This is a genomic window from Anoxybacillus sp. B2M1 (genome assembly GCF_001634265.1).
Lineage (GTDB): Bacteria > Bacillota > Bacilli > Bacillales > Anoxybacillaceae > Anoxybacteroides > Anoxybacteroides rupiense.
Window position 1 is genome coordinate 2,385,001 of record NZ_CP015435.1, and the last position, 107,500, is coordinate 2,492,500.

A 107,500-nucleotide genomic window follows, 5' to 3' on the forward strand; every position below is an offset into this window, starting at 1 on the left:
TACTAAATTATCTTTTTAAAATCAAGCATGATTTTTATGCGGCCGAGAGGACTTGAACCTCCACGGGGTTGCCCCCACTAGGCCCTCAACCTAGCGCGTCTGCCATTCCGCCACGACCGCGCAAAACTTTATATGGTGCGGGTGGAGGGACTTGAACCCCCACGCCGTGAGGCGCCAGATCCTAAGTCTGGTGCGTCTGCCAATTCCGCCACACCCGCAAAAAGTGAGCCATGGAGGACTCGAACCTCCGACCCTCTGATTAAAAGTCAGATGCTCTACCTGCTGAGCTAATGGCTCATATGTAAACCTATAAACCAAATGGCTGGGCTAGCTGGATTCGAACCAGCGCATCACGGAGTCAAAGTCCGTTGCCTTACCGCTTGGCTATAGCCCATCAATTACTAACAACTTTCAGTCATGGCGGTCCCGACGGGACTCGAACCCGCGATCTCCTGCGTGACAGGCAGGCATGTTAACCACTACACTACGGGACCTTAATTTATTCGTCAACCAAAATGGAGGATGACGGGATCGAACCGCCGACCCCTTGCTTGTAAGGCAAGTGCTCTCCCAGCTGAGCTAATCCTCCTAAAGCGAACAAAAAGGGAGGTGATGTCTTTAAACAATCCCCATCGCCTCCCGACATATAATAAACGATGACCCGTACGGGATTCGAACCCGTGTTACCGCCGTGAAAGGGCGGTGTCTTAACCACTTGACCAACGGGCCAGCACCATATATCAAAGTGGCGGAGAAGGCGGGATTTGAACCCGCGCGCCGCAAAAACGCGACCTAACGGTTTAGCAAACCGTCCCCTTCAGCCACTTGGGTACTTCTCCAATGGCTCCGCAAGTAGGATTCGAACCTACGACCTACCGGTTAACAGCCGGTTGCTCTACCGCTGAGCTATTGCGGAATAAACATAGCGCATCTCATGTAACGTCTTTTATTATAGCGATGGTTTTCTCTATTGTCAATGGCTTTTTCGGATTTGTTTTGCTTCATCGCTTATCAGCGACGGCTTTTATAATTTAACATACAAATATTATAGATGTCAACACCATTTTTCCAAAATATTTTCGATCATTTTCAATCGGCCGGCACATTTTCCGCAAACATATCGTTGCAGGTTCATTCTTTTTTTTCTCTGATATGTTAAGCCACATTGCAAGCAAGCATACATATAAAACTTCCGCTGTGCTTGATGCTTTTGATGAGGCAGACGCCGACAATAGCGCGGCGCGCCTACTTGAAGAAGCAATTCTCGAAAGTCTCGATCCCGATGCCGATATCCTTTTCCCTCTAAATGAAGATGATAATGGCATAACTCATGCTTAATAATCAAAATGAGCTCTTCTTCACCAAACGCTTCATAATATTTAGGATTCAGCTCAATATTGTGGGAATGCAATAAATATCGGCCGCCTGTCGTTCGTAAGCGCGGGTTAAACAAAGCTTGATGCTGAAATGGTTTGTTAAAACATTGCAAAGATATATTTTCAACCAGCTTCTGTAATTCATTTTGCTCCATTTTCTTTTCACCTTCTTTAGCACAGGACGACTTCTTAATACATAGATTATATACTACCTTTTTTCAAAATGGAGGTATTTCCTATGCCGACATGGTTAAAAAATCAAATGCGCCGAGCTTATTATGAGAAAAATCGCTATCAAATAAAATTATTAAACCAGTGCTGGTTTTTCTACCAAAAGAAAGAGGCTATTTCAAAAAAGCGTTAATACCACTTATTGATAAACTGGAGATGGTAACATTTGTATCAATATAGAGCTTATTTTGAACGGTGTCCAGACAACGCCGCTTCCCAGAACTATCAACGGAACTGAAAGCGGCGTTGTTCAGACTTCGTCAAGCGGATGCATGACGAAAAGCTAAATATATGGACTGGCTTTCTAATGGTGGAGTTCTCCCCCGTTGGAAGCTGGATTTCAAGCTTCCCTTATTTTGCGACAAAAACATAATGAATGCTTTTCTATTGCTCCAATGGAAGCATCGATAACGAAATCCTCCCTTTGGAAACATCGACACTTTCCACCCAAACCTTGACCACTTCACCTACCGCTACTACGTCAAGCGGATGCTTTACATAGCGCTTGCTTAGCTTAGAAATATGGACAAGCCCGTCTTGCTTTACTCCAATATCAACGAATGCCCCAAAATCGACAACATTGCGGACGGTTCCCTCCAGCTCCATTCCTTTTTGCAGATCTTCCATTTTTAAAATATCTTTTCGCAGTAACGGCTTAGGCAATTCATCACGTGGATCTCGCTCAGGACGGATTAAGGCATCGACAATATCCTTTAGTGTAAGCTCTCCGATACCAAGTGTTTCTGCTGTTTCCTTTATCGGAATGGACTGTAAAGCCCGGCGAAGAGCATCACTGCCAATATCATCTGCCGTAAATCCAATTCCTTGAAGCAATTTTTTTACCTCAGCATATCGTTCAGGATGAATAGGCGTTCTGTCTAATGGCTCATTCCCATCTACGATTCGCAGAAAACCGATACACTGCTCATACGTTTTGGCGCCAAGCCGTGGAATCGTTTTTAGCTCATTGCGGTTTTTGAACTTACCTTGTTCTTCTCTTCTTTTGACAATATTCTCAGAAACAGACTTAGATAGGCCTGATACATATTGCAAAAGAGAAACAGAAGCGGTATTGACATTTACTCCAACTTGGTTAACAACAGTCTCTACCACAAAGTGCAACGATTCTTCTAGTTTTTTTTGCGAAACATCGTGCTGATATTGGCCGACTCCGACCGATTTTGGGTCAATCTTTACAAGTTCGGCAAGAGGATCCTGAACACGCCGGGCAATGGAAACCGCGCTTCTTTCCTCTACTTGCAAATCAGGAAATTCTCTCCGCGCTAAATCCGAAGCAGAGTATACGCTTGCTCCTGCTTCATTAACAATTAAATAAAAAATCTCTTGTGGGAGCTGTTTCAACGTATCAGCTACAAATTGTTCTGTTTCCCTCGAGGCCGTTCCATTTCCAATCGCGACCATTTGTACACCATATTCCTGAATAATACGCAACATTTTTTCACGTGCTTCATCCATTTTCGATTGTGGAGGATGAGGATAGATCACATCAATCTTTAATAGCTTACCTGTTTCATCTACCACGGCCAGCTTGCAACCTGTCCGATAGGCAGGATCCACTCCCAGTACTATTTTTCCTTTTAATGGAGGTTGAAGCAAAAGATTGCGCAAATTTTCTGCGAAAATGTGGATGGCTCTTTCCTCCGCTCGCTCTGTGAGTTCATTTCGTATATCCCGTTCAATGGACGGTTCAATCAAACGTTTATATCCATCTTCGATCGCTTCAATTATATAAAAAGCTGCTTTAGACTGTGCATTCACTATTGTTTGGGCTTTCATATACTCTATAATATCCGCAACAGGCGCCTGAATAGAAATGCGAAGCACATTTTCTTTTTCACCGCGATTTAACGCTAAAATTCGATGAGGAACAATTTTATGTACCGGTTCTTCGTACTGATAATACATTTCGTATACATTTTTTTCATCTTTCTCGACCTCTTTTGCAGTCGATACAATGATACCTTTGTTCCAAGTCTGTGTACGAATCCATTGGCGAATAGCAGCGTTATCAGAAATCTGTTCAGCGATAATATCCTTTGCTCCTTGAAGTGCGTCATCCACTGTGTGCACTTCTTTTTCAGGATCCATGAATGCTGCTGCTTTTTCTTCTGGAAGCGGGCTCATGGGGCATGTAAACAGCCATTCTGCTAGAGGTTCAAGACCTTTTTCCTTTGCGATGGTCGCTTTCGTTCTTCTTTTTTGTCTGTACGGCCGGTACAAATCTTCTACTTCTTGCAGCTTTACCGCTTTTTGAATCGCGCCTTTAAGCTCTTCTGTTAATTTTCCTTGCTCATCAATCAGGCGCAACACTTCTTCCTTCCGCTTTTCAAGGTTTTGCAGGTAGCTCCATTTCTCGAGCACTTCGCGAATTTGCACCTCGTCTAACGCACCTGTCATTTCTTTTCGATAGCGAGCAATAAACGGAACCGTATTGCCTTCCTCTGAAAGAGAAATCACATTGCGCACCTGCTGAACAGATAAGCGCAGCTCTTCAGCAATGATTCCGATAAGCGTTTCTGTAGTCACCAAAGTTCCTAACCCCCAACTATGTAATAATGGTCATTTTACCAAAAAATAAAAATAGCTACAAATGATGCAGCTATTTTCTACGGATTCTCCATATTCGAGCTATTTAGATAGACAGACCGTATTCCCCTTTAAAAATCAATGAGCCCTAGACTGATTTGGAGCGCCTCATCTACTTTATCCATCATTTCGTCATCTAAGTGCGTAATCTTGTCCGTGAGCCTTTGTTTGTCAATCGTACGAATTTGCTCTAAAAGAATGACGGAATCTCGTTCAAATCCATACCGTTTCGCATCAATTTCCACGTGGGTGGGCAATTTGGCTTTCTGGATCTGCGCTGTTATAGCTGCCACAATAACTGTTGGACTAAACCGATTTCCGATGTCGTTTTGAATAACTAATACCGGACGCACGCCTCCTTGCTCCGAACCAACTACCGGGGAAAGGTCCGCGAAATAAACGTCGCCACGCTTAACAATCAAAGCATTACCCCCCGCTAACTAAACGTTCAACGGTATGGTCGGCTTCATATTCCGCAAGAAACGCTTCCGATGCAATCGACAAGTTGATTTTCGCCATTTCCATGTAACCGCGTCTCATCGCCTCGCGAATGTGCCGCTTTTTTCGTTCACGAATGTACATTTTAGTCGCTTGGTAAATGAGGTCGTTTCGATTACCGTTTTCTTGCTTGACAAGACCATCTAACTCAGTCAACAATGCTTGGGGTAAGCGAACGACGATTTCTGTTGTTGCGCTCGATTCAGACATGAACATACACCTCCAGGAAACTATAGCCAAATAGTCCGCTCCCATTTATAATACTTACTCCCACTTTATAATATCATTAAACAAGGGAGATGCAAAGCCAAATTCGGTTTTCTCTGGCGATGACAGAGAAATTTTTATTTATGAGCAGCCGTTGCCATCTAAAACAACATTTCTCACTTCCATTATACTCTTCTTTTTTAAAAAAATACGGGGAACGCGATAACTTATTGTACAAGGGATCTCGTAGCTGATCGTTCCTACATACTTGGCCACATCATCTATTGTTACCTGAGCAGCTTCTTGCTTGCCGATCAATGTGACTTTCGTGCCAACCGGTACTTGTTCCGGCAGACGAATCATCATTTGATCCATGCAAATCCGCCCTACAATCGGCACCTTTCTTCCATTTACGAGCACATGGAAGTTTTGCAATTTTCTGATCCATCCGTCTGCATATCCAATCGGCACCGTTCCAATCCATTCTTCCTCTTCCGCTGTATAGGTGGCGCCGTAGCTCACTTTTTCCCCTGGGCGCAAGCATTTTACATGAACAATGCGGCTATGGAGCGAAAACGCTTCCTTTAATGAAAAAGGCAAGAGCGGCTTCATGTCTATCGAAGGAGACAAACCATACATCGCAATCCCGAAACGAACCATATTGAATACTTTATCAGGGAAGCGCAAGCTTGTCGCGCTGTTTCCACAATGGACCCGCTTTGGCAAATAAGGGAGCCATTCAAGCATGCGTAAAAATTTCTCGTATTGAAATGAAAAGTATTGTGTATCTAATTCATCGGCAGTGGCAAAATGGGTGTATACTCCTTCTAATAAAAAAAACGGATGCTCTTCAATCATCGCAACAATTTGTTTTGTTTCTTCTTCCTCTTTCACGCCAATTCTGCCCATTCCGGTATCCATTTTTAAATGAAAAGAAACCGGCTGTTTCTCTGTAAACAAATTTTTGGCTTTTTCCAGCCATTCTTTCTGAAATACGGTGAGCGTAATTTGTTCGCGAGCGGCTAAGTTAATGTCTTCAGGGCGAACCGCGCCTAATACAAGGATCGGGGCGCCCACTCCTTTTTTTCGCAGCGCAAGCGCTTCATCTAAAAAAGCTACGGCCAAATACGAAGCCCCCGCTTCCAACGCGGTTCTGGCCACTTGGACATCGCCATGCCCATACGCATTCGCTTTCACAACAGCCATAATTTCTGTCTGCTCTCCTAAAAAGGCGCGCAATGACGTAACGTTATGGAAAATAGCATCCAAATCGACTTCCGCCCAAGTGTCTCTATGAAACGAATGTATCATCGTGTAGTCCACTTCCTCTATTTCCAGTTATATAAAAAATTATTGTCTTTTATTTTTATGATGTCAACTAAAGATATTTTTAACCATGGGGTCAGATAAAATCGACTGACTTTGTTGGCCTTGTAATCTAGCAAAACACCGCATGATGGAACAAAAATAATAAAAAAACAGGCTCTCTTGAATTTTTGAGCCTGTGCATTTTTTCTATTTCGCTTCTTTTCCTTGGACAGACTGAGCAATCATCACCATTTCGTCCTTTGTTAAGTCTTCGGAAGCGATCATAAATTCAATTCCTTTATATGTCCATGTGAGTGAATGATCTGTGAGTGCCCCGATAGCAAATCCTAAGTCCACTGGCTCACCATTGACAAGTGCGGATGAACCGAATGTCGGTAAGGCTTGAGCTGCCTCTTGGATAAGAGTAAATGATTTTTTGCCGCCAAACGTCATAATCACCCGTTTTCCGTCCTTCGTTGCGATTTCCTTTTCGTCGATTTGTTCAACACCTGTCGGCATGTTAATCGGGTACATTACTTCCGCAGCTTCATTTTCCCCTTTGGCCATCGTCGGTACTTCTAAACGTGCTCCTGTCATATTTTTCGTTGTATCAAATGCGTTTTTGTCAAATTTCTTATTAAATTCAATTTTGGAAAATTGTACAGTAAGCAATGCTTTCATATCCGTATCCATCACTTTGACTGACACAGGAGCTAAGTCCTTTTTGTTTAAAGTAATTTCTTGCTTCGGAATCACTTGACTGTTTGGATAATTCGTTTTCGTTTCAAACACATAGTGATCGCCTTTCGCTTTAAAGCTTGCTTTTTTGTCGCTTAAAATATCCTTCACTAACGATTCATACAAATAGGCTTGGCTTGTGTTTTTCGGCCAATCGCTTTGGAAGCGAAAGCTTTTGTTCAACGCTGGAGTAATCACAAAAACCCCTTCGTCGTTGCGTAAAATCATCTGATTTTGGTTTTTCTCGTCATTTTTTAAACTCACGCGGTAATAATGTGGTTGCTTATACCAAATTTCTACATCATACACTTGCGGCTCCGCTCCCGTCTTGAGCGTTAACTTGGCTGTGGCTTGGTAGCTGGAGACTTCGTCCATTTTTTCATCAAGCGCTTTAACAACATCTTCTTGTGATTTCGCACCGCATCCTGCTAGCCCCAAAAGCAGAACAATGCCAAGCAATGCGCTAACCAAATGTTTCCTCATTTTTTCAACCCCTTTGTCTCATATCAACATTAGGAGCATGACTCCTTTTTGCATTACCAATATATGAGACCATATGGGCAAATATGCAGACTAGCATGACAAGCGCTCGATAATTACTTGGGCCACTGCATAATCACGACTATGGGAAATGGAGACATGGATATAGTGTCCTTCCAGTGTCACAACGGCTTCTGGCTTGCCCTTTTCATTATTAATAAAAGCTACATCTTGGAACGAAACGTTTTTTCCAATCCCTGTTCCCATCGCTTTTGCATATGCTTCCTTTGCGGCAAATCTTCCGGCCAAAAACTCGACTTTTCGTTCGTTTGACAACGAATCAAAAATCGCTTTCTCTTTTTTCGTTAAAATACGCTGCACAAATTTTTCATTTTGCTCTATTAGCTTTTGAATTCGATCCAGCTCGACAATATCAATCCCGATTCCTGCAATCATTTTCTTCTATCCTTTCTGTTCCATACATACATTTTTAATAAACAACCATTCGAATATTCCTGATCCATATAGCTTAAAGATTAAACGAATCCGCTTTAGAAAGGAAGGGGCTGGATTTTTCAAGTCTGTTATTGGACTGCATCATACGAGCGCGTAAATCTTATCTATAACATGACTTCCATGCAAACGTTATTTATTTTTTATATTCATCGTTGCACCAACCATGATCAGCATATTTGGTTTTTCAATCGATCGTCGCTACGTTTAAACCAACAGCTTAAAAAGAGGGGCGGTTTTATGTTTGTTCGCACGGAAAATCCATCTACATTTTTCCATCTTTATCCAATCGTTTCATTCCTTGTTCTCATCCACATCGTTTTCTTTCTGATTTTTTTAATTCCTGGCTCCTTCTCTAACAATTTGTTAAAGGCACTTATTGGCTTCAATCTCGTTATTTTTAAAGGGGAATACTGGCGGCTCATAACCCCTCTTTTCTTACACGTTCACCTTGTACACATGCTGGTGAACTCCGTCTCGCTGATCCTATTTGGACCTGCCTTGGAAAAAATTCTTGGCAAATGGAGATTTTTCTTAGCTTACATCGGCGGCGGAATATTGGCCAATATCGCCACTCTCTTCCTTGCACCTCCCATGTACACTCACCTTGGGGCTTCAGGAGCCGTTTTTAGTCTATTTGGCATTTACAGCTACCTTGCTTTTTTTCATCAACACATTATTCAAAGACCGCACGCTCATATCATTTTCGCTATATTGCTGATTGGGTTTGTCGTCACGCTGACAGGAGCCAACCTAAACATTATTGCGCATTTTTTCGGATTTTTAAGCGGAGCCATCATCGCCCCTTTCATCGCTTCTCATCCCAACCCCTATCATCCTTAGCACAACTTCCGGGCTTACGGGAACAAAAAAACGATGCCTTTCGCATCGTTTTTTTTCTTATCGCGCCACGCGCCGCTTTTTCGATTGCGGGCTTCGCGCTGCCCCTTTTGGCTGTCCGCCTTTGCGATTGATCCGCTTTTTCTCTTTTTTGGCTGGCAGCGGCGGCTCTTCCGTCAGCATTACCGGTGTTGTATCTGGCTCCTTTGTCAACATTTTGATACAAGCGGCTACAAGAGAAACGGAATCATGCTCTTCTAAAAGCTCCTCGGCAGCTCGCTTGTAAAACGATAAATTCTCGCTTTCCACAACAGCCAAGAGCTTCTCAATTGCAATTCGCTGCTGCCCTTCTAGCGCTTCGTCGAGCGTCGGCGGCCGCATCCGTTCCATTTTGCGTTTTGTTGTTTTTTCAATATTGTGCAGCTGTCCTGTTTCGCGAGGCGTCACAAATGTCATGGCCATTCCTGTTTTTCCGGCACGGCCTGTACGGCCGATGCGATGAACATAGCTTTCTGGATCCTGTGGAATGTCAAAGTTATACACGTGTGTAACGCCGGAAATATCTAGCCCGCGTGCTGCTACATCAGTCGCTACTAAAATTTCAATTGCTCCTTCTTTAAATTTGCGCAGCACGGACAGCCGCTTCGCTTGGCTTAAATCTCCATGGATTCCTTCAGCAGCATAACCGCGCAAATTCAACGCTTCGGCCAGCTCATCCACTCGCCGTTTCGTACGGCCAAATACAATCGCCAGCTCCGGCGCTTGAATATCCAGCAGCCTTGTTAAAATATCAAATTTTCTTTTTTCTTGAACTTCTAGATAGTATTGCTCAATATTGGGAACCGTCATTTCTTTAGCTTTAACTTTGACAAGCTGCGGATTGTCCATGAAGCGCTCCGCAATGCGGCGAATAGGCTCAGGCATCGTTGCTGAAAAAAGAAGCGTCTGCCTTTTCGTCGGCACATGGCTTAAAATCGCTTCAATATCATCAACAAATCCCATGTTCAGCATTTCATCTGCTTCATCTAACACAACGGTATGCACATGATCTAGACGAATCGTTTTTCGATTGATATGATCGATGATTCTTCCTGGTGTTCCCACAATAATATGCGGGCGTTTCTTCAATGCGCGAATTTGTCGTTCGATATCCTGCCCTCCATAAATTGGAAGAATACGAACACGTTTGACCGCTCCAATTTTATAGAGCTCTTCAGATACTTGAATGGCAAGCTCGCGAGTCGGAGCAACGACAAGCCCTTGAATCACGTCCGTTTTTGTATTTATTTTTTCAATTAACGGAATACCGAACGCGGCCGTTTTTCCTGTCCCGGTTTGTGCCTGCCCAATCACATCTTTATTTTGCAGGCTTAATGGAATGGTCTCTGCTTGAATCGGAGTGGTTTCTTCAAACCCCATTCGACTTATAGCTCTCATTAATTCATTACTTAATCCTAACTCTTGAAATGTTGTCAATTCTATTCATTCTCCTTTTACTTCCTTAAACTATTCAAAACCGTTCTTTCCAAGGGAAAGAGGGGCCTTGGACATTATGGAATTTATCATACCATTTCTATACCTCTTGTGCAATAAATACCATTTTCAAAGATCTTCCTGTAAAAAATGCACGACCGCTTCAAACAATGCATGCCGATCAGGTTCATAGCAAACTTGATGACGCGATGAAGGCAAAAATAATAATTTCTTTTTCGTGGATCCTACCATTGTATATACATACTGAGCGCTTTTTACGGGCACAATCTCATCTAGGCTTCCTTGGGCAATCAAGATTGGAACGCGTACATCGGCAAGCTGCGGGCGAACTTTGCTGACCAATTTGCGAAACTCCATCGCCGCCGTTAGCGGTGTTGCAACGATTTTCTTTTTATAACGGACAAATACCGGATGATCTTGTAATTGCCGCTGTAAACCAGCATGAATCATTGTACTGATCTCCTGAAGCATCTGCTTAGGATTGATATAATAAAAAGCGGGGCTTAGCAGGACAACTTTGCCCACTGGATATTTCGCTGCTAAATAAGCAGCAATCACCCCTCCCATTGAAAAGCCGACCAGATAAACAATGTCACACTTTTTCATAACACGCTGCAAATCTGCTTCTGCGGCCGCAAGCCATTGATCGTACGTTATTCCTTTTAGCTGAAGCGTTTCACCATGCCCAGGCAAGATCGTTAATTCGACAAGCCAATCGGTCCGTTCTTGCACATAACGAGCAAGCGGCTCAACCTCATAGGGTCCTCCCGTAAAGCCGTGAATACAAAAGCAGCCAATCAACCGCCATCACCCCCAACAAAAAGAAAGGGGGAGGCATACGCATTTCGTATCCTCCAACACCTTACGCTTGTAAGTCACGGATGATCTCTTCTAATCTCATTCCTCTTGACGCTTTAAACAAAATGAGATCGCGGGCCGAAGCAATGGAACGCAGATCTCTGGCTAACGCTTGCTTATCATCATACGCTTGAACACGGCCGCTTGGAAACGAGTGTTGAGCGGCGAGCGCAATATGCTCAGCGCGCTTGCCATACGTCAATACGTAATCAAGCTTTTCAGACTGAAGCATCCGGCCAATTTGTTGATGAAACTCAATTTCCTGATCGCCAAGCTCCAACATATCGCCTAGCACGGCGATTTTTTTCTCATATCCCGTCAATTCGAACAGCAGCTCTAATGCTGCTTTCATAGAAGTTGGGCTAGCGTTATACGCATCATTAATCATCGTAGCCCCATTGACGGCTTTGATGATTTCCATACGCATTTTCGTCATTTGCAGCTCAGCCAAACTCGCTTGAATGGCTTCCCAGCTGACATGAAACAGACGCGCCACCGAAATCGCCGCCAGCGCATTATAGACGTGATGACGCCCCAAAATAGGAAGGAATAAACGATAATCTGGTGCCTGATTCACGGTAAATGAGGTGCCGTTCACCTCCAATGAAATGTCGGTTGGATAGTAGTCATTCGTTATTTTTTGTCCAAATGTAACCATACGCAAAGACCGCTTTATATTTTTCACTCTTGTTTGCAGAAGCGGCTCATCTCCGTAATAGACAAATATGCCATCAGACTGTAAACCAGAGACGATTTCCAGTTTTGCGCGAGCAATGCCGTCACGTGAGCCTAGCTCCTGTAAATGAGATTCTCCGATATTTGTAATAATGGCCACACTAGGCTCAGAGATCTTGGACAAAAGCTCAATCTCGCCAAAATTGCTCATGCCCATTTCGACAACCGCTATTTCGGTATCTTCTTTTAAACGAAGAAGCGTCAGTGGCACTCCGATATGATTGTTAAGATTTCCTTCTGTTTTTTGCACTTTATAGGTCGAAGCCAATAGACCATAGATCATATCCTTTGTTGTTGTCTTTCCGTTGCTGCCTGTAATGCCGATTACTTTTACAGCCAGTTGTTTCCGGTAACGGTTGGCCAGCTGCTGCAAGGCTTGCAATGTGTCATCGACAAAAATAAGCGGAACATTGGTCGGTGGATTCGCTTCATTTTTTTCCCAAAGCGCTGCACTTGCTCCTTTCGCAAACGCGTCTGCTACAAAAGCATGGCCGTTAAAATTCGCACCTTTCAGTGGAATATATAAATTTCCCGGCTGAATCGTTCTCGTATCTGTCGAAACACCTTTGACCGCTGTATCATAAAAAGACTCGGCAAGGCCGCTTCCATCTACCATTTCTTCAACGGCGCGCAATGTGCGAACAATCATTGTAAATCCCCTTCATTCCTTCATTGTATCATTTAAAACGTATAGGTGATCGTTTGCTTTTCTTCATGCCGCTCCATCGCCAGCTGAACGAGCTTTTCAATCAGCTCTGAATAAGAAACGCCAGTGTGCTTCCAAAGAAGCGGGAACATGCTAAATGGAGTAAACCCCGGCATTGTATTGATCTCGTTAATATATACTGTTCCGTCTGCCGCTAAAAAGAAATCAGCCCTTACAAGTCCCGAAAGATCAAGTGCTTTGAAAGCGGCAATCGCCATTTGTTGAATGGTTTGATATTGCTCTTCTGTAATATCAGCAGGAATAATAAGTTCGGTATTTCCGTCCTCATATTTAGCTTGATAATCGTAGAATTCCTTTTTCGGAACAATTTCGCCAACTACAGAGCATATTGGGTTATCATTTCCAATAACTCCGATTTCTACTTCACGACCGATAATGGCTTCCTCTATAATAATTTTGCGATCATACTGAAACGCTTCAGCGAAAGCTGCTTCGAGATCTTCGCGTTTTTTGCATTTCGTGATGCCCACGCTCGATCCGGCGTTAGCTGGCTTGACAAAGCAAGGGTAACCAAGCTCTCTTTCTACTTTATCATAAGCCTTTTTTTCATCTTGCGTCCACTCTTTTCTCAAAAACGCTACATACTTCGCTTGACGCAGTCCAGCTTGCGCAAATAAGTTCTTCATAATGACTTTATCCATTCCCACTGCTGACGCTAGCACGCCATTCCCTACATAAGGAAGGTTTAATAGCTCAAGCAAGCCTTGCACCGTTCCGTCTTCGCCATTTGGTCCATGCAGCAGAGGAAAAATCACATCAATGGTTTCTTCCTCCTGACGCTCGCTGCTGATTGCTGAAACTGGCGCTTGATTTAAAGCGACAGGCAAAATTTCTTTTGCCTCTGGCTTCATTTCCAACTGCTTTATGTCTTGAACAGGACTTGTCAGTTTTTCTCCTTTGACCCATTGTCCCTCTTTGGTGATATAAATGGGAATGACATCGAATTTTGTTTGATCAATAGCATTCATCACCGCCATAGCTGTTTGCAGTGATACTTTATGTTCAGGCGATTTCCCGCCGTATAAGACGCCAATGGTTGTCTTCATCTACAATCCCCCTCTTCTTTTTTCACAATTTTTATTGTACCATGTTTCAATCTCCTTCGTATGATTCTTTTTATTGGAGCAATCATTTATAACCATTATTTTCCTTTTTCAAACACTTCCGCTTAGACTGCCAAAAAATCTTCCTCCAACCATGCTCAGACGCAAAATAACGATCTATATCTATCCATCTGCCTATATATATGAGAAAGGCAGGTTGTTTTGCCACTCCTAAAGAAAAACACCGTTTCCTAAGTTGGTAAACGGTGCTTTTTTGATCATTTCGAGAGCACTTTTTGGTTCTTTTCATGCATTAATATCAGTTCTTTCAATGAGTCCTGCGCTGTTTGCTCAATTTGCGAAAAATATTCGGCAACCCGGCGATGGAAACGGCTTTTTTCCATATGGTCATGCAGCACACGCCAAATTTTTTGCTCATAATGCTCCAATCTACTTAAATTGTAAATCAGCCCTTTTGATTCTAAATAGCGCAAGTTGATTTGCTCTTGCCCCGGCAAATAGCCAATGGTAAATAGAGGGATGCGTTTGTGCAGCACTTCACTCACCGTGACCCCTCCAGGCTTGGTGATAACAGCATCCACCTCATCGTATAAACGGTTCATTTCTTCACAATTGGAAATATAAGAGAATGGCTGGATATGAGGCTGCTTCCAGCGCAAAATTTCTTCATACAGTTCGTTATTATTTCCACATAAAACAGAATAACGAAATCGATTCGTACCGTTCATTTTTCGAAAAAAATCAAGAATGTTGCCTAGCCCTTGGTTGCCGCCAGCGACCAATAAATGCGGGCGATAGGAGGTGCCCCTGTATCCATTTTTCCGTGTCATAAACGTCTCATGAACAGGAATCCCGGTAACAACAATGCGCTCCTTCGGAATTTTATATTTTGTGATTAACTCCTTCTTCGCTTCTTGATGCGGGACAAAGTGGTAGTCGATTGCTTTTTTCCCCCAAATACCGTTGATAAAAAAATCTGTATATACATTAACAACAGGAATATCAATTAAATGCCTTCTTTTTAAACGATGCAAGATCCTCGATGGAAATGAATGTGTGCAAATAATAAAATGCGGCTTCTCTTTTTCAAGCATCCGCTTCATTTTATGTTCGAAATAAGGCATCCATGGCTCCAAATGGATCCATTCAATCTTTTGAACATCGCGATACATCAGCATCTTATAAATATGATGATAGGAAGAAGGATGTGAACGTATCCAGCGAAGATACACTTCGGAAACCAACTTTTCAATGTATTCATTGCAATAGCTTAAAAAATCCACCTTTTTACAACTAACGAATGAAAACTGCTGCTCTAAAAAATCCATGAGCGCATCGGCCACTTTGTGATGTCCAGAACTCATTTGAAATAACGGCAATACAAGAACTCTCATCATGACGATAGCTCCCTTTAATTTTCAAATTGTTTTTTGCTTAAAACATGCTTAATCCACATGACGGCAAGAAAGAGTAGAAAAAGAGCCAGTCCAATTAAAGGAATCGACGCAAGCGGAATATGCATATGGCGGCCTAAAAGCATCCCCAATAACATAATGGGAACCGTCCAAAGCAGCGCCCCTATACATGCCAGCAGCGAAAACAACGGGAAAGGAAAGTGAATCATGCCGGACATATACGGAACAATTTGTCTCACGCCAGGTAAATAGAACCCAAACAAAACCAACCACTTTCCATATTTTCTAAACAGCTCATTGGCTCGCTCCCATTTCTCTGCTTTGATTCCTACATATTTTCCGTACTTCTTCATAAACGGATGACCAAAGTATCGGCCAATTCCATAACCCGTTATCATCCCCATTGTAGCACCGAACCAGCTAATGAGAAAGCAATAGGACCATTCTAATTGCTTTTGGGAAACTAAGACGCCTAGAAAAAAAAGCAGACTTTCTTCAGGAGCTGGAATTCCCACAATTCCACAAAAGATAAAAAGGAAAATCATGATATATCCATACGATTGTATATACGAAAACATAATATTGGTATCCATATAGTTCCTCACTACATCCGTAAAGTCTGTTTGTTAGTGTGTGCATTGATCGCTTCGCTAATCGTCAACCATTCCATTTTTTTTGCCTCCTCTTCGGCAAATAGCAGCTCTAGTGCTTTCAACATATGAGCAGGTGCTTTTTTGTCCGCTCCCAAAGTATCTCCGCTATCATGAAGCACGATAATCGCTCCATCCTGCAACCCGTTTTTTAAACGGCGCAGCAATTCATCGACACCAATGCTTTCTTTCCAATCCCCGAGTATGTGCGTCCACATAATCGTGGGATACTTCGCTTGCAGCGTCCATGTAAATAAATTGAAATGACCCCAAGGAGGCCGATAATAAACGGGCCGTTTTCCCGTAATTCTCTCAATGATCAACGCCGATTTGCGCAATCCTCGTTGCAAAAACGGAGGAAACAAGATCCAATTGCTAATATGGCGATAATTATGGAGGCCGATTTCATGTCCTTCACGATCCATCCGGCGAATCAGATCGGGATATTTTGCTGCTCTTGTTCCCACAACAAAAAAAGTTGCTTTAATATCGTGCTTTTTTAATAAGTCAAGCAGCTGCGGCGTATAATATGGGTCGGGACCGTCATCAAATGTTAATGCAACAGCTCCCTTTCTCATTCCCTTTTTGTAAATCCGCCATGCGTTTCGTCGGATCCATATCGTTGGAATCATTCCATAGATCAACAGAACGCATAAAAAAATCAGCAAGCCACGCATACATTCACCTCTTCAAAATACAGACTGGCGATCCATTCCATGATGATTCATGAACAGCCGTTTCTGATCGCTTAGTGCTCCTTTTTCCGACTCCGTTCAGGTGCTTTTCTCTGCCTATGGCTGTTCTGGCTTGTGAAATGCAGGAAGGCTAAGCCCCTGATGATTCCGCATTTTCTTATCCCTGTTATTTTCAAAGATTTGTACACAGTTCTTTGCTATAATACAATACGGAACGATGAAAAAAAAGATTCAAAGGATAAGAATATGGAGAAGATTTTCTAATCATGAATAAAAGACAGGTGATGAACATTGAATAAAAAAATTATGCTTACCGGCGGCGGTTCAGCGGGCCATGTAACGGTTAATATTGCGTTAATTCCAAAATTAAAGGAACGCGGCTGGAGCATTGGCTATATCGGTTCACATAACGGCATCGAGCGGGAGCTGCTTTCCCAAGTAGAAAATGTTCCCTATTTCCCCATTTCCACAGGAAAACTGCGCCGCTACTTTGACTGGAACAATTTTAAAGATCCTTTCAAGGTGTTGAAGGGAACATTCGAAGCATACCGCCTGATCAAAAAAGAAAAGCCAAGTATCGTCTTTTCCAAAGGCGGATTCGTTTCCGTCCCTGTCATTGTCGCGGCTTGGTTGAATGGCGTACCGACGATTATCCACGAATCAGATATCACTCCAGGGTTGGCCAATAAAATCGCGATGCCATTTGCCACCAAAATTTGCGTCACCTTTCCCGAAACACTACCGCACGTAAACGAGCAAAAGGGAATTTATGTCGGAGCGGTCGTTCGGGAAGAGCTCAAGCAAGGAAGTGCCGACAAAGGACGGAAGCATTGCCAATTTGAAAAAGGCAAACCCGTTCTGCTCGTCATGGGCGGAAGTCTTGGATCTAAACGCATCAACGACGCATTACGCGCCAATTTACAAACCTTGCTCGCTGATTTTCAAATCGTCCATATTTGCGGAAAAGGGAACATCGATCCAAAGTTCGCCACTGAAAAGGGTTATAAACAATTTGAATACGTCCACGAGGAGCTGCCGCATATCATGGCGATGGCGGATATTGTCTTATCAAGAGCCGGCTCAAATTCCATCTTTGAATTTTTAACATTAAAAAAGCCGATGCTGCTTATCCCGCTTTCTAAAGGAGCGAGCCGCGGCGACCAAATTTTAAACGCACGTTCATTTAAAAAATCAGGATATGCCGATGTGTTAATGGAGGAAGAATTAACAAATGACTCCCTGCGCGAAGCCATCTACCAGCTCTATCGCAACAAAGCCAACTATATCGAAAACATGACCCGCTCCCAAGCCACGGACGCTCTACATACACTGCTGTCGCTGATTGAAGAAACGAGTAAACAATAAAAGCGAACACAAAGCAACAGCCGTTATCATATGGTAGACAAAGTCATTTTTACTTTGTCTACCCCCATCCGTTTATTGTGACTTTTCCATCCGAATTTATATAACTCGCTTTGTTTTTCAATCCTCCACTTTCCAGAGATCATTATTTATTAAATCTTCAAGCCGTATTTTATATATGATCAAAAACCCCTATTTTTCCACAAATTAACCTATAGAGAATCTCTATTTTCTCCAAAAACAATGACAAATCATGTAATATAGTGTAAAATTTTAGTATAAAATTCAATTGGAGGTAGGTATTATGAACCAAAATTTATGGGGAATAACTCAAACATTAATAGAAAAATATTCCATCATAGCATCTGAGTTTACTTTCGAAAGAGAAAGTCTAAGCTAGCAATAGCTCAGCATGTCCAAATGCTTTATTCTCTCCAAACTCACTTAGAAAGTTAGGGATAGTATGACTCAAAGATCTCTACAGTTTGTTATGATATTTATGTCTGTGATCATATTTTGCTATATATTGCTAATAGCGGATGATCAATATGTTGAGCAACGGTGTTATTTTATGGAATTTATAGGAATGTCTTTTTTATTCATCGGAATTTACAGCTATACCCAAAAACCAAATTCAGTTGTCGTACAGCATTTCCTAGTCCTTATGCTGATTAGCGGGCTAGCCATTGCTTTAGCAACTCCTTCCAGTTGGAATATAAAACTGGCAAAGGATGTAGAGGTTCTTTCCATTTCATTAGCACCTTACTATCTATTAAAATTTTTTGAACACTTCCCTTTGTCTACAAAACCGGCGTTTTTCCGGAAAGTACGAACGTCCACACTATTTATTGCGGTTTTTAGCATATTTCTTTATTTTTTAGCTGGGGCACAGCATGACACTATTATTCAAATGATGGTGCGGCCATGTATTGTCGCCAACATTATTATCTCGCTGCTCGCTTGCATCGTTCTATGTTTCTTACATATTCGCTCGAATTCCGATAAGGTGAAAAATCAAATGTATCTTTTAATTTTTGGCCTTATTTTATCATTTGTCCCTGTTGTCGTTTTTAGCTTGATTCCTGATGTGTTCCCTATGCTTCCTGGGATCCCTTTTCATTATAGTTTAAGCAGCATCATCGTTTTTCCAATCACAATATCCTATTTACTAACCAAGCAAGAAATCATTGACTTTCAAGAGCATTTGCGCAAAATCAGCTTTCAGTTATTAGCTATTCTTTCGGGCTTGCTTGTATTTAATTTATTGTCATGGATACTGAGTGATTTCAGCTTACCGTCAGCGCTTTTACTAAATACTTTGCTCATCTGTGCTTTCGTTGTTTATAGTCTGATGAATAGATGGTTGGAGCCTTTAAAAATGAAAAAATGGCAGCTTAAGCATCAAAAAATTCAACAGGAAAAATTGCTGATTCTCCAGCAATTGCTGAATGGGCAGCATTTGGGGCATTGCGCCAAGCTGGTTGCTGATTTAATTCATCAAACCCTGCATGTTAGCGGCGTATGCCTAATATGGAAAAATGATAGCGCTCCCGTTGTTTTGCACCGAACAGGAATTTTCCTGCCTTTTGACGATGCACAGCTGCTGTCATATCTCTATCAGAGAGACCACACGAACAAAGCGCATATCCATGGAAAAAGCATCTTCTTCTATCCTATGAAGATAGAAAATGCGATACGAGGATGGATTATCATCAGCGAAAAAACGACGGCTACCATTTTTGAAAAGGAAGAACAAGAGCTGATTGAAAAAATTCGCCTCGATGCAACGGAGTTATTCGCTAGCTCCGCAACATTGCAACAAATTGAAAACGAATTAAAGGAAGCTATGAAAGAGTCGCTTATTCACGAACAGTCTCATTGGCTGTTGCTCAATGAACAAGAAGAAGAAAAAAGGAAGCTGTCTGATTTTCTTCATGATGAAATATTGCAAAATTTAATCCTGCTTCTTCATAAGCTTGAATGGCTCAACAAAAGTCAAAACATCAACAAAGATATTTTGAAAGAGATCGAAGAAGGGATTCGCAACAGCATCTTTGAGATAAGAGAAATGTGCCATGAGCTATACCCTGCCGTCATAGAAGACTTAGGGTTAAAGCACAGCCTCTTTTTATTAAAAAGAAAATGTGAAATGAACTATAATGTTATTTTACAAATCGACTATCGCTCACAGCTAAAAAACATCCCAGTCGCTCTTTCTGCCCAAGTATTTCGAATCATCAAGGAATTGGTTTACAATGCGATAAAACACTCGTCATCAAAAGACATTCTTGTCTCCGTTGTGGAAACACAGCATGATCTTCATATTAAAGTAAAAGATCACGGTGTTGGATTTAAGATGCCCAACCATTTATCAGCATTATTGCAAAACCGCCATTTAGGCTTAGTGACGATCCAAAAACGGGTGAATCAGCTAAAAGGCACTCTCAACATCCAATCGGAACCTGGAGCCGGAACATGTGTATCCATTTCTCTGCCAATCGAAATAGACGGGGAGGAGTCAAATGAAAATCAGAGTATTATTAGTAGATGATCACTTGCTCATGATGCAGGGAATTCGCAAATTGCTAGAGGACAAAACAGATTTCGAAATCGTCGGCACCATTTGTAATCCTGCCGGCTTGCTAGAGGAAATACGCAAGCATCATCCTGATGTTATTGTCATGGATATAAAAATGAAAGAAGAAAGCGGAATTGAGTGGACAAAGAAAATTACCCGATCATACCCAGCATGCAAAATCGTCATTTTATCCGGATACGATTATGACGAATACATTCACGCTGCTTATGAGGCTGGAGCATATGCGTTTGTAACAAAAGAGAACTCCTCATTGGAACTGGCTAACGCTATTAAACAAAGCTATCTAGGGATCAAAGTGTTTCCAACCGACCGATTAACTCATTATAGCCCTCCTCTTACTCAGATGGAATTAACCATTCTTCGGCTGATTGCTGAAGACCATACCAATGCAGAAATTAGCGAGCAGCTAAAGATAAGCCGCCGGACGGTCGAACACCACATATCTTCCATTATCCGAAAGCTTGATGTCGATTCAAGAGTAGGGGCCGTTGTCAAAGCGATCAAGCTAGGATTAATTTAATTCAATCTATCGAAGGGATACAGGCCCCTTCGGCCATTTTTTCCTCTTTTTCTAGCTAACCAAGTATTCTATCTTTTTTCGTTTGCCGCAAAGCCCCTTCTGTGTATACTTCGTAAAAATCAACAAGGGGCAGAATATTATCTATATAAATACAACTTGAAAATAGACATGGATTCCTCCGTATCTCTCCGTAAAAACGATCTGATTCGCCGCTTTTCCGCGGTCGCCGACATACTTCCAACAAACAGCGAATGTTCATCAGACACATGTCATGTGTTCGCTGGCGTTTTTGCCCATAGCATGAGGCAAAAGGGCAACGGTCAGCCGTGTACTTTCACATGTCGTTGGACTGCTGTAAACCATGTCGAAAAATCAAACGGCCCTTGTCTACATTTCTACAAAACAAAACATCAATCTTCTCGATCTTCCGTTTCCAACAGTTGTAAATATATTGTATAATAGAAAGGCAATAATACGGGAGAACTCAAGGGTGGATCGGCATGTAACCCCTTTATCCTCAGAAAGGGGGTGATGCCGATGACGGTGTTTGAAGCGTTAATGTTTGCGATCGCTTTCGCAAGCTTAATCGTTTCTATTCTATCCTTTCACCAAAAGAAATAGCCCACCCTTGAGTTAGCAGCCCATCGGTGGACTATTTCCCCATATGGCTGATCCCCCTTGCAGGGAACCGTGTTATTGCAGGGCCAAGGGTGTTGCAGCATCCTTGGCCTTATTTTATTTATACAGATCTTTTATATATATTATACATGATTCATTCGGTAAAATGGAAGCCGATGCGGCGCAAAATAGAGCATTTTCCACCATGTATCTTATTCTATGCCCGCCTCGTCCGCCGTACCACTCAAATCTTTACTAAAGGTTTGATACCACTGAACATCATTGAATATGTGAATAGGCGACCGTTCTTGATCCAATATTACCAGATTATACCTAGATTCCCCTTTATGTAATTTCTGAATCAACGCTTCTGAGATCGCAGCGCTCCATGAAGATTCGATCACAAGGCTATTGGAAAGCTGCCCATTTTCATGAAGAGGGCCCTTTACAGGCTGGGACTGCTTTACATGCGTGTAACGGGAGAGCTCTTCTGGATATTAAATCATAAAATAATAATCGTTGTACTGCCCAAGAGCTTTATACAAGCTTTCTGATACAGTATAGTTAATCGTCAGCTTGATCGACTTATCATGGGCCTCAACCGTAAATTTTTTTACTAAAAAATGAGGGGGAAGGAATTGCTGCCCCAAAGATAAACGAGAATGAGGCGAATCAGCCGATTCGAGTGCTCCATTCACCTCTTTTGTTTCTTCTGCTTGAGCAGGGACTTCCTCGCATCCGCCGGTTTGCTTAATGGTTTGCTCTCCTTGTGATAGCTGCAGGCTGCTAATAAAATCAGCCATAAACAAAAAGCTTGTAAAACTTTCCTTCTCATCATCCCACATTCTCCATATTCGTGAGATTGATCTCTATATCATTGAATACAAATAAATTTACATATAACCTACGTGCTCAATTTATTATAATCATTAAAAAATTTATTTAATATCATGTGTATTTTGCAATAAACAAAAAAACTATCTTGTAATAAACCAAATAACTAACAATATAATAGCGATTCCTAACCAAATTGCTGATTGTTTATATTTATTCATATAGAACCACCTTTGTATTATTGGATATTATCAAAAGTGTAACCTCAGCAATCACCGTTTTTCGTTGCGTTTCAACAGTTGGAAGAAAAAAGGATGCTACCTCCATTGTTTTTGGCCATCATTCAGATAACCGCACTCAACATCCAAAACAAAGGAGACAAGTTTGTTACCTCAATTATTAGCCTGCTTGCTTCAAATAATCAAGCTCCAACTGTAAATTTGCAAATTATTTGTTTTGCACATTAACTCATTATTTCATATTGGAACATAGTTACAAAATTAGCCGTACGGGCTTTATATGGAGTGGCGGACATGTTAGATTTGTTGCCTAGCAAAATAAGGGTTCTTGCTCACCCCTTTCGCTAAAAACATGTCCGCAATAGATCCATATCAAGTGTCATTACTTTCCTATATTTAAACAGGTAAACACTAAAGAATTAACTTTTTTGTTCCAAAAAATTTGATATGAATCCACATATGTTTTCTTTTCTTAACATTTACAAATCAATTTATTAACAAGCTGAATACCATACAGTTGGTACATAAAGATAACAATCTAAATATACGCCACATCCCTTATCTTGTTTTATAAATCCCCATAATCCAATCCCTGCAACTGCTGAAACAAAGCTAGTTACCCATCCAGGTGGACTAATAAAATATGAAATCGTTGCATTTAATGCAGCTACCCCCGCACCATATAATGCTATATTCTCTTTTAATTTCTCAACAAACTTATGCGACCAATACACTCTGAGCCCCCACCAAGTAAATTCCCAATCAAAATTTTTACTTTTATCGATAGAATATGTTTGAAGATCCCCATTAGACTCGATTTTAGCAACAAATTTATTTCCATCTATAATCAAATCAGATCGATATTTACTTATTTGCATATTTGTATCTTTGATAATCTCTTCCACTTTTCCAATTTCCACCTTAGTCAAAACGTTATTCGCTTCTTTCTTGATTTTAAATTTTTCCGATTTATAGTCTAAATAAACAAATGGATCAGCCTTAGAAATTAAACCTTCGATCGACTGTTCCTCTGAGGAGGATTTTGCAAATGACACAATTGGTGTTAACAGAGCTAAAATCATAGCGAAAAACATAACTAAAATTATAGAATTTCTTAATCTCTTATTTCTCACCAATTTAAACATCACCTTTCTATAATTCAGCTTTTATCAATCACACAGTGTAATCGAGAAATGATTGTCTTAGGTTGTGCATATGATACACAGAATTATTAAAAATAAATCTTGTACGAAACGATCCTGGATAGTAAAAGGTTATACCTCAATGATGCCCCCCTCTAGAAATAATGGTGTACTAGGTCGGCCGACTTTATCTTAACTATATCAAACTAATCAAGAAAAAACATCCTTATTTTCCACAATTTTGATTGCGGAAAATACCTATATTTTCATTCGTCCCAACTCAAAACCGCCCAACGGAAAGGCTCCGCTAGGCGGCATATGCTTAAATCAATAACAACCATCAGCACGATCCAGTAATGGCAAACGGAATAAGGTGGATATGACGAATGAGTCACAGAAAAAAAGCGGATCGCAAATACGGCCAAAGCGAAGGTGTCGAGAAAAATGGAGGATCAGCAGCGATGACGTATGGCTGTTTTTGCAGCAGTGACACTTCTTTCGCCCCCCGACATCATCGGAATGGTCATTTATGAGCAGGAGGCCGATTTATGTCTCCTGTTAAATAGAGATGCCAGATTATAAGGTAAACAATGATTCCGCCAAAAGCTAAAAACATCCAAACGGTAAGTAAAAGAGAGAAGCTTCCGGCTCGGACTTTCTGTACCGCTATGATCTAATAGGGGGAACAATAGATGTTATGGAATGTGAACCCCTTTCTTTTTTCATTCTATCTATTCCCCTTGTTATTGAAAAAAGAAAATAATCCTGTAAATAATAAAATAGCTCCTATCATTCTATAAGAGTCCATATATCCTTTTAACATTTGTAAATATTCGTCCGATCCCACACTCCCCCCTATTGATCGGACCCATGATGAAGTGGATGTACTTCCCAATTTCGGACTGTTTAAAATCAAAATGAATCCAATAAGGGCCACTACTAATGAAAGAAATTTCATTTTATTAGGATCTTTTAAAATATTCATTCTCCCTCTTCCTCCTTTTCATTGTATACAAAAACAATACGAGATAAATTTAATTATACATTAAATTTTATTCCAAATTAACCATAAAAAAACAGAAGTAAATTTCTCATAGAGAAACTTACTTCAGTACGCATTTTCCGTAAATTATTATTCATAGTAATAAAAACATACTCCGATTGGTTTAAATGCATTTCCATATCCTGCTTTATAATCGCTTCCAATAATCGGATCGTACCAAACATCAAAATTATAGGTTTGGTAATACGGCCTAGCCACTATCGTGTATGTTTTCCCTGATGGAACTTTAATTTGATAAGTATCAGAAACCTCATAACTCTTCGTTACATTAAATCCCAATCCTGTCGAAACTACCTCAGCACTCACATTGGTATTAGATGACCATGAGGCATTAACGCCTTCCTTTACACTTAATGTAGCAGTCGCTGGTCCTGCAAAAGTAGATTGTCTAATGATTTTAGTACCGCACGCCTCTCCACTACTAATATTCTTTAAATAGTAACCACTTGCCCATTGAGGTGTCACTATAGAATTATTTTTTAAAAAAGATTCATTTTCAGTTTGAATGTATGCCACCGCAACACCCACTAATTTTTTCGCTCCCTGATCAGAAGTAGAAGGTTCTAATTTTTTGAGCACTTCCGGATCTGTTATTTCAACAACAGTATTTCCATTTTGAGATTCAACAACTTCGGATTCTTTGGCATCCTCCAAAGCTTTACTCCATTTAGCATTTATTTCTTCACTTAATAAGCAGTCAGAATTAGAATTCTCATTTTCTGCAAAAGTGCTGATACTGCCTCCTAATAACAAACCAAAGACCAACGAAAAGGTAAATAGTAATTTTAGAAACCTTGTAATCACCGTTAATTCCCTCTCCCTAGAAATAATTGGTGTGCTAGGTCGGCCGACTTTATCTTAACTATATCAAACTAATCAAGAAAAAACATCCGTATTTTCCACAATTTTGATCGCGGAAAATACCTATATTTTCATTCGTCCCAACTCAAAACCCCCCAACGGAAAGGCTCCGCTAGGCGGCATATACTTAGAATGATAAGAGATCAATAACAACAACCAGCACGATCCGGTAATGGCAAACGGAATAAGGGGAATATGGCGAATGAGTCACAGAAAAAAAGCGGATCGCAAATACGGCCAAAGCGAAGGTGTCGAGAAAAATGGAGGATCAGCAGCGATGACGTATGGCTGTTTTTGCAGCAGTGACACTTCTTTCGCCCCCCGACATCATCGGAATGGTCATTTATGAGCAGGAAGCCGATTTATGTCTCCTGTTAAATAGAGATGCCAGATTATAAGGTAAACAATGATTCCGCCAAAAGCTAAAAACATCCAAACGGTAAGTAAAAGAGAGAAGCTTCCGGCTCGGACTTTCTGTACCGCTATGATCGAATAAGGGGGGAACAATATAGGAAGTATTGTTATTTCTATCCACATACCAAATCCCCCCTTACTCCTGTATATATGCTAAACCTTCACTCTTGCCAAGTAATATTTGGAATCCATATACGCATTCTATATGGCTTTACCTTCTGCATAAGCAATTGAAGCTGAGTCTTCAGTTAATAAACCCGCTAATATTTTGGACCACGTAGGTTCTGGCGCTAGATATAATGTAACGACAAAGCCAATAACTCCACTGCCCACTTTAGCTGCCATTTGACTTTATTACTCATAAATGTATCGACTGAAGACTTAAACCCGTTCAAATCATATATTTCAATAGTCCATCCATCTGTTTTTTATAGTTAAGTAGCGATGTACGTGTTTTTATTCTCTCTTGCTTCCACTGCTTTCATTTCAGAATCGTCTTTTACAATTTTTGCTGTTAACTTCATTTCTGCTCCTATCTCATTTGAGTTAACAGTCTCTATTTGTAACTGGGCCAAGGGAGAAATAATAATGAAGGCTGATACATTAAAAATTGAAACTTAATGGAGCGTTAAAGAAGAGTCATGAAAGCAGCCAAACAGGGCTTTGCAAAAGAGAATACATGCCTAGAACAGTTGAGCATTTGATCGAATATGCATATCACAAGGGTGGATTGTACTTTATTTTACTAAAAAATACAGACTGATCGGACTTAACAAAAGCGATGGCCATTGATTCTTATTGGATCATCAACACATCTGTCGTTAGAAGATCCTTGCGCTGGAAACTTGACAATCAAAAACCTTTCTGTAGACTTGCCTTCGTTATGTATTCGCGTGACAAAGCTCGAAATCATCCAACCTCTCACTGCCATGAAAATGACGGGTAGCCATCAAGCAAAAGATATCCTGTTTTTACAGTACAGAAGTACCGCATTATTCCGAAATTTTGTCTATTTTCCAAGTTGCATGAATCATTTAGCACATTCTTCCTAGAAGCAAATGCACAGTTTCTTTGTGAAAATTTATGTTAGAATAGGTTTTATATGATGAACCTATGCCGTACATCTTCAATAAAAATATGGATTAGGAGGCAAAAATGAAAGAGCGAGATTATTATTTTGATAATGCGAAACTCTTTCTGATTTTTTTGGTAGTTTTAGGACATTTTCTGCGTCCGTATATCGAAAAAAACGAATTGGTCCATAGTGTGTATGTTTGGATTTTCTTATTTCATATGCCGGCGTTTGTTTTGATTTCAGGATATTTCTCAAAAAACTTCCATAAAAAAGGCTATTTAAAAAAGATGGCCAAGAAAATTCTGCTTCCGTATTTTGTTTTCCAGCTGATTTATTCCCTTTACTATGCCTTCTTGTATGAACAAGACGATCTTTCTTTAGATTTTCTTGTTCCGCATTGGGGGCTATGGTTTTTATTAAGCTTGTTTACGTGGAATGTGATGCTGTATCTTTTCGCGAAGCTGCCGAAAATCTATTCGATTGGTTTAACCATATTGCTAGGGATTCTTATCGGATTTACCGATGTGGAAAAGTTTTTAAGCTTGTCTCGTACATTTACGTTTTTTCCGTTTTTCTTATTTGGCTTTTTGCTGAAAAAGAAGCATTTTTCGATTCTGTTGGAAAAGCGCTTTCGCCTCGCAGCAGGAGTCGCTTTATTATGCGCTTTTCTGGTCATTTACTGGATGGCTCCTAGCTCATCTGCAGAATGGTTGTACGGTTCCAAATCCTACACGACCTTAGGCGTCAGCGAGGAAACAGGCGTTCTCTTTAAGCTGCTTCTGTATATGGCTAGCTTTTTCATGACGTTTTGTTTTCTGGCACTGATTCCGGAAAGAAAGTTGACCATTTCTACGCTTGGGACGAGAACGTTCTATGTGTATATTTTGCATGGGTTTATTTTAAAATATTTGCACGACGCGACGCCTTTTCCGGATATCATTGCTAAAATTAACGGCTATCCGTTACTAATCATTATTTCAATAGCCCTGATATTTTTACTGGGAAGCAGACCCGTCATTCGTATCGTCAAACCGATTGCAGAATGCCGCATTCCTTTGAAAAAGCAGCTGCTGTCTCGATGATAAGCAGAAATGTTGCGGGGATCAAGGATTCCTCTGTAAATCCCCGCAGCGCCCTGCTTATATTTCACTCCTCTTAAATATCCTCCCGTTATTTCCATCTCGCCACTTCTAGTCCTCCTGCCGTTGCTTGCTAAAAACGATATGTATCTTCATTCCGCATCCTCCTCCATTTAGATGGCAAAACTCAGCAAACGATCGCCATGTGTTTTTTAAAAACTAACCTTTTGTCTGAGCCTTTTCCTAAGCAGGCAAACCTTGCACATCCAATCCCAGATCCATACAATCAGAAGGATGAACACCGTGTAAAACCGCTTTTGTGAAAAAGCTGCAGATTCCATGATCAATCCTTGCGTGTTACGAACGAACAAAGGCAAAATTCCCCTAACCAAAACACATAACCGGTCAACGAAACAAAGAGCATCCCCTTATTTCCAAGCCAAATGAGCCCAATCGAAAACCTATTTTTTGCAAAAAGCTGATTTTCATTTTAACATAAAGCTAAGAAAAATTTGATGATCAAAGGAGAGACAGTTTATGAGCCGCGCTCAGCAATTTGTCCAATACTTTTTATCACATCGCCATGTAACGGTCGAGCTCATTCAAAAAATTGAGCCTGAGCGTTACGATTACAAACCGGCGCCAACTTCTATGTCAGCAAAGGAACTGGCTACCCATATGCTGTTTACCTTCTATCAGTTCGCTCAAACAGCGAAAGAAGGAAATCCGAGGGTATTGACTGAAAAAATCGAAGAAAATGAAACCGACCTTCGTAAGCTAGCGGAAGTGTACACAGAAAAAACAAAAAACTTGTTAGAATCTTTAACAGATGAGGATTTTGAGCGTACGCTTGATCTAACCCAAATGTTTGGCGCGCCTTTTTCTGTTGCCCAGTTTCTGCAAACAGCCATGGACCACGAAATCCACCATAAAGGCCAACTGTTTGTCTATGTGCGCGAAATGGGGCACGAAACGCTTCCATTCTTCATTAAACGTGGTTAGCCAAGAATGGTTTGAGCGAAAAACATGGTTGGCATTCCTATCATCATAAGCCATCTTTGTAAAACCGATAACAAAGGGCAAGTCTATAGACTTGCCCTCCTGCCACGTTATTTATGAAACAGAAGACTGAACAAAATGGCTTTTTTATTCACCCATTCATTCATGCAGCTCTAGTGTCTTATGCCATGCCAAATGGCGGATGTGGGTATTCATGTTTTTCTCCACCTCATAACAATCGGCCCATCGCCATTTACTATATATATAAAAATGGAGAAAAACGTCACTAAAAAATGCGGCGCCGTTCATAAATAACCGTGCTTGCTTATTTCTCTACATGTTAAAGCGCTTGGCCGTCCGTCCCCTTTTCCTGCCAAGCGCTTCTCTGATTCATGGTGAACGTGCATTTGGCTAGATTATATGCCATTCACTAGCCAAAAGACAAAGGGCTAATGAATCACTCACCACTTGCGTTCACATTTCAATCAATAAGCGAAAAGCATAAAATGAACCTGTACCGTTCCGTTCATCACAGCCAATCGCCGCCATCATCATCCCCGTCCAACCAATCATCCACGATATCTTCTACTCCATCATCCAGATCAAAGGCATTGTCTATGACATCATCAAGCAGTTCTTCCGCCACCATGCCCGCAAGCATTCCGGCCGCAAATCCGCCAATCGCCCCCATCATTCCGTGAGAATGGCGTGCGGAATGAGAGCTGTATGGAGCAGCCTGCGGATAAAAAGGAGCGGAATGGACACTGGGATGAACACGAGGCTGTTGCACCATTTCCTGCAATAATAAACGAAGCTTTTGCATAACGGCTTCTTCCTCATTCATTTCATCATATGTGAAAAAGATATCCCGTTTTAATTCTATCTCCCCATAGCCATAAGATCCGCTTAACACATCTACTTCCAGCTGCAAGCGCAGTCCCTGTTCTTCAAAGAAAACGAAACATTCCACTTCTTGAATGATGCCGCGAAACTCTCCTACTGGGAAAAACGCAAACTCCTGGCCATACGTAGTGATTTTTCCAGAATCCGCTTTTTCCCGAAAACCGAGCTTGTCCAATGCGGCAAACAGCTTTTCCAATGGAGCTGGCGGCAAAATCCGCACAGCATCTTTATCCATCGCATCGACTCCATCAGCTATATCAAGACGTGTAACAAATATATAATCAACGCTGTAGCGTGTAATCGGTAAATGAAGCGGAACGATATAAGAAAACGGCCATACTTTTCTCTCTCCTGCATGCACAGTAAATGACGGAGCAACCGGAATGACTGCTACTGCGCGGCGATATTCTTGGCCGTTATGACGTACAATAAGATGCAGTTCCACATCGAGTTTGCGGATATGCTGTTCTACCGTTCCTCCTTCAATGATAAACTCTCCTTCTATCTTTTCGCCAAGTCGCACATGGGGCTGCTGTAAAATAAGATTCACTTTTGCAGAGCCCACACCGAGCTTCGACAATAGTTTCTTAAACATGCTTTACCCTCCTCATGATTATGCTATTTTGTTTACGAACGAAGGCAAAAGAAGGATTCAAGCGAACGAATAAAAACTCCCCCATCCCCACTTCGTTAAGAGGCGGGAGACTTTTGATGGATGATGTTCAATCAACGGCAGGCAGGTTAGCCAAACGAAACTTAGCTTTTAAGCATGTAAAATTCAGGCTGATTTTAAGCAAGCGAATGTTCGGGCAATACCGCTTTCAGGCGTTCATTATGAAACAGCGCGTTGCCTATGGCTCTTTTACATATTTGGTTAGCAAAAACACGGTAACGTTTGCTTTCGGGTGCCGAAAAAATCCATGACTTTCTTTTCCGAAAACTATTCGCTCCATCCGATTTCTACGATGGATAAATATAACGGAACACTTATGCTCTCCAAAAGCAAGATTCAAAAAATCCTAAAGGCAGCAAGGCCTTTAGGATTTTTTAGGCTACACAAACATTTTCATCAACCCGAGAAAAATTAAAATCATTCCCGGGACCATTGTCGCTTTTTTCATGATTTTCACATTCGAAAATTTGTAGCCTGCTTTCAGGCCAAAACGAATAAAGACTACGTTCATGAAAGATACGAGCAAAGCAAGAACAAGCGGCTGATATCCAAGAAATGAAGCGCTTAGGCCGGCACCGAACGCATCCATTGATAACGCGAAACCGATAAGCATCGCTTCTTTTGCACTGATGCTGCCTGATCCATCAAGATCGGCTAATGAAGGGCGCTTCAGTACTTGGATGACAATCCCAAATCGCTTCAAATGAACACGCCATATTCTCACTGTTTTTGAAGTGGCAGGTGATTCAGACATCGCCTCTTCAAGCTCATCTTCACGCTTCTTTAATACATTGTAAATCGCCCATACACCTAGCGCAATTAAAATGAATGCAGCCAACGATTGCTCGACCCGAACAGGCAGCCATGGTATAAGAAATGTTCCGACGTACATGGATACTAGCAGCATGGCGCCAGAAAACAGAGCAATGACAATCATGGATGAGAGCGGGAACTTCATCTTCCGCAGCCCATATGTCACGCCAACACTCAAGCTATCTAGGCTTACCGCTAAAGCCAACATCACCATAGATACATATTTTAGCATTGTTCGTTCCCCCTGCGATACTATATGCATCACCAATCGCAAGGGAAACTCGTTCATACTCTATATACCATATTCGACACTGTTCGATTTCCGGGGAAATATTTTTCCCTGCCTCGACATTTCCTGCAGCTATTCTTTTAAGTGATATGGCAATGTAGCAATGACAATATCCTTTTTCAGAATCAAAAAGAAACGCAAGAAAATGGCTGTCTGGTTATGCAACAGCGCATGCCACCATTTTTTCACAATGAATTGCGGCATTAAAATTGTAATAGGAGCTCCCATTGTCTCTTTTTCCAGTTGGCTAATATAGTCGAGCATCGGTGAAAGAATCGTCCGATATGGTGAATAAATGACCTTTAATTCAATATTTGGATAAAATCTCTCCCATTTCGCGCGCAGCTTTTGCTCCTCTTCCTCATGAAAGACAATGGAGATAGCGGTAATATCCCCAGAAATACTTCTCGCATATTGAATTGACTGGGCTACCAGTTTACTCACTCCTGAAATCGGAATGACCACTTTTGGTTTCATCACCTTTTCTCGGCTCTCCCATTCTTGCTCGTCAAGCTTTAACTGTTCGCCCAACTTATCGTAGTGAGAACGAATTCGGTAAAACATCATGACGAGAAGCGGAATAGACAAGATCACAAGCCATGCTCCTTGCGTGAACTTAGCCACAATCGTAATAATCGTTACCAATCCTGTTGCAATCATACCCGCCATCGTCATAGCTAATGTAGTAGCACGCTTCTTATCCTTCCATAATTTTTTCACCATTCCTCCCTGCCCGATCGTAAAGGAGAGGAAAACCCCAACAGCGTAAAGTGGAATGAGTGAATGAGTTTCTCCCTGGAACAAGATGATTAAAAGAATCGCTAATACGCTAAGCAAAATAATACCGTTTGAAAACACTAGACGATCTCCGCGTGCTGCTAAGCTTCTTGGCAAAAATCGATCATTTGCAATAATGGATGCCAGCTGCGGAAACCCAGCAAAGCTTGTATTCGCCGCCAAAACTAAAATAAGCATCGTAATCAGCTGAAATAAATAAAAGAATAGGCTGTTGCCAAACACATGATGACCGATCTGTGAAATAACGGTTTTATGCTCTACAGGTGTTACCCCAAAGCCTGTAGCTAAAATCGTTATCCCTAAAAACATCGTCCCCAATAAAACAGACATCCATCCCATCGTAAGCGCCGCATTTTTGGAGCAATCCGGCTTAAAGGAGGGAACGCCGTTACTAATGGCCTCTACTCCTGTCATAGCTGAACATCCGGATGCAAACGCTCGAAACAAAATAAACATGCTATATCCAGATGTAAAGAAATGTTCAAAAGAAGCATGCTCTTTATGATTAAATCCGTTCCACCCTTCATGCCAAAGCTGCCATCCGCCAACAGCTATTAACACAAGTACAGAAATAATAAACAAATACGTCGGATACGCAAAGACAGTGGCGGATTCTGTAATGCCGCGAAGATTTAAAATCATAAGCAATAGTACAAGAAGTACGGCGATTTCGACTTTCCAAGAAAGCAAAGCGGGAAAAGCCGATGTAAGCGCCGCAACACCAGAGCTAATGCTAACAGCCACCGTAAGAACGTAATCAATCATGAGCGCTGCACCAGCGACCAAGCTTGTCGTCGTGCCCAAATGATCCCGCGCCACCACATAGGCGCCCCCGCCTGAAGGGAAGGCATAAATAATTTGCCGATAAGATAGTGTGACAAGCAAAAGCAGCACTATAATCGCTAACGCAATCGGCAACGAATAGAAAAACACGCTCGTTCCTAACAACATCAGCACAAGCAAAATTTCCTCTGTTGCATACGCAACCGATGATAGAGCATCAGATGAGAATACAGCCAACGCTTTCCATTTCGGCAATTTCTCATGCTTCAGCCGCTTCGTCTCCATCGGCGAACCAATTAATAAACGTTTTAATGACGCCATTATTTCTACTCCTTTTAACGATCGGTTTCTCATGAACTTTTTATGCTTACACATAGAATTTCCAAAAGCGCAAAAAACCGTCAAGGATGTCCTTAACGGTTGCACAGCGCGCTCCACATCCCTCCCAAAACGCTTACGAGGTTAGCTGTCGGGTTGGGACTATGAGAGTAGCCCCTCCTATTTAAGGATTCACCCCAAGTAACAAAATGGTTACAATATTGGTTCCCCCGCTCCATAACGGATTCAGCGATTCATGCATGTATCTATGAATTATAGGTGTTATCTTACTCTCTTCGATTTTTATTGTAAAGAAGCAAAAAGAAGAGATTTGGAAGGAATAACCGTATTTTATTGTCGTTTTACTTTTATTTTTGCTGTTTTCTCACGCTTGCTTTGATTTTTAACGTTTTTTATCCAATCATAATTCTCCCCTTTGGATAACGAAACGGATCGGGCTTGCGATGCAACGTAACAGCATAAGCAATCGTCAACGGACCTACACGGCCGGCGAACATCGTTAACATAATCAACACCTTTCCGATCGGAGACAGCTGCGGGGTCAATCCCATCGACAAACCAACCGTACCAAACGCTGATGTGGCCTCAAATAAAATCATTAAAAAATCTTTGCCGGGCTCTGTAATCGTTAACAGCATTGTAATTACTATGACGATAAATAAACCGCTTAATGTCACGGTCAATGCCTTATAAATCGTGTCATAAACAATCCGTTTCTTAAAGAAAGTAACATCTTCTTTTCCCTTAATTTGCGACCAAACCGCCCCTAAAAGGGTTACAAAAGTTGTGGTCTTAATTCCTCCACCTGTCGACCCTGGCGATGCCCCGACAAACATAAGGAAAATAATGAGAAACAGCGTAGGCTGCGTTAAATCCGGAATGTTTAATGTGTTCGCTCCAGCAGTTCGCGGTGTTACGGCTTGAAAAAGGGATGCCAAAAATTTCCCCAACGGGGACAACGGTTGCAATGTTTTGGAGTTATGAAACTCCAATAAAAAAATAAACAGCGTACCGAACACAACAAGCAGGCCGCTCGTTATCAAAACTAATTTGGTATGCAGCGAAAAGCGGCGCGTTTGTCGGTATTCATATATTTCGTTCATAACGATAAACCCGATTCCGCCAAGCGTAATTAATGCACATACGACAAGAGTGACAACAGGGTCCTCGACGTATCCTGTCAGGCTGCGAAATTCGCCCATTAAATCAAATCCAGCATTATTAAAGTTGGAAATGGCATGAAACATTCCAAAATAAAACGCCTTTGCTAGAGGCATATCGAAGGCAAAGCGAATCGTCAACAGCAGCCCCCCAATCAATTCGATGACTACTGTAAACACCAATATCCGTTTGACAAGCCGGACGATTCCCTCAATTGACAAGTTATTTAATGCTTCTTGAAGCAGAAGCCGCTCTTTTAATGAGATGCGTTTGCCGATTAAAAAAGCAAAAAATGTGGCAAAGGTCATAAACCCTAAACCGCCAACCTGAATTAAAGCTAAAATCACCAGCTGTCCAAATAACGTAAACGTCGTTCCTGTATCCACTACGACAAGCCCTGTCACGCAGGTTGCTGATGTCGCTGTAAATAAAGCATCAATCCACGGAAGCCCCTTGCCATCGTTTGTAGCAACCGGAAGCGTTAATAGCGTTGCACCTAGCAAAATAATGAGTGCAAAACCCGCCACTAGCACTTTCGGAGGGTCAAATATATATCTTCTCATATTCATCATGTTATGCCTTCCTCCCTTAGTCACACCTATAGGCTGATACTCCTTACCCTTCATCATACATGTCAAAAATATACCAAAAAATGCATCTGTCTTGTACCATGATTTTAGCAAAGAATAACAAGGAGTGGAAAGATGAAGATCGTTTCGATTCATCAGCTTGATCCTAAATCCGTCCAACGCTTTTTCAGCGAACACCGGGGCAGCTCAACCATGGTCGTTTCCATAGGAATATACGAATGGAGCACACTGAATGGATTTGCTGCACTTAATCATTGCGGAGACATTGCAGGACTTCTCACATATATTATGAAAGAAGCTGTTTGTAAAATTGTTTCATTAGACAGCCGCGAAGAGGGAAAAGGAATAGGCACTGCTTTATTGACGACATTGGAAATGTTTGCTCAAAAACAAGGCTGTCGCCGTATGGAACTGATCACAACTTGCGGTTTTATCAAAACAGAGGAGATCCGATTATTCAAGTATTTCCCAATACTGTAGAAAAGGCAAGGCGCTTAAAACCAAGCAGCCCATTGAATGGATAGGATGATATTCCCATTCGCGACGAGTTTTGCTTGCCAAACTATGATAAATGCAAGATTGGCAATCCTCATTTTTAAGCATCACGATCTCCCGCGAATCCTATGTTTAGATACAACTAAAAGATGGGACATATACTCAAAAACCGAATTCCATATTCTCGATAGTTGGAGACAAATCCGTGACTTGTCTCGGTTACGCTCCAGCGCGACCCAAAATCGAACAACCAGACGCTTCCAGACACATTGATTTGTCTATAAGCCATGTTGTCTAATCCGTTGATCGCAAAAAAACAGGCAAATTTCATATTGATGTAAATATTCACATGTATAATAGTTGCTTTTTCATTTTGTTTGAGGTAAATTATTCCACAAGGGAACGACCCAACTTTTTATGCTGAACGTTTAAATGCTCTAAAAACAAAGAATATTTGCTGCTTAATGGCCATCTGCTTCGTTGTTTTAAAGAATATTCACAACTTTATGCTAGTTGACATGAGCGTTTTCCTGTATAATATAGTAGTTAGACATTTATATATAAATCTCAGCAATTGGTCATAAATGCAATTCGTGCTCCATATATTAAAAATCTAGAATGAGAGAATAAGAGAAAATAGAGGTGAATAAAAAGATGAAGGGGATCAGTAGTAGTGTTATGCGATGGTTCCAGCGCATATCCGACTCACACCTCCGCTTTTTTGCATTAGCGGTTTTATTGTTTTGGATGAAAACATATACTGCCTATCGAATGGAATTCAATCTAGGCATCAGCAACTCTATGCAACAGTGGTTGCTGTTTATAAATCCCGTCAGTTCGGCGCTTTTCTTCTTAGGTCTGTCTTTGTTGGCTAAAGGAAAGCGTTCATATATTTGGCTGATTTTGATTGATTTTGTTTTGTCGTTTATTTTATACGCCAACATTGTATACTATCGCTTTTTCAGCGACTTTATTACATTTCCGACTCTAACGCAGACGAACAATTTCAGCAGCTTAGGCGGAAGTGTATTAGAGCTGTTAAAATGGTACGATTTTATTTATTTCTTAGATACCATCATTATCGCTGCTGTTATTATTAAACAGCGCACAAAATTACAGCCTATTTTCTTAGAGCGCTATAAAAAGAACTTGCTGTTTGCTACCGCCATTTTTACGTTTGTTACCAACTTGGCGCTAGCGGAAATTGACCGTCCGCAGCTGCTAACAAGAACGTTTGACCGTAACTATATTGTCAAATATTTGGGTATGTATAACTATGTGATTTATGATGCGATTCAAAGCATGAAGTCATCGACACAACGCGCATTTGCGAATAAGAGCGATGTCACGACCGTACTGAACCATGTGCAAGCGACTTATGCAAAGCCTAATCCTGAGTATTTTGGTAAAGCAAAAGGAATGAACGTCATCTATATTCATTTAGAGTCATTCCAAAACTTCCTCATTAACTACAAATTAAATGGACAGGAAGTTACGCCGTTTTTAAATTCGTTAACACGCGACCCTAACACCATGTATTTTGATAACTTTTTCCATCAGACTGGACAAGGGAAAACGTCTGATGCTGAATTTATGCTAGAGAACTCCTTATTTGGCTTGCCACAAGGATCGGTATTTACAACAAAAGGACAAAATACGTACCAAGCAGCGCCTGCGATTTTAAGCCAGCTTGGCTATACATCTGCGGTATTCCACGGCAACTATAAAACATTTTGGAACCGCAACGAAATTTATAAATCGTTCGGATTTAGCCATTTCTTTGATGCAAGCTACTATGATATGAATGACGAAGACGTGTTAAACTATGGTTTAAAAGACAAGCCGTTCTTTAGAGAGTCCATACCGTTGTTGCAAACATTAAAAGAACCGTTCTATGTTAAATTTATTACGTTGTCCAACCACTTCCCTTATTTGATTAATGATAAGGAAGCAACGATTCAGCCTGCGACAACAGGTGATGGTTCAGTAGACCGTTATTTCCAAACGGCTCGATATTTAGATGAAGCGATCAAAGAGTTCTTCGATTATTTGAAGCAGTCTGGTTTGTATGATCGCTCGGTCATCATCTTGTATGGAGACCATTACGGCATTTCTGAAAATCACAATGAAGCCATGTCGCAAGTGATTGGTAAAGAAATTACTCCTTTTGAACATGCACAATTGCAACGAGTACCGTTATTTATCCGTGTTCCGGGAGTAAAAGGCGGCGTGATGCACCAATATGGCGGACAAATCGATTTATTGCCAACAGTGCTTCATTTATTAGGAATTGACACGAAAAATTATATTCAATTCGGTACGGATCTATTGTCGCCAGATCATCAACAAATTGTGCCATTCCGTAATGGTGATTTCGTCACTCCGACCGTTACAGCAATCAATGGAAAATATTATGAAACGCCAACAGGCGAACCGATTGAGAAAAATAAAGAGATCGAACGTGACGAACAAATTGTACGAACAAAATTAAGCCTTTCTGATAAAGTCGTCTATGAAGATCTATTGCGCTTTTATACACCGAAAGGATTTAAGCCAGTCGATCGAACAAAATACGACTACAATAATTACGAAGAAAAAAAAGAAGAAAAAATAGAGCAAAAATAAAAAGGGAGCTGTGTAAAGCTCCCTTTTTTCCATGATGTTTTATAGAAACAATGAACACGGCCTTGCTGAAAACAGACGGTTCTGTCAAAACCGAGCCCCGTTTTTTCACGATCGATAATAACTGTAGGAGGACGGCCATATAGCCTTGAATCAGCGCTTTCAGCATGAATTTTTTCATGAACGCGGCGAACAGCTGCCATTTTCACAAGCTGCGCCGTCATTTGGCGCGATCTCTTTTCGAGATGAAGACTGCTGCTCCTCCCATGCTTTTTGCAAAACTTGCACAAATATCTCTGTCGGCTGAGCTCCTGAAATCGCATACTGGCGATTCACAACAAAAAAAGGAACGGCTCTTACACCGAAGCGTTGCGCTTCTGCCTCATCACTTCTTACCTCTTCGGCATGCTGTTCTGTTTTAAGCATCTGCTTTACTTCTTCCCCCTTCAAGCCAATGGCTTCAGCAAGCTCTGCTAGCACATGATGATCACTGATCTCTCGAGAATCAGTAAAGTAGGCATAAAACAGCTTTTCAGCCATTTCGCTCATCTTCCCCTGCTTTTTCGCATATTGAGCGAGGCGATGAGCATCGAATGTGTTCAATGGCTTCATTTTCTCAAAACGAAACACTAACCCAACAGATTCTGCCTGCTTGGCCACATTGTCAGTTATTCGTTTTGCTTCTTCGGTGGAAATGCCATACTTCTCAGCCAGATGCTCCACAATCGTCATATCATCTTGTGTTTTTGCATTCGGATCTAGCTCAAAGCTGCGAAAAATAACTTCAATTTGGTCTTTATACGAAAGTTGCTCAAGTGCTTGCTCTAATCTCCGTTTTCCAATATAGCAAAACGGACAGACAAAATCTGACCATACTTCAATTTTCATTGGATCTCCTCCACATTCAATCTGTATTGTCTATTGTAGCGAATCATCCAAAATCTGTTCAACTCCTTTGTTTGTCATCAGATGCTGGCCAAGCACAAAAAGAAGAGAGTGGATCAAGCCGACTCCCTTCTTCTTTGTTTTTTGACTATTGCTTTTTCATTCCGGTATAAATCAGCACCGCATCTCGAAGAAACTCGGCTGCTCCAGCGTGTTTGCGGTTATAATAAGCAGCAAACCGTTCATCATCCACATACATTTGCGTAACTCCCACATGAGCTTCTTTCGTATAGCTTTCCCAAAAATGACTGAGCCATTGCCGATGCAGATCAGCGGCTTTTTGCGCTAAATCGCTTGCTGGATCTCCCGTCAAAAAAGCCGCATTCAACGTATCAAGCACTTCCTGTTCCAGCTTCTTCACCTCGGCATACTGTTCCTCTGTCATGTTCAGCACCTTCTGATTGGCACGGTCAATCGTTTGATCTCCATATTTTTCTCTAATTTCTTTTCCGTATTTTTGCTCATTTTCGTCGATCAATTTTTGCTTAAACGCCGCAAATTTTTCTTGATCACTCATAATTCTTCTCCCTTCCTTCGCATCTAATGTTTTCTCTACATTGGCAATTAATAAATCTAATTGCCTGCGTTTTGCCAGAAGCTGTGTACGGTGTTCTTTCAGTGCCTCCACTTCATCGAAGCTGGGAGAATAAATCATCTGCTTAATCGTCTCTAAGTCCACTTCAAGCTCGCGATAAAATAAAATCTGCTGGAGCATATCGACTTCCTTTTGCCCATAGATGCGGTAGCCAGATGAGCTGATTCTAGCGGGCTTGAGAAGCCCAATTTCATCATAATACCGCAATGTTCGTCCCGTCACTCCGGCCAGCTTCGCCAGCTGATGCACCGTATATTCCACGCTTTCACCTCCTGACATCTTCACTATAATCCTTTACGTAGCGTAAATGTAAATAGGCGATTGATAAAAATTTTTTCCATCCTAAAAAATGATGTCATAAACACCCACACAGTTGAAGGTATTTTCGTAACGAAGGCGTAAACAATGCCGCTTTCACGCATCGAAACCGCGCTATTCAGCACCAGACCACGCCAAACCATCTCGACCATATCCAATCAACTCCATTACAAGCACCAATAAATGATGATCCTCTCCTACCTTCCCTTCGTGTAGAGGTGGGAGACTTCTCGGTGCATGGTGTGTTAAAAATGATAAATTCCTGAAACAATTTTATTTATTTTTTTCCAAATAAAATGGTCAAATCCATCGTGATTTCATTCACTTCCATCCGCAACGCTTGCTGCTGCTTTTCGGCTGCAATTCCCCAAGATAAAGGGGTCATTTGAATGACCGCAGCCATCCATTCTTGAGCGATGGCTGCTTTATATGTGACACGTTCGATAGCTGTTATTCGAAAGTCATCTTGAAATCGTTGAATCGTGCGATCATTTGTATAGGCTTTTCTAGCTGTCTGTCCATAAAAATATTCTCTTATCTCTTGCAAATGCTGCTTGCCGGGAACCACCTTTATCATCGTTCCACCATTCATCAACACTCTCTGAAATTCTGCATAATTAGCCGGCGATAAAATATTCATAATAAAATGAAATTGTCGATCCCTAAATGGACAGTTAGCAATATCCGCAACGCACCAAATCAAATTCGGGTATTCTCTTGCGGCTATATAAACCCCTTCTTTAGCAAGATCGATTCCAACGCCGAGCAAGCGACTGGCCGTTTTTCTCTCTACATATTTCTTGAGATGAAATAAATGAGAGCCTTCTCCGCAGCCTGCATCCAATAGCTTAATCACTTGATCTGTATCAACTAACTCATGAATCATGTAGTCGCCAATCACCTGGTTCATCGGCGCGAAAAGGCCGGCTTGGCATAAGAGACGCCTTGCTTCAAACATTTGCTTTTCATATTTCACTTTAGGAGAGTGAGTAAATAAATTGACATATCCTACCTTTGATAAATCAAATGTATGACGATTTATGCATTCCAAGCTTTTCACATGCTGAAGCTCCATAGCTGCAGAGCAGACCGGACAACGAAAGATCGCAGAAGACGCAGCCATCAGCTGAGCTGCTAACCTTTTTTTATTTGACATCTCAATTCCTCCATCGTTTTTCCTTCACATAGTGTTCTCCAGTGATCGCCATCACTAAAAATAACCATTATCATTCCAGCATGATGCAAAATAAAAGAGACTGTCTTATCAAGACCTGACCCATCTGTGCATTTTGCTGCATAGAAAAAATGCTTTCTATCCAGAGGATGGAAGTATGGATCTAGCCTTTCAATATAAGACAGTCTCTTCCAAAATAAAAGGAAAGCGATGAAGCACGATTCAACGTGTGTAAGCCCCTTTTCGTTCGACAATCGATGTTCACATCAAATTTCCCCCTCACATTTCAGTGGCGGAATCTGAAGAGCATGTTGATCTTTTTGCTGTTTGGCTGCTTGATAACTGCCATAAAAAAGCCATCGGTATTTAGATTGCTTGCATCGATCTAACAATAAAAAGGGGGCACTTGTCTCCCCCTTTTTTATGATTGCATGATCGAGCAGCATCCATCGGCGTCTTAGCCAATGGAACACCATATAGCATCTATATGGATCTCGTTTTCCCGCAAATAGGCAGACCAATCCCATTCCCTGCACATAGGCAGAGTCTTTGAACGATATTCAATTGATGGTTCAAAGAACGGGAAATCGAAGTCTCATAAATGCTGCCAACGGAAAAAACTCCTTTTCTTACAAATCTTTATTTATTACTGTAATACAAAAGCTCCCATTCATCAAGTCATATGTGATACCTTCCAGCTACATTTCCAAAGCGCCATCTTGGGCTTGCAGCTAAAAACGTTTATTTCATCATTTGTTTGATCAATTCTCGGTTACGCTCTTTAAAGATTTCGTTATGGGATGATACCATGCCAAATTTATCAGCCTTAGGTTCGATAAATTGTTTCGCGCTATTGACTGCATTGGCGGCATCTTGAAAGGCTCCCGCAATCAAATGCAATTTCCCATCGTATTTTAAAATATCCCCCGCCGCATAAAGCCCTGGTACAGAAGATTCACTATTGGCATTGCCCGCGATGTAGTAATGATCCAGCATTTGAATATTCAGTTCACTTTTTTCCAACAAGGAGGAATCGCGCTCATAGCCATGGTTCACAATGACTTCATCAATTGCCAAATAGATGACCTCTCCTGTTTCTTGGTTGGTTAGCTCGACTCGTTCAATCCGTTCATGATCCTCACTGGCAATCAATTTCGTAATCGAGGTATGAAAATAACAAGTGGCCGAGCTGTTCAGAAGCTGCGTCACCTGCGATTCATGGCCTTTTAGCATCTCCCCCCGATACGTCAAATACACTTTTTTAGCAATCGGCACTAATTCGTTCGCCCAGTCAATAGCCGCATTGCCTCCTCCTGAAATAATGACCGTTTTATTTTTGAAGCGCTTTAACGACTTCACTGTATAGTGCAGATTAGCTACTTCAAACTTTTCCGCGCCCTCGATCTCCAATTTTTGCGGCTTTAATATCCCGCTCCCCACTGCGACAATGACCGTTTTCGAAAAATGCTGACGCCCAGAAGCGGCCTGCAATATAAACGTGCCATCTTCCATTCGTTTCATCGCTTCAATCTTTTCATTGAGAACCACGGTAGGATTAAAGGTTAATCCTTGCTTGACAAGCTGTTCAATTAATTGCTCCCCTGTGATCGGTGCATGTCCTCCCACATCCCAAATCATTTTCTCCGGGTAGACATGGAGCTTGCCTCCCAATTGTGGCTGATACTCAATCAGCTTTGTTTTCATTTCTCGCAATCCGCTATAAAATGCAGCATACAAACCCGCCGGTCCGCCGCCAATAATCGTCACATCATATAATTCATCATGATTCATCTATATTCCACCTCTCCCAGAACTCAAACACTGATTATCATTCTCAATTAAATATACATCCTTTTGACCTATTTTACAACAAATAGTGATTGACAATTGAAAAAAAATAGCTTTAAATTATATATTGAATTGATAATGATTATCGTTTTTATCCTTTTGCGGATATGTATAAAGGGGGGTAGGAGCATGGTTCGCTTATATACAAATGAATTAAGTATTGGCTACAATGAGCGCTTAATTGTTAAAAATTTAAGCATACAAATTCCCGATCAAAAAATCACAACCATTATTGGACCAAATGGATGCGGAAAATCCACACTATTAAAAGCGCTGACTCGTATTATCGCACCACAAGCTGGAACCGTGATATTAGACGGCAAGCAAATCACAAGCGAAAACACGAAGATTCTCGCAAGAAAAATGGCCATTCTTCCGCAAACTCCGGAAAGTCCGGGGGGCCTGACGGTCGGGGAATTGGTTTCTTATGGCCGCTTTCCATATCAAAAAGGTTTCGGGCGCTTGACCAAAAAAGATTACGAAGTCATTGACTGGGCGCTTGAAGTGACCGGAACAAAAGATTTCAAATTCCGATCTGTTGACGCTTTGTCTGGGGGACAGCGCCAACGCGTGTGGATTGCCATGGCGCTTGCACAGGAAACCGATATCATTTTCCTTGATGAGCCGACTACTTATCTCGATATGGCACATCAATTGGAAGTTTTAGAGCTTCTGCAAAAATTAAACGAAGAACAAAAACGAACGATTGTCATGGTTCTTCATGATTTAAATCAAGCAGCTCGTTTCGCAGATTATATTATTGCCCTTAAGGACGGGGAAATTGTCAAGGCGGGAAGCTGCGAAGAAGTCATTACGCGTGACGTGCTCAAGCAGGTCTTTCATATTGATGCCGAAATCGGGCAGGATCCTCGCACGCAGAAACCAATGTGTCTCACATATAGTCTACTTAAGGAGGAATACATCCAATGAAAAAAATCTTAATCCCGATCATGCTCCTATTTTTGCTTATTATGAGCGCTTGCAGTGGCAAGACAACCGAAACGAAAAACAGTTCGGCTTCCAAAGAAAAAGAAGCGGAAACGATTACGTACCAATCTGAAAATGGTCCAATCGAAGTTCCTGCACATCCAAAGCGCGTAGTAGTGCTCTCTTCTTTTGCGGGCCATGTCATGGCTTTAGGAGTAAATTTAGTTGGTGTTGACTCATGGTCTAAAATGAATCCTCGCTTCCAAGACAAACTAAAAGACGTAGCGGAAGTATCGGATGAAGACATCGAGAAAATCATAGAATTAAAGCCAGATCTGATTATTGGGTTATCCAATATTAAAAATATTGATAAACTAAGCAAAATCGCTCCTACTGTCACGTATACATACGGAAAAGTAGATTACCTCACACAATTTTTGGAAATCGGAAAGCTTTTAAATAAAGAAAAAGAAGCTAAAGCTTGGATCGACGACTTTAAGAAACGCGCACAAAAAGCCGGAGAAGAAATTCGGGCTAAAATTGGCGAGAATGCTACTGTTTCTGTCATCGAAAATTTTGACAAACAAATTTATGTATTTGGTAATAATTGGGGAAGAGGAACTGAGATACTGTATCAAGAAATGAAACTAAAAATGCCGAAAAAAGTAGAAGAAACAGCGTTAAAGCCAGGCTACTATGCATTATCGCTAGAGGCATTACCTCAATTTGCTGGCGACTATCTAATTATTAGCAAAAACCCAGATACTGATAACTCATTCCAAGAAACAGAAACCTATAAAAACATTCCAGCAGTCAAAAACAATCATGTATTTGAAGCAGATGCTAGAGAATTTTACTTTAACGATCCACTTACATTGGATTATCAGCTCGATTTCTTTATTAAGCATTTTTTAGGCAAATAAAAAGAGCGTTATCCGTTTCTATATCACGAGCACTCCATTAGTATATGGTAAAGCACAGACGAGGAATTCTTAAAGCAAGAATTCCTCGTCCTTTATGTACATACACACGAAAAGAGGGAACTACATGAAAGCGAACTTAAATCGTTCGATTCCATTTATATACAAGCTTATAATCGCCTTATTTGTATTGATCGCTATGTTTTCAGCTGCCATGGTCTTCGGGGCGGCAGATACTACGCTAAAAGAGGTGTGGCTCGCTCTCACCACTGATATCAAAGGAGAGCCCTTTTCGATTATTCGCGAGCTTCGCTTTCCCCGCGAGGTGGCGGCCATGTTCGTAGGAGCTGCCTTATCCACCTCTGGAGCGATTATGCAAGGAATGACGCGAAATCCCTTAGCCGATCCGGGGTTGCTTGGACTTACTGCTGGCGCCAATGCCGCATTGGCGATCACCATTGCTTTTATGCCTTCGGCTAATTATTTTAGTATGATGGTGGCCTGCTTTATCGGTGCTGCCGCCGGAGGATTCCTCGTATTCGGCATTGGCACTATCAAAAAAGGCGGTTTTTCCCCACTGCGCATTGTTTTAGCCGGTTCCGCTGTTTCTACTTTTCTATATGCGGTCGCAGAAGGAATTGGGATTTATTTTAAAATATCAAAAGATGTATCGATGTGGACCGCCGGCGGTGTGATTGGAACAACATGGGGGCAGCTTCAAGTGATCGCTCCGTTTATTTTGCTTGGTATCCTTGTTTCGCTTTTACTCTCAAAGCAGCTTACGATTTTGAGTTTAAATGAAGAAGTAGCCGTTGGGTTAGGACAAAAAATTACGCAAATTAAAGCGACTTTGTACATCGTTGTTATTTTGCTGGCTGGCGCCTCAGTCGCCCTTGTCGGCAATATGACTTTTATTGGCTTAATGGTTCCTCATATCGTTCGGGCGATCGTCGGCACGGATTATCGTTACATTATCCCCACGTCCTCTATTGTTGGAGCGACGCTTATGCTTTTAGCTGATACGCTTGGGCGCACGGTCAATGCACCATATGAAACGCCAGTGGCAGCCATTGTAGCGATGATGGGATTGCCTTTCTTCCTGTTCATCGTGCATAAAGGAGGAAAAACATTCTCATGATTCAATCGGCTTTAATCAAAAAACAGCGCATTATTATATGTATTTTACTCGCACTCATTATCTTGACAATCGTGGTTGGAATGGGAATGGGCTATGCTTCTCTCTCTTATGATCGGCTTATTCCGACTTTGTTTGGCCAAGGAACGTTTAAAGAAGAATTTATCTTATTTTCGATCCGTCTCCCTCGCATCATCATTACCTTATTAGCGGGGATGGCGTTGGCACTATCTGGGGCGATTTTACAAGGAGTAACACGAAACGATTTAGCGGATCCCGGTATTTTAGGAATTAATTCCGGCGCCGGCGTTGCTGTAGCCATTTTCTTTCTCTTTTTTCCTGTCAGTGCTGATTCCTTTGTGTATTTGATTCCGCTCCTTGCTTTTATAGGCGCTTTGTTTACAGCGGTTCTCATTTATGGGTTGTCATATAAAAAGGAGGCAGGTCTCCAACCAGTAAAACTCGTGCTCATTGGTGTCGGATGTTCAATGGCGCTTTCTGGAGTGATGATTGTCTTAATCTCATCCGCTGAACGGGCAAAAGTCGATTTTATCGCTAAATGGCTTGCCGGGAATATTTGGGGCGATGATTGGCCCTTTATTTTGGCCTTGCTTCCTTGGTTAATCACGCTCATTCCTTTTACTTTATATAAAGCTAATCGCTTGAATTTGCTTGGGTTAAGTGAACCGGTAGCCGTTGGCGTCGGCATGTCGGTTGAAAAAGAACGAATTTCTTTGCTTCTCGCAGCCGTAGCCTTGGCCGCCTCCACCGTTTCAGTGACGGGCGGAATCTCTTTCATCGGGCTGATGGCACCGCATATGGCAAAAGCGTTAGTAGGACCGAGAAACCAACTATTTATTCCTATCGCGCTGCTCCTTGGCGGATGGTTTTTATTAATCGCTGATTTGATCGGCCGAAATATCTTTGATCCCAATAGCATTCCAGCCGGGATTATGGTCTCTTTAATTGGCGCACCTTATTTTATTTACTTGCTATTAAAGAAATAAATGAATCCCCCAATTAAAGAAAATGATATAAAAATGAACAGCGATAATGGATAAAGCTTACCTTCGAATGTTTGCATTCTTTATGAATGGACGGGATCTGGCATTCATGGGGTGAAGGTTAGAACCATACCATTTACCTGATGATGCCAATAATAACACCTTGATATCCCCCGCTCCTAACTTAAGAATAAGAGAATGGCTCTCATAGAAAAGCAGCTTGTATCCGATTGGATTCAAATAATAATAAGGGCTCAGATCTTCCGATCCGAGCCCTTTTTGTCTGCCATCTCTAATGGCACTGATATTTTTATTGCCTAACATGTGAAGATGAACATTTGATGCAACCTAAGGACGAAACGATTCGTTATACGCTGTTTCTCGATACAAACCGTAGAGCTCGGCTGATGAGGGCTGGCAATACCGAAACATGCCCTTCTCCGGCAAATTCCTGAAACTCCACATATACCCCCAAATCAGCTAAAGCGGAAAGGCGTTCCGCCAGTTCTTCAGCATGAGCGTTAATTCGGCTTTTGTGGCTTCTTTCCAACTCTCCAGCCGCCAGAAGTACGTCAACGTTGAGCGCTTCTTGTTTGATGCGAGCAACAAATCGTTGTTCCGCTTCAAGCAATAGCTGTTTGCTCCAATGAATCGAAGGGCTTCCAGCAATATACGTTCTGAAAGCAGTCGGCTTCGTAAAAAGCACCTGCAGAGCAAAGAGGCCACCGAGAGAATGGCCAAAAATGGCCTGCCTCGTCCGATCAATTGGCCATTCTCGCTCTATTTCAGGCTTCAGTTCCGTTTCAATAAATTCCAAAAAAGCCGCTGCTCCTCCCATTTCCGGCCATGCGGTTCCATCTGGACGAGCAGGTAATTCGCTTTCCGGAACAGACATGGTAAAATCGTAAAAACGGGCAGGAGAAAATGGCTTTTCTGTTGGATAACCAATACCAACAATCACCGCAGGAACAACTCCTGTGCGATCAGGACGTCCTGCCTGCACGCGCATCGCTTCCACCATCGTGCCAAATACCGAATTGGCATCAAGTACATAAATCACCGGAAATCCCGAAGGAGGCGGATCCGCATAAGGTTGAGCGACAAAAATCCGATATTCACGATTCCCATAGTGAGAATACATCACACGCTGCTTCGTTCGCGGAATTGTGAACTCACTAACGCCTGCCGTATGAACAGCTGAAGAAAACAACTCACTTTTTTTAGCATCCAACCCTACTCCCTCCTTTCTTGCTCATCGAATCATCAGCCGCCTTCTACTGCTCCCCTTCTGTATTTGAATATAACCACTTCACTGCGCTTGGAAATCGTTTAATAAAAAAAGGGCGAGCATGAGGAGCCCCCTCCTCTATGACAAATTTGAGTCTCTTGTTGCTTAGCTGTTGATTCATTAATATCGCATAGGCTGCTTTTGTTCTTGAAACCATTTCTCGTTGAACATTTTGTTTTTCAATGCCCTCTATGCTTCCTACGTCCATATAAATCTTTAAATCGGAGGCAACTATATGTGACTCCATGAAATTAAGAAAACCTTCATACCAAAATGAACCTGAAAGACAGCCGATTTTGCCAAATACATGCGGATATAAATAAGCCGCATACATCGAGATGAGACCGCCAAGAGAAGCTCCGACCAGGCCTGTTTGCCGCTGACATCCATCTGTTTGATAGGAAGCATCTATATATGGTTTAAGGTCTTCGGCAAGAAAGGCGAGGTAATGTGAGCCCTTTCCGCCAAAATCGGCAAACCGTTCAGATAGCGCCTTCGCATGCCACGGTGTATATTCATCCAATCGGTTCTTTGTCTCAATCCCCACAAATAAAAGCTCCGGAAGCTCCCCGTGGGCAAACATAAGCTCAAGCTGGACTAGAGCATCACTTTGAAAGGGATCAAATAAATATCCTCCATCTTGAACATAGACAACTGGATATCGGCTAACGCCTTTTGCATAGGAGGGAGGAAGATAAATCAACAGCGTTCTCCCTCTCCAACTCTCCGTCGTCAATGTTCCTCTAATATGACTTTCCTTTAACATACGACGAACCTCGGCTTTATGCTTGATTAAAAATAGTGGTCAATTGCGCAGCTGGAATACGCGGCCGAGCGGGTGGAATCTTTGCAGGATAGCCGATATGGAGATTGCCAACGGCTTTCTCTCCGGGCTGAATTCCCATCGCTTTCCGAAAAATAGGATCATGCAGCCATCCATATGTCTCCCACACCATGCCGATCCCCTTTTCCCATGCGAGCAGACTAAAATTATGGATCACACAACTCGTTGCTGCATAATCTTCTTCTCTAACCACCAAATTAGGGTCCTCCCTCATCAACACCGTTAAAATCATCGGAATAGACATGATTTTATCGTAAAATTTTTGGCCGATTTCCTTTCTTTTCAATGGGTCCACTTCTTTGTTTTCTTTCATTGTCCGCACGGCATCAGCAATTTTTCTACGGCCTTCTCCATATGTTAAAATAAACCGCCAAGGCTGAGTCAGACGGTGATTAGGAGCCCAAACAGCTGTATCAAGCAGCTCCATTACAAGCTCAGGTGATACAGGACGATCTTCAAATATATGAACGGAACGGCGATCTCGCAGCAATTGGCTCAGCTCCATAAGCAACCCTCCATTTTTCAGTTTTCGAGATGTCCCCTGTTCGCTTACACTTTTGTTTTAAATAGCAAGTACACGAAGTAAGGAATGCCAATGATGGCGATGACAATTCCGACAGACAGTTCGACAGGTGCAAAAACCGTTTTAGCAATAAAGTCTGAAACCACTACTAGCAACATGCCAATCGTTCCGCTAATAGGGATGACGCGCTGATGATAAATGCCGACGAGACGCTTGGCGATATGGGGAGCAATCAAACCAACAAAGCCGATGTTTCCAGACACAGACACGCACGCACTGACAATACCAATACTCGTCAGTAGCAATATATTTTTTTCCTTTTCAGTAGAAACCCCTAAGCTTTTTGCACTATCTTCCCCCAATTGGAACAAATCGAGAATATAAGCTTTGCTTATAATAATCGGCACCAGCAGAATGATCCACGGCAACATGGCAACAATATATTGCCAATTGGCGTTCCAAATGCTTCCCGCCAGCCATACCGTCGCCATTTCAAAATCCTGTGGATTCATCTTTAACGATAAATATAAGGATAGAGCCCCAAAACCAGACCCCGCGGCAATTCCCACAAGAATGAGGCGCTGCGTATCTAAATGGCCATTCTGTCGAGCAAATAGATAAATCAGCAGGGCGGCACCCAATCCGCCAACCCATCCAAACAGCGGCATCGCTAAAATTGATAACCAATCGCTTTCCACTGTCATGCGCCCTCCAAAGAAAAGCATAAAAATGACGATCATGGCTCCAGCTCCAGCATTAATGCCCAAAATTCCTGGATCAGCCAAACCATTCCGGCTAATTCCTTGGATGGTCGCTCCGGCAATTCCCAAGCCAAAACCGACCAACGCAGCAATGACAATACGCGGCAGACGGAAATCCAAAATCACCAAATCATGCTCCGGAACCGGATCAATTCGCAGTAGTGTTTTTAAGACATCTTGAACGGTTATATCAAATATTCCATTTGTTAGACTAATATAAATGGCCAACAATATAATTACAATATTACTAAATAAAACCAACCAATAGCGCTTGGCTGAATGATTAAGCATCCTTTCCTCCCCCTCTCGTATAAATTAAATAGAGGAAGAAAGGCACACCAATCAAAGCTGTAACGACCCCGATCGGTGTTTCAAACGGATAATTCAAAAATCGGCTTAAAATATCGGAAAGCGCCAAAAAGATCGCCCCAAGAGCACCGGCACAAGGAATAATTCGGCGATAATCAACTCCTACTAAAAACCTTGTCATATGAGGAATAATTAAACCAACGAAACCGATATTGCCAGCCAAAGCAACCGAAATGCCTGTCAAGATAACCACGCTGGCGATCGCCAAGGCCTTGATCACCATCGTTTTCTGACCTAAGCTGACCGATATTTCCTCTCCCAACGACAAAATAGTAATCGATTTAGAGATTATGATGGCAATAGCAAGGCCAACAATGGCAAAGGGCACTGCCAATTTAATTAAATGAGGGTCCATTTGATGCAGCCGGGCATTGTACCAAAAGCTCACATCCTGTGAAACTTGAAAATAAGAAGAGAGAGCGGCTGATATGCTGCTCAAAAATGTTCCGATAATCGTTCCAATAATCGCCATTCGAACAGGCGACATTCCATTGGGCAGGACGGAGGCCATCCAGAACACGAAGCCTACGGCAACAGCTGAACCAACCAACGAGTACATGATCATCTCAAGCGAAGAAGCGCCCGGCTGAATAATCATGCAAAGTGTAATCGCAAAAACCGAACCATCTGAAACCCCCATAATGGAGGGAGACGCTAAATAGTTCCTTGTCATCCCTTGCATAATCGCTCCTGAAATCGCAAGGAATGCACCAATCAAAAGAGCACCGATCACTCTTGGCAGTCTGGAATGCCTGACAATTTGATGATTCACATTATTCGGGTCAAAATCAACTATCGCTTTCCAAACAGTCCACGCATCTATATTTTTGGCCCCATACAAAATAGATGCGATGATGATAAACACCATCGCAACCGGTGAAAGCCATAAAATCAGGGCTGACGGAGAAATTCTTAATTGCATATTGACGCTACCTGCCTTGTATTATTCGTTGCCGAGCTTCTCCACAGCTGCTTTCAAGAAATTGATTTTGCTCCACGCTGTGCCGCCTTGTGCAAGCGGGTCGACAACGTTGACGAACACTTTATCATTTTTCACAGCATTGATGCTTTTCCAAATTGGATTGTTTTGCAGCTCTTCAAGTGCTTTAGGATTGTTTTTATTTTCATCTTCTGAGAATTGCACAAAAATATAGTCCGGATTCATTTCGCTAAATTTCTCTAAAGAAATCATTTCCTGGGCTTTCGCATTTTGAATTTCTTGAGGTACGGTCAGTCCTAAATCCGTATATAGCGAAGGATTGAAAAATACATCTGGCGGATAGATCATAATATTTCCGCTGCGAATGCGAACCGCCACGACCTTTTTATCTTTTAGCTTGTCTCCCAGCTTCGCTTTCGCTTCTTCTAAGTCTTTTTTATATTGGTTTAATACTTCATCAGCTTTGTCTTGTGTTCCAGTAACTTCTGCCAACACACGCAAATTCGCTTCCCAATCTGTTGAGATGTGAGAAACCGGGATCGTTGTTGTTATTTTTTCCAGTTTTTGTGCAACATCTGGCGGGAATTTTGTCGTCGAGAAAATAACGTCTGGTTTTAATTTTAAGATTTCCTCAATATTAGGCTGCGCTTTCTCACCGATAGAGACAGTAGAGCCTGTAATGTCCTTAAACATGTCTGGGAACTTGCCGCCAACCGTAATGCCCCCAAGCGGCTTTACTCCTAACACAAGCGCATCTTCCATGGTTTCCATGCTTCCAGTGATAACGATTTTATCCGTTTTGACCGGAACTGTGTAATCTTTTCCAAGATAATGAATCGTATGTGTTTCATTTGGATCTGCTTGTGTTTCTTGTTTTTTATTCGAGCGATCCCCCGATTTTTCAGGCGCTGATGATTCTTTCGCGCCGCAAGCGCTTAATACTAAAATAAGTAGAGCTATCAGACCTAGATAAAGATAGTTTCTCTTCATGTCTCTCTTAAGTCCTCCCCTCATCCTCTAGGTGATAATGATTATCATTTATGATTATAATTTAGATCTTCCACCCTGAACATGGACAGTATCCGAAATTCATTTTGGACAAATTCCAGAAAAAAACTTTAATGATTCATCAATAATTCGATCATGGGCATATGCCGAGTACTCCACCCACGGATCGGAAGGAAGCACATATACTTGATGATGGCGAACCGCTTTCAGCTCTTGCCATGGAAGTGAATATTGCAATTGATTCCAAAAAGCTAACGTTTCTTCTTCCTGCCTAATTAATAGCAACAAACGATCCGCATCTATTTGAGCAAGCTGATCGAGCGCAATCGGCTCATTGTAAGCACCGCTCTTAGGATACGCGGCATTCATTTGCAAATCCTGATAAAACACCTCTGACATGCCACGATTGCAATGAGCATATAAATGCTGCTTCGAGATTCGCACGACCAAAAATGTGTCCTCTCCTACTTCTCGCTTTAGCTGTTGTCTAGCAAACTTCACCTTTCGATCATACATTTGAAGCCAGTTCTCTGCTTCCTTCTCTTCTCCTAAAAATTCAGCCGTCAGCATCAGCTGCTCCCGCCAGTTTTTCTCAGTCCACGGAACATAAAAAATAGGAGCAATCTGTTCAAGCCTCACCTTCTCCATCTTTTCGAGATCGTCTGTACTAATAATCACATCCGGCCGCTCATGGGACAGAGCCTCAACTTTCGATTCCCAATCTTGGTTTTTGCGATAAGCACTGAGAGGGACAGAAATATCGTCACGGTACATTTTATAATAATAAGCCGTCCATTTCGGATGAAGCGGCGCCGCATAAGGAATAATCTTTAATGCAAGCAATTGGCCGGTAATCGGAGAGGTATAAGCAGCAATTTTTCGCCGGCGGCTTTTCATATAAGCGGTCGGCGTAACCCCTACCTTCTTTTTAAATTTACGGCTAAAGTAAAATTCATCATGATAACCAACCTGATGGGCGATATCACGCAGTTTAGCGTCAGATTGCGCCATCAGACGCTTCGCCTTATTCAGCCGAAGCTCTGTTAAATAATCCATTGCGCTCATTCCATACGTTTTTTTGAACAAATCGACAAAATATTTAGGACTAATATTGGATATCCTTGCTAATTGCTCAATCGTCAAATTCTCATAAAAATAACGTTCCATATAGTTCTTAGCGGCCTCTAGCGATGTTCGTGATTCTTTAGGAAAAGGCGAACGATGCTTCATGATATAATAAAGCAGCTCTTGGAAAGCAAGCTGGCAGCGAAACCGTTCCAGCTCATCCTCGCTTCGCCAATGATCATAAATTTCATCACATAACGAGATCAGCCGATCCGCAGGAAACACAGGGATTTCCCCCTGTAACGGAAAGAAGCATTCCCCGTGATCGGATAGGCACTCATATCCTGAACCTTTCCGTTGAAACACGTCAAACTTAAACAAGAACATTTTACTTCTTGCTTCTATTTCAATTCCATATGTATCACTAGGGGAGCACATATAAGCGGTATTCTGCCGCAGTCGATACCTGTGACTATTTAACATAAAATGTCCTTGTCCACCTTTAACGATCATCAGTACATGAGAAGTTGTAAGCTGCTGTTCGATCCGCCAATCGCCTTCTTCTTTGATAAACTGCATCTCCCGCATTCTAAAAAACGAGCGATCCCAAGCAAACTCATCGGCCTCTTGCTTGATCATTTCAGATTGGACCATGATCTTTCTCCCTCCTTCTTGCTTCTGCATCTATACATGAAAAAGAGCGATTTTATTCGAGCTTTGACCATTCATTGTTATTTAGCGTTTGATAATGATTATCATTATTATAATAAGTATATCAAATCATTCCCTTTTTCACAATATACTCCCATTCAAGTTCAACTATTTGATATAGATAGCATCTGAAAAGAAAGAGAATAGGGTGTTTTCAACACACGAAGATCAGGAACACGCAGACACACGGCAAAAAAACAAGGCTGTTCTCCTGTTGAAAACAGCCTTATCCATCCCTTTTCAATCATTCACATCTTTATTTATTATAATCATCTTTCCAGCCAAACCCTTCCCTCAGCAACCTTCCAGCATCATATCGCTCTATTTTTTGGCTCGCTTCATCCAGCAAAGCTAATGAGGCCACATAACCGTTATCAATCTCTAACGGATACATCGTTGCACGGTTTAGGCAATCAGGGTCATCTTTCAAATAAAGTAACCGTGGGGTTTGATAAGGCGCAGATACGATCACATGCAATGGAGAAATTTGCAATCCCTTGCCCGTTGCTTTCAATATCGCTTCTTTCCTTGTCCAATATGTATAAAAAGCCCTCTTTTGCTCCTGAGGTGATGCTTGAAGCACATGATATTTTTCTTCCTCTGCTAGCACTTCATTGGCCATTTGCCTTACATCTAAAGCGTGAGAGTCATCCATCCACTCAATGTCGACACCAACGGGGATGCCAGCTGTAAAAGCAACGAGAACTCTCTCACCGGAATGAGAAATCGACCATTGCAATGAACGGTCAGGCAGCTGCGGACGGCCATGAGCCTTACGACAAGCCGAGCAAGTACGATCAATCGGCACTTCATGCGGAGCCATATTGAGCTGCGCCGCTAATACAAAGCGACTTAATACACAACCGATCATAAAACGAGCTCGATCTTGCTCTTTCCGAAATGATTGTACTCTTTCCTTTTCCTCCGCATTCAGCAATCGAATATGCCACGATTGTAGATCGCGGATGTTAGCGAGCCAAACCTGGCACGCATGCTTCGTTAAATGAGGAACTGAATTCGCTATTTCCCATTCCACCACGGCAACCATTCTCCTCTCTCATTTCCGTTTTGCTTGATCGTGTGGAAAATAAAAGAAGAGTTAAGCAGGTGTTCTAAGGGCTTGATCCTTTCCTGCTCAACTCCGATTTGGCACCGTTCATTGCCAAGTTAAAGTCGTTAAGTTTTTATTTAACCTATTCATCAGGTGTAGGTGGAAGAGTCCACAGAAGCCACTGCTCTACGACAAGTGTTGAAGCTACTGAACTTGATCCACGGTCTAGGCGGATGATCTATTTTATTTTTTGATTTCTCGCAAACTGTTAGGCCTCATGTCCGTCCAGTGTGTATGAATATAATCGTGGCAAGCGGCACGTGTATTTTCTGAAAACACAATTTTCCAACCGGAAGGAACCGCAATGGAGGACGGCCAGAGCGAGTACTGGCCTTCCTCATTGATTAAGACAACATAGGTCCCATCTTGATTTTCAAAAGGGTTGGTCATTTTATACCTCTCCCTCCATTCATTGGAATGAAATCACTTTATTTCTTAATTGATCAGCAAGAACGCGGCCAATTTCAGCCAATGGCCCAGGCTGGCACATATCCTTATGGCGGCATTCGATATCATATTGAATGATTCGGCCATCGATGTATGGTAGCCATGCCTCCGGCTCGATTGGATCAAACCATTCCGGAATAATGGTTGAGCGGAAGAATAGGAGATCTCCCTTATAGCGCCGTGGCATATATTCACTTAAAATACGGACAGAATTTACATACGTGTTTTTAAGATTGAAGATGGTGGACTCTTCTAAGCTAGCTAGCGCACTACCGTCACCCCGAAGCATCTCAATCGTATTCTCCAAATTCAACGGCTTCCCATCCATGTTATCCGGATCATATCCTCCTAAAGCAAGCAATGCAATCAAGGCCTCTTGCTCATCCGGTGCCTTAGCAATCGGTAAAAAGTGGCTAGGGTATGCGTCTAACATCACTAGAAGTGCAATCTCGTCTCCTTGCTGCTGCAGCTGTGTCGCCATCGCATGCACGACATTTCCGCCTAGCGACCATCCTAATAAGTAATATGGTCCTTTAGGCTGAACAGCCTTCATTTGCTCAATATAATCAGCAGCCATCTCATCTAATGTCTCTGGCAATCTCTCAGCTTTCGCAATACCTCGAGCCTGCAATCCGTATATTGGATATTCCGTTCCGATCGATGTCATCAATCCTGCATAGCACCAGCTAAGACCTCCCGCTGGGTGTACGCAAAATAGCGGAGGCTCTGTACCAGAAGCTCGCAATGGCAACAATATATCCAACGCATTATGACTGCTTCCCATTTCTAATTTCTCAGCAAGACCCGCAACGGTAGGAGCTTCAAATAAATCACCTATGCTCAGCTCGACTCCAAACGTCTCACGAATACGGCTCATTAACTGAACGGCCAAGAGTGAATGGCCTCCAAGTTCAAAGAATCCATCGTCAATGCCGACACGCGGTAAGCGGAGAATCTCCATAAAGAGGTCACATAACATCTCCTCTTGAGGTGTTCGCGGCCCGCGCCCATTCACTTCGATCGCTAAATCAGGCATTGGTAACGCTTTGCGATCCAATTTACCATTCGGAGTTAACGGCAAAGCTTCGATCATGACAAAAGCGGATGGAATCATATAATCAGGCAGGCTAGCCGCAACATATTTCCGCAGCTCGGATGATTCAAACACGGCATCCTTTGCAGGCACAATGTAGGCTACAAGCCGTTTATCCCCCGGCTGATCTTCCCGAACAATAACAGCTACTTGGGCAATTTGAGGATGTTTGGCTAAAACCGCCTCAATCTCTCCCAACTCAATTCGATAGCCTCTAATTTTAACTTGATGATCGGCTCGACCAATATAATCCAAAGTCCCATCTACGCGCCATTTTGCTAAATCGCCCGTGCGATACATTCTTGAGCCCGACGGTCCAAATGGATTAGCAATAAAGCGTTCAGCGGTTAAATCAGGGCGCCCTAAGTATCCTCTTGCTAATCCAGCTCCAGCCACATACATCTCGCCAATCACTCCCGGCGGAACCGGCTGCAACTGATCATCTAATACATACACCTCTAAATCAGGAATGCTGCAACCAATTAAGCTGTTCCCTTTCAGAGAAAGAATCGTTCGATCCAATTCAATATAGCTGACATGCACCGTCGTTTCCGTAATACCGTACATATTAATCAGCTTCGGCTGATTCTCAGGGTGCCGCTCATACCAATCTTCTAAACGGCTCAACTCCAATGCTTCTCCACCAAAAATCACAAAGCGCAAGGAAAGCTGCTTCGACCATTCGCTGTTTTCCCGATCAGCCTGCATCAGCTGATAAAAAGCGGATGGCGTTTGATTAAGAACCGTGACGTTTTGCTCCACGAGCAATTGAAGAAACTCCTTCGGTGAACGGCTTACATGGTGCGGAACGACAACAAGACGTCCGCCATATAAGAACGGTCCCCAAATCTCCCAAACGGAAAAGTCAAACGCATAAGAATGGAATAATGTCCAACTATCATTTTCGGAAAATTGGAACCAATGCTCCGTCGACCGGAAAAGCCGAACTACGTTTTGATGCGGAATCATCACGCCTTTTGGTTTTCCTGTTGAGCCAGAAGTATAGATGATATAAGCCATATGATACGGTGATAAAGCTTCGATTCGATCCGCATCATTCGGATTCGTTTCCGGATAGTGGCCAATTTGCCCCACAACATGCTCCGCATCGACTACGATATGCTCCACATTCGGCGTACGCGGAAGCTTAACGGCCATTTGCTGATTGGCAATCACATACATCGGCTGCGCATCTTCCATCATATAGGCAATGCGATCTTCAGGATAATTCGGATCTAAAGGCAAGTAAGCGCCTCCCGCCTTCAATACCGCTAAAATGCCGATCACCATTTCCAATGAACGCGGCAACGCAAGAGCGACTACTCTTTCTGGGCCCACTCCTTTACTGATGAGAAAATGAGCCAGCTGATTCGCTTTTTTATTTAGCTCGGCATAACTAAGCTTTTGATCTTCAAAAACAACGGCTGTCGCATCTGGAACTCTTTGGACTTGTTTTTCAAATAAAGCTGGCAGGGTTTCCGCAGACAGATGCCGCTGTCGATGCTCTGCTTGATTTAGAAGGAGCTTGCGTTCTTCTGGCAGCAGCATATGAATTTGTCCAATCGGCAATTCTGGATTCGTCACCACTTCTTTAAGAAGCTGACATAACCGCTTGGCAAATCGTTCAACGGTCTCCTGCTGGAATAAATCTCGGCTATACTCAAATAAACCTATTAATCCAGCTGGCGAGCCATCTCCCATCCGGTTTTCGCGAAGCTCCAGCGTCAAATCAAATTTGGCAGAACCGACGCTGCGAACCTCTAATCGACTTTCCAGACCTTGCAACTCCAACTTTGGCTCCGGTGTATTTTGAAATACAAACATGACTTGGAATAGTGGGTGCTTGGCCCGCGAACGAACCGGATTTAAAACCTCCACTAATCGTTCAAATGGAAGATCTTGATTTTCATAAGCTGATAGATTCACTTGCTTCACTCTAGCAAGCAGCTCGCGGAAGCTTGGATTCCCTGATGTATCCATACGCAGCACAAGCGTATTAATAAACATTCCCACAAGGTCTTCCAGTGCATCGTCGTTTCTTCCTGCGATTGGACTGCCGATCGGAATATCTGTTCCCGCTCCCAACCGAGTGAGAAGAGCGGCAAAGCCCGCTTGAAGCACCATAAATAAGCTTGTTTTATTCTCACGCGCCAAAGCTAATAGCCGTTGATGGAGCTCCGCATCGAGCTTGAATTCGACCACTCCCCCTTCATAGCTGGACTCTGCAGGGCGCGGATAGTCAGTCGACCACTCCAGCTCTTCAGGTAAATCAGCAAGCGTCTGCTTCCAGTAATCCAGCTGTTTAGCAACGAGATGATCCGGATGGTTTTCGTTTCCTAAAAATTCCTGCTGCCAAAGAGCATAATCAGCATATGTGACTGGCAAAGGTGGCCAATCCACTTTTTGCTGCTGGCAATGCGCGCGGTAAGCGCTAGCCAAGTCACGAGTCAGCGGAGTGAGCGACCAGCCGTCTGCTGCAATATGGTGCATTAAAAGCAGCAGCACATATCGATTCGTTCCAAGCACAAACAGTTGCGCTCGAATGGGCGGCTCTTTTGTTAAATCAAAGCTATAACGCACCGCCTCATTTAGCACGCGAGATAACTCATTTTCGCTAATTTCTTGAACGATCAGCTCCGGACGTGCTTGATGCGGTTCCAAAACGATTTGCCTTGAAGTGCCAGAACGATCCGGGAAAATAGTCCGCAACGTTTCATGCCGTTCCACCACATCATATAAAGCTTGGCGCAAAGCAGCAATTTGAAGCGCGCCTGTTAAATGCACAACGACTGGTATATTATACGTAGGGCTTGGACCTTCTAAATGATGTAAAAACCATAAACGCCGCTGAGCAAATGATAGAGGAATCTCGTCTTTATGGGCATACGCTTTCACTGGCGGCTTCCCGTGCGCCGCTTCCTTTAGATGATGAACAAGGCTCGCCACCGTCGGTGATTCAAACAGCTTGCCGATCGCCAGCTCCACGCCCAACACATCGCGGATGCGGCTGATTAAGCGCGCGGCCAGCAACGAATGACCTCCCAGTTCAAAGAAGTTATCGTCAATGCCCACTGCCGACAAATCAAGCACCTCAGCAAAAAGCTCACATAAAATTTCTTCTTGCGGTGTTCGCGGCTTGCGTCCCTTCATTGTCACCGTCCAATCTGGAACCGGCAGCGCCTTGCGATCAATTTTTCCGTTTGGAGTCAGCGGAAATTCCTCTAAAATCATAAAGGCCGATGGGACCATATAATCTGGCAGCTTTTCGCTGACATAAAGCCGCAGTTCGGCAAGATCAAGCGCGCCTTTTGAACCGCGAGGAATGAGATAAGCCACCAATCGCGGATCGCCTGGTTGATCTTCACGAGCCACGACTACCGCCCGCTCTACCTCATCATATTTGGTTAATATGGCTTCAATTTCACCGATCTCAATGCGGAAGCCGCGCAGCTTCACTTGATAATCGACACGCCCGATATAATCTAAAGAGCCATCCTTGCGCCAACGTACAAGATCCCCTGTCCGGTACATGCGGCTTCCTGGTGGGCCGTATGGATTAGCGACAAAACGCTCGGCGGTCAAATCCGGCCGTTTCAAGTAGCCTCTCGCTACCCCCTCGCCAGCAATATATAGTTCACCAGCTACCCCAGGAGGAACGGGCTGCAGATGACGATCCAAAACATACACTTGTGTATTCCAAATAGGTTTACCAATCGCAGGAGCGAGAATATCATCCTGCTGCAAAGTCGCCATCGTGGACCATATCGTTGTCTCCGTCGGTCCGTATAAATTCGTGATCTCGCACCCGAGCTGATCCAAAGCCGATGCAAGGCTGCTTGGCAACGCTTCTCCTCCAACAAGCACCCGCAACCCGGCGATGCTGTCTGGATAATACGTCACAAGCATATGCCAAAGTGTCGGCGTCGCCTGCATGATCGTAATCTCTTCATTAGAAATCAGCGCAGCGAGCGTTTGCGGATCATGAATGGCTTCTTTTTTCGCTACGATTAATCTTGCTCCGCTCATTAATGGGAGAAAGATTTCTAAAGCAGCAATATCAAAGGCAATCGTTGTCACTGCCAGCCAACGGTCACGCTCATTGAGCATAAATTTGTCTTGCATGGCAAATAAAAAGTTATTTAGGTTTTGGAATGGCACAACCACTCCTTTTGGCTTTCCTGTTGAGCCAGACGTATAAATAACATAGGCCGGATGAAGAGCAGAGCGCCCATTTTCAACATTTGTGCTAGGATAGCGTTTGATTGCCTCTTCGGTTTCTGGATGATCAAGCACAATCATTGAAAGCGGAGAAATCGCCGATAATTTCGGTTGTGTCGCTGAGTTTGTAATGATGCAAAGCGGTTCCGCATCATCAAGCATAAAGGCTAAGCGCTCTTTTGGATATTCAGGATCAATCGGCAGGTAGGCTGCACCTGCTTTTAGTACCGCTAGCATCGCGATAACCATATCAGCGGAACGCGGCAGAGCCAATGCTACATACTGTTCGGGGCCTGCTCCCTTTTCTACAAGCAAATGGGCCAAACGATTGGCTTGTTCATTCAGCTCTTGATAACGAAGCATTTGATTTTCGCAAATGGCCGCCACCGCTTCTGGATGTTGCTGTGCTTGTTTTTCAAACAACTGTAAAAAGCTTGCTTCTGAATGATGCCGTGCCGTCTCGTTCCATATTTCGAGGACTTGGCGGCGTTCTTGCTCAAGCAGCAGCTCTACACTTCCAATTGTCACATCCTCTTGCAACACTGTGAGCGTCTCCAAAAGCTGTAAAAACCTAGATTGATGAATGGCAAGGTCATCAGCTTGATAAATCTCCGGATTTGCATCAAAATCAATTCTTAGACCATTTCCATCTGTTCGGTCGTATACATTAATCGCCAAATCATCCACAGGCCCAGCTGAAAGGTTATGCGTAATTCCTTGATATCCGTCAAAACGCAATCCATAGTCAAACGGCATAATATTGACTTGCACGCCAAATAGGCGTTGATTTTCCCCTAATAGCTTCAAATCGCGGCGCAGCTGCTCATGGCGATATTTATGATGCTGCTTGATTTCTTTGATTTCCTGGCGAACAGTGCTTAATAGCTGTGACATTTTCATATCTGCATGCAGATGCAGACGAAGCGGAACCAGATTCATCACCATAGCCGGCACATTCAACGCCACGGAACCTAAGCGATTCATCATCGGCAAGCCAAGAATAACATCGGTGGCGCTTGTCAACCGATGAAGATAAAGAGCGGTTGCCGCAAGGAAAAGCTCATGCCATCCCGCTTTCCAATATTGAGTCGATTGTTTCAACCGTTCGGTTTGAGCGACGGATAAATGGACGGTTTTCCGAATAAACGTATGCGAAGCGCGCGCCGCTCGATCAGAAAGGCTTACGGCTTCAGGCTGATCGCGAAAACGCTCTAACCAAAATTGGCGGTCACGCTCATATTGCTCAGAGGCATGATAAACTTTCTCTTCTTCTATCACCTCACGAAATGAAGCAAAGGCTTCATCAGCAGCGATCATTCGATCGTTCATAAGCGCCGTATAAGTCTCCGCTACTTTTTGGGCAATCAGTGAAAAGCCAAAGCCATCGATGGCAATATGATGAATGCGCTGATACCAGAAAAAACGCTGATCAGAAAGCTTAAATAACGCTTCCGTAAAAAGCGGATCGCATTTTAAATCTACCGGTTTAGATAGATCTTTTTTCATCCACAGAAGCGCTTCAGATTCCGGATTTGCGGCTGTGCTCACGTCGATGAAATAAAATGGGAAATCCGGCGAAGGATCAATGATCTGCCATGGCCCATTTTCATCTTCGCCAAATTGAGCGTGCAATGATTCTGCTTGGACCAACACATGACGCAATGCTTGTTCAAAGCGAGCCGGATCAACCGGCCCGTGAATTTCAACGTATTCTCCTGTATTATAGATAGGATTTGCTGGATCGAGCTGTTGAGCAAACCAAATACCCGCTTGCGCCCCCGATAAAGGCAAACGCAGACGCTGATTCATGGACATGGATTCGGCCTCCTTTACTACGAATCTTGGTGAGATAGCACCTTTTCTCGTGGAAAATATAATAAATTCCACCAATCGGAAAGAGTCGGCCGCGCAGCAAGATCCGCAAAGGTAACTTCTGCTCCCGCTCTTCTCCATTTTTCTACTAAACTCATAATGCGAATGGAGTCCAATCCTCTGTCGATTAAATTCTCTTGATCGGAAAGATCAGCCGCTTCCTCTTGCAGAAGCTCGGCTACCTGACGCCGCACATCTTCTAAGCTGAGCGGCAGCGGATTTTGCGCTCTTTTTAACACCCCAAGAAGCTGCTGCGTAGACATGGTAAATGCGCAACGGCTGGCCGCATATTGGATCGCCATTTGGTGCTGTTCACGCGAAAAATCAGCCACTGCATCGGCGACAAAAAAGACTTGGATATCTTGCATAAAAGCATCGCTAGCTGTTAATAAGCAGCCAATATGAGCGTAAACTCCGCAAATGATTAACTGATCTCTCCCTTGTTCTTTTAATATTTCAGAAAGATTCGTCTTTTTGAATGCGCTATACCGCCATTTGGTCAGAACGATATCATCGGCATCCGGCGCTAGATCATCAATAATTCCTTTTTGATAAGGATCGTCGGCCATGCCTTTTCCCCAAAAATCTTGAAGCAATCCGCGCTCTTCCGGGACTTGCCCTCCTGGCTGTGCCGAGTAAACGACAGGCACTCCTAGCTTTTTGCATTCCTGTTTAATCTGTTGAATATGGCTTACAAGCTCCACTAAAGGAGAAGCGTTTGGAGTAAAAGCGTCAAGAAAATAATTTTGCATATCGTGGATCAATAAAACAGCCCGCTTAGGGTCAAGTGTCCATAACACTTTATTTTTCGGCAATTCTGACAACAAAGGCATCGGATAAGCTGGAATAGCTGGAATACCCATCTGACCACTTCCTTTCTCTATGTTATACCGTTGTCTTTTGAGATGCTTGCAGCTTTTCAGTAATCCTTTTGCGCAATTCTCTTTTGTTGATTTTTCCGACAGGTGTCTTTGGAAATGAATCAACAAACTCAATTCGATCCGGTATTTTAAAGGCGGCTACCCCACGTTCTCGCAAAAATGCTCTCAATTCCGTCGCTTTCAAGGACGCATCACGCGGAATAATAAAAGCGCATGACCGTTCGCCAAGAAATTCATCAGGCATGGAGACAATCGCCGCATCACGTACCGCAGGATGAGCAAGAAGGTGATTTTCCATTTCCTCAGCGGCGATTTTTTCACCGCCCCGGTTAATCTGATCCTTTACGCGCCCCTCCACCACCAAGTAGCCGGACGGAGTCATTCGCACTAAATCACCCGTTCGGTAAAATCCATCAGAAGTAAACGCTTTTGCATTATGCGCCTCCGCTTTATAATAGCCGCGGATCGTATAAGGTCCCCTTGTTAACAGCTCACCCACTTCTCCCGGTTCCACTTCGCGATCCTCCTCATCAACAATGCGGATTTCATCGTATGGTGACATCGGCCTTCCTTGCGTATGAATCACAATTTCCTCCGGATCGTCTAATCTCGTATAATTAACGAGCCCTTCAGCCATACCGTATACTTGCTGCAGTTTGCAGCCCAACACAGGCTGGACTCTTTTCGCCACTTCCGCACTAAATTTAGCACCGCCGACTTGCAAAACTTGCAAGCTCGATAAATCATATTGCCGGGAAGAGGCAGCATCAAGCCAAATCCAAACGAGCGGCGGCACAAGCGCCGTAATGGTCACCTTTTCCTGCTGAATTAGCGGAAACGCCTCATCTGGGCTAGGACTTTCCGACAAAACCACTCTTCCGCCAGCATACAACGTTCCTAGCACTCCTGGTGAGCTAAGCGGGTAGTTATGAGCCATCGGCAGAGCAGCAAGGTAGATGCTATCTTGATTTAACTGGCAAATTTCCGCACTGATGCGCAGGCTGTAAATATACTCATCATGAGTGCGCGGAATCATTTTTGATAACCCTGTGCTGCCGCCCGATAATTGAAAGAACGCAATGTCGCTGGAACGGACAATAGGGAGCTCAATCGGCTCGATAAACAAGTCTTCTAATGATAGAAACTCTTCTGCTTCTCCTGTGACGATGACATGCTTCAATGTTGGAACAGCTGCCTTTACCTGCCGGGCAAGTGATCGAAAATCAAATCCCGCATGCTGATCAGCAATAATATAGGCGGCCGCTTCGCTAAACTCGCAAAAATAGCGAATTTCACTGAATCGATGGGAAGGCAAGGCAAAGACAGGAAGCGCCCCCAAGCGAAATAAGGCAAAGCATACTTCAAAAAATTCCACTTGATTAGGCAATTGAAGAACCACGCGATCCTTCGGGCGAATCCCCATTTGATAAAGTCCCGCCGCAAGCTGGTCCGCTCGCCGATCAAGCTCTTGATATGTAAGCTGTCTTTTTCGAGAGGTAACGGCAATCCGTTCACCATACTTCATTGCTCTTTGCCGCAACATATCGCCGAACGTTTCACCCGCCCAGCATCCTTCCTTACGATAAAAATCAGCCAATTCTTTTGGCCAGGCAACGCATCCGCTTAACATGGCTTTCCCCTCCGTACTTACTTAAGAATGTCGTCATTTAATCCCATCGCTAACAACATGGTGCGAAACTTAGCCGATGTTTCCGCCAATTCTTCCTCCGGCTTTGACCCTTCTACAACACCAGCACCGGCAAACAAGCGAAGCGTATGATCTTCAATTTCGGCACAACGAATCGTTACGATCCATTCTCCATCTCCCTCTTCGTTGCACCATCCTACCATTCCGGTAAAAAAGCCGCGTTCAAACGGTTCGATCTCTTGAATGGCCTGCTTCGCTACTGGGGTCGGCGTGCCGCAAACCGCTGGGGTCGGATGAAGCGCAAACGCCAAATCAAGCGAAGTAATCGACGATGAAGATAGTTCGCCGCGAATAACCGTGGATAAATGCCACATCGTTTCTGTATGAATCAGCGAAGGCTCTTCCGGCACATCCAATGTCTTGCAAAACGGTCTGAGCGCATTTGCTACCGCTTCGATGACAACTGCATGCTCATGGCGATTTTTCGCTGAAGACAGAAGCTCCTGAGCGCGTCGCCGATCTTCTTCTGGATCGCTGCTGCGCGGCGCTGAACCTGCTAATGGATTCGCGATCACCTGCATGCCAGATTTGGCAACGAGCAGTTCCGGACTCGCTCCAACAAGCGTGCGATTCCCGGTGATTTCGTGGGGCGCTGCATCAGCACGTACAACACGATCTGGCAAGGCCGCAGCAAATGTATAGCCTGTTGGATTATGTACAGCCAGCTGCCGCAAAAGTCGCGGAATATCAACCTTTTGGGTTGAAGTAAGCTGAAGGGATCTTGATAAAACGATTTTGCGAAGATCCCCTGCTTTGATGCGCTGCAATCCTTGTTCCACTGCATCCTTATAGCCTTCCGGTGATGGAATGGGGGTTACCTTATATTCTCGATCTGTCTGCTGTTCAATCGGCTCCTTCCATTGGCCAAAGGACAGCGGACCGGCCCATTCCACCTCTGAAGGCACCATCAATTGAGCGGGATACAGATGGTCAAAAGGAATGGCGCCCACCACCATAGGATGATGACTGATTCCCTGCTGTTTTACCCTTTTTAACACTTGTTTGATATGATTCATTATTTGTGCTTTTTCATTTTCATAGCCATTCGTTGGCACAACCGCAACCATTCCTTGAGCTAACAGAGTTTGCCGCGGCGAAGCTAGAAAAAAAGAGGCCCCCGCTTTATATTCAGCAAGCAGCTGTTCAGCTGTAGCATGATTCATTGTTTTTGTTTGCATCCGTCGTTCCCTCCATGGAATGTTATGAATCTAACGTAGCGCCTCCATCTACTCTGAGATCATGCAGTGTAATATGGCGTGATTGCTCAGAAGCAAGGAATAGAACCGCATCAGCAATATCTGAAGGCTGCGCCAGCTTTTTTAAAGGAATGCCAAGGCGGTATTCCTCCAATGAGCCAGCGATCACTTTATTGGCCCCATTGTCATCTGTCCACATCGCTCGCTGCATATCGGTTTCAGTCGAACCAGGAGAAACTACGTTGCAGCGAATGTGATAAGGAGCCAACTCTAAACCAAGGCATTTCGTAAACATCGTTGCAGCCGCTTTTGACGCTGCATAAGCAGACATTGACATCCGTGGTGTCGTCGCTGCGTTTGAGCTTACTGTTACAATCGCGCCCGAGCGGCGAGGAATCATACGCCGGCTCACAGCACGAGACACATAAAAAACACCGGTTGCATTGACCTTGAATACCTCTTCCCAATCTTGATCCGTCAAGCTGCTTACAGGCCCTGTCCGCAAAATGCCGGCAACATTGACTAAAATCTCGATCGGACCTAAACTCTGCTCCACTTTCTCCACTACTTCATCCACTTGAGTGCGATTCGCTACGTCGGCCAAAAACGATTGCACCCGATGGCCTTGTCCCTGCAATTCAGAAACAAGGGCGTCTAATCGCTCACCATTTCGGTCAACAGCCGCAACCAGCACCCCATGCTTAACAAAAGCCCTTATTACCGCCTCGCCAATTCCTTGGGCAGCGCCGGTAACAAGAGCCACTTTTCCTGCTATTCCGCATTGATCCATCCTTTTCACTCCTTTCCCGCCCATGGGTCAATGAATGACAACTAGCGAAGCATGCCTTCCCAGCATCTTTGCTGATTTCAGCTAACTGCGTCGAGCATTTTTACATAAAACCAAACAAACCAGGAATGGTCATCATCATTTGCAAATACACATCGTTATTGATAATGATTATCATTATCGAAAATTCTTCACTAACTATGCTACATAAACGGCATCTCCATGTCAATGCATTTTCGATATTAGCAAACAAACGCTACATTGGTCCCACTCTGTAGATAATGACTTTAGTATTAATTGACAATTTGGTCATATCAACCCGTTCCAATAGGATTATATTTCTAATTTTTCATCTATTATCCTCATAAAACACAAATGATAAAAATGATAATTATTATCAACGGAATTATATGTGATTCCCTGCTTGCTGAACATGGATAGATTCCAGATTTATAAATAGACAATTTTCCGAATACAAGAAAAAGGACAGCGATTTACTAAGTAAAAACCAGTTTCCGCCTAGTCAATCTAGCCTTTTTTAGTTAATTTTCTCCTTAGTTCAAGAAAGAGAACGATAAAACTTTTAAAATATCGACTAAATTTCTGTTTTGATATCCGTACTGTACAAACGCCTACAAAAAATAAATCATGTTTGACAAATAGAGAGAAGGATTTACATGTCAAAGAAGGTTTTGTTGAATACGAACGATAAAGAAGGAAATAGAGGTACCATGAAAAGCGGATATAGCCTTAGCCGGAAAGACAGCTAAGGCTATAAAGGGCCATGAGTCCTATTATAATCGTGCTTATGAACCTCCACCACCTTCACTTCGTTTAGAGGTGAGAGACTCTCGGTGGATGTGTTAAAAACGGCGGTGGGCCGCATGCATCACTGGACCGACAAAATCATTGAGACGGAAGCCATGGCGGACCGCTTTTGAGATAAATTGCTTGGCCAATCCAATAGCATCTTCGACAGTCCGGCCTTTCGCAAGCTCAGCTGTAATGGCCGCGGCATACGTACAGCCAGCGCCGTGATTAAACGTTGTCTCTACTTTTTCTGCTTCAAATAGGCGATATTCTTTTCCGTCATACAATAAATCAATGGCTTTTTCGTGCTGCAATTGCTTGCCGCCTTTAATTAATACATACTTTGCGCCCAGTTCATAAATAGTCGTGGCCGCTTGTTTCATATCATCCAATGTTCGAATAGGTTCGCTTTTTGCCAGCTGGCTCGCTTCGAATAGGTTCGGAGTTACAATGAGCGCACGCTTGACAAGGACATCCCGCAAAGCGTCGGTCGTTTCAGGATGGAGCACTTCATTTTCCCCTTTGCATACCATAACTGGATCAATCACCACTTGCTCCATTTCGTATTTGTCAATATAGGCTGCCGCTAACTCAATGACCTCCACCGAACCGAGCATTCCTGTTTTCAAAGCATCGATCCCAGCAGAAAAGGCAGTCTGCAATTGAGATTCTAGCACATCCGTTCCTAGCGGAAATACTCGGTGCTGCCAGGTTTCTGGATCCATTGTGACAATGATCGTAAGAGCCGTCATTCCATATACATTAAGCTCTTGAAACGTTTTTAAATCTGCTTGAATGCCGGCACCGCCGCTTGTATCGGAGCCAGCAATCGTTAAGGCTTTTTGCAACATATCCCGATTCCCCTTTACCCTACAGAATGAAAATAGATATGAATGATCTTTTTATCATCCCTTTCCCATGAGCCCTCGGCAGTACTCAGCCAAAAGCAGGGAACAGGAAGTTTCTATCACTATATTATAAACGAAACGAGCGACAACAGCCTATCAAAAAACGTTACCTTTTTCGCTTTTCCATAATGATTCGGCATGGATGCATGGATGATTTGCGGTGAACGAATGAATGTGTCACGCATATGGTTGTTATATAAAAACGCAGCAGTCTTCAGGATTGACCCACTGCCATAAAAAAAGAGACAAGCTCTTCGCTTGCCCCTTTCAACGACGAATGGCACCGTGCCATACAAATGTAACACCAACAATAGAAATATGAAGGAAGAAACACCAAGATTCCGCTGAACTTATCTCTTAATGTTCCTTCGCCTCCATCGCTGGTGAATGAGCGATTTCTGGCGCCATATACGCTGCTTCATCTGTCGCAATGTGCCAGCTGCGCCCAACAGTGATCCCCAAATATTTCTCGTCACTCGGCTCTTCCATTTCCGCTTGAGGATATTTTTTAAACCACCAATATTTGGCCAGTACATAATAAAAGAGCGCACCGGCTACAAAGCCGACAAGCGACGAATAGGCCGGAAACAGATTCGCAATAAGCCCTCCCCCGATCCAAGCGATCATGCCGGCCCAGTTAAAGCCCTTGTGATACCGATATTGCCCATTCATTTCGTAAAGCTCTGCTACATTGACTCGCCGCTTGCGAAGCAAATAATAATCAGCGAACAAAATGCCAACAATGGAAGATAAAATGGCGCCAATAATCAATAATGCGGTGTTGAGCACATCAAACAAACTCCATGGCTGAGCGAGAATTCCAATGATTCCGGCCACTATCACTCCCACCCAAAACGGCACCTTGGGACCGCCGACATTGGAAAAAATCGTCGCCGCCGGGATGACATTCGCAGACGTATTCGTAGACCATTGCGCCAATACAATCATCAGCAGTAAAATTCCAAGAATAAAACCGCTGGCTGTTTGTTGCAACGCCGCAATAGGATCCGCGCTGGAAACAGCCATATAAGATACAGCTCCAATCGTCACCATAAATGTATTAAAAATCGGCATAACAATCAAACTGCCCACAAGCTGGGTTTTATTGCGCTTAAACCAGTTACGCTCATACGCAGGCGCTTTAAAAAACCGCGATAATGACGGCATATCCGCCGCCAATGTTCCCCAAAAGCCCATATTAGCCATCACAATAATCATAAACGCTGTAAAAGCGGCTCCTCCTGTCGCCGGACTTTCCACCCATGACCAAATGTCTTTGCCCGCTTCTGCCGCTTGGTCCGATAAGGCGATATACATCCAACAGGAAATTAAAATAATAATGGGCGCAGCTAAATCCGCAAACCGTTCAATTGATTTGATTCCGAGTGCCGTATTCAGGAGCTGGGCCGCCGCAAACAAAAGAAAACAAAGAAACCAATTATCAAATCCGACTAATAAATGTAAAATTCCATTAATAGCGGAAGCTCCAAAATAGGTGTTAATCCCAAACCAGCAAGCGGCTGTTACTCCGCGGACGATCGAAGGAATATGAGTCCCAATGGCTCCGAACGGAGCCCTCATATAAACAGGAAAGGAAAGCCCGTGCTCGACGCCAATATCCCCAATAATAACCATAAAGACCCCGATACCGACAGACCCTAGCAGCGTGGCCACAATGACAAGCCATAGCGGCAAGCTTTGGATCGCCGATCCGCCAATGGCAAATGCAGCCAGCACAATCGCCATTCCCACCCAAATCACAGCAAAGCCAAACGTTCCTATATTTCTTTCCGACTGCCCAATCGGAAGCAAATCTGGAGACTTCAAATAATTGCTCTTCTTCGCCATGGGTATACCTCCCTTTTCCTTATACATTCTCAACGGACTCTAGCTTCACCACAGAACTCGCCATCTATTCTCCAGAATGTTTCGTATGACCATTCGCGCGGTACACCGGTATAAACGCTGGATCTTGTGCTGCAGCTGTTCGACGGTTAGAGGGCCGAAGAACGAACCGTTTCACGGCCCCATTCAATAGCTTTGAAACTAGCAAAGCCCCCTTTTTTGCTTCATGAATCTGTGAAGAAGAAATCGGTCTCCGTTGATCCTATTCGTTTACATCTTTTTGCTATATAACGAGAGCAGCTGTAACCCTTCCTCCTTCAAGAGCGCTGTTTTAGATCGATTGCAGTGCACAAACAGCATCAAGCAAAACATTCACGCCTTTTTCGCAATCCTCCCACGCCGTCAACTCTTCTTCACAATGACTCTTTCCTTTAACACTCGGCACAAAAATCATCGCCGTCGGTATATAACTGGCGATAAATTGCGCATCATGCCCCGCTCCGCTTACCATTCTTTTATATGAGTATCCTAGCGACCGAGCCGATTGCTCCAGCTGTTGGCAAAGCCCGCTGTCAAACCAAACCGTATTCCGTCCCCACAATTTCTTTACAGTTACCGTGCAGCCATCCGCTTCCGATGTCTGCATCAATCCTTGAATGATGCGTTCAACCTGCTTGATGATATCCGGATTTTGATGTCTCGCTTCCAGAGAAAACACGACTTTGTTTGGAATCACCGTATGAATATTAGGAGAGACATCCATTCTGCCGATTGTAAAGACAAGCGCCTGATCGAGTGATCCAAGCCGACGGCGCGCTTCCATGATAAGTTCGTTAGCCTTAAACAAGGCATCCTTTCTCATCGTCATTGGTGTCGTTCCCGCATGATTGGATTCTCCAGTTACCTCGATTTCATAACACACCATGCCTACGACGCATTCCACTACGCCAATGGTTAATGATTCTTGTTCCAATATAGGCCCTTGTTCAATATGCAGTTCAATAAAAGCGGTTGCCTCGGTTAAACGGTTTTCCGGCTGCCCGGCATATCCGCTTGCTTTCAAGGCTTCCGCAAACGTCACTCCATCCGCATCTGCCTTTTGCAGCATCACTTCCTTCGCAAATTTTCCTGATAAAACTCCTGACGCCATCATGGACGGCTCGAATCTAGCTCCTTCTTCATTGGTAAAATTGACAATCGTCAGCGGAATTTTTGGTTGAATTTGATTTTCTACTAATGTACGGGCTACTTCCAAACCGGCGGCCACCCCTAGTACCCCATCAAAGCGACCGCCTTTTTTTACCGTATCGAGATGAGAACCGATGACAATGGGCGGCTTGTTTTCTACTCCTGGCAACGTCGCATAAATGGTTCCCATATCATCTACTTTTATGGACATTCCTAGCTGTTTGCAGCATTCGCAAAAATAATTTCGCGCCTGTTGATCTTCTTTCGACAACGCTAATCGTGTAACACCGTTATGAGCGGTACGGCCAAAATCAGCGAATGTTTCCAATGTTTCCTTCAATCTGTCGCCATTGACTAATAATCGTTTTTGTGTTTCCATATAAAACGTTCGCTCCTTTCAAACAGGCATTTTTATATTTTTATTATTCCGAAAACAATAAATATTCATTATATTTTATTATAATGATGTCTGATGTTATATTTCATTACACATTATGTAACTCTTATTCTTCGTTTGTCATACAAAATGTAAAAACAACTATACTTATCAATGGAACTCATTCAGCCCATGATAACATGATATTCCAGCGATTGGGAGAATAGCACGGGCACGCCCATTCACTTCTTTTGTTCATAAGAAAAGCGCAACCCGAGACGACGGCGCTTGATTCTTGAAAAAGGACAAGATATCCATTGTACGATATGATAAAAAACCGTATGCAGAATGTTCGCATACGGTTTCCCTTGTCGGCTATTTCAGGTATGTTAATGATTTAATTTGAATAGGTTGCAAATATATAACACGGTCCTCCTATCCTCCAACATAGCGAACAAACCAACCTATGACAACGCCAACTACAACAGAAGGAAGAAACAGGTTGCTGACTTTCATCACGATAGCCGCAGCTAAGCAGCCGAGCAAAACAGGCAGCGAGAAGGTTAGCTCCCCGCCTGCGGGAAGAAAAACTTGTTTGATAATGAGTGCAGACATAATGCCAATCGGCACATAGCTAAAATACAAGCGTAAAACTGGACTCATCCGGCGCCCCGCCATTACTTCCACACCGAGCAGCCGCGTCAGATAAGTAGAAACAGATAGTAAACCGATCAGAAGCCAATGGTTAAGCATGTTGTTGAGCCCCCCTACTCCAATAAAGACCCGCAAACGGCGCGACCATTCCAGTCACAATAATGGTCCACTCATTTCCTGGCTGCCAAGCTTCAAGCCCAAGCGCAATGAAGACAGCAGCCAGTGCCGTCGCTACCGCTGGTTTTTCTCTAATGCCCGGAATGAGCAGAGCAGCAAACGTCACCGGAAAGGCCAAATCCAGCCCCCATTTTTGCGGGTCGGCTTGATTGCTCATGAGCGAACCAACCAATGAGGAGACCACCCAAACAAAATAAAAGGTTCCGGCCACAACCGCAAAATAAAGCGGATCCGGCCCATATTTCTTAAACCGCGAGCTTCCTAATACAAAAGGTTCATCAGATACACCAAAGGAGAGCAGCCAGCGCCATTTCTTCGCGGGCGCAATGCCTTCAGCAAGAGCAGCACCGTATAATAAGTTACGCAAATTAAGTAGTGTGGCGGTAACGAAAACACTGCCGACACTAGCTCCCGAAGTAAGCATCGCCACGGTTATCAGTTGAACAGAGCCAGAAAAGACAAACATAGACATCGCCACCGCACTGATCCAGCTAAAGTGCGCTTGTACAGCAAGCACACCGTAAGACAATCCGTATGCCCCGATCGCAATGGCCAGCGGCAGTGCTTCAGCTATCCCATCTTTCCAAGATTTCTTTTTATCGCTCATTTTACCTTACCACTCCTTATGTTGAAATGAACCCTACTTGCTCATTCCCGCCTGTCCTTCAAAGAAAAACTTTATAGTATATAAGGAGAGAAAAAGCTGATATAATAAAATATACTTATAATATATTATAATATAAAAAATTACATTTTGTATACTAAAATATACTTTTTCATTTAATAAAATATACAATGTTATTGATAAAGGAGGTCAACATGAACAAGGAAGCAGCCTTTGAAGAACAAAATGTAGGAAAGCGCATCGGCGCCAATCTCCGGCAATTTCGAATCAGTAAAGGAATGAGTATCGAAGCACTAGCTAAACAAACCGGTGTCAGTAAATTAACACTACTTAAAATTGAACATGGAGAAGCCAATCCAACCTTATCCGTCATCTGGAGAATCGCCAATGGCCTCCATATTCCCATTACGGCACTATTATCGATCGAAGCAGAGGTCTCCATCGCAAGGAAGCAGGATGCTCTTAAATTGAGCAGCTCCAATGAGGTATTCATTGCTGAACCGTTATTTCACTCCCACGGTTCTATGGAACTGTATCGCGGATATTTGCAGCCATATGGAGAATATACTTCAGAAGCCCATCGGCCAGGGGTGGTTGAATTTGTAACGGTTATGTCTGGACAACTAGCAGTGGAGGTAGACGGACAAACGTATCATTTAGAAGAATTCGACTCGATCCGCTTTAAAGGAGATCGCCCTCATAAATATATCAATCCCTCTTCAGCGCTGGCGATTTTGCATTTTGTTATTTCATACGTTCCTTCCTCGTGATGCTATGAGGAGTTCACACCATATCGATACAATATAATGCGTCAATATTTAACAAGTTAAACCACACCCCGTACGGACCGATGAATGGGCCTAGAAGCGGCTGGTTGTTCAGCGGTCGAATCACACTTGAGCACAACCGAGGCAAGCGAGTGACTTGCCTCCCGCCGCCGCAAAAACAGGGTGCTTTTGCGGCGGTTATAAGTTCCATCTTTGATGATAAGCGGATGAGCGTATATCAAAAAACACACGCTTAGGATCATGACAAAATCCACTGCGTGTGTTGAAAGAGTCACAAATGATAGACCTCGTTTTGATGCACCCCGTTTCATATGTCTGCCCGTTTGAAATCACTTATCCTTTTTCGCCACATCGGGCTTATAAGTGATTGGCTGCTTCCATATAACCTTCACTTCGTTTAGAGGTGGGAGATTTTTCGGCGGGGCATGTTAAACAAGAAGCTCAAGCACTTCCTGACTTGTTCGAATTCGGCCGATTCTCGGAAAAATATATCGACAAACATACTCATGCTCTTCTTTTGTTGCAGCCGTCATGGCGTCTTCCACAAAAATTTGCTGATAACCATGCTGATATGCTTCCCGTGCGGTCGTATCTACACCAATGGAAGTAGAAATTCCGCATAACACAATCGTATCAATTCCGCGGCGGCGCAGCTGCAAATCAAGCTCCGTACCATAAAATGCGCCCCATTGTCTTTTGGTGATTACATGGACATTTGGGATCTGATCGAATTCAGGCACTAAACGATCCCATCCTTCCGGAAACGAGATCGACTGGGTTTTCAAGTCTGCAGGCGGCTGTAACATATCCTTCCCATCTAGAGAGGAAACTTTAACGAGAACAACAAAAGCCCCCTTCTGCGTGAATGCATGCACTAATTTACTGGCATTTTCAACCACTTGTGCTCCTGTGTAAGGAGAATGTGATCTATTGACAATTCCTGTTTGCAGATCAATGACGACAAGTGCTGTTTTCTCGGCTTTAATGTTTTCATTCATCGCGCTCTCTCCTCATTATAATATTTTGCTTTTCATATAGATTGTCTCTTGTTGTAAATTAAGCTTTTTATACACCTTCACATAAACCCATAAAGCATTGATCAGCAACAGCGCTCCTGTCATCAAAAAGACATATCGAACGCCTAAATGAGCGGCCACTTGTCCGCCAAAAACAGAGCCGCCAAATACGCCTAAATACCCTGCGGCCATGCTGAAACCAAAAACTCTCCCTGTCAAAGAATCCGGTGTGATTCTTTTTACTAGCGTATTAACAGAAGGAGTCAAGCCTGCTGCTGCCAATCCTAATAAAAAGCGAAGAATCATCAACTGCCACGGATGATGCACAAAAGCTTGCGGGATAAAAATGAGTCCAGCGACGATTAACGCCCCTAATATGACCTTCTGCGCACCAATTTGATCCGAAAGCCGTCCCAACCTTGGAGCAGCAATAATGTTTGCCAGCCCCGAAGCCGAAAATATCATTCCAGCTAATAATGCAATATGATCAGCATTTTTAGATAACTCCGCCACATATACAGTGATAACGGGTTCAACCGAATACATCGCCAGCGTCAATATAAAAAAGGTGACAAGCAACGTGATCGTCAGGCTTTTTTCAGGAACAATATTCCACACCTCTTTGCTGCTAAGCGCCTCTCGGTTTTGTCGAGAAAAAACTTCTTGCACAAATAAAGCGGTGGCCACAAAGGCGATCAGCAAAAGGGCTCCTGTCATCAAAAAGACATTTTGCAAACCAAAATGATCTTCGATAAAGCCGCCAATCAACGGTCCGAGCAAAGAACCAGCGATATTGGCGGTTGAAAGTGTTCCTAGAGCCCAGCCGGCGTGTTCATGATCCGTCTGCGTGGCAATCAAGGTCGTACAGGCTGTACCATAGCCTGTAATCACTCCTTGCAATGCCCTTAAGCCGATCAGCTCATACACATTGCGGGCAAATCCCATCCAACCTATCACGATGGCCATGCCAAGACTCGCCCGCAAAAGCATCGGCTTTCGTCCAAATTTGTCTGCCGCCCGTCCCCAAATCGGCGAAAAAATGGCAGAAATGATATAAGTAATCCCAAAAGCCATTCCGGAAAATTGATCAATGGAAGCGGAGTTGTGAACGCCAAGCTGCTTAATATAGAGCGGCAATACGGGCGCAAGCTGGCTCATTCCGACACTTGTGACAAACATTCCAAACCAGCAGACCAATAAATTCCTCTTCCAAATTTGCAAAAAAAATAAGCCCTCCTTCTGCTTATCATTCCATTGTCCAGCAAGAACAATGAACAATCACATTCTCATTTTAGCTTCCGGATGGGCTTTATACCATGCACGATATTATAATCCATGGACATTTTTGCTATAAAATTCAGAAGGACTGATCCCTTCCATTCGCTTGAATAGCCGGCTAAAATAAAACTCATCAACAAACCCAAGCGCCTGCGCCACTTCTTTCACTTTTTTATTGCCTTCCATCATCAATTCTTTTGCTTTATCCATTTTGATCTTATTAAAAAAACCAATCACAGAATATCCGGTAATGTCTTTAAACATTCTCGACAAATAGGAAGGGGATAGCTGTGTCATTTCCGACAATTCAGCCAACGTTATCTTTCGCGTCACGTTTTGATGCATATACTGAATCATTTTTTCCACTTTTAAAGCGACAGAATCATTGCGATCTTTCCTTTTATTGTTTTGATAAAGGGCAATGAGCAATTGCTGCAGCAGCGTTTTCGCAAGAAATTCATATCCGGGCAGCTTCGCATTCCAGCTATCCACTAATTTTTTAAACAGATCTCCCACCTGATAATTGTCTTTCACTTCTTGAACAGACGGCAAAGGAAGGATATCCGTCTCTTGTTTGATCTCCCATTGCAGATCATTAAAATGCACGCTCGCATAGCTAAAATGGACGGTAAGACAACAGAAAGGCGTCTTTGGATCCAGTTCAAGCGAATGGAATACATGAGGAGCAACATAAAACAGCCTGCCTTCTTGAATGGCATATCGCTTTTTTCCGATCGTAAAATTGCCCTTCCCTTTATCAAAAAATAGGAAAGCATGATGCTGCAAAGTTCTGGCGACTTTCCGCACACGATTTCCCGATGAATGGGGGTCCTTCCAATTGCAATAATGAATATGAAAATAAAGCTTACTAATTTTCATATGGCCTCCAAAGTAAAAAATAGTTCCTGTGCCCGCTTTCCATCCATATCCGATATCGCAATAAAAGCTATTTTAAGTTGAAGCCTTGGCTTTCGACAAATTCCTTCATATACATTCTGACTGGCTTACTTAACATATTGGCCATTTGTTCCGTCCATGTGTCATCCCGTTTTCCATTGGTGCGTTTTTGATAATATGAAGAAATCACTTCATTATATTGCCCCAATTGTTTTTCGAACTCGGTGCGATCCTGCTGGTATGTCTCCTCATGGTAAATATGCTGAAAAGGCAACCGCGGCTTTTTGTCTGGGGCTTGCGCCGGATATCCTACGGCAATTCCGAATAACGGAATGACCCGTTGCGGGATATTTAAGAGCTCACATACTTCAGGTAAATGGTTCCGTAACCCCCCGATATAACAGACTCCCAATCCCATCGACTCCGCCGCTATTACAGCATTTTGCGCAGCCAACGCCGTGTCGATCAGGGAGACCATAAACTTTTCGGTGCTTTCTAATGACGCCGATACATCCATATGTTCCATTTCACCAATGATTTGATGGCGATATAAATCCGCGCAAAAGACAAAAAAGTGGCCATTATTCTCTACATAAGACTGATTCCCAGCCAGCTCGGCAAGCTTTCGTTTCACTTCTTTATTTTTGACTCCAATGATTGAGTAAGCTTGAATAAAGCTGGACGTAGAGGCTGCTTGGGCGCACTCGACAATGGTGCGAATTTGCTCATCGGACAAAGGCTGATCCGCAAAATTCCGAATAGAACGGTGCTGTAAAATCGTTTCAATGACTGGATTCATTGGATTTCCCTCCTATACAAGCCATGCAAAATTTCTGAATGGTTCATCATGATCATAACAAATTCAGCCTTTTTCCTCATGGTTTTTAGCTTGGGGATAGTTGTCTTTTTATTTTTTATAACTGACGAATGAAATCCATATAATATTCTTTCATATGTATTTTCAATTCCTCCGGCTCAATGATTTTTAACGATTTTCCATACCTGCTTAAGTATCTCACGATAAAATTCCATTCATTTGGCTCAAAGGTGCCTATTAAATAGGTGTGATTCTCCTCGTGAACAAGCCGCATCGAAGGGTAATGCTCGGTTTGAAAAATAGCGATCCCGCCGTCATCCAGTAAACACTTAAACGATATCGCCTTCTCGGAAGGCTTCCATAAAGAGTGGCTATTTAACATCGTAACATGCTCCAATTCGTTCAAAGGCTCTGTTTCCGTCAACTCTGCATGCAAGATGCGGTCACAGCGAAAAACGCGATATTCCCTCTTTTCCATATCAAAGCTTTGGCAATACCAATGTCCTTTTAAAGCGTAAATAACCAATGGCTGAATCAATCGCTCCGCATCACGGTAACGGATTTTTAGCACGTTATGCTCAATAATCGCAGTCATCATCATCTCCAGACATGGACATTTGGTTACCTGTTTCGTTTGATAAAACACTACCCTGTTTTTGATTCTGGCGATCTTCTCCTTTTGCTGATCGCTTAAAGCATCATGGAACTTTTTATGAATCGATTCATAGGTGACTTTAAACGGGAGATCGGTAAATCCTTCTAATACTTGAAGCGAAAGATAGAGGGCATACACTTCTTGGCTATTAAAGGAGATGGGCGGTAATTTCATTTGATCGAGCAAGTAATATCCTCCGTTCCGTCCATACTCTACATATATGGGCGCTCCCATTTCTTCCAACGAAGCGATGTCGCGGAGGGCCGTTCTTTTGGAAATGTGAAATTCAGCCATTAAGTCACTTAAAGTAAACCGCTTTTTTTGATTGATAAATTTGAGCATCAGATTTAATCGTTCGGCTTTTTTCATAAACATCCCCTCTATTGGTGCCGTATTCTGTCACCTTTTTATTATACACTAAAAAAGCAATGGTGATTAAGAGGTGGGGTGTGTAGGATGAATTTTTTTGCATGATTTATGCATGGATCCACACATTCATGAATGAAAAACAGGAGGGAGCTATATGAATTTTGAAGTGATTCCGTTTCTATCTTTAAACGGCCAAGCGGCGAATGCTATCGCATTTTACGAAAAATATTTACAGGCCAAGGTGCTTTTAAAAGTGACTTATAAGCAAATGAAAGAAATCGATCCCGCTTTTGAATATAGCGAGGGGCAAGATGAGTATATTACACATTCGGTACTAGAAATCGGACAAAATAAGATGATGATTGCCGAAGAAGCGACAGATCCATCGAGACCGTGGCAACTTGGAAATAGCTTTTCTTTGTGCATACAATCGAAAGATCAAGCAACCATTCAAAAGCTTTATGAGGCTGTTACGGAGCAGCAAGATGTGACCGTATTAATGCCGCTTCAGGCAAACTCCTTCAGCTCCGGCTATGCCATGATTCGAGATCCATTTGGTGTTGTCATTCAGTTCGTTGTCACAAGACACGATTTTTAATTATGGGGATTATTCGGCTTTAGCGAGACTCCTTTTCATCCGTAGGGAGACAGCAGAAGCAAACAAAAGAACTGTTGGCGATCCTTCGCTTTATTGGCATACTTTGCAATGACACGAAGCCCCTCGGAATTTTCTCCGCGGGGCTTTCTATCGTTGTGTTGATAAAATCCATACAAAGTTCCTTTTTAATGCTCAGCCATGAATCTTGTTTAACATACTTCCGGAGAAGTCTCTCACTCTTTTTTCAATTAATGTTGTTCTAACTCTGAAACCGTCACAAAGGTATAGCCTTCATCTTTTAAATATTTCAACACCGGCTCCACGGCTTCAGCCGTTGATTCATGAATATCGTGCATCAAAATGATGGATCCATCTTTCACATTTTTTTTGACTATTTGCAGCATAGCATGAGGATCGTGAGATTGCCAATCCAACGTATCGACTGTCCATAATACGACAGGCATGCCCACCATTCTCTTGACTTGATCGTTTATGGCACCGTACGGAGGGCGAAACACAGTAGGCTCTCGACCGGTTGTCTTTTTGATCATCTCATTTGTATCGCGAATTTCTTTTCTTATTTCTGCGCTATTAAGAGTCGTCAGATCTTTGTGATCCCAAGTATGGTTTCCTAACTCGTGCCCTTCCTCTGCTATTTTTTTAGCAATGTCTGGATAAAAATCAACCCTGCTTCCCAACATAAAAAAAGTAGCCTTAGCCTCATACTTTTTTAATAAATTTAATATCTTCAACGTATTCTGCGGGTGCGGCCCGTCATCAAAGGTGAGCGCCACCCTCTTGGATGGAGGGGATGATGGCTTCTCTGCCGGCGGATTAGAAGGGGACTCATTTCCACGATCTCCATTCGGAACGGTTAAATCTTCCGGCTTATCAGGGATAATGCTTAACCGATCCGCCCATTTCTCTGTTAAAATATTTTTGACTTGATCATAGGACAGTGAGATTTCAGGCGTTCCCGCAGCCCCCGCCGTTACTTCATATTTATCAAAAATAAATACGAATGACTGGTTAGTCAAATACATATTGGCATATGCACCATCTTGTTTCATTTTATTTTCTAATTCTTCTTCAAACAAAAATGGACCGTATTGCTTGGACTGCTTAAAGGCATTCAGTAAAAGATGGTATAGCTTTTCTTTCGCTTGTTCGGTATTCTGAATCATCTCTGTTTGGTTAATGAATTGATCATTTTCCACATCTACAATGAAAACTTTTACGCGTTGATTACCGTTTGCTCCTCCATAATAGCTTTCTTCATGAAAAACAATAGAATAAATATGATCCATCACAGGATAAATGTCAAAGGTCAAGTAAAAAACAGCCGGACGTTTCTTTAAAAAGGTTTGATCACCTTTGCCCAACTCTTCATGGAATTTTTGTTCCGTGCTTTTGACATATTGACCGATTTCACGATTTAATCGCTCCCCTTGAAATTTCGGGTAATGAATCGCACTGCGGTACGTTTCTTCATCGTCCGTATTGGTGATAATATCCACACCAGAGTATTTTGTATGCTCCATCTTCTCGTTTTTTCCTTTGATATGATGATCTTGATCCTTAGCCCCATCTCCCTTTATGAAAAAAAACAGGCTAAGAGCGATTCCTGCGATCATCATAAAAATCAATATCTTGTCATGAAGTCTCGTTGTTTTCAAAATGTCACACCTTCTAATTCACTAGCGTTTTCATTTATATACATGCACTTAAAACGGAATGCATAACGTCCATAAAAACCCACAATCGCAAGACAAGTCTTTGGACTTGCCTTCAACGCACAACAAAGGACGAACGGTAAACCAAACGCCCAAAAGACGAATCTAAAAACGATGCCGCTCAGACACCTGCATCGTCAAAAACAGATCCTTTGAAGCGTTTTACATTCATCCTTCACTATATTCATGCATAAGTATAAAGGACAGAGGCTCCTAGATATTCAGATTGAATACGTTCATTTTAATTCTACTACATTCTCAATCGGCACCCAGCCTTCTTCTAGTGTTTCTATTTTTTTCATCCAATACCACCCATTGAGTTCTTTGCATTTTATTAATTGTTCACCGATTTCAACATCTAATTCTTTCGCCGTATAATCCTCTACAATTACCCCATGTTTCCCTTGTTTTTTGATGATTTGTTCTGGCACCCAGCCTTCTAAGCGATTATCAACAGTGAAACAGTATATCCCATTTTTTCCAGTCTTCATTTCCATTATATTTTTCACCAATGATAACCGTTTCCCCTTTGCGCAGCTTGATTGGATTCGGATAATGGCTCTTATGTTGTTTGATTGCTTTATAAGTTTTGCTATCATCCCTTTTCAAAAAAACACCCCGAATAAAAAAGACACACCTTTATAACTATATCATTCATCATTTAAAATTATTTTTGAATCTACGCTAAAAATAATCCATTCTTCGAACAGAAAAGTAGGGATTTTCACAAATCAGCCGCTCTCATAAGCATATTCCTATCATACTATAATCAAACAAGCATGTAAAAACGGTCGTTCAACTTGTCGTAAGGTAGAAAAAGACCTTCTGATCCGTTTTTCACATGAGCAGGCAAAATCAGGACATGTTCCCCGATCGGTTTTTACACTTTTATCCACTCGCACGGAAATGGTGTTTCTTTTGGAATCTTCGTTATAATAGACACGGGGGTGAGCCAATTTGGGACGTGTTTGTGGAAAAACGTATAATTGCGAAAAAGAATTGACACTCGCCGTTATCGGCGGCAAATGGAAAATGTTAGTTTTGTGGCATCTTGGAAAAGAAGGAACAAAGCGATTTAGCGAACTTAAGGCTCTTATGCCAGGAATTACTCAGAGAATGCTTGTCAATCAACTGCGGGAACTGGAAGAAGACCTCATTATTCACCGAAAAGTCTATCCTGTCGTACCTCCAAAAGTGGAGTATTCTTTAACAGAGCTCGGAAAAAGCCTCATGCCGATTCTCGATGCCATGTATGAATGGGGGAAAAACTATATGGAGACGGTCGCAAAGGACCACGTATCCAGCAACGAGCCTATGAAATAAACATTCCCTTTCCCGCATGGTTTAGGGAATTCATGCGATCAATCAAGATAATGGATTGCTTTTTCAGTCGCAAGGACATGGAGAGATGCCGGTTGTCCTTGCGAAATGTTTATTCATCGTTTGCACGTCCTCTTTTCACGCTATCATCCGCTTCCTATAGTATACTTTTTTACACTAGGTGCTATAAAAGTGTGTACTTGTGAAAATGGATCATGTATCTAATAATATCAGTATCACCATTTCATGGGTGAACAAGGGAATTTTTCGTTCATGAACGCCAAGAAAGGAGTATGACGATGAAAATTAGAGTTTCTGCTGTTCAGTATCATTTGCATACGATCCACTCATTCAAAGAATTTGCCCGGCAAGTGGAGCATTATATAAAAACCGCCCAAGAATTTGAAGCGGATTTCGTGTTATTCCCAGAATTTTTTACCACCCAACTGATGTCCATCGAAAGTGGCAAAGGCCGGCCTTTGACCATCCAAGAATTGCCGGATTTTACAGAGTCCTATCGTTCTTTATTTATAGATTGGGCAAAGAAAACAAAGATGCATATCATTGCGGGAACCCATGTCATTCGCAAAGGTGGCAAATTGTACAACGTGGCTCATTTATTTTATCCAGATGGCAGAGTCGCCGAACAAGCAAAGCTGCACATTACACCTACGGAAGTGAAAGAATGGAACATGTCTCCTGGCGAAGGATTGCAAGTGTTTGAGACGGAAAAAGGAACGATTGCGATGTTGACATGTTATGACATTGAGTTCCCAGAAATCGTTCGCATGGCCAAAGCAAAAGGAGCGGATGTGATTTTCTGTCCTTCTTGCACCGATGATCGTCATGGATTTCATCGGGTTCGCTATACGAGCCACGCAAGAGCCATTGAAAATCAAGTATATGTCGTGACAACCGGCACAGTCGGTTCGCTTCCAACCGTCGACTTTATGCGCGCGAACTTCGGCCAAGCGGCTGTCATTACCCCAAATGACATCCCGTTCCCTCCGCGCGGCATTTTAGTGGAAGGGGAAATCAATCATGATATGGTCGTGACCGCTGATCTTGATTTAGATCTGCTATATCAAGTTCGCGAGCGCGGATCGGTGACAACATGGCGCGACCGCCGCACAGATTTATATCCGGATTGGAAATAAGGAGGAAGCATCATGTACTGGAAAGAGCTTTACGTGTTTGAGAACGATCGGCCTGTTCGGGCCGTGATTCGAAATTATGAAGAAAAAGATTTTCCGGGCTTAATCCGCATTCAACAGGAAAGCTTCCCACCTCCCTTTCCTTCTGAACTATGGTGGAACACGGAACAATTAAAAAACCACGTGACGCTCTTTCCAGAAGGAGCCTTATGTGTGGAGGTCGATGGCGAAATGGCCGGATCGATGACCGGGCTCATTGTTCATTTTGATCCGAATCATCCGGAACATACATGGGAAGAAATTACCGATCACGGCTATATTCGCAATCATCAGCCAAACGGGAATACGCTTTATGTTGTCGATATTGGCGTACGCCCCGCCTATCGCAAATTAGGGCTGGGAAAGTGGCTGATGCTTTCCATGTATGAAGTCGTCATTCAGCTCGGATTAGAACGTTTGTTAGGCGGAGGGAGAATGCCCGGCTATCATCAAAAGGCAGATCAAATGACAGCGGAGCAATACCTCGAAGCGGTGATCAAAGGCGAATTAAAAGACCCCGTCATTACATTCCTGCTTCGCTGTGGCCGCACTCCGGTGAAAGTGGTAGAAAACTATTTGGAGGATGAGGAATCTCGTAACTATGCGGTCCTGATGGAATGGAAAAATCCGTTTTTGAAAAAATTACGGCAAGGAGAATGAGGAAATGGAATATCGGAGAATCACGAGTATTGAAGACCCTTTATTTAAAAAAATGCACCAATTGATGCAAGAAGTATTTCCACCTGAAGAAGTATTAGCATTCGATTTTTGGAAAGAACCTCTAGAAGATCCGGGAATCCGTGTATGCGTGGCCGTTCATGAAGGAAAGGTCGTGGGCGCAACAGAGTACCGTTATTATGAAGATGTCAATATTGCCATGACGGATTTCACCATCATCGGGCAAGCGGGACTTGGAATCGGCCGATTTTTAGCCAAAAAGAGATTAGAAGACTTAAACGCTTGGGCAGCCGCTTGTGGAAACCAATTATTTGGCATGTTTGCGGAAATTTATGACCCGTATCGTGTCGAACATTATGAATTTGGCGGCGTGAAGCCGATGGACCCATATGTCCGTCGGGAAGTCTTGTCCCACCTCGGCTATAAGCGCCTTGACTTCCCTTATGTCCATCCATCCTGGAACAATGACGGAGAAGCGGTAGAAGGACTTGACCTTTGCTTCCTTCCGATGGACGAAAATGTAAATGAACTTCCGACTGAGCTTATCGTGACATTTTTAACACGCTACTATGCGGTCTTGCCGAACAAACCGCAAGCATGGTATGACATGATCGAACGTCTAAAAACGCGAGATACGGTGGTGCTTTTCCATCTGTAACCCGTCTTTTTCCAAGGGCTCAATTTTCACTTGTGTCCCTATTTTGCCTGATATAAAGCGGCGGGCATGATCGTCTTGCTTGAGACGATGCCAAATAACAGCTGGCTTCTTTTCAAAAGAAATCATGCCCGCACAAGACTCCATGCCACTATGATCGCATTTCTCTTTCGGCTAAGTAGATTTTCACATTTATATAAATGTAAAATGCCCCTCTCCATTATCCTTTGATCAGCTCGATCACCTCCGCTAAACGCTTTTCCGCCATCGAATTTAGCTGCAAGCTGTGCTGTTGAAAGTTTAGAAATTTTGTGACTGGATTAGGCACAACCACACATTTTAATCCCGCGGCCAAAGCGGCTTTCAACCCATTTAACGAGTCCTCAAAAACGACTGCTTCATCAGGACGGACAGCTAAAGCAGCCAGCGCTTTTAGATACAAGTCGGGAGCTGGTTTGATGCTCTCCACATCTTCACTTGTAATAATCACTTCAAAATAGGACAGCAGCCCAAGCTCATTTAAATAATGAATGACCCATTCCTTGTGAGAACTTGAAGCAATCGCTATTTTGTAGCCCAATTGCTTTGCCTCTTCTAAATAGTCCTTCACCCCTTCACGTGCCTGAGGGGTTTTCATCTTGATTTGATAAAAACTTGCGGCTTTCGCTTCAATTTCTTCAATGCTGACGTTTTCCCCCAGCTGCTGTTGAACAAATTCATAAAGCGCCGCATTATCTGTTCCAACAGTTTGAACAAAACGTTCCAGCGGCAAATCGACATCATAGACATTCATCGCTTCTTTATAAGCCTCAAACCAAGCTGTCTCTGTATCTACAATTAAACCGTCAAAATCAAAAATAATCGCTTTGATCAAAATGGCTCTTCCCCTTTCCAAAAACTTTGCTGCATTCACGCTTCCATTCTGCTATTGGTTTCAAAAAGCGCTTCCTCTTATATTTTAACAGAAATCTATAAATCAAGGTCTGGCAATGAATATTGTACCTTATTCTCCAAAATCATAGTTCATCACCAAAAGCTGTACTTGCATCTACCATTGAAGTATGGTAGACGTTTCTAGCCGCACCCGTAATGCCAATTGTTGGATATTTCTGTATCCATCTCCTCGACGTTTGATCAGCTTGATTTTGTTGTTCGTTCCTTCCATTCTACCATTCGAATAAAGCAACAATATGAACGAAACTTCTGTTCGTTTAACAAGTGCTTTTGCGATGGCACTCTTTACGGTACCGATCTAAAGCTTCTGTAAACAACTAAATGACATAAAAATAATCGGCTACACGTATCGCTTCTGGATATACCCCTTGAATGGCTTTTTCAAATCGCTCACGACCCACTGGACCGAAGAAGACACACACGCCAATACGCTTCGAATGGCTTCCTCCTTCTTTCCTGCTTCGATGAAATACACTTCTCCTATCGCCGCCACTCTATCATCATGCCCTTTTCGAAAAACAAATTCGTCGATACACCGCCTTAGGTTAAATGGGATTTGACAGCTGTTTTCTCCCTCATCCATTCACATCATTCGATTTTATATTGTATACTCAATGCAACATCAAATGACCTTTAATTGAGTCCATAGATTTTACCGGCAAACGGACAGCAACGACTTACTAGTTTGATCGCATATGCCGCGGTTCTATGAACTCCCACGAATTGAATGGCCGTATCATGTTGGATGGATTCGATGATTCCATTACAAATTTGATCAACATTTTTAACATTGACAATGTGTTCGGGACGCAAATGACAAAGAAGTTCACCGGACTTGACCATTAACCAAACACATCTTCAACATTTTAGTATTAATTACTGGTTATAATCGATTAGTCTCTTCATATTTTTTGATAATAGTATTCCTCAAATATTTCCGGATAAATAGTCAATATAAAGGCTTTAAATTAATCACAATGTTATCAGATTCAAAAAATAAAAACTTATTAATTTCTAATATATTACCTTTTTTAAGAGGAATTTTGTAAATACCTTTATTATGGTGTCAATAACGATTATTTCAACGAAATGAAATTCCCCATTATGAACGTTTAATTAGGCAACTGGGCAGGATAAACTCCTGCTTTTTTCTTTTCTCGTAGACGATAAGAATCGCCTTTGATATTAAAGGTAATGGCGTGATGTAATAGGCGATCTAAAATCGCTGTCGCTTTCCCGTGCGGCAAAGTGGTTTTGGGAACAGAGATTTTCTGTTTTTCACGCACAGCTGCTCAAAGATCTAGAAGTACGGTATCTCAAAATCGTCCTGATCGACAGCACGGTCCTTCTAAGCAGTCTTTATCATTCATAGGCAAAGTGGAGGGCCATCCGATGCTACTGGTTTAAAGGATATAAACTCCATCCCTGTACCACTACCAAGGGAATCATCTTATCTCACGTATTGACCACAGCGAACAGGAATGATGCGGCAGTGGCACCAGAATTACTTGCTTCTTTTGGGGCAATGGGATATGGAGTTTGTGTGTTAGGGGATGCCGCGTATAACAGCGAAAAGGTCCGACAAACTTCTGAGTAAGCAGGAATCTTATTCATGTCTCCCACCGACCGCCGCAATAGCAAGGAACGAAAAGATGCCTATGGCCAGGGTCTTCCTGTCTTGTTGAAAACGAGATTGGGCCAATGGTTGTTTGGGCTTCGCTCGAGATGGAGCGGGTATTTAACGTGCTAAAGAGTAATGGGGTGGAGCAACCCCGATGGTATGGATTTCATCGATATTTACTGCATGTGTTATGTTGCATTCTTATGCACAACTTCGAGTTTTTACTTTATTTTTTTACAACACTATCACTCTTCATTACATGGATTCACAAATAGTGACGATTTGTCCAGAGTCAAAATTATATATTTCTATTATTACGAAGTATATAAATAATAAAGGCTGACGTAACATTTATAATAACTTACGTCAGCCATTCCAGTAATTTTAATAAATAGCCGTATTTGTAATTGGTTTACCTATAGCTTTTCTTAAAGTATAAATAGGAATGTTTTTCACACACCTAAAACCCATTTCATTATGCCTGCAAAATGGAATATCCTTCCCCCTAAAAGAAGGATACATTAGACCCGGTAATGAAAAGAAAGAACCTCCTTTCAACACCGCAAAGGCATGATGTTTACTCTGTTTATTCGAGAAACCAGGGTGAAACTCTCTGCCAGTTAATAGATCACTTCGTGTCCATTCCCAATGATTACCCACCATTCCAACAACGCCATAAGGGCTAACATATTCGTCCTTTTCAAATTCGGATGCTCTCTTGATAGGTTCTTCCGGAAATTCTTCAGAGAACGAGGTAATACCCTCCCGCCATTCATCCAAACTTTCAGGTGTATAATTTAACCAATGAGCACACCAATTTGCTGCATTTCTATTAAAAGCATTACCCCAAGGCCATATTCTACCATCTTCTCCCCGTGCAGCCTTTTCCCATTGAAATTCAGTTGGTAGCTCCTTGCCTTTCCACCTTGAAAACGCAAATGCATCATACCAGTCAATCCCCGTTACAGGATGATCGGGTTTAAAACGTTCATCCCAAAAAGTGTTTCTTGTATGATCTTTTTCTTGAGGTTCATTAGGATGGCAGAATATATGACCATTTTTCTTAGTATATTCAACAAACTCATCATACTCTTCATTGGTTACTGGATACTTATCAATAAAAAATGGAGGAAGCCAAACTTTCCTAGAAGGTATTGCATCATGCCACCCGAACGTTTTATCAGGCACTTGATGCGGATCAAGTCCAAAAGTGAAAAAACCACCAGGAATTAAAATCATTCCTTCTTCTTCTTTTTTACAAAACTCTTCTAATAGTTCGTTAGGGATAGGTTCTTCAAAGTCATACCTATTAAACAAATGTCCGTGTTCTTTATAGTAATTTTCTATTAATTGTAATTCTTCAGGATCATCAGTACCTAGCAGGTCAATAAGTGATTTTAGAACTTTCTGTGCTCCTAATCCTACTGGTTTATTAGGTGAATAAACTTTTTTGCTAGCACCACCGATAATAGGTGCTAGTAATTTATAGCTTTCCTCAATTTTTTCTTGTCCACAAATTTCAATAGCTTTAAAAGAAACTAAATCATCAGGATCGTGAGTTAATCTAACAATGGTTTCTACCGCAGAAAAATACGGTAACCAATTTTTTACGATATCTATCAACCTATAACGTACATATGTATGTGGATGTCCAATTGACATCCCAAATATATATTCAGCAGCAACAGGATGGGACACTTTTAACAACTCTGGAATGATACGTGAGTTAAATAAATCTTTTAACTTCGGCACAGTAAGTGAATCTAAATAGTCTGGTTCTAAAACCTCTTCAATTTGAGAAAGTAAGTTCATATCGTTTTCATATATTTCTATATGTAAATGTTTAATTTCAGTACTCACTCTTTTTCCCCCTCAATCTTCAGTATAAGGGCAGGGAAAAAATATTCTCCCTGCCCCTTAGAATTTTACCATTTTTCTTCTTGCAATACTGGCATTACAATAGCAAGACGGTTGCGCCAATTTTTCTTCATTTTCATTTTAATCCCTCCTTAAAATATTCTCAAAAATATAATATAATATAATTTAAGGAAAATAAAGTATTTTTTAAAAAATATAAAAAATAAAAATTAAATTTATATTAAAGGGAGGATCATTTCAAAGTTAGAGAGTATTTATACTCAGCATTTGAAGAGAAAAGATTAATTATTCGATAGAGAAGGTGACAGTGATTTTGGGTGTGTATATGAACCAAAATAAACTTGTAGAGGAGGATATTAATTGAATAAATCTTTTTATTTTTTGTGGATGGGAAATTCACTGGGAAAATTAGCTAATTCCCTATATATGATGACAGTAACTATGATGATTTACCATATTACAAGCTCAGGGACTTTAGCGGGTTTAGTTACCATGATTCATGTTATAGCAAAGTTTCTAAGTAGCTTTTTTATGCCTATAATAACAGATCGATATCCTTTAAAGTTCATCTTAAGAATTTCTTTATTTGGACAATCGTATTTACTATTTATACTTATTCTTTTGTTTTACTTCAAAGATATCAATCATTTTTTGATTAATTTAATTATTTATTTAATCATTTTTTTCATCGGTTTCCTAGATGGATGGACAAATCCTGCAAGAAACTCTTTAACACCTAAAATCGTACAAAAAGAGAAATTAGCAAAAGCCAATAGCTTAATAAGTACGACGGACCAATCCCTTGCTTTGTTGGGTTGGTCTTTGGGTGGGGTAGCAGCAATTCACTTTGGGAACATTAATATTTTGTATTTCGCATTAAGTCTCTATATATTGTCTGCTCTATCTACTCTTCTCATATCTGAAAAATTTCGCGGAGCTAGTAAATCTAGACCTAACTGGGATTCCATAAAAATTGGCTGGTCTATACTATTTAAGAATGCTAATCTTAGGTTAATAACAATTATGGGGATAATTGAAGGAATTGCAGGGGGAATTTGGATTGGAGGGATCACATTAGTATTCGTAAAAGAAATATTAAAACAAAATGAGACTTGGTGGGGGTATATCAATGCCAGTTACTATTTAGGTAGTATAATTGGTGGTATTTTCATTGTCTTAATTTCAAAATGGATGCAACGAAATTTAGTTTATAGTATAATATTGGGATCCTTTGGAGTGAGTGTTTTTGTTTTAATTTATGCCTTTACTAAATCACCAATTGTAGCGCTTACTTTAGTATTTATTATGGGACCTTTCTATCAACTTAGAGATGTATCGCAAAATACCTACTTTCAGTCATCTATAGAGGAAAGTTATCTACCAAAAGTTTATTCTACTCAAAGTAACATATATTATATTGTATTTTCTATATCTGTTTTCCTAATGGGAACCATTTCTGATTTTTTAGGCGTTAAACTTGTATACATATTAGCCTCAATATTATATTTCACATCTTCTTTTTTAGCCGTATCAATTAACGTAAAAAGATATAAAGATACAGAAATTAAAAATATTAAGATAAAAACAGAAGGTTGACCTGTTTTCAGGTCAACCTGTGGCCGCTAAATAAAACTGAACAGAATTCGATTGATTAAATTGAACAGTTTTTTACCAGTTAGAAACGCGCACTTTACATAGAGTGGCGTAATGATAGCCTCGTTTCATGCGGCTGATTCTTGTTGTTGCTCGCTTTTTAGGAAATATCTTGTACGCAGAGGCTCCATGTCAAGTGATAGGGATTACGCTGGAATTTCCAGAAAAGTGTTCACTCTTATTTAGCGAAACTGTTCAATTTTTCTCGTCGGTTACACCTTTTTTCTTTTGGTCTAGCAAAATGCTTTACACAAAATTTTATACATCATCATTTTATCTAGCACCTCGGGTATATAAAAATAAATTTTGCTTCACAAGCACGAACAATATACTTATCCATATAATAAATTCAGTACCTGCTCTATCTTTTAAACCTTTACTAGTTTGATATAAAACTCTAGTGATTACCTTGACCCCATTTATTCCTCATTCAATAGGTTCATTGGGAAAGGAACCATCATGATCTTATATAATCTTGTTCCAGAGGATTTTCTAAGTTCCCGTTTAACTTCTCTTTGGTATTAGCGATAACTTGCTGATGCTCAAGTATTGCAACCGCTAGATCTAACATTTCTTTCATTAGAGCTTGATACTCTTCAAAACCCCAAGCTATCACTCCTTAAGAAAAAACACACGTTCGGAGTTACTTCCATTTTACTCCATAACGTGTGTTTTTTAAACAGCTTTTTATCATGCATAATTAACAGGCGCGATAGTTAATCAAGACATACAAAAAGGACGATTTATTTTGGTCTTTTTCTGCAGTCTAAAAAATCAATATTAAAATTTAAACGAAGCCTTGTCTTTAGGCATTGGGCATGGTAGCCTTGTGTGGCGATGCCGATTTTGTAACCATCTGGATTCTCAGCAACAGAATCATGACTGCAGGAGCTCGATGCCAAATGCTTCACTCTCTCACTATTAAAGAAACAGGCATTTAGTTAGTATAGAATGAAAGTGTCCAAAGATTTGACACAGATCCAGACCAACAACATCCTTTAGTTCAATCGTTTATTTAAACACGATTTAAATGCGTGTCCTTAAAATGTGTTGAATATTTTAATCCATAACCAATCATCCTATCCATTCCGATATGAGCAGACCATATTAAGCCTATCTCTAAAACCACTTCGCTTGATAACAGCACTCCTAAGATAACAGCTCCAATTGGTAAACTATATGTATGAAATAAATTATAAAGCACGGCACCAACTTTATTATTGAATAAATAACCAATCATTGATATATCTGGAGCGAATAACAAAACGAAAAACAAAAGCCAACTAAATTGGTTATAAGAGTAAAAATAAAGACTCAACAATAGGATAGCTGCCCCTTCTAATTGTAAAAGAATTTTATTCATACTATTCTCCCTTAATAACTGTAATTTAGCCATTTTGATAACAATCATGAGCATGTAAACCAGAACCTTTAAAATTATTTTATAGGAAATAGATGTATTTAGTGACAATCCACCCCTCATTTAAATATCTGGAATAATTTGAATAGTTTTCATTTTTATTTTTATTATAAAATTGTTTGAACGTCAACCAAAAACTGTTAAAATATAAAAAACAATGATGATGCTGCAAAGCTAGAGCAAGCAAATAGCCAAAATCATCATACAGAACTGACACATAACGATAATGCCGAAACTTCTTAGATCGTTTTTCATTAAATGTACAAACAAAGTGGATTGGTTTATGTGCATTTATATATCCATATACGTTGGGCAACACGTTCATTTTGTTTAAAGTATGCCTGTCTAAAATACCACTATCGTTTACAAGAATAAAAGTCTCGAAACCTTCATTTCCTCCCCCTTTTTGAATTCCTAAAAAAATGAAAAAATAACCTCTTGCGGATATGATATCCGCAAGAGGTTATTTTTATCAAACTTTAAAGCAATATAAACCTTCTCTATTCCACCGTTACGCTTTTGGCGAGGTTGCGCGGTTTGTCGACGTCGCAGCCGCGGTGTAAAGCAGCGTAGTAAGCGATCAGCTGCAACGGCACAACGGCCACAAGCGGCGTCAGCATTGGATGAACAGCCGGAATGACGTAACGGTCCTCGTCTGTTTCCAAGCCTCTCATGGAAATAATGCATGGGTTGGCGCCACGGGCCACCACTTCTTTCACATTGCCGCGAATGCTTAAATTCACATGCTCTTGTGTCGCCAAAGCAACCACCGGCGTGCCTTCCTCAATCAAAGCAATCGTTCCATGCTTTAGCTCACCGCCAGCGAATCCTTCTGCTTGAATATAGGAAATCTCTTTTAGCTTTAATGCTCCTTCAAGCCCTACATAGAAATCGGACGCGCGGCCAATGAAGAAGCAATTGCGTGTGGTCTCTAAATATTCGCGAGCAATTTGCTCCATCTCTTCTTTTGCATCACAAAGCATTTCCATGACATTTGCGATGATGCCAAGCTCTTTCACCAAGCTAAAATCGAGCGCAATGCCTTTAGCTTTTGCTGCGACTGTTGCTAAAATCGCAAGAACGGCAATTTGAGCCGTATAGGCTTTTGTCGAGGCAACCGCAATTTCTGGACCAGCATGAAGCAATAGTGTATAGTCTGCTTCGCGTGATAATGTAGAACCAGGTACATTGGTGATCGTCAACGCTTTATAGCCAAGTTTTTTCGTTTGAACAAGTACAGCGCGGCTGTCTGCTGTTTCGCCGCTTTGTGAAATGTAAATAAATAGAGGCTTTTTCGATAACAATGGCATATTGTATGAAAATTCGCTAGCAATATGCACTTCAACCGGAATGTTCGCCCATTTTTCAAGCAATTGTTTGCCGACTAAGCCCGCGTGATAACTTGTGCCGCACGCAATAATATAGAGGCGGTCCGCTTCGAGTACCGCATTGACAATGTCTTTATCAATGGTTAAAACACCTGACGCATCTTGATATTTTTGAATAATACGGCGCATCACAAGCGGCTGCTCGTCAATTTCCTTTAACATATAATGCGGATAGGTTCCTTTTTCAATATCGCTTGCATCCAATTGCGCAGTATATGGAGAGCGTGCCACCTCTTGACCGTCCAATTTTTTAATCGTGACCGCATTCCGCTTGACAATCACCATTTCTTGATCCATTAATTCGACGTATTGGTTTGTCACTTGCAGCATCGCCATAGCATCGCTGGCTACGACATTAAATCCGTCCCCAAGGCCGACAAGCAATGGGCTTTTATTTTTCGCTACATAAATCACCTCTGGATCTTCTGCATCGATGAGAGCAATCGCATACGATCCCTTTAAAAGTGTTAATGTTTTGCGAAATGCTTCTTCCGCTTCGAATCCATCATTCACAAATTTTTCAACCAACTGAACAACCACTTCTGTATCCGTTTCGCTTTGGAACTGTACATTCTGCAAATGATCACGCTGTAATAATGCGTAGTTCTCAATGACTCCATTATGCACTAACGTAAAACGTCCAGAAGCGCTTTGATGCGGGTGAGCGTTCGTACGGCTTGGCACCCCATGTGTCGCCCAGCGGGTATGGCCAATGCCGAGCGGTGCTTGTACATTGAGATCAACCGTTTGCCGCAAATCAGCAATGCGGCCTTTTTCTTTAAAAACATGCACGCCATCTTCGTTTAACACCGCAATTCCAGCTGAATCATAACCGCGATATTCTAGTTTTTCCAGTCCGCGCAATAAAATCTCTTTTGAATCCTGTTGTCCAATATATCCAACAATTCCACACATATTTGTTTTCCTCCCTATTTTCAAGGGGCAAGCAGGGGCCTTTCTTGCCCCTTTTCTTTGATTAAACGATTGGACTTTTCCCTTTGTGCAAAGAGTCGCCTCTTTGTTTTAAGGAAAAGTTTGCGGCTGCAATCGCACCAGCCGGGAGGCATCCGCCGAGCATTCGATCAACCTCCTCCTCGTCAACTAAGCGGTTATCCGATCATCGCTTAGTCCAGGCGCTTCTTCATGAAAGCTTCTTCTACCCACCTTTCTATATGTGAATGACAACAAAATTAATATTACAGGAAACGCCCTAAAGACGTCAACTGTAATATCCTTTACAACATAAAATATGCATAAATGGAATAAAGCGTTCCATTTATGCATAGGATGTCTACCAAAAAGGGCCATTATTCAGCTCCCATTTCAGCTTGAATCACCTGAACAATACGAGCTACATAGCTTTGACACGCTTCTTTCGTCGGCGCTTCTGCCATGACGCGAACAAGCGGTTCTGTGCCGGATGGGCGGACAAGAATTCGTCCATTGCCATGCATTTCATTTTCTACCTCTTGAATGATAGCCTTTACCTTTTCATTCTCCATCACTTGATGTTTGTCCGTTACTTTCACATTGACAAGCAGCTGAGGGTATTTTGACATCTCGCTCGCCAGCTCAGAAAGAGATTTTTTCGTGGCCTTCATAATGTTTACAAGCTGTAATGCCGTCAATAATCCGTCTCCTGTTGTATTGTAATCAAGAAAAATAATATGTCCTGATTGTTCACCGCCAAGGTTGTATCCGTGTTTCTTCATTTCTTCTACAACGTAGCGGTCGCCGACGGCCGTCTGCACGCTTTTTATTTCATGTTCATCTAATGCCTTATAAAACCCAAGATTGCTCATCACGGTCGATACGACTGTTTGATGCTTTAAACGTCCTTGTTCTTTTAAAAATTTTGCGCAAATGTACATAATTTGATCGCCATCCACGACATTCCCATGCTCATCAATCGCAATTAAACGATCTCCGTCTCCATCAAACGCCAGCCCAACATCTGCTTCTTTCTCTCTCACAAATTCAGCCAGCGCCTCTGGATGCGTAGAACCAACCCCGTCATTAATATTAATGCCGTTCGGCGAAGCTCCCATCGTCAATACATCTGCCTCCAAATCTGCAAAAAGATGGGTTGCTAATGAAGAAGTGGCTCCATGCGCGCAGTCAAGCGCAATACGAAGCCCGGAAAAATCTTCATCGACTGTTTGCTTTAAATACTGTAAGTATTTTTGTCCACCTTCAAAATAATCGTTAACTTGACCTAACTCTTTTCCTGTCGGTCTAGGCAGTGTATCCTCAGCACTGTCCAACAGTTGCTCAATTTCTTGTTCCTGCTCATCTGAAAGCTTAAATCCATCGGGCCCAAAAAACTTAATTCCATTATCTTGAACTGGATTATGCGATGCGGAGATCATAATTCCCGCTTGAGCGCCCAATGCTTTTGTTAAATAGGCCACTCCTGGTGTTGAAATGACGCCGAGGCGCATAACTTCTGCACCGATTGAAAGCAATCCGGCAACAAGCGCCCCTTCAAGCATATGTCCTGAGATGCGTGTATCACGGCCAATTAACACCTTTGGCCGCTCTTTATCTTTTGTTAAGATATAGCCGCCGCAGCGTCCTATTTTAAACGCTAATTCTGGTGTCAGCTCACTATTCGCCACTCCGCGTACACCATCAGTGCCAAAATATTTACCCATTATGCATATCTCCCCTTTATCTCATGATCGCTGGATGATTCGTATCTTTGCTTTATTTTTAGGCAAATTCCATTTAATATTTTCTGGCCCATTAACCTCTACTTCTACATCGTGTTCACCGGCTCCTAATTCATTGGCATTGACATAAAGCTGGATATCATCTGGCTGAATGTGATCCAGCACACTCGCCGCACCTTGCAGCTGAACATCCATCGTCCCATTTTCCGGATCAATAAATTGCGCGGTATATTGATCGCTCAATCCCAATATATCAATAGGCAGAGCAGAAAGGGTTTTTTCTTCCTCCTGCTGGACTTGTATATTCACTTTGATTTTTTGAGGATCTACATTTTTAACTCCCTGAGGTAAAGGAACTTTCACTTCTAAAGTTGTATTTTCTGTGATTTCATTTAAATTAATGGTGATGCCATCAATAAATTCAATGGGATCAATGACCTCTTTAGGACCGAAAATCGTCACTTCATTTGGCACGGTTTCTATTTTAGCAATACTGAGTCCCTTTTTTAAAGTTCCTGTTTGATTAATTCTGAGCGGAACCGATTTGCTTGGACTCTTAATTGGTACAGTGATATCGACAATCGAGGGATTAATATCGACATCTAGCACCCGTCCGTTACGGTCGTAAGCGATCACTCGAGATTCCTGCCGTAAAATATCTGCAGCTCCGGATAAATCTACTCTTGCTTTGACAAGCGCTATTCGATCAACTAAATCCTTCGCCCCCGTAATGGTCACTGTATCCGGTTTGACGATAGGCTGCTCGGTAGTATACCCATCCGCCATTTTATTTTTATGAATAAAATCGACATCGACCGAAAATTCTTTAGAAACCTTCTCTTGAATGGTGACCTTCGCCGTCGCTGGCTGAATCGCGACCGTCAGCTTATCAGAGATATTTTTATATTTAAACGGAACGGTGTAAGTGCCAAGCTCCAAATTCGTTAAATCCACATATACTTCAAAATTCCGCTGCAATACGGTCGGCTTTAAAATACTTGCCGGTCCTTCCAGTGTTACACTTACAAATTTCGGAACACCTGAAACCACTAAATTTTCTTCATCATAATACGTAACGACAGGAATATTTGTAACCGTTTCGATATCCGTCTGTCCCACCGAATTGCGCGTAGCCCCTGATTTCATCTCCTTTTCCTCGATATTGACGAACATATACAGCATGATCGCCAATAACAGAGCAAAAGCTTTCATAAACCAGTGATTATTCATTAATTTATCCACTTTTCTTCCCCCTCCATTGCCAACGAGATGAGGAAGTAGTCTTCGTTGTCCGTACTAACTCCTTCGTGAGCAGTTCACGAAATTGCTCTGGAGTCAAATCTCGATGCAGTTCCCCGTTTTTTGTAACCGATACAGCCCCCGTTTCTTCGGACACAACAATGGTCACGCTATCGGTCACCTCACTGATGCCTAAGGCAGCGCGGTGCCGGGTTCCTAACTCTTTTGAAATAAAAGGGCTTTCTGATAAAGGTAAGTAGCATCCCGCCGCTGCCACTTGATTTTTCTGGACAATGACAGCTCCATCATGCAGCGGTGTATTCGGGATAAAAATATTAATTAACAGTTCGGAGGAGATTTGCGCATTCAATGGAATTCCTGTTTCAATGTAGTCGCCCATGCCTGTTTCCCGCTCAACGGATATTAAGGCCCCAATGCGGCGTTTTGCCATATACTCTGTTGCCTTAATAATCGCTTCAACCACTTTCGTTTTCCCTTCTTCTTCTGGTACGCTGCTTCGCGAAAATATCCTTCCGCGCCCTAATTGTTCAAGCGCTCGTCTTAACTCCGGCTGGAAAATAATGATAATCGCCAAAAATCCCCATGTCAATGCTCGGTCCATCAACCATTGCAATGTGCTAAAGCCTAAAAAGTTGCTGGCCATTCGCACAAGTATAATCAAAATAATCCCGTTCAAAAGCTGGACCGCTTTTGTTCCGCGAATAATCATGATCAATTTGTAAAAAACGTACCATACAAGAAGAATATCAACAATTTTGCTTAGATAACTTAACACCGGGAGCTCTCCAAAAGGCATTCTCACACTTCCTTTATCATTCTAATTCCTATTTATTTTTTTATGTAAACAACTCCTTTATTATATCACATGACGAAAAAAGCCATCAAAAGAGATGGCCTTCACTCAAGCATAGCTTTCACTGCGTTTTTTATATTATACCAAATCCAATCAAACATCTCATTAATTTCTTCCACATCTCCAGTTACTTGTCCAGCGGAGGCTAAATATTTTTCACCATGAATGACGGTCACGTCCCCATTTACTTTTCCCTCAATCTTGATGCTTCCATTTCGCACGATGATATCGCCGTCTACCGTTTCTCCTTTTGGAACAATCACCGTATGATCATGAATGATCACGTCTTCCCTAGTAGAAACGGAAAATTGCTGCTCTTTGTTCCACGTTGTAAAAAGACTTCCCATAGTTAAGGCAACAAATAAAGAAGCAGCTGTCAAAACGGGATGATTTTTCAGCCACCTTCCTGCACGGACTCGTTGCTTTTCTTTCGGCAGCTTTGCCATCACATTTGCCGTAAAATCCGCCGGCGGAGCAAGAGGCGAAGCACATTGAATAAACGCTACCGTCTTTTTCAGACTATTGAAATGCTGAGAACACGCAGAGCAATGTTGTAAGTGTTCTCGTAGTCTCTTCTCATCATCCGGAGCAATATCGCCATCTAAATAATCATGCATCCACTCTATGATTTGATCCGGACATTTCATGTTTGTTCACCTCTCATAAATGGCCTAAATGCTTTCTTAATGCTTCTCTTCCCCGATGAATCCTCGTTTTGACGGTTCCTATAGGCAGATCAAGAATTTCACTAATCTCCTGTAACGATAAATCATTCATATATTTTAAGACAATAACGCTGCGATATTTCTCAGGCAGCTTTTCAATCGCCCTTTGAACCGTCTCTTGAAGCTCTAAGCTTTCGACTGTTTCCTCCGGAGAAGCATCATTCGAAGGCAGTTGAGAATATAGCGTTAAACCGTCTGTTCCACTTACTTCTTCATCCAAATACATATCCGGCTTTTTTTTGCGCAATTTATCGATGGATAAATTCGTTGCAATGCGATAAAGCCATGAAGAAAATTTCATTGCTGGGTTATACGTATGGATGTTGACATACGCCCGAATAAAAGCTTCTTGGGCAGCATCCTCCGCTTCATGACGATTCCCTAGCATTCGATAGCATAACCGATAGACCCTGTCTTTGTAGAGCTCGACAATCTCGGCATAGGCATTTTGGTCTCCCTTTTGGATCGCTTTAATATGCTTTTTGACAAACATCTCCATAATCAATAATACCCCCGCTCATGCGGCTATTAATTGTATACGTTCGTAAAACGAAAAAAGTTTCTCTTTTGGACGCACTATCTATTTTAACATATTTACAAAAAAAAACAGCAGACGGATTTTTCCGTCTGCATCTCCCGTCTTATCTACACTAGTTTTTCTCCAAACAGCGACCCCATGAGCGCAACGGCGACAGATGCTGTTTTATTTCTCTCATCTAAAATTGGGTTTACTTCTACAAATTCAGCGGAAGTAATCAATTGTGCTTCAGCCAGCATTTCCATAGCCAAATGGCTTTCACGATACGTCAGACCGCCGATAACAGGAGTCCCTACTCCCGGAGCATCATGTGGATCTAAACCATCTAAATCTAACGATAAATGGACGCCATCTGTCCGCTCTTTTAAATAAGCAATCGTTTCCTCCATTACTTTCGTCATGCCTAAACGATCAACTTCATGCATTGTATATACTCTAATTCCCTTTTCGCGAATAAATTGCTTTTCACCTTCATCAAGCGCCCTTGCACCAATCAATACAATATTTTCTGGCTTCACCTTCGGGCTATATCCACCAATGCCGGTTAGAGCCTGATGGCCGAATCCAAGGCTGGCCGCAAGCGGCATCCCATGAATATTACCCGATGGGGAGGTTTCAGCTGTGTTTAAATCACCATGGGCATCATACCAAATAACGCCTAAATTTTTATAATGTTTTGCGACACCCGCTAAGGTGCCAATGGCAATGCTATGATCGCCGCCTAATACAAGCGGAAAATGTCCTTTTTTAATTACTTCATCAACGGCTTGAGCAAGCTTTTCATTTGCTTCAGCAACCGCTTTCAAATTTCGCAAATTTGATTTGATTCCTTCCTCATCTATTCGTTCAGGTTTGCCGATTGAAATATCCCCCAAGTCTTCAATGTCATAGCTGAGGCGTTCGAGTCTTTCTACAACGCCAGCATATCGGATCGCGCTGGGTCCCATATCTACTCCGCGCCGAGTCTGTCCTAAATCCATTGGAACACCAATGATTGAGATTTTTTTCATGCTGTCTCTCTCCTTCATCCTTATTCTATTTATTATTGTATCTAATAACTGAACGTTGACTCAACTTGACACTTTTTTGAATATTTATTCGATTATTAATAAGAAAAACGCCCGCCGATCGGCGAAGATGGCACAAGCCATGTTGAGGAAGGCTCGAACCAAGCTTGATCTTGCGCGGATGCTCAATAAAGTGATTCAACCTGCCGTCGCTGGGCCTTTACTTTTTAAAAAAATAAAAACTCCTTAAATCTCGTCGATTTAAGGAGTTTTTATGATGGAGCCTATCGGGATCGAACCGATGACCTCCTGCGTGCAAAGCAGGCGCTCTCCCAGCTGAGCTAAGGCCCCACGTTAAAAGGATTCATGTTGATAAGCGGAAGACGGGACTCGAACCCGCGACCCCCACCTTGGCAAGGTGGTGTTCTACCACTGAACTACTTCCGCAATAAAAAAATGAGCCATGGAGGACTCGAACCTCCGACCCTCTGATTAAAAGTCAGATGCTCTACCTGCTGAGCTAATGGCTCATTAAGAAAACAATGGCTGGGCTAGCTGGATTCGAACCAGCGCATCACGGAGTCAAAGTCCGTTGCCTTACCGCTTGGCTATAGCCCAATATGTTGATGAAACGTCAAATTTCATAAAGCTTTTTGGAACAAATGATCGAGCACTCAACAATACAAAAAGCTATTCCATCAAATCGAAATAACTTCACAATCCATCATTATGTATGAATGGTGGAGGGGGACGGATTCGAACCGCCGAACCCACAGGGAGCGGATTTACAGTCCGCCGCGTTTGGCCACTTCGCTACCCCTCCACGACCATCATGGTGCCGGCTGCAGGACTTGAACCCGCAACCTACTGATTACAAGTCAGTTGCTCTACCAATTGAGCTAAGCCGGCATAATAGATAGAAATCGAACGATAAAAGGATAGAGTTTGTGCCTCTTCCTCTCCAAGACATTCCAAGATGTCCAATGCGTCGAGGCAACTCGTAGTCATTTCACCGATGCTTCGCTCGTCTCTACCAATTGAGCTAAGCCGACGTCACCTATACTAGTTTTCATTGAAATAATGATGGAGGATGACGGGATCGAACCGCCGACCCCTTGCTTGTAAGGCAAGTGCTCTCCCAGCTGAGCTAATCCTCCTAAAAGTGACCCGTACGGGATTCGAACCCGTGTTACCGCCGTGAAAGGGCGGTGTCTTAACCACTTGACCAACGGGCCAAAAATAATAAACACAAGCTTCCAACCGGGCTTGAACCGGTGACCTCTTCCTTACCATGGAAGTGCTCTACCAACTGAGCTATGGAAGCATGGCTCCGCAAGTAGGATTCGAACCTACGACCTACCGGTTAACAGCCGGTTGCTCTACCGCTGAGCTATTGCGGAATAGTGGATAAACACAAAAACTAACGAATCATTATTCGTATTTTTCTACTGCCTCTTCCTCTTCAAGACATTCGAAGAAGCACAATGCGTCGAGGCAACTCGCTGTTTGCTCAGAGGAGAAATGCTCGTCGCTGAGCTATTGCGGAATATGTTTAATATAAAGCCTAGCAACGTCCTACTCTTGCAGGGGCGTTAGCCCCAACTACCATCGGCGCTGGAGAGCTTAACTTCCGTGTTCGGGATGGGAACGGGTGTGACCTCTCCGCCATCGTCACTAGGCTTGTTATTTCAAACAGACAAGTATTATTATAACGAGCATTTCGCCCATGTCAAGAACTTTTTGGTTCTTTCAAAACTAGATAACAGATCAGAGAAGAAAGGATAGGCGGTGCTTTTCTTGATGTCTAGCTCCGCTTTTCGTATTGTCTAGTTCCAGCTCGCAGCGCCTCGTGGAAAATCATCTCCCTCCATCGACATGCAAGCATGTCTCGTCGGAAGAATATTTTCCTTCCGGCGCTAAGCGCTCGCTTCCACTTTTCGTATTGTCTAGTTCCGCAAGCTGCATCCTACGGTCGTTTCCGCTTCTTCTGTCCCAGTCTCCTGACTTGTCCGTCAGAAGCTTAAACGCCCTATGGATGCAAGCGAGCTTGCTCCCCTTTTCGTATTGGTTAAGTCCTCGATCGATTAGTATCCGTCAGCTGCACGTGTCGCCACGCTTCCACCTCGGACCTATCTACCTCGTCATCTTCGAGGGATCTTACTTGCTTATGCAATGGGAAATCTCATCTTGAGGGGGGCTTCACGCTTAGATGCTTTCAGCGCTTATCCCTTCCGCACATAGCTACCCAGCGGTGCCCTTGGCAGGACAACTGGTACACCAGCGGTGCGTCCATCCCGGTCCTCTCGTACTAAGGACAGCTCCTCTCAAATTTCCTGCGCCCGCGACGGATAGGGACCGAACTGTCTCACGACGTTCTGAACCCAGCTCGCGTACCGCTTTAATGGGCGAACAGCCCAACCCTTGGGACCGACTACAGCCCCAGGATGCGATGAGCCGACATCGAGGTGCCAAACCTCCCCGTCGATGTGGACTCTTGGGGGAGATAAGCCTGTTATCCCCGGGGTAGCTTTTATCCGTTGAGCGATGGCCCTTCCATGCGGAACCACCGGATCACTAAGCCCGACTTTCGTCCCTGCTCGACTTGTAGGTCTCGCAGTCAAGCTCCCTTCTGCCTTTACACTCTACGAATGATTTCCAACCATTCTGAGGGAACCTTTGGGCGCCTCCGTTACTCTTTGGGAGGCGACCGCCCCAGTCAAACTGCCCACCTGACACGGTCTCCCACCCCGATCAGGGGTGCGGGTTAGAACTTCAGTACGACAAGGGTGGTATCCCAAGGGCGACTCCGCCAAGACTGGCGTCCTGGCTTCTCTGTCTCCCACCTATCCTGTACATGACGTACCAAAATTCAATATCAGGCTGCAGTAAAGCTCCACGGGGTCTTTCCGTCCTGTCGCGGGTAACCTGCATCTTCACAGGTACTATAATTTCACCGGGTCTCTCGTTGAGACAGTGCCCAAGTCGTTACACCTTTCGTGCGGGTCGGAACTTACCCGACAAGGAATTTCGCTACCTTAGGACCGTTATAGTTACGGCCGCCGTTTACTGGGGCTTCGGTTCGCACCTTCGCTTTGAGCTAAGCGCTCCCCTTAACCTTCCAGCACCGGGCAGGTGTCAGCCCCTATACTTCGCCTTTCGGCTTCGCAGAGACCTGTGTTTTTGTTAAACAGTCGCTTGGGCCTTTTTACTGCGGCTCTCTCGGGCTCAACACCCAAGAGAGCACCCCTTCTCCCGAAGTTACGGGGTCATTTTGCCGAGTTCCTTAACGAGAGTTCTCCCGCGCACCTTAGGATTCTCTCCTCGCCTACCTGTGTCGGTTTGCGGTACGGGCACCTCTCACCTCGCTAGAGGCTTTTCTTGGCAGTGGAGGATCAGGGACTTCGGTACTTGGATTCCCTCGCCATCACGGCTCAGCCTGGATGCCAGACGGATTTGCCTATCTGGCAGCCTAACCGCTTGGACAGGCTATTCCAGCAGCCTGCTCACCCTACCTTCCTGCGTCCCCCCATTGCTCAAACGGTGAGGAGGTGGTACAGGAATCTCTACCTGTTGTCCATCGCCTACGCCTTTCGGCCTCGGCTTAGGTCCCGACTAACCCTGAGCGGACGAGCCTTCCTCAGGAAACCTTAGGCTTTCGGTGCAGAGGATTCTCACCTCTGTTTTCGCTACTCATACCGGCATTCTCACTTCTAAGCGCTCCACCCGTCCTTCCGGTCGGGCTTCGACGCCCTTAGAACGCTCCCCTACCGATGACGCAAGTCATCCCACAGCTTCGGTGATACGTTTAGCCCCGGTACATTTTCGGCGCAGAGTCACTCGACCAGTGAGCTATTACGCACTCTTTAAATGGTGGCTGCTTCTAAGCCAACATCCTGGTTGTCTAAGCAACTCCACATCCTTTTCCACTTAACGTATACTTTGGGACCTTAGCTGGTGATCTGGGCTGTTTCCCTTTTGACCACGGATCTTATCACTCGTAGTCTGACTCCCAAGGATAAGTCATTGGCATTCGGAGTTTGACTGAGTTCGGTAACCCGATGAGGGCCCCTAGCCCAATCAGTGCTCTACCTCCAAGACTCTTCCCTTGAGGCTAGCCCTAAAGCTATTTCGGGGAGAACCAGCTATCTCCAAGTTCGATTGGCATTTCACCCCTACCCACACCTCATCCCCGCACTTTTCAACGTGCGTGGGTTCGGGCCTCCAGTAGGTGTTACCCTACCTTCACCCTGGACATGGGTAGATCACCTGGTTTCGGGTCTACGACGACGTACTATGGCGCCCTATTCAGACTCGCTTTCGCTGCGGCTCCGTCTCTTCGACTTAACCTCGCACGTCATCGTAACTCGCCGGTTCATTCTACAAAAGGCACGCCATCACCCATGAATGGGCTCTGACTACTTGTAGGCACACGGTTTCAGGTTCTCTTTCACTCCCCTCCCGGGGTGCTTTTCACCTTTCCCTCACGGTACTGGTTCACTATCGGTCACTAGGGAGTATTTAGCCTTGGGAGATGGTCCTCCCTGCTTCCGACGGGA

86 protein-coding genes, 19 tRNA genes, 2 rRNA genes, 2 pseudogenes and 1 riboswitch (1 of these 110 cut by a window edge) are annotated in these 107,500 nt (G+C 42.7%); of the genes and pseudogenes, 23 read left to right on the forward strand and 86 right to left on the reverse strand.

Going from position 1 to position 107,500, the window contains the following annotated elements:
* Window positions 1-37 precede the first annotated feature (37 nt).
* The 10 genes from GFC28_RS11540 to GFC28_RS11585 form a co-directional block, all read right to left on the reverse strand.
* A tRNA-Leu gene (locus GFC28_RS11540) sits at window positions 38-120 on the reverse strand.
* Window positions 121-133: 13 nt separating this feature from the next.
* A tRNA-Leu gene (locus tag GFC28_RS11545) sits at window positions 134-218 on the reverse strand.
* A 6-nt stretch (window positions 219-224) separates the two neighbouring features.
* Window positions 225-297, reverse strand: a tRNA-Lys gene (locus tag GFC28_RS11550).
* A gap of 22 nt (window positions 298-319) precedes the next feature.
* Window positions 320-394: transfer RNA gene (locus GFC28_RS11555), tRNA-Gln, on the reverse strand.
* A 24-nt stretch (window positions 395-418) separates the two neighbouring features.
* A tRNA-Asp gene (locus GFC28_RS11560) sits at window positions 419-494 on the reverse strand.
* 22 nt (window positions 495-516) lie between these two features.
* Window positions 517-589 (reverse strand) — tRNA-Val (locus GFC28_RS11565).
* 68 nt (window positions 590-657) lie between these two features.
* Window positions 658-729 (reverse strand) — tRNA-Glu (locus GFC28_RS11570).
* A 17-nt stretch (window positions 730-746) separates the two neighbouring features.
* A tRNA-Ser gene (locus GFC28_RS11575) sits at window positions 747-839 on the reverse strand.
* Between the two features lie 2 nt (window positions 840-841).
* Window positions 842-916: transfer RNA gene (locus tag GFC28_RS11580), tRNA-Asn, on the reverse strand.
* Between the two features lie 138 nt (window positions 917-1,054).
* The gene (locus GFC28_RS11585; protein WP_044741997.1) at window positions 1,055-1,531 is read right to left on the reverse strand and encodes a SprT family protein; all 477 of its coding nucleotides are present in this window, start codon (window positions 1,529-1,531) and stop codon (window positions 1,055-1,057) included.
* An 83-nt stretch (window positions 1,532-1,614) separates the two neighbouring features.
* On the opposite strand from GFC28_RS11585, the gene cmpA reads away from it, so the two are divergent.
* Window positions 1,615-1,740 (forward strand): cortex morphogenetic protein CmpA, encoded by a 126-nt coding sequence (cmpA, locus tag GFC28_RS19340; protein ID WP_139788175.1) that lies wholly within the window; start codon window positions 1,615-1,617, stop codon window positions 1,738-1,740.
* Between the two features lie 251 nt (window positions 1,741-1,991).
* On the opposite strand, the gene GFC28_RS11590 is transcribed toward cmpA, so the two are convergent.
* From GFC28_RS11590 to acpS, 6 genes are all read right to left on the reverse strand, one after another.
* Window positions 1,992-4,157 carry a Tex family protein gene (locus tag GFC28_RS11590; protein WP_044741998.1) on the reverse strand — a complete coding sequence of 722 codons (2,166 nt, stop codon included), beginning with the start codon at window positions 4,155-4,157 and terminating at the stop codon, window positions 1,992-1,994.
* Window positions 4,158-4,285: 128 nt separating this feature from the next.
* Window positions 4,286-4,636 carry a type II toxin-antitoxin system endoribonuclease NdoA gene (ndoA, locus tag GFC28_RS11595; protein ID WP_003253417.1) on the reverse strand — a complete coding sequence of 117 codons (351 nt, stop codon included), beginning with the start codon at window positions 4,634-4,636 and terminating at the stop codon, window positions 4,286-4,288.
* 4 nt (window positions 4,637-4,640) lie between these two features.
* Window positions 4,641-4,922, reverse strand: coding sequence for a CopG family ribbon-helix-helix protein (locus GFC28_RS11600; protein ID WP_044741999.1), 282 nt, complete (start codon window positions 4,920-4,922; stop codon window positions 4,641-4,643).
* Between the two features lie 138 nt (window positions 4,923-5,060).
* Window positions 5,061-6,230 carry an alanine racemase gene (gene alr, locus GFC28_RS11605; RefSeq protein WP_044742000.1) on the reverse strand — a complete coding sequence of 390 codons (1,170 nt, stop codon included), beginning with the start codon at window positions 6,228-6,230 and terminating at the stop codon, window positions 5,061-5,063.
* A 204-nt stretch (window positions 6,231-6,434) separates the two neighbouring features.
* A complete protein-coding gene (locus GFC28_RS11610) occupies window positions 6,435-7,448 on the reverse strand; it encodes a LolA family protein (RefSeq protein ID WP_044742001.1) in 1,014 nt (337 codons plus the stop codon).
* A 90-nt stretch (window positions 7,449-7,538) separates the two neighbouring features.
* Window positions 7,539-7,901 (reverse strand): holo-ACP synthase, encoded by a 363-nt coding sequence (acpS, locus tag GFC28_RS11615; protein ID WP_044742002.1) that lies wholly within the window; start codon window positions 7,899-7,901, stop codon window positions 7,539-7,541.
* Between the two features lie 297 nt (window positions 7,902-8,198).
* Here acpS and GFC28_RS11620 point away from each other — a divergent pair, with 297 nt between their 5' ends.
* The gene (locus tag GFC28_RS11620) at window positions 8,199-8,801 is read left to right on the forward strand and encodes a rhomboid family intramembrane serine protease (RefSeq protein WP_044742003.1); all 603 of its coding nucleotides are present in this window, start codon (window positions 8,199-8,201) and stop codon (window positions 8,799-8,801) included.
* 57 nt (window positions 8,802-8,858) lie between these two features.
* Here GFC28_RS11620 and GFC28_RS11625 read toward each other — a convergent pair whose 3' ends face one another.
* The 7 genes from GFC28_RS11625 to GFC28_RS11655 form a co-directional block, all read right to left on the reverse strand.
* Window positions 8,859-10,274, reverse strand: coding sequence for a degradosome RNA helicase CshA (locus GFC28_RS11625; RefSeq protein ID WP_044742004.1), 1,416 nt, complete (start codon window positions 10,272-10,274; stop codon window positions 8,859-8,861).
* A 126-nt stretch (window positions 10,275-10,400) separates the two neighbouring features.
* Window positions 10,401-11,093 (reverse strand): alpha/beta hydrolase, encoded by a 693-nt coding sequence (locus GFC28_RS11630; RefSeq protein WP_044742005.1) that lies wholly within the window; start codon window positions 11,091-11,093, stop codon window positions 10,401-10,403.
* A gap of 61 nt (window positions 11,094-11,154) precedes the next feature.
* Window positions 11,155-12,534 carry a UDP-N-acetylmuramoyl-tripeptide--D-alanyl-D-alanine ligase gene (locus GFC28_RS11635; RefSeq protein WP_044742006.1) on the reverse strand — a complete coding sequence of 460 codons (1,380 nt, stop codon included), beginning with the start codon at window positions 12,532-12,534 and terminating at the stop codon, window positions 11,155-11,157.
* A gap of 32 nt (window positions 12,535-12,566) precedes the next feature.
* Window positions 12,567-13,658: a D-alanine--D-alanine ligase gene (locus GFC28_RS11640; RefSeq protein WP_044742007.1), complete on the reverse strand. Its 1,092-nt coding sequence runs from the start codon at window positions 13,656-13,658 to the stop codon at window positions 12,567-12,569.
* 275 nt (window positions 13,659-13,933) lie between these two features.
* On the reverse strand, window positions 13,934-15,073 hold the full coding sequence (locus tag GFC28_RS11645; protein WP_044742008.1) for an MGDG synthase family glycosyltransferase: 1,140 nt from the start codon (window positions 15,071-15,073) through the stop codon (window positions 13,934-13,936).
* 14 nt (window positions 15,074-15,087) lie between these two features.
* Entirely contained in the window at window positions 15,088-15,684 is a 597-nt protein-coding gene (locus GFC28_RS11650; protein WP_044742009.1) for a DedA family protein, read from the reverse strand.
* Window positions 15,685-15,695: 11 nt separating this feature from the next.
* The gene (locus tag GFC28_RS11655; RefSeq protein WP_044742010.1) at window positions 15,696-16,418 is read right to left on the reverse strand and encodes a polysaccharide deacetylase family protein; all 723 of its coding nucleotides are present in this window, start codon (window positions 16,416-16,418) and stop codon (window positions 15,696-15,698) included.
* Between the two features lie 309 nt (window positions 16,419-16,727).
* Between GFC28_RS11655 and GFC28_RS11660 the strand changes: the two genes are divergently transcribed.
* The 4 genes from GFC28_RS11660 to GFC28_RS20280 all read left to right on the forward strand — a co-directional run bounded on the left by GFC28_RS11660 (window position 16,728) and on the right by GFC28_RS20280 (window position 21,538).
* Window positions 16,728-17,801 (forward strand): undecaprenyldiphospho-muramoylpentapeptide beta-N-acetylglucosaminyltransferase, encoded by a 1,074-nt coding sequence (locus GFC28_RS11660; RefSeq protein ID WP_044742011.1) that lies wholly within the window; start codon window positions 16,728-16,730, stop codon window positions 17,799-17,801.
* A gap of 583 nt (window positions 17,802-18,384) precedes the next feature.
* The gene (locus GFC28_RS11665) at window positions 18,385-20,349 is read left to right on the forward strand and encodes a sensor histidine kinase (RefSeq protein ID WP_231883401.1); all 1,965 of its coding nucleotides are present in this window, start codon (window positions 18,385-18,387) and stop codon (window positions 20,347-20,349) included.
* Window positions 20,321-20,917 carry a response regulator transcription factor gene (locus GFC28_RS11670; protein ID WP_082063503.1) on the forward strand — a complete coding sequence of 199 codons (597 nt, stop codon included), beginning with the start codon at window positions 20,321-20,323 and terminating at the stop codon, window positions 20,915-20,917. Before GFC28_RS11665 ends, GFC28_RS11670 begins: the two co-directional genes overlap by 29 nt.
* A gap of 537 nt (window positions 20,918-21,454) precedes the next feature.
* Window positions 21,455-21,538 carry a putative holin-like toxin gene (locus GFC28_RS20280; RefSeq protein ID WP_366845683.1) on the forward strand — a complete coding sequence of 28 codons (84 nt, stop codon included), beginning with the start codon at window positions 21,455-21,457 and terminating at the stop codon, window positions 21,536-21,538.
* A gap of 494 nt (window positions 21,539-22,032) precedes the next feature.
* Here GFC28_RS20280 and GFC28_RS11675 read toward each other — a convergent pair whose 3' ends face one another.
* The 4 genes from GFC28_RS11675 to GFC28_RS11690 all read right to left on the reverse strand — a co-directional run bounded on the left by GFC28_RS11675 (window position 22,033) and on the right by GFC28_RS11690 (window position 25,617).
* Window positions 22,033-22,380, reverse strand: coding sequence for a hypothetical protein (locus GFC28_RS11675; RefSeq protein ID WP_052660921.1), 348 nt, complete (start codon window positions 22,378-22,380; stop codon window positions 22,033-22,035).
* A 722-nt stretch (window positions 22,381-23,102) separates the two neighbouring features.
* On the reverse strand, window positions 23,103-23,744 hold the full coding sequence (locus tag GFC28_RS11680; RefSeq protein WP_044742013.1) for a hypothetical protein: 642 nt from the start codon (window positions 23,742-23,744) through the stop codon (window positions 23,103-23,105).
* A 733-nt stretch (window positions 23,745-24,477) separates the two neighbouring features.
* Window positions 24,478-24,735 (reverse strand): hypothetical protein, encoded by a 258-nt coding sequence (locus tag GFC28_RS11685; RefSeq protein ID WP_044744740.1) that lies wholly within the window; start codon window positions 24,733-24,735, stop codon window positions 24,478-24,480.
* Window positions 24,736-24,882: 147 nt separating this feature from the next.
* Entirely contained in the window at window positions 24,883-25,617 is a 735-nt protein-coding gene (locus GFC28_RS11690) for a DUF6426 family protein (protein WP_044744739.1), read from the reverse strand.
* A gap of 1,626 nt (window positions 25,618-27,243) precedes the next feature.
* Here GFC28_RS11690 and GFC28_RS11700 point away from each other — a divergent pair.
* Together GFC28_RS11700 and GFC28_RS11705 are read left to right on the forward strand one after the other, a co-directional pair.
* Complete coding sequence (locus GFC28_RS11700; protein WP_044742564.1) at window positions 27,244-28,245, forward strand: acyltransferase family protein; 1,002 nt, start codon at window positions 27,244-27,246, stop codon at window positions 28,243-28,245.
* 534 nt (window positions 28,246-28,779) lie between these two features.
* Window positions 28,780-29,244, forward strand: coding sequence for a DinB family protein (locus tag GFC28_RS11705; protein ID WP_044742565.1), 465 nt, complete (start codon window positions 28,780-28,782; stop codon window positions 29,242-29,244).
* Window positions 29,245-29,770: 526 nt separating this feature from the next.
* Here GFC28_RS11705 and GFC28_RS11710 read toward each other — a convergent pair.
* Window positions 29,771-30,739 carry a sporulation protein gene (locus GFC28_RS11710; protein ID WP_044742566.1) on the reverse strand — a complete coding sequence of 323 codons (969 nt, stop codon included), beginning with the start codon at window positions 30,737-30,739 and terminating at the stop codon, window positions 29,771-29,773.
* Window positions 30,740-30,855: 116 nt separating this feature from the next.
* On the opposite strand from GFC28_RS11710, the gene GFC28_RS11715 reads away from it, so the two are divergent.
* Window positions 30,856-31,068 (forward strand): hypothetical protein, encoded by a 213-nt coding sequence (locus GFC28_RS11715; protein WP_044742567.1) that lies wholly within the window; start codon window positions 30,856-30,858, stop codon window positions 31,066-31,068.
* Between the two features lie 128 nt (window positions 31,069-31,196).
* Here GFC28_RS11715 and ytaF read toward each other — a convergent pair whose 3' ends face one another.
* From ytaF to GFC28_RS11730, 3 genes are all read right to left on the reverse strand, one after another.
* A complete protein-coding gene (gene ytaF, locus GFC28_RS11720) occupies window positions 31,197-31,862 on the reverse strand; it encodes a sporulation membrane protein YtaF (protein WP_044742568.1) in 666 nt (221 codons plus the stop codon).
* Between the two features lie 129 nt (window positions 31,863-31,991).
* Entirely contained in the window at window positions 31,992-33,821 is a 1,830-nt protein-coding gene (locus tag GFC28_RS11725) for an APC family permease (RefSeq protein WP_044742569.1), read from the reverse strand.
* A gap of 115 nt (window positions 33,822-33,936) precedes the next feature.
* Window positions 33,937-34,080: riboswitch (cyclic di-AMP (ydaO/yuaA leader) on the reverse strand.
* Between the two features lie 151 nt (window positions 34,081-34,231).
* Entirely contained in the window at window positions 34,232-35,569 is a 1,338-nt protein-coding gene (locus GFC28_RS11730; RefSeq protein ID WP_369818781.1) for a TrkH family potassium uptake protein, read from the reverse strand.
* A 135-nt stretch (window positions 35,570-35,704) separates the two neighbouring features.
* Here GFC28_RS11730 and GFC28_RS11735 point away from each other — a divergent pair, with 135 nt between their 5' ends.
* Together GFC28_RS11735 and GFC28_RS11740 are read left to right on the forward strand one after the other, a co-directional pair.
* Window positions 35,705-36,070, forward strand: a complete 366-nt coding sequence (locus tag GFC28_RS11735; RefSeq protein WP_335340430.1) for a GNAT family N-acetyltransferase — start codon at window positions 35,705-35,707, stop codon at window positions 36,068-36,070.
* Window positions 36,071-36,763: 693 nt separating this feature from the next.
* On the forward strand, window positions 36,764-38,710 hold the full coding sequence (locus GFC28_RS11740; protein WP_172798691.1) for a lipoteichoic acid synthase: 1,947 nt from the start codon (window positions 36,764-36,766) through the stop codon (window positions 38,708-38,710).
* A 174-nt stretch (window positions 38,711-38,884) separates the two neighbouring features.
* Here the strand turns inward: GFC28_RS11740 and GFC28_RS11750 are convergent, their stop codons facing one another.
* From GFC28_RS11750 to GFC28_RS11780, 4 genes are all read right to left on the reverse strand, one after another.
* Complete coding sequence (locus GFC28_RS11750) at window positions 38,885-39,595, reverse strand: DsbA family oxidoreductase (RefSeq protein ID WP_044742573.1); 711 nt, start codon at window positions 39,593-39,595, stop codon at window positions 38,885-38,887.
* 145 nt (window positions 39,596-39,740) lie between these two features.
* Window positions 39,741-40,508: a MerR family transcriptional regulator gene (locus tag GFC28_RS11755; RefSeq protein ID WP_231883400.1), complete on the reverse strand. Its 768-nt coding sequence runs from the start codon at window positions 40,506-40,508 to the stop codon at window positions 39,741-39,743.
* A 334-nt stretch (window positions 40,509-40,842) separates the two neighbouring features.
* Window positions 40,843-41,721, reverse strand: coding sequence for a putative RNA methyltransferase (locus GFC28_RS11765; protein ID WP_044742576.1), 879 nt, complete (start codon window positions 41,719-41,721; stop codon window positions 40,843-40,845).
* A 759-nt stretch (window positions 41,722-42,480) separates the two neighbouring features.
* On the reverse strand, window positions 42,481-43,530 hold the full coding sequence (locus tag GFC28_RS11780) for an NAD(P)/FAD-dependent oxidoreductase (protein WP_044742578.1): 1,050 nt from the start codon (window positions 43,528-43,530) through the stop codon (window positions 42,481-42,483).
* A 186-nt stretch (window positions 43,531-43,716) separates the two neighbouring features.
* Here GFC28_RS11780 and GFC28_RS11785 point away from each other — a divergent pair, with 186 nt between their 5' ends.
* The 4 genes from GFC28_RS11785 (at window position 43,717) to GFC28_RS11800 (ending at window position 47,576) form a co-directional block, all read left to right on the forward strand.
* Window positions 43,717-44,517, forward strand: a complete 801-nt coding sequence (locus GFC28_RS11785) for an ABC transporter ATP-binding protein (protein ID WP_044742579.1) — start codon at window positions 43,717-43,719, stop codon at window positions 44,515-44,517.
* Window positions 44,514-45,437: an iron-hydroxamate ABC transporter substrate-binding protein gene (locus GFC28_RS11790; RefSeq protein ID WP_044742580.1), complete on the forward strand. Its 924-nt coding sequence runs from the start codon at window positions 44,514-44,516 to the stop codon at window positions 45,435-45,437. Before GFC28_RS11785 ends, GFC28_RS11790 begins: the two co-directional genes overlap by 4 nt.
* A 124-nt stretch (window positions 45,438-45,561) precedes the next feature.
* Window positions 45,562-46,572, forward strand: a complete 1,011-nt coding sequence (locus GFC28_RS11795; RefSeq protein WP_044742581.1) for a FecCD family ABC transporter permease — start codon at window positions 45,562-45,564, stop codon at window positions 46,570-46,572.
* Complete coding sequence (locus tag GFC28_RS11800) at window positions 46,569-47,576, forward strand: FecCD family ABC transporter permease (RefSeq protein ID WP_044742582.1); 1,008 nt, start codon at window positions 46,569-46,571, stop codon at window positions 47,574-47,576. Before GFC28_RS11795 ends, GFC28_RS11800 begins: the two co-directional genes overlap by 4 nt.
* 364 nt (window positions 47,577-47,940) lie before the next feature.
* Here GFC28_RS11800 and GFC28_RS11805 read toward each other — a convergent pair whose 3' ends face one another.
* The 19 genes from GFC28_RS11805 to GFC28_RS11895 all read right to left on the reverse strand — a co-directional run bounded on the left by GFC28_RS11805 (window position 47,941) and on the right by GFC28_RS11895 (window position 74,960).
* Complete coding sequence (locus GFC28_RS11805) at window positions 47,941-48,804, reverse strand: alpha/beta hydrolase (RefSeq protein WP_044742583.1); 864 nt, start codon at window positions 48,802-48,804, stop codon at window positions 47,941-47,943.
* A 43-nt stretch (window positions 48,805-48,847) separates the two neighbouring features.
* Window positions 48,848-49,609 carry an alpha/beta hydrolase gene (locus GFC28_RS11810; protein ID WP_044742612.1) on the reverse strand — a complete coding sequence of 254 codons (762 nt, stop codon included), beginning with the start codon at window positions 49,607-49,609 and terminating at the stop codon, window positions 48,848-48,850.
* Window positions 49,610-49,643: 34 nt separating this feature from the next.
* Window positions 49,644-50,210 (reverse strand): nitroreductase family protein, encoded by a 567-nt coding sequence (locus GFC28_RS11815; RefSeq protein WP_044742584.1) that lies wholly within the window; start codon window positions 50,208-50,210, stop codon window positions 49,644-49,646.
* A 44-nt stretch (window positions 50,211-50,254) separates the two neighbouring features.
* Window positions 50,255-51,280 carry a FecCD family ABC transporter permease gene (locus tag GFC28_RS11820; RefSeq protein ID WP_044742585.1) on the reverse strand — a complete coding sequence of 342 codons (1,026 nt, stop codon included), beginning with the start codon at window positions 51,278-51,280 and terminating at the stop codon, window positions 50,255-50,257.
* Window positions 51,273-52,280 (reverse strand): FecCD family ABC transporter permease, encoded by a 1,008-nt coding sequence (locus tag GFC28_RS11825; RefSeq protein WP_044742586.1) that lies wholly within the window; start codon window positions 52,278-52,280, stop codon window positions 51,273-51,275. The genes GFC28_RS11820 and GFC28_RS11825 overlap by 8 nt, the downstream gene beginning before the upstream one ends.
* A 21-nt stretch (window positions 52,281-52,301) precedes the next feature.
* Window positions 52,302-53,288, reverse strand: a complete 987-nt coding sequence (locus GFC28_RS11830) for an ABC transporter substrate-binding protein (protein WP_044742587.1) — start codon at window positions 53,286-53,288, stop codon at window positions 52,302-52,304.
* 99 nt (window positions 53,289-53,387) lie between these two features.
* The gene (locus GFC28_RS11835; RefSeq protein ID WP_044742588.1) at window positions 53,388-55,025 is read right to left on the reverse strand and encodes an AraC family transcriptional regulator; all 1,638 of its coding nucleotides are present in this window, start codon (window positions 55,023-55,025) and stop codon (window positions 53,388-53,390) included.
* Window positions 55,026-55,338: 313 nt separating this feature from the next.
* On the reverse strand, window positions 55,339-56,130 hold the full coding sequence (locus tag GFC28_RS11840) for a 4'-phosphopantetheinyl transferase family protein (RefSeq protein ID WP_231883398.1): 792 nt from the start codon (window positions 56,128-56,130) through the stop codon (window positions 55,339-55,341).
* Between the two features lie 246 nt (window positions 56,131-56,376).
* On the reverse strand, window positions 56,377-56,583 hold the full coding sequence (locus GFC28_RS11845) for an MbtH family protein (protein WP_019416996.1): 207 nt from the start codon (window positions 56,581-56,583) through the stop codon (window positions 56,377-56,379).
* 19 nt (window positions 56,584-56,602) lie between these two features.
* The gene (locus tag GFC28_RS11850; protein WP_044742590.1) at window positions 56,603-63,766 is read right to left on the reverse strand and encodes an amino acid adenylation domain-containing protein; all 7,164 of its coding nucleotides are present in this window, start codon (window positions 63,764-63,766) and stop codon (window positions 56,603-56,605) included.
* A 17-nt stretch (window positions 63,767-63,783) separates the two neighbouring features.
* Entirely contained in the window at window positions 63,784-64,686 is a 903-nt protein-coding gene (locus GFC28_RS11855) for an isochorismatase family protein (RefSeq protein ID WP_044742591.1), read from the reverse strand.
* Window positions 64,687-64,708: 22 nt separating this feature from the next.
* Window positions 64,709-66,334, reverse strand: coding sequence for a (2,3-dihydroxybenzoyl)adenylate synthase (locus GFC28_RS11860; protein WP_044742592.1), 1,626 nt, complete (start codon window positions 66,332-66,334; stop codon window positions 64,709-64,711).
* Between the two features lie 17 nt (window positions 66,335-66,351).
* Window positions 66,352-67,590, reverse strand: coding sequence for an isochorismate synthase DhbC (gene dhbC / locus GFC28_RS11865; protein ID WP_044742593.1), 1,239 nt, complete (start codon window positions 67,588-67,590; stop codon window positions 66,352-66,354).
* Window positions 67,591-67,612: 22 nt separating this feature from the next.
* A complete protein-coding gene (locus tag GFC28_RS11870; RefSeq protein WP_044742594.1) occupies window positions 67,613-68,398 on the reverse strand; it encodes a 2,3-dihydro-2,3-dihydroxybenzoate dehydrogenase in 786 nt (261 codons plus the stop codon).
* Between the two features lie 860 nt (window positions 68,399-69,258).
* Complete coding sequence (gene pdxK / locus GFC28_RS11875) at window positions 69,259-70,056, reverse strand: pyridoxine/pyridoxal/pyridoxamine kinase (protein ID WP_044742595.1); 798 nt, start codon at window positions 70,054-70,056, stop codon at window positions 69,259-69,261.
* 414 nt (window positions 70,057-70,470) lie between these two features.
* On the reverse strand, window positions 70,471-71,961 hold the full coding sequence (locus GFC28_RS11880) for an NCS1 family transporter (RefSeq protein ID WP_044742596.1): 1,491 nt from the start codon (window positions 71,959-71,961) through the stop codon (window positions 70,471-70,473).
* 328 nt (window positions 71,962-72,289) lie between these two features.
* Entirely contained in the window at window positions 72,290-73,525 is a 1,236-nt protein-coding gene (locus tag GFC28_RS11885) for a Zn-dependent hydrolase (protein ID WP_044742597.1), read from the reverse strand.
* A 432-nt stretch (window positions 73,526-73,957) separates the two neighbouring features.
* Window positions 73,958-74,275, reverse strand: coding sequence for an AzlD domain-containing protein (locus GFC28_RS11890; RefSeq protein ID WP_044742598.1), 318 nt, complete (start codon window positions 74,273-74,275; stop codon window positions 73,958-73,960).
* Window positions 74,268-74,960 carry an AzlC family ABC transporter permease gene (locus GFC28_RS11895; RefSeq protein WP_044742599.1) on the reverse strand — a complete coding sequence of 231 codons (693 nt, stop codon included), beginning with the start codon at window positions 74,958-74,960 and terminating at the stop codon, window positions 74,268-74,270. The genes GFC28_RS11890 and GFC28_RS11895 overlap by 8 nt, the downstream gene beginning before the upstream one ends.
* Window positions 74,961-75,172: 212 nt before the next feature.
* Here GFC28_RS11895 and GFC28_RS18925 point away from each other — a divergent pair, with 212 nt between their 5' ends.
* Window positions 75,173-75,748: a helix-turn-helix domain-containing protein gene (locus GFC28_RS18925; RefSeq protein ID WP_044742600.1), complete on the forward strand. Its 576-nt coding sequence runs from the start codon at window positions 75,173-75,175 to the stop codon at window positions 75,746-75,748.
* Window positions 75,749-76,194: 446 nt separating this feature from the next.
* On the opposite strand, the gene GFC28_RS11905 is transcribed toward GFC28_RS18925, so the two are convergent.
* The 5 genes from GFC28_RS11905 to GFC28_RS11925 form a co-directional block, all read right to left on the reverse strand.
* Window positions 76,195-76,764 carry a hydrolase gene (locus GFC28_RS11905; protein WP_044742601.1) on the reverse strand — a complete coding sequence of 190 codons (570 nt, stop codon included), beginning with the start codon at window positions 76,762-76,764 and terminating at the stop codon, window positions 76,195-76,197.
* 15 nt (window positions 76,765-76,779) lie between these two features.
* Window positions 76,780-78,003, reverse strand: coding sequence for a multidrug efflux MFS transporter (locus GFC28_RS11910; RefSeq protein ID WP_044742613.1), 1,224 nt, complete (start codon window positions 78,001-78,003; stop codon window positions 76,780-76,782).
* Between the two features lie 105 nt (window positions 78,004-78,108).
* Window positions 78,109-78,939 carry an AraC family transcriptional regulator gene (locus tag GFC28_RS11915; RefSeq protein WP_044742602.1) on the reverse strand — a complete coding sequence of 277 codons (831 nt, stop codon included), beginning with the start codon at window positions 78,937-78,939 and terminating at the stop codon, window positions 78,109-78,111.
* Between the two features lie 67 nt (window positions 78,940-79,006).
* On the reverse strand, window positions 79,007-79,756 hold the full coding sequence (gene nfsA / locus GFC28_RS11920) for an oxygen-insensitive NADPH nitroreductase (RefSeq protein ID WP_044742603.1): 750 nt from the start codon (window positions 79,754-79,756) through the stop codon (window positions 79,007-79,009).
* A 115-nt stretch (window positions 79,757-79,871) separates the two neighbouring features.
* Window positions 79,872-80,798, reverse strand: coding sequence for a helix-turn-helix transcriptional regulator (locus GFC28_RS11925; RefSeq protein ID WP_044742604.1), 927 nt, complete (start codon window positions 80,796-80,798; stop codon window positions 79,872-79,874).
* A 154-nt stretch (window positions 80,799-80,952) separates the two neighbouring features.
* Here GFC28_RS11925 and GFC28_RS11930 point away from each other — a divergent pair, with 154 nt between their 5' ends.
* On the forward strand, window positions 80,953-81,396 hold the full coding sequence (locus GFC28_RS11930) for a VOC family protein (protein WP_044742605.1): 444 nt from the start codon (window positions 80,953-80,955) through the stop codon (window positions 81,394-81,396).
* Window positions 81,397-81,644: 248 nt separating this feature from the next.
* Here the strand turns inward: GFC28_RS11930 and GFC28_RS11935 are convergent, their stop codons facing one another.
* Window positions 81,645-83,072 (reverse strand): polysaccharide deacetylase family protein, encoded by a 1,428-nt coding sequence (locus GFC28_RS11935; RefSeq protein WP_052660941.1) that lies wholly within the window; start codon window positions 83,070-83,072, stop codon window positions 81,645-81,647.
* A 293-nt stretch (window positions 83,073-83,365) separates the two neighbouring features.
* Window positions 83,366-83,641, reverse strand: coding sequence for an SH3 domain-containing protein (locus GFC28_RS11940; protein ID WP_369818732.1), 276 nt, complete (start codon window positions 83,639-83,641; stop codon window positions 83,366-83,368).
* 445 nt (window positions 83,642-84,086) lie between these two features.
* On the opposite strand from GFC28_RS11940, the gene GFC28_RS11945 reads away from it, so the two are divergent.
* The 4 genes from GFC28_RS11945 to GFC28_RS11960 all read left to right on the forward strand — a co-directional run bounded on the left by GFC28_RS11945 (window position 84,087) and on the right by GFC28_RS11960 (window position 86,978).
* Window positions 84,087-84,452: a transcriptional activator HxlR gene (locus tag GFC28_RS11945; RefSeq protein WP_044742606.1), complete on the forward strand. Its 366-nt coding sequence runs from the start codon at window positions 84,087-84,089 to the stop codon at window positions 84,450-84,452.
* A gap of 296 nt (window positions 84,453-84,748) precedes the next feature.
* Window positions 84,749-85,606, forward strand: a complete 858-nt coding sequence (locus tag GFC28_RS11950) for a carbon-nitrogen hydrolase family protein (RefSeq protein ID WP_044742607.1) — start codon at window positions 84,749-84,751, stop codon at window positions 85,604-85,606.
* A gap of 12 nt (window positions 85,607-85,618) precedes the next feature.
* Window positions 85,619-86,302, forward strand: coding sequence for a GNAT family N-acetyltransferase (locus tag GFC28_RS11955; protein ID WP_044742608.1), 684 nt, complete (start codon window positions 85,619-85,621; stop codon window positions 86,300-86,302).
* Window positions 86,303-86,306: 4 nt separating this feature from the next.
* Entirely contained in the window at window positions 86,307-86,978 is a 672-nt protein-coding gene (locus GFC28_RS11960) for a hypothetical protein (protein ID WP_044742609.1), read from the forward strand.
* A 217-nt stretch (window positions 86,979-87,195) separates the two neighbouring features.
* Here GFC28_RS11960 and GFC28_RS11965 read toward each other — a convergent pair whose 3' ends face one another.
* From GFC28_RS11965 to GFC28_RS19345, 3 genes and pseudogenes are all read right to left on the reverse strand, one after another.
* A complete protein-coding gene (locus GFC28_RS11965; RefSeq protein WP_044742610.1) occupies window positions 87,196-87,849 on the reverse strand; it encodes an HAD family hydrolase in 654 nt (217 codons plus the stop codon).
* A 174-nt stretch (window positions 87,850-88,023) separates the two neighbouring features.
* Window positions 88,024-88,464: pseudogene (locus GFC28_RS18930) on the reverse strand (transposase); the annotation flags it as partial.
* Window positions 88,465-89,041: 577 nt separating this feature from the next.
* Window positions 89,042-89,161 (reverse strand): annotated as a pseudogene (locus tag GFC28_RS19345) (ATP-binding protein); the annotation flags it as partial.
* A gap of 215 nt (window positions 89,162-89,376) precedes the next feature.
* On the opposite strand from GFC28_RS19345, the gene GFC28_RS20285 reads away from it, so the two are divergent.
* Window positions 89,377-89,526: a transposase gene (locus GFC28_RS20285; RefSeq protein ID WP_231883482.1), complete on the forward strand. Its 150-nt coding sequence runs from the start codon at window positions 89,377-89,379 to the stop codon at window positions 89,524-89,526.
* Between the two features lie 408 nt (window positions 89,527-89,934).
* On the opposite strand, the gene GFC28_RS11975 is transcribed toward GFC28_RS20285, so the two are convergent.
* Entirely contained in the window at window positions 89,935-91,362 is a 1,428-nt protein-coding gene (locus tag GFC28_RS11975) for a formylglycine-generating enzyme family protein (RefSeq protein ID WP_044743295.1), read from the reverse strand.
* A gap of 426 nt (window positions 91,363-91,788) precedes the next feature.
* Between GFC28_RS11975 and GFC28_RS11980 the strand changes: the two genes are divergently transcribed.
* Window positions 91,789-93,024: an MFS transporter gene (locus GFC28_RS11980; protein ID WP_052660959.1), complete on the forward strand. Its 1,236-nt coding sequence runs from the start codon at window positions 91,789-91,791 to the stop codon at window positions 93,022-93,024.
* Between the two features lie 514 nt (window positions 93,025-93,538).
* On the opposite strand, the gene GFC28_RS19995 is transcribed toward GFC28_RS11980, so the two are convergent.
* From GFC28_RS19995 to GFC28_RS12085, 21 genes are all read right to left on the reverse strand, one after another.
* The gene (locus GFC28_RS19995) at window positions 93,539-93,661 is read right to left on the reverse strand and encodes a hypothetical protein (RefSeq protein ID WP_255363047.1); all 123 of its coding nucleotides are present in this window, start codon (window positions 93,659-93,661) and stop codon (window positions 93,539-93,541) included.
* Between the two features lie 435 nt (window positions 93,662-94,096).
* On the reverse strand, window positions 94,097-94,444 hold the full coding sequence (locus tag GFC28_RS11985) for a DUF4260 domain-containing protein (protein WP_044744738.1): 348 nt from the start codon (window positions 94,442-94,444) through the stop codon (window positions 94,097-94,099).
* Window positions 94,445-95,001: 557 nt separating this feature from the next.
* A complete protein-coding gene (glmS, locus tag GFC28_RS11990) occupies window positions 95,002-96,804 on the reverse strand; it encodes a glutamine--fructose-6-phosphate transaminase (isomerizing) (protein ID WP_044744730.1) in 1,803 nt (600 codons plus the stop codon).
* A 392-nt stretch (window positions 96,805-97,196) separates the two neighbouring features.
* The gene (gene glmM, locus GFC28_RS12000; RefSeq protein ID WP_044744732.1) at window positions 97,197-98,543 is read right to left on the reverse strand and encodes a phosphoglucosamine mutase; all 1,347 of its coding nucleotides are present in this window, start codon (window positions 98,541-98,543) and stop codon (window positions 97,197-97,199) included.
* A gap of 21 nt (window positions 98,544-98,564) precedes the next feature.
* The gene (locus GFC28_RS12005; RefSeq protein WP_044744733.1) at window positions 98,565-99,803 is read right to left on the reverse strand and encodes a CdaR family protein; all 1,239 of its coding nucleotides are present in this window, start codon (window positions 99,801-99,803) and stop codon (window positions 98,565-98,567) included.
* The gene (cdaA, locus tag GFC28_RS12010; protein WP_044744734.1) at window positions 99,796-100,617 is read right to left on the reverse strand and encodes a diadenylate cyclase CdaA; all 822 of its coding nucleotides are present in this window, start codon (window positions 100,615-100,617) and stop codon (window positions 99,796-99,798) included. The genes GFC28_RS12005 and cdaA overlap by 8 nt, the downstream gene beginning before the upstream one ends.
* Before the next feature lie 101 nt (window positions 100,618-100,718).
* A complete protein-coding gene (rsiW, locus tag GFC28_RS12015) occupies window positions 100,719-101,321 on the reverse strand; it encodes an anti-sigma-W factor RsiW (RefSeq protein WP_044744735.1) in 603 nt (200 codons plus the stop codon).
* A 13-nt stretch (window positions 101,322-101,334) separates the two neighbouring features.
* The gene (gene sigW / locus GFC28_RS12020) at window positions 101,335-101,898 is read right to left on the reverse strand and encodes an RNA polymerase sigma factor SigW (protein WP_044744736.1); all 564 of its coding nucleotides are present in this window, start codon (window positions 101,896-101,898) and stop codon (window positions 101,335-101,337) included.
* 146 nt (window positions 101,899-102,044) lie between these two features.
* Entirely contained in the window at window positions 102,045-102,947 is a 903-nt protein-coding gene (gene rocF / locus GFC28_RS12025) for an arginase (protein ID WP_044744737.1), read from the reverse strand.
* Between the two features lie 275 nt (window positions 102,948-103,222).
* Window positions 103,223-103,295, reverse strand: a tRNA-Ala gene (locus tag GFC28_RS12030).
* 24 nt (window positions 103,296-103,319) lie between these two features.
* Window positions 103,320-103,391: transfer RNA gene (locus GFC28_RS12035), tRNA-Gly, on the reverse strand.
* A gap of 10 nt (window positions 103,392-103,401) precedes the next feature.
* Window positions 103,402-103,474: transfer RNA gene (locus GFC28_RS12040), tRNA-Lys, on the reverse strand.
* 13 nt (window positions 103,475-103,487) lie between these two features.
* Window positions 103,488-103,562, reverse strand: a tRNA-Gln gene (locus tag GFC28_RS12045).
* A gap of 120 nt (window positions 103,563-103,682) precedes the next feature.
* Window positions 103,683-103,767: transfer RNA gene (locus GFC28_RS12050), tRNA-Tyr, on the reverse strand.
* 10 nt (window positions 103,768-103,777) lie between these two features.
* Window positions 103,778-103,853: transfer RNA gene (locus GFC28_RS12055), tRNA-Thr, on the reverse strand.
* 175 nt (window positions 103,854-104,028) lie between these two features.
* A tRNA-Val gene (locus tag GFC28_RS12060) sits at window positions 104,029-104,101 on the reverse strand.
* 6 nt (window positions 104,102-104,107) lie between these two features.
* A tRNA-Glu gene (locus GFC28_RS12065) sits at window positions 104,108-104,179 on the reverse strand.
* 16 nt (window positions 104,180-104,195) lie between these two features.
* Window positions 104,196-104,268 (reverse strand) — tRNA-Thr (locus tag GFC28_RS12070).
* A gap of 1 nt (window position 104,269) precedes the next feature.
* Window positions 104,270-104,344, reverse strand: a tRNA-Asn gene (locus GFC28_RS12075).
* 162 nt (window positions 104,345-104,506) lie between these two features.
* Window positions 104,507-104,623: ribosomal RNA gene (gene rrf, locus GFC28_RS12080) — 5S ribosomal RNA — on the reverse strand.
* A gap of 385 nt (window positions 104,624-105,008) precedes the next feature.
* Window positions 105,009-107,500 (reverse strand): 23S ribosomal RNA (locus tag GFC28_RS12085) (it continues 437 nt past the right edge of the window).

What these genes read in the sequence shown, in the direction of transcription:
- GFC28_RS11735 (WP_335340430.1), top strand. Translation starts at nt 35,705, where the DNA reads ATGAAGATCGTTTCGATTCATCAGCTTGATCCTAAATCCGTCCAACGC.
- GFC28_RS11795 (WP_044742581.1), top strand. Translation starts at nt 45,562, where the DNA reads ATGAAAGCGAACTTAAATCGTTCGATTCCATTTATATACAAGCTTATA.
- GFC28_RS11725 (WP_044742569.1), bottom strand. Translation starts at nt 33,821, where the DNA reads ATGGCGTCATTAAAACGTTTATTAATTGGTTCGCCGATGGAGACGAAG.
- GFC28_RS11950 (WP_044742607.1), top strand. Translation starts at nt 84,749, where the DNA reads ATGAAAATTAGAGTTTCTGCTGTTCAGTATCATTTGCATACGATCCAC.
- GFC28_RS11620 (WP_044742003.1), top strand. Translation starts at nt 8,199, where the DNA reads ATGTTTGTTCGCACGGAAAATCCATCTACATTTTTCCATCTTTATCCA.
- GFC28_RS11975 (WP_044743295.1), bottom strand. Translation starts at nt 91,362, where the DNA reads ATGAACTTACTTTCTCAAATTGAAGAGGTTTTAGAACCAGACTATTTA.
- GFC28_RS11665 (WP_231883401.1), top strand. Translation starts at nt 18,385, where the DNA reads ATGTCTTTTTTATTCATCGGAATTTACAGCTATACCCAAAAACCAAAT.
- GFC28_RS18925 (WP_044742600.1), top strand. Translation starts at nt 75,173, where the DNA reads ATGAACAAGGAAGCAGCCTTTGAAGAACAAAATGTAGGAAAGCGCATC.
- GFC28_RS11840 (WP_231883398.1), bottom strand. Translation starts at nt 56,130, where the DNA reads ATGGTTGCCGTGGTGGAATGGGAAATAGCGAATTCAGTTCCTCATTTA.
- GFC28_RS11715 (WP_044742567.1), top strand. Translation starts at nt 30,856, where the DNA reads ATGGATGATGTTCAATCAACGGCAGGCAGGTTAGCCAAACGAAACTTA.
- GFC28_RS11880 (WP_044742596.1), bottom strand. Translation starts at nt 71,961, where the DNA reads ATGGCGAAGAAGAGCAATTATTTGAAGTCTCCAGATTTGCTTCCGATT.
- glmS (WP_044744730.1), bottom strand. Translation starts at nt 96,804, where the DNA reads ATGTGTGGAATTGTTGGATATATTGGACAACAGGATTCAAAAGAGATT.
- sigW (WP_044744736.1), bottom strand. Translation starts at nt 101,898, where the DNA reads ATGGAGATGTTTGTCAAAAAGCATATTAAAGCGATCCAAAAGGGAGAC.
- cdaA (WP_044744734.1), bottom strand. Translation starts at nt 100,617, where the DNA reads ATGCCTTTTGGAGAGCTCCCGGTGTTAAGTTATCTAAGCAAAATTGTT.
- GFC28_RS11830 (WP_044742587.1), bottom strand. Translation starts at nt 53,288, where the DNA reads ATGAAGAGAAACTATCTTTATCTAGGTCTGATAGCTCTACTTATTTTA.
- GFC28_RS11750 (WP_044742573.1), bottom strand. Translation starts at nt 39,595, where the DNA reads ATGAAAATTGAAGTATGGTCAGATTTTGTCTGTCCGTTTTGCTATATT.
- GFC28_RS11860 (WP_044742592.1), bottom strand. Translation starts at nt 66,334, where the DNA reads ATGTTAAGCGGATGCGTTGCCTGGCCAAAAGAATTGGCTGATTTTTAT.
- GFC28_RS11700 (WP_044742564.1), top strand. Translation starts at nt 27,244, where the DNA reads ATGAAAGAGCGAGATTATTATTTTGATAATGCGAAACTCTTTCTGATT.
- GFC28_RS11855 (WP_044742591.1), bottom strand. Translation starts at nt 64,686, where the DNA reads ATGGGTATTCCAGCTATTCCAGCTTATCCGATGCCTTTGTTGTCAGAA.
- GFC28_RS11845 (WP_019416996.1), bottom strand. Translation starts at nt 56,583, where the DNA reads ATGACCAACCCTTTTGAAAATCAAGATGGGACCTATGTTGTCTTAATC.
- GFC28_RS11955 (WP_044742608.1), top strand. Translation starts at nt 85,619, where the DNA reads ATGTACTGGAAAGAGCTTTACGTGTTTGAGAACGATCGGCCTGTTCGG.
- nfsA (WP_044742603.1), bottom strand. Translation starts at nt 79,756, where the DNA reads ATGAATCCAGTCATTGAAACGATTTTACAGCACCGTTCTATTCGGAAT.
- GFC28_RS11675 (WP_052660921.1), bottom strand. Translation starts at nt 22,380, where the DNA reads ATGTGGGATGATGAGAAGGAAAGTTTTACAAGCTTTTTGTTTATGGCT.
- GFC28_RS11870 (WP_044742594.1), bottom strand. Translation starts at nt 68,398, where the DNA reads ATGGATCAATGCGGAATAGCAGGAAAAGTGGCTCTTGTTACCGGCGCT.
- GFC28_RS11685 (WP_044744740.1), bottom strand. Translation starts at nt 24,735, where the DNA reads ATGAATATTTTAAAAGATCCTAATAAAATGAAATTTCTTTCATTAGTA.
- GFC28_RS11635 (WP_044742006.1), bottom strand. Translation starts at nt 12,534, where the DNA reads ATGATTGTTCGCACATTGCGCGCCGTTGAAGAAATGGTAGATGGAAGC.
- GFC28_RS20280 (WP_366845683.1), top strand. Translation starts at nt 21,455, where the DNA reads ATGACGGTGTTTGAAGCGTTAATGTTTGCGATCGCTTTCGCAAGCTTA.
- GFC28_RS11790 (WP_044742580.1), top strand. Translation starts at nt 44,514, where the DNA reads ATGAAAAAAATCTTAATCCCGATCATGCTCCTATTTTTGCTTATTATG.
- rsiW (WP_044744735.1), bottom strand. Translation starts at nt 101,321, where the DNA reads ATGAAATGTCCGGATCAAATCATAGAGTGGATGCATGATTATTTAGAT.
- GFC28_RS11930 (WP_044742605.1), top strand. Translation starts at nt 80,953, where the DNA reads ATGAATTTTGAAGTGATTCCGTTTCTATCTTTAAACGGCCAAGCGGCG.
- GFC28_RS11925 (WP_044742604.1), bottom strand. Translation starts at nt 80,798, where the DNA reads ATGAAAAAAGCCGAACGATTAAATCTGATGCTCAAATTTATCAATCAA.
- pdxK (WP_044742595.1), bottom strand. Translation starts at nt 70,056, where the DNA reads ATGTTGCAAAAAGCCTTAACGATTGCTGGCTCCGATACAAGCGGCGGT.
- GFC28_RS11710 (WP_044742566.1), bottom strand. Translation starts at nt 30,739, where the DNA reads ATGTTTAAGAAACTATTGTCGAAGCTCGGTGTGGGCTCTGCAAAAGTG.
- dhbC (WP_044742593.1), bottom strand. Translation starts at nt 67,590, where the DNA reads ATGCAAACAAAAACAATGAATCATGCTACAGCTGAACAGCTGCTTGCT.
- GFC28_RS11740 (WP_172798691.1), top strand. Translation starts at nt 36,764, where the DNA reads ATGCGATGGTTCCAGCGCATATCCGACTCACACCTCCGCTTTTTTGCA.
- rocF (WP_044744737.1), bottom strand. Translation starts at nt 102,947, where the DNA reads ATGAAAAAAATCTCAATCATTGGTGTTCCAATGGATTTAGGACAGACT.
- GFC28_RS11650 (WP_044742009.1), bottom strand. Translation starts at nt 15,684, where the DNA reads ATGGATACCAATATTATGTTTTCGTATATACAATCGTATGGATATATC.
- acpS (WP_044742002.1), bottom strand. Translation starts at nt 7,901, where the DNA reads ATGATTGCAGGAATCGGGATTGATATTGTCGAGCTGGATCGAATTCAA.
- GFC28_RS11765 (WP_044742576.1), bottom strand. Translation starts at nt 41,721, where the DNA reads ATGTCAAATAAAAAAAGGTTAGCAGCTCAGCTGATGGCTGCGTCTTCT.
- GFC28_RS19995 (WP_255363047.1), bottom strand. Translation starts at nt 93,661, where the DNA reads ATGAAAGAAATGTTAGATCTAGCGGTTGCAATACTTGAGCATCAGCAA.
- cmpA (WP_139788175.1), top strand. Translation starts at nt 1,615, where the DNA reads ATGCCGACATGGTTAAAAAATCAAATGCGCCGAGCTTATTATGAGAAA.
- GFC28_RS11985 (WP_044744738.1), bottom strand. Translation starts at nt 94,444, where the DNA reads ATGAATAAAATTCTTTTACAATTAGAAGGGGCAGCTATCCTATTGTTG.
- GFC28_RS11610 (WP_044742001.1), bottom strand. Translation starts at nt 7,448, where the DNA reads ATGAGGAAACATTTGGTTAGCGCATTGCTTGGCATTGTTCTGCTTTTG.
- GFC28_RS11645 (WP_044742008.1), bottom strand. Translation starts at nt 15,073, where the DNA reads ATGATGAGAGTTCTTGTATTGCCGTTATTTCAAATGAGTTCTGGACAT.
- GFC28_RS11600 (WP_044741999.1), bottom strand. Translation starts at nt 4,922, where the DNA reads ATGTCTGAATCGAGCGCAACAACAGAAATCGTCGTTCGCTTACCCCAA.
- GFC28_RS11850 (WP_044742590.1), bottom strand. Translation starts at nt 63,766, where the DNA reads ATGTCCATGAATCAGCGTCTGCGTTTGCCTTTATCGGGGGCGCAAGCG.
- GFC28_RS11640 (WP_044742007.1), bottom strand. Translation starts at nt 13,658, where the DNA reads ATGAAGACAACCATTGGCGTCTTATACGGCGGGAAATCGCCTGAACAT.
- alr (WP_044742000.1), bottom strand. Translation starts at nt 6,230, where the DNA reads ATGATACATTCGTTTCATAGAGACACTTGGGCGGAAGTCGATTTGGAT.
- GFC28_RS11885 (WP_044742597.1), bottom strand. Translation starts at nt 73,525, where the DNA reads ATGGAAACACAAAAACGATTATTAGTCAATGGCGACAGATTGAAGGAA.
- GFC28_RS11705 (WP_044742565.1), top strand. Translation starts at nt 28,780, where the DNA reads ATGAGCCGCGCTCAGCAATTTGTCCAATACTTTTTATCACATCGCCAT.
- GFC28_RS11785 (WP_044742579.1), top strand. Translation starts at nt 43,717, where the DNA reads ATGGTTCGCTTATATACAAATGAATTAAGTATTGGCTACAATGAGCGC.
- ytaF (WP_044742568.1), bottom strand. Translation starts at nt 31,862, where the DNA reads ATGCTAAAATATGTATCTATGGTGATGTTGGCTTTAGCGGTAAGCCTA.
- glmM (WP_044744732.1), bottom strand. Translation starts at nt 98,543, where the DNA reads ATGGGTAAATATTTTGGCACTGATGGTGTACGCGGAGTGGCGAATAGT.
- GFC28_RS11585 (WP_044741997.1), bottom strand. Translation starts at nt 1,531, where the DNA reads ATGGAGCAAAATGAATTACAGAAGCTGGTTGAAAATATATCTTTGCAA.
- GFC28_RS11825 (WP_044742586.1), bottom strand. Translation starts at nt 52,280, where the DNA reads ATGCAATTAAGAATTTCTCCGTCAGCCCTGATTTTATGGCTTTCACCG.
- GFC28_RS11915 (WP_044742602.1), bottom strand. Translation starts at nt 78,939, where the DNA reads ATGAAAATTAGTAAGCTTTATTTTCATATTCATTATTGCAATTGGAAG.
- GFC28_RS11820 (WP_044742585.1), bottom strand. Translation starts at nt 51,280, where the DNA reads ATGCTTAATCATTCAGCCAAGCGCTATTGGTTGGTTTTATTTAGTAAT.
- GFC28_RS11655 (WP_044742010.1), bottom strand. Translation starts at nt 16,418, where the DNA reads ATGCGTGGCTTGCTGATTTTTTTATGCGTTCTGTTGATCTATGGAATG.
- GFC28_RS11815 (WP_044742584.1), bottom strand. Translation starts at nt 50,210, where the DNA reads ATGGAGCTGAGCCAATTGCTGCGAGATCGCCGTTCCGTTCATATATTT.
- GFC28_RS11800 (WP_044742582.1), top strand. Translation starts at nt 46,569, where the DNA reads ATGATTCAATCGGCTTTAATCAAAAAACAGCGCATTATTATATGTATT.
- GFC28_RS11890 (WP_044742598.1), bottom strand. Translation starts at nt 74,275, where the DNA reads ATGCTTAACCATTGGCTTCTGATCGGTTTACTATCTGTTTCTACTTAT.
- GFC28_RS11780 (WP_044742578.1), bottom strand. Translation starts at nt 43,530, where the DNA reads ATGAATCATGATGAATTATATGATGTGACGATTATTGGCGGCGGACCG.
- GFC28_RS11905 (WP_044742601.1), bottom strand. Translation starts at nt 76,764, where the DNA reads ATGAATGAAAACATTAAAGCCGAGAAAACAGCACTTGTCGTCATTGAT.
- GFC28_RS11730 (WP_369818781.1), bottom strand. Translation starts at nt 35,569, where the DNA reads ATGAATATGAGAAGATATATATTTGACCCTCCGAAAGTGCTAGTGGCG.
- GFC28_RS11670 (WP_082063503.1), top strand. Translation starts at nt 20,321, where the DNA reads ATGAAAATCAGAGTATTATTAGTAGATGATCACTTGCTCATGATGCAG.
- GFC28_RS11895 (WP_044742599.1), bottom strand. Translation starts at nt 74,960, where the DNA reads ATGAGCGATAAAAAGAAATCTTGGAAAGATGGGATAGCTGAAGCACTG.
- GFC28_RS11835 (WP_044742588.1), bottom strand. Translation starts at nt 55,025, where the DNA reads ATGGTCCAATCTGAAATGATCAAGCAAGAGGCCGATGAGTTTGCTTGG.
- GFC28_RS11960 (WP_044742609.1), top strand. Translation starts at nt 86,307, where the DNA reads ATGGAATATCGGAGAATCACGAGTATTGAAGACCCTTTATTTAAAAAA.